We start from the raw sequence: 113,776 nt of genomic DNA on the forward strand, positions 1-113,776 counted from the left end.
CCGCGTCCCGTTTGAGACCGGGTTCCGTCTGAGGCCGGGTTCCGCCTGGTCCGGGTTCCGTCTGGGCCGGGCCCCGTCTGAGGCCGGGTTCCGCCTGGTCCGGGTTCCGCCTGGGCCGCGTCCCGTTTGAGACCGGGTTCCGTCTGAGGCCGGGTTCCGCCTGGTCCGGGTTCCGTCTGGGCCGGGCCCCGTCTGAGGCCGGGTTCCGCCTGGGCCGCGTCCCGTTTGAGACCGGGTTCCGTCTGAGGCCGGGTTCCGCCTGGTCCGGGTTCCGTCTGAGACCGGGTGCCGCCTGGGCCGGGCCTCGTCTGGGCCGGGCCCTGCCTGAGAGCGGACCCTGCCTGGGCCGGGCCCCGCCGGGGACAGACCCCGCCGGGGACGGACTCCGCCGGGGACGGACTCCGCCGGGGACGGACCTCGCCCGAGGCGGACCACGCCGGGGACGGACTCCGCCGGGGACGGACTCCGCCGGGGACGGACTCCGCCCGGGACGGACCCTGCCCGGGACGGACCTCGCCCGAGGCGGATCCCGCCGGGGACGGACTCCACCCGGGACGGACCCTGCCCGGGACGGATCCCGCCGGGGGCGGACTCCACCCGGGACGGACCCCGCTCGGGACGGGCCCCGCCCGGGCTGGACCCCGCCCGGGCTGGACCCCGCCCGGGCTGGACCCCGCCCGGGCTGGGTCCTCTATTGGGCGCAGGCGTCGGCCGGTTCGGGGCGGTGGGGGGGAAAACGCTTGGACCGGGGGAGGGTGGCCGCGGGACACTGCCCGTCCTGTCCGCCCGTACCGCAGGTGGCCGTCGCCGGCCGCGTGCGGATGCGGGCCGTCCTACGACACCACAGGGTTGGGATGGAAACGCCTGAATCGCGTGGGAATCCTCAGCGCAGGGGCTCGGTGCTCCTCGCACTTCGTTACTACGGACGGGAGTTGGCCCGACTGCGACGGCTCACCGCGCCCGCGATGCTGCTGCCGGCGCTGGGCAACATCGGCATCGCCTACATCGCGCCGCTGATCGTCGCCAAGCTCGTCGCCGACCTCGCGGACGACCCCGAAACCGCCGTCGGCTCGGTGCTGCCGTACGTCCTCGGCTTCGCCGGCGTACTGCTGCTCGCGGAGGCGCTGTGGCGGATCGGACTGCACTGCCTCAACCGCGTCGACGCCCTCGGCATCGAGCACCTGTACGTCATCGGCATGGACGAACTGTTCGCCAAGGACGCCGCGTTCTTCCACGACAACTTCGCCGGATCGCTGACCAAACGGGTGCTGAGCTTCGCCTCCCGCTTCGAGGAGTTCGTCGACACGCTCACCTTCAACGTCGTCGGCAGCTTCGTACCGCTGGCGTTCGGCTCGGTCGTCCTGTGGCGCTACGAACCGCTGCTCGTCGTCGGCCTGTTGACGATGATCGCGCTCACCGCGGTGTGCGTGGTGCCCCTGATCCGCCGCCGCCAGGCCCTCGTCGACGAACGCGAGGAGGCCATCGCCCGGGTGTCCGGGCATGTCGCCGACAGCCTGATGAACATGGACACGGTCCGGGCGTTCGCCGCCGAGGAACGCGAGGCCGCCGAGCACCGCTCCCGCGTCGCCGCCTCCCGCCAGCTCACCCTGCGGTCGTGGGACTACGGCAATCTGCGCATCGACACCCTCGTCGCACCGATGTCCGTGCTCACCAACGCGCTCGGCCTGCTGCTCGCGGTCGCGCTCGGCGGCGCCGAGCACGGCGTGGAGGCCGTCGTCGTCGCCTTCACGTACTACACCAACGCCACCCGGATCATGTTCGAGTTCAACCAGATCTACCGGCGCCTGGAGAGTTCCATGACGGAGGCGGCGCAGTTCACCGAGCTGCTGCGGACGTCGCCGACCGTGCTCGACCCCCCGTCGCCGCAGCCGCTGCCGACCCGGCCCGCCGACGTCCGGTTCGAGCGGGTGAGCTTCGCCCACGCGGGTGCCGAGCCGCTGTTCCAGGGCCTCGACCTGACCGTGCCCAGCGGAACGAAGGTCGGGCTCGTCGGCCGGTCCGGCGGCGGCAAGACCACGCTCACCCGGCTGCTGCTGCGGATGACGGACATCGACTCCGGCCGCATCCTGATCGGCGGCCGGGAGATCAACCGACTGCGCCAGGCGGACCTGCGCAGCCTGATCGCCTATGTGCCGCAGGACCCGGCGATGTTCCACCGCTCGCTGCGCGACAACATCGCGTTCGCCCGGCCCGACGCCACCGAGGCGGAGATCCGCCGCGCCGCCGAGGCGGCGCACGTCACGGAGTTCGCCGACGCGCTGCCCGACGGCTTCGGGACCATGGTGGGCGAGCGCGGCGTCAAGCTGTCCGGCGGTCAGCGCCAGCGGGTCGCCCTCGCCCGGGCGATCCTGCGCGACGCGCCGGTCCTGCTGCTGGACGAGGCGACCAGCGCCCTCGACTCGGAGAGCGAGATCCTGGTCCAGGAGGCGCTGTGGCGGCTCATGGAAGGGCGGACGGCGCTGGTGGTGGCGCACCGGCTGAGCACGGTCGCCTCCATGGACCGGCTGGTCGTGCTCGACCGCGGGCGGATCGTCGAGCAGGGCACCCACCAGGAACTGCTCACCGCGGACGGCGCGTACGCCAAGCTGTGGCAGCACCAGTCGGGCGGCTTCCTCGACGCCGTCCCGCCCCAGAGCGGCCCGCGCTGAGGCCCGCCTGGACGACTGGACGAACCGGGGACCGCGGCAGGTCAGAACACCTGGCCGACGTGGGCGAGTGCCTGCTTCAGCAGCGCCCCGTGCCCGCCGGGCATCTCGCTCAGCACCGCCTCGGACGCGGCCTCCCGCGGCGTGAACCACACCAGGTCCAGAGCGTCCTGCCGGGGGCGGCAGTCCCCGGTCACCGGGACGACGTAGGCGAGGGACACCGCGTGCTGCCGCGGGTCGTGGTACGCGGTGATCCCCGCCGTCGGGAAGTACTCGGCGACCGTGAACGGCTGCAGCGAGGCCGGCACCCGCGGCAGCGCCACCGGCCCGAGGTCCTTCTCGAGATGGCGCAGCAGGGCGTCGCGCACCCGCTCGTGGTGCAGCACCCGGCCGGAGACCAGGGTCCTGCTGACCGTGCCGTCCGGCCCGATGCGCAGCAGCAGACCGACACTGGTGACTTCGCCGCTGTCGTCCACGCGCACGGGCACGGCCTCGACGTACAGGATCGGCATGCGGGCGCGCGCCATCTCCAGCTCGTCGCTGGTCAGCCAGCCCGGCGTGGTTTCGGTCATGTCAGACATTGCTTGATCATACTTTCCGGTGCGGTGGGCGCTCAGTCGTTCGTGGGGTCGGATGCGGACAGTCCGTACAGGCGGCGGGCGTTGTCCTGGCCCGTCCAGGCGGCGATCAGCAGGGCGTCGGGCAGGCTCAGCTCGTCCGCGTCCACCCGGTCCTTCAGCAGCGCGGCGAGCCCCTGGCGGAAGCACAGCGCGCCGAGGTGGTGGAACTCGGCCAGAGCGTACGCGTCGGAGCTGTACAGCAGTTTGCGGAACGGGGTGATCTCCAGCGCCTCCTCCAGGATCGCCCGGGCCCTGGCCGGTCCCGCGTGGTGCAGGGCCAGCCCGACGTCCAGGTACACGTGCTCGAACACCGCCGCCAGATAGGCGGCGTTGCGCTGGTAGGGCCAGCAGTGCAGCAGCAGCACGGGCACCGTGCCCCGGGTCAGCCGCAGCCAGTCCGTCAGCAGGGCGGGGTCGGCCCGGTGCAGCCGCAGGTCGGCGTCGCCGAACCCGGTGTGCAGCTGAAGCGGCAGCCCCAGGTCGACGGCGGTCCACAGCAACTGCCGTACCAGCACCGGGTCGGTCAGCGGGCCGCCCGCCGCGAGCCAGCGCCGGGCCGCCGCGGTCACCTCCGCGTCCGCGGGCCGGGCCGGATCCAGGGCGAAGCCGGTGCGGTAGGCGGCCACCGACTTCACCGCGACCACGCCGGGCCGGCGCACCGCCCGCTCGGCCGCGGCGCGGAACACGCCCGCGTACTCGCCCGGTTCGACACCCTCACGGGCCACCGTCTCGGCGACGGTCTCCAGCCGTACCACCTCGTACGCCGTCGCGCCCGCGGCCCGGGCCAGCTCGGCGGGCGAGGTGAGGGGACGCGGGGCGTACCCGGTGTCGACGCAGAACGCCCCGGCCGCCGCCGCGGACAGGAAGCGCCGGTTGACCTCAGCCCAGCCCAGGGCGGTGCGCCGGGCCAGATAGTCGGCGGCGGGCGCGTGCCGGGGCAGGTCGAGCAGGGGCGCGCAGTGCCGGCGCACGGCCACACCGACCGGCGTGTCGAACGGGGAGATCCCGCTGCCGGGCCGGGGCTCGCCCTCGGTGAGCAGCGACGCGAACTCGGCCGGGGCGAGCTGGGCGGTGACCGCGCCGTGGCAGTGGTGGTCCACCAACGGCAGTGCGGCGAGGGCTTCCTGGACCGCGCTCATGGTCAGTACCGCCAGCGGTAGGCCGCCGCCACCTGCGCGTCGTCGAGGCCGTCGACGGCCCGGGCCTCGCCGAGGCGGACCGCGGTCACCGCGTCGGCCAGGACCGGCCCCAGCGCGGCGCGCAGCACCGGATCGGCACGGAACGCCTCGACCGCCGCCGTGAGCGTGGTCGGCAGCCGGCGCACGCCCCGGGCCGCCGCCTCGTCGGCGTCGAACCGGGCCGGGTCCCCGGTGATCTCCCCGGGCAGCGGGGCCGCGCCGGCGAGACCGTCGAGCCCGGCGGCGATGACACAGCCGAGCGCGAGATACGGGTTGGCGGCCAGGTCGACCGGTTTCACCTCCAGATTGGCCTCCCGCTCCCGGCGGCCCGCCATGCCGGTGACGACCCGCAGCGCAGCCTCCCGGGTCTCCCGGCCCCAGCAGGTGAACACGCCCGCCCACTGGGAGGGCCGCAGCCGCAGATAGCTGGCCGGGCTCGGCGCGGTCACCGCGGCCAGCGCGGGCAGCCGGGCGAGCACCCCGGCCGTGAACGACTCGGCGGCGGCCGTCATGCCGTACCGGCCCGTGCCACCCGCGTGCAGGTTCACCCCGCCGCGCCAGCAGGACAGATGCAGATGCCCGCCGTTGCCGACGCCGGTGGCGAGCACGGCCGGGGCGAACGACACCCGCAGTCCGTGCCGCCGCGCCACCGCCCGGACGGTCTGCCGCACGAGCACGCTGCGGTCGGCCGCCCCGACCGGGTCGAGCGCGCCCACCGACACCTCGAACTGCCCGGCCGCGTACTCCGGATGGACCTGGTCGACGGCCACGCCCTGCGCGGCGAGCGCGGCGAGCAGATCGGCGGTGCAGTCGCTCAGCTCGACCTGCCGGGTGGCGCTGTAGGCCGGGCCGGACACCGCCGGGACGAACGCGTCCTCGGGCGCCGTGTCCAGGCCGACGGTCCACTCGATCTCCACGGCCGCCCGGACGGTGACGCCGAGCCGGGCCTCGGCGTCCGCGACGACCCGGCGCAGGAAGGTGCGGCCGCACCCGGGGTGCGGCTCGCCCTCCTGGGTGATCCGGTCCACCGGCGCCCAGGCCCAGCCGGGCTGACCGGCCAGCTCCACCAACTGGTCCAGGTCCGGGTACAGCCGCAGATCGCCGTCGGGGGAGCCGAGGACGTCCGTGGTGACGTTCGAGTCGTCGGCCAGGAACGTGTCGAAGACCGGTGACATGCCGACGCCCCAGGCCGCCGCGTCGGCGAGCCGGGCCGTCGGGACCGTCTTGACCCGGCCCACGCCCGCCGTGTCGACGTAGGCCAGCACGATCCCGTGGACGCCCCGGCCGGTCAGCTCGGCGGCGCGGGCCACGGCCCGCTCCACGTCACCGGGGCGCCCTCCGGGCACGGGGTCGGCCAGCGTGGTCATACGTCCTCCATGACGGGCTCGGCACTCCGGTCCGTGGGTCAGGGTTTCACGGCCACCGCGCCGAACTGGGGCACCACCGCGGGGGAGTCGGGTCCGGCGCGCCACTGCGAGCACGGCACCAGGCCCGGTTCGAGCAGGTCGAGTCCGTCGAGGAAGGCGGCGACCTCGTCCTTCGCGCGGGCGATGATGGGCGGCGTGGCGTTCTCGTTCCAGAACTCCATGGCGGCCACATTGCCCGCGCCGCCGAACTCGGCGTCGAAGGTGGGGTGGGTCAGCACCAGGAAGCTGCCGGAGGGCACCGCCGCCATGACCCGGCGCACGATGTCCCGCGCCTTGTCGACGTCGAGCACGAAGTTCAGGATGCCCAGCATCATCACCGCGACCGGCCGCGACAGGTCCAGGGTCTCGGCGGCCCGCCGCAGGATCGCCTCCGGGTCGTGCACATCGGCGTCGATGTAGTCGGTGACGCCTTCGGCGCTGCTGGTGAGCAGGGTGCGGGCGTGCGCCAGCACGATCGGGTCGTTGTCGACGTACACGATCCGTGACGCGGGCGCGATCCGCTGCGCTATCTCATGGGTGTTGTTCACGGTCGGCAGCCCGGTGCCGATGTCGAGGAACTGCCGCACCCCGCGCTCCTCGGCCAGGAACCGGACCGCCCGCCCCAGGAACTCCCGGTCCGCGCGCGCGACCGCCCGGATCACCGGGAACAGCCCGGCGACATGCTCGCCGACCTGCTGGTCGACCTCGTAGTTGTCCTTGCCGCCGATCCAGTAGTTCCAGACCCGCGCGTTGTGGGCCACGGAGGTGTTCAGCCTCACGGGCCCGTCCGCAGGGGGGTGCCCCTCGCTCACGTCACTGCCCTTCTCGTCCGGGGTGTTCCGCCCCTCTCGTCCGGGGCGGTCCGCCGACATTCTGCCGCCCCATGATCGGGACTGTCCCGGGAACAGGACAGCGGGCGGCGCCCCCCTGGGGGAACACCGGGGCCGGTACGTGTGGCCGCGGGCACTCGCCGAGTCCGCCTTGCGGCGCGGGCGTTCGGGCCCCGGGCGGTTCCCGGTGCGGCTCGGGCCGGCAGCACGGGCTACGGCTCAGGCCGGCAGCACGGTGTCCAGGAAGCGGAGCAGGTCCGTGAAGACCTCGGCCCGGTTCGTCTCGTTGAAGACCTCGTGCCGGGCCCCGGCGTAGATCCGCTCGGTCGCCGTGCCGCCGCTCAGCCGCGCCACGCCGGGCCGGCTGCCGGCCGGCGGCACCAGCCGGTCCTCGGCGCCGTGCAGCCACAGCACGGGAAGCCGGTCGACGGCACCGCCCGCGGCCACGGTTTCCAGGGTGCGCGCGAACGCGCGCAGCGTCGGCCGCTTCATCGGGCCGTGCCACACCAGCGGATCGGCGGCGTACGCGGCGCCCACGGCCGGATCGCGGGACAGCGCCGCCGGGCTGACCGGGGTGTCCGGGATCTCGTCGAGGGCCAGCAGCCGCCCGGGCAGCTCCCAGTCGCCGATCACCGGTCCGGACAGCACGAGCGCGGCGGCCTCGCCGGGGTGGCGCTGCGCGTGGCGGGCGGCGATCAGACAGCCCATGGAGTGGCCGAGCACGACCAGCGGCAGCCCGGGGTGCGCGGCGCGGGCGAGGTCCGCCACGGCGTGCAGATCGGTGACCACATCCTCGAAGTCCTCGATCAGCACGCGCTCGCCCGCCGATCTGCCGTGGCCCAGATGGTCGGGCCCGTAGACGGCCGCGCCGTGCCCGGACAGGACGCCGGCGAGACGTTCGTAGCGGCCGGTGTGCTCGCCGTAACCGTGCACCAGCAGGACGAGGCTGCGCGGCGCCGGGTGCGGCCACTCGCGTGCGCTGAGCGCGCCCCGGACGCCGGTCAGGACATGCTCGCGGGCGTGGGCCATGGGACCTCCGGGTGCCTCGGCGCGGGTACGGGGAGATCTTCCCAGCATCCGGGCGGCGGGCTAGAGTCTGAAACTAGCAGTGCTAGTCCGCTGGTCACCAGCGCCGACGGTCAGGAGCCCAGCCGTGCGCCCCGTCCACTTCGCGGCCGCCCGCCGCACCCCCATCGGCAGGCTGCGCGGAGCCCTGTCCTCGGTGCGGCCCGACGACCTCGCGGCGGCCGTCATCCGCCGCCTGGTCGCCGACGTGCCCGCGCTCGACCCGGCCCGTATCGACGACGTCTACTGGGGCGCCGCCAACCAGGCGGGCGAGGACAACCGCAACGTCGCCCGGATGGCCGCCCTGCTCGCGGGCCTGCCCGAGACCGTGCCCGGCGCCACCGTCAACCGGCTGTGCGCCTCCGGCCTGGAGGCCGTCACCGCCGCCGCCCGCACCGTCGCGGCCGGCGAGGCCGACATCGTGCTGGCGGGCGGCTCCGAGTCGATGAGCCGCGCCCCCTTCGTGCTGCCCCGCCCCGACGAGGCGCTGCCGCACCGGATCGAGACCGCCGACACCCGGCTCGGCTGGCGCCTGGTCAACCCGGCGATGCGTGAGCTGCACGGGCTGCTGTCCATGGGCGAGACCGCCGAGCAGGTCGCCGAACGGTACGGCATCCCGCGGGAGCGCCAGGACGAGTTCGCGCTGCGCAGCCACCAACGGGCCGCTACCGCCCGCAAGATGGGCCACTTCGACGACGAACTGCTGCCCGTCGAGCGCCCGGACGGCGTCGTCGTCGAGGACGACGAGGGCATCCGCGAGGACACGTCACCGGAGAAACTGGCCCGGCTCAAGCCGGTCTTCCGCGAGGACGGCACGGTCACCGCGGGCAACGCCTCGCCGATGAACGACGGCGCCGCCGGACTGCTGCTGGTCAGCGAGGAGGCACTGAACGAGCTGGGCCTCGTGTCCCTCGGCCGGTACACGGCCGGCACCTCGGCAGGCGTCCACCCCGATGTGATGGGCATCGGCCCCGTGCCCGCCACCCGCAAGGCGCTGGCCCGTGCCGGCTGGCGGATCGGCGACATCCAGGAGGCCGAGTTCAACGAGGCGTTCGCCGCCCAGGCGCTCGCCTGCGTCGACCTGCTCGGCATCGACCTCGACCTGGTCAACCCGTACGGCGGGGCCATCGCCCTCGGCCATCCCCTCGGCTGCTCGGGCGCCCGTATCCTCACCACCCTGCTGCACCGCATGCGCCGCACGGGCGCCCGGCGGGGGCTCGCGACCATGTGTGTGGGGGTGGGGCAGGGCAGCGCGGTGCTCGTCGAGCGGCCCTGAGGGCTCCGCCGGGCCACGCCTGGCCACGCCGTGCCGCGGGCCACGCGGTGCGGCTGGCCACGCCGTGCCGTCCTTACGCGGCCCGAATGCGTGGGCATAGCATCGGTGACCGCATGAACACGATGACGCTCTGGCACATATCAGGCTGGGAGTTCGCCGCGCTGGCCTTCGCGGCGCTCCTGGTCGGCTTCTCCAAGACCGCGGTGAGCGGGGCCAACACGGTCAGCCTCGCCGTCTTCGCGGCGGTGCTGCCCGCCCGCGCCTCCACCGGCGTACTGCTCCCGGTGCTGATCGCGGGCGATCTGCTCGCCGTCGCCACCTACCGGCGGCACGCCCACTGGCCCACGCTGTGGCGGCTGTTCCCCGCCGTCGCGGCCGGTGTGGTCGTCGGCACGCTGTTCCTGATGTGGGCCGACGACGGGACCGTACGGACCTCGATCGGCGCGATCCTGCTGCTGATGGCCGCGGTCACGCTCTGGCGGCGGCGCCGGTCCGGCACCGATCAGGCGCCCGAACCGGACACCGGCCGGGCGGGCCGCGTCAAGGCCCGCTCGTACGGCGTCCTCGGCGGCTTCACCACCATGGTCGCCAACGCGGGCGGCCCGGTGATGTCGATGTACCTGCTGTCGGCGGGCTTCCGAAAGCTGGGCTTCCTGGGCACGTCGGCGTTCTTCTTCCTGATCGTGAACGTGTCCAAGGTGCCCTTCAGCGTCGGCCTCGGACTGATCGACGGCCACTCGCTGCTCCTGGACGCCGCGCTCGTCGTGTTCGTCGTGCCCGGCGCGTTCCTCGGTACCTGGGCCGTGGGCCGGATCAACCAGCGGCTGTTCGAGCGCCTGGTGATCGCGGCGACGGCCGTGGGCGGCGTGCAACTGCTGCTGCGCTGACGCCGACCGCTATCCGCGCGGTCCGAGGAGCGCGGGCAGATCGGCGAACGAGTCCAGCACATGGTCCGGGGTGCCGCTCGCCGCGGCGAGCGCTTCGGGCTGGTACTTGCCCGTGCGGACCAGCACCCCGCTGATCCCCGCCCGCTGCGCCGCCAGCACATCCGACTCGACGTCGTCGCCCACCATCAGCGCCCGGTCCGCGCCCACCCCCAGCCGGGCCAGCGCCGCCGCGAAGAACTCCGGCGACGGCTTGCCGGTCACCACCGCCTCGGTGCGCGCCGCCCGCTCCAGGCCCAGCAGGAAGGCGCCGGTGTCCAACTGCAGACCGCGGTCCGTGCGCCAGAACAGATTGCGGTGCATCGCCACCAGCCGCGCACCCCGCTGGAGATGCCCGAAGACCCGGTTGAGCGCCGCGTAGCCGAACTCCGGGCCTGCGCCGCCCACGACCACCACGTCCGGGGTCGTGTTGTCGTCGTTCTCGTCGTTCTCGTCGTTCTCGTCGTTCTCGTCGACGAGCCGCACGCCCTCCAGGTCCTCACGGACGTCCCCGCTGTTCAGCAGGGCGCAGCGGGCGCCCGGGAAGTGTTCGGCGAGATGCCTCGCGGTGACGGCGGGCGCGGTGAGCACGTCCTCGGCGCCCACCGCGAAACCGGCCTCGGCCAGGGCCTCGGCGATCGATGCCCGCGTCCGGGACGTCGTGTTGGTGACGAGCGCGACGCCGAGCCCGGCCGCGCGGATCTCCCGCAGAGCCGCCACCGCGCCGGGCAGGGCCCGCCACGAGACGGTGAGCACCCCGTCGATGTCGATCAGCACGGCACGCACGGACGTCGAACCGGTCTCCATACCGGCCAGGTACCCCGATCACCGCGCCCCGACCACACCCCCGGCCGGAATGCCCGGACCGCACGCCGGGACGGCGGCACCGTACGCCGGGATGGCCGGACCGCACGCCCGGATGCCCGTCCCCACGGCCTGGATGCCCGGACCGCACGCGGACGGCGGCGCCGCACGTCCGGATGCCGGCGCCGTACGCCCCGTCGTCCGTACGTCCCGTCGTCCGTGCGCCATCCCGGACGGCGGTGGTCCGGGACCCCGTACGCTCACCGCATGTCCCCGCACGTCCTGATCCTCGGCGGCACCGCCGAAGCGCGCCTGCTCGCCGCCGAACTCGCGTCCGTCCCCGGTGTCCGGGTCACCGTGTCACTGGCCGGGCGGGTGACCCGGCCGGCGCCGGCGGCCGGGGACGTCCGCACCGGAGGGTTCGGCGGAGCCGAAGGGCTGGCCGCGTGGCTCGCCGAGCGGCGGGTGACCGCCGTCGTCGACGCCACGCACCCCTTCGCCGCCCGGATCACCGCCCATGCGGCGCGGGCCACGGCGACGACCGGGGTGCCGCTGGTGGTGCTGCGCCGCCCGGGCTGGCGGCCCGGCGACGGCGACCGCTGGCACCCGGTGGCCTCCCTGGCCGCCGCCGCGGACGCGCTGCCCGGCCTCGGCCGCCGCGCCTTCGTGACCACCGGCCGGCTCGGTCTCACCGCGTTCGCCCACCTCGCCGGCGTACACCTCGTCGTACGGTCCGTGGAGCCGCCCGAGCCGCCGCTGCCGCCGCACGCCGACGTCCTCCTCGCCCGGGGCCCGTTCACGGTGGCCGACGAGACGGCGCTGCTGCGCCGGCACCGGATCGACGTCCTGGTCACCAAGGACAGCGGGGGAGCGGCCACGGCCGCCAAGCTGACGGCCGCCCGCACCCTCGGCCTGCCCGTGGTCGTCGTCCGCCGGCCGCCGCTGCCGGCCGGAGTGACCGCGGTGCCCGACATCGCGGCCGTACTGGAACGACTGGGCCACACCCCGCCACGCCCGACCCCCTGAGCCGGCCGCCGCACCGGACCCCGCGGTACGGGGCCATCGTCACCGCTCGTGCGGACGGCGGCGCAGCAGATACGTGTCCATGATCCAGCCCTTGCGGTCACGGGCCTCGGCACGCAGCCGCTCGATGCGCGGACCGGCCTCCGCGATCGGACCGGAGTCCAGGATCTCGTCCGGGGTGCCAAGGTAGGCGCCCCAGTAGATGTCGATGTCCTCGCCGGCGTACCGCAGGAACGCCTGCTGGGCGTCGAGCATCACCACCACGTCGTCCACGCCCTCGGGGAAGCCCTCGGCCAGCCGCCGCCCGGTGGTGATCTGCACGGGCCGGGCCACCCGGTTCAGGCCGGTGCGGTGCCGGGCGACGAGCGCCGAGACACTGCTGATGCCCGGCACGACCTCGTGGGCGAAGGCCACGGCGCCCCGGGCCAGCACCTCATCCAGGATGCCCAGCGTGCTGTCGTACAGCGCGGGATCCCCCCACACCAGGAACGCCCCGGTCTCGTCCTCGCCCAACTCCTCGGCGATCAGCCGCTCGTAGACGTCGGCACGTGCGCTGCGCCACGCGTCGACGGCCGGCGAGTACGCCGCGCCGCCCGCGCCCCGGTCCCGCTCCGGGTCGCGCGCCTCCACCAGCCGGTACGTCCCCGGCGGCAGGTGCGCGTCCAGCATCTCCCGGCGCACCCGGGTCAGATCGCTCTTCACCTCACCCTTGTCGAGGAGGAAGAACACGTCCGTGCCGCGCAGCGCCCGGACCGCCTGGAGGGTCAGCTGCTCCGGGTCGCCCGCGCCGATACCGATGACAAGAATCCTTCGCACGCCCCGAGTCTGCCCCATGCCCCCGACCGTGCCCGCACCCCGTCCCACCGGGGGCTACGTCACCTGTCGCCCGCGCAGCAGGGGCGCCCGCGCGGCGGCGTCGACCGGCTCCCCGTCCCGCTCCACCGCGCCCGCCAGGTCCCGCGCCCAGCGCACCAGCCCGGCGACGTCAAGACCGTACGGCCGCTGCCGCCCGCTGTGCGCCGCCCACTCCTCGACCGCGCCCGCGCCCCGCCGCAGCAGCCGCGGCCCGCCGGTGACATTGCCCCGGGCCGCATGGGTGAGCCCCACCGCCAGCTGGGCCAGGCCCCGCCACAGCGTGCGCTCGTCCTCGGGCCCGGACTTCCAGGCGTCCTCGAAGACCTCGTGCGCATGGAAGGGCCTGCCCGCGTCCAGCAGTTCCTGCGCCTCGGCGAGTGTCTGCGACGGCGTGCGCAGGACCCCTTCGGGCTGGCGTGCCACGCCGTCCGCGCCGTACGGCAGGGGCCGCCCAAGACCGTCCCGGGGCCGTGCGCTGCGGGCCCGGCCCGCGCCGTCCCGGTCCCGGATGCCGGCCGGCCCCTGCGATGATGCGCCCGTGCTTCCCATACGACGATTGTCCCCCACCGGCCCGGCCACACCCGGCGCCGCTTTCGGCACGGCCCGGTGCTTGGGGTAGAGTGCTCCTCGCGCGCTCGCACGGGCCATCACCCGCGAGCGCACCGGGACGTGGCGCAGCTTGGTAGCGCACTTGACTGGGGGTCAAGGGGTCGCAGGTTCAAATCCTGTCGTCCCGACTGGAGACAGTCGCAGGTCAGGGCCGGTTTCGGAGACATCCGATACCGGCCCTTGATCATTCTTGGGGACCAGTTGGGGACCGGCGCCCTTGACCGGGGTCAGCGGGTCACGACGATCGGGCTCGGCAGCGAGCGCGGAGCACGTTGAGGTGCGCGGAGAGCGCCGCCCCGGCGGCCGTGATCTTGTGTACGTCCGGGTGCAGGTAGCGCTGGGTGGTGGTCAGGGACCCGTGGCCGGCGATCCTGCGGAGGACGTGTACCTGGACTCCGGCGTCGGCGAACCAGGTCAGCCCGGTGTGCCGGAGGTCGTGGCGGCGCAGGTGCCCGCCGGGCTCGGGTGTGGTCTGGCGCCGCACGGTCCAGATCCACTGGGTGGTGTCGATGTCCCCGACACGGCAGCTTGAGACCTCGCCGATCCGAGCGGCGGTGCACGCGGCGAAGATGACCATGTCCCCCCAGCCGCGGTAGTGGTCGTGGAGTTTCTGCCAGCCGGTCACCCGGGCGGGGTTGACCTTGATGATGCCGTCACGGACGGCCTGCTCCATGACGCGGACCAGGACGGCGATGGTGTTCTCCACGATCGAGCGGCTGTGTTCGTCGCCGATCCAGTTCTGCACGGTGCGGTCGACGACGCCATGGTGATCATCCGCACCGGAAGGTGGCCCAGGGCGGGGACAACACGCATCCGCCACCCCGACAGGTAGGGGTCCAGCGTTTTCAGCTCCAGGCCGCGCAGGGCGAGGTCCATGTTCGCTTCGCCGTATTCGGCGAGCTTCATGGTGGCCGGCGACGGGCTCAGGCCGGCCTCTGCGGCCTCGATGATGGCCTGGAGTCATTCCTGCGTTTCTTCTTCGCTATCGGTCGAGAGCCGGACGCCGACAGGAACGTTGGTCGTCTTATCGCCCATCGAGCCCCTTGGTAGGGACAGTACGTCGGCGGCGCAGGGTTGAGGCGTCCACTCTCAGGCAGGCGGCGAGGTCACTGGTTGAATACCAGGCGCTGGTCAGGAGAGGCGCTTGGCTATCAGGTGAGACAGGCAGCGGCGACGCGCCTTCCCCAGCGCTTCGATCTGTGGTTGTGCTCGGGTGCGGACGTCGGTGCGTTGATCGTCTCCGGAAACGCCGGTTTGGGTAACCGGCGTTTCCGGGCTGTATTGCCGCCGCGTCGGACGCACTTGGAGGTGCTTGCTCGGCAGGTCAACGTGCTCTCGTCGTCCGGTCGTAGCCACAACCTGTCACGGACTCAGATGCGGCGATGAAGGCTTGTACGAGGGGACGGTTGTCTCCTCGGCGGGTGGCCATGAAGATCCGGCTCACTGCGGGAGACCCCTCGAGCTCGAGACGCCTGGCGCCCGGGGGGAGCAGCGTCGTGACGCTGTAGGGGGCGATGGTGACGCCAAGGCCAGCGGCGACGAACATGATGATGGTGTGCCAGTTCGAGCACTCCTGCGCGACCTGGACGTCGACGCCGACGTCCCGCAGCGGCTGCGTGTTCACGTCGAAGGCTTGAGCTCCTGCTGTACGTGGGAACAGGATCAGCGGGTCAGCGGCCAGTGCCGTTGCTTCCACATGGTCACCCCTTGCGGCGGGGTGCTCGGTGGGGATGACGGCGACAAACCGTTCCGTCGTCAGCAGGGAAAGGTCGATATCGTCTCGCTCCTCGGCATCCCGCACGATCCCGACGTCGGCTGTGCCCCGCTCCAGGGCCGCCAGGACGTCGACCGTGAAGCCGTCGTGCAGCTTGATCTGCACGTCTGGGCGGCGGCGGGAGAATTCACGGAGCCGTTCGCTGACGATCGCGGTGGCGGACGTGATGAAGGCGACATCCAGGCGGCCGGCCGCACCGCGCCCGACACGGCCGGCCTCGTCGAGGTCGGCCGCCAGACGGCCCAGAAGGTCTCTCGCCCGCGGCTGGAACGTCGCTCCCGCGTCTGTGAGGCGGACGCTTCGGGAGGTCCGCCGGAACAGCTCAACACCGACAATCTTCTCAAGCTGCCTGATCTGTTGGGACAGAGCCGGCTGGGCAATGTTCAGCCGCTGGGCGGCACGGCCGAAGTGGAGTTCCTCAGCCACAGCCAGAAAGTACCGCAGATGGCGGAGTTCGATACGCTGATCCATAGTTCAAGCTTATCGATATACGCTATCGCCTGTATTGGACATATGGGTTAGGAGGAGCGGAGGCTACTGACGGGAAGCTGCACCGGAAAGGAAACCCGCCTCATGCCGCACACCTCTGCCCCGACCGTGGTCTCCTCGATCGCCTCACAGAGTGATGCCGACGCGTTCCGCGCGTTGAACGAGGAGTGGATCTCACGCCTGTTCACCCTGCAGGAAGAGGACCGGGCGGTTCTCGGAGATCCGTTCGGCCGCGTCGTGGGCCCAGGCGGCGACGTGCTCCTGGCGCGCGAGCCGGGCAGCGGCACCGCCGTCGGGTGCGTCGCACTTCTGGCCTACCCGGACGCCGTGTTCGAGCTGGCGAAGATGGCCGTGGCCCCCGCCGCGCAGGGACGCGGCATCGGCCGCCAACTCATAGCCGCAGCGATCGACCGCGCCCGGGCACTCGGTGGGACCCGGCTGTTCCTCGGCACGAACAGCAAACTGGCTCCCGCCATCCACCTCTACGAGGAAGCCGGGTTTGTCAGGATCACCCGCGACCATCTCCCGGTGGCCGACTATTACGCCCGCGCCGACATCCTCATGGAACTGAAATGACGCCCCGGCCCGGCGCCCGGATACTGCCTCGCCACGGCAGTCCTCACCAGCACGTCGGTTCTCCCGCCGCCTGCAGCACGCCGTACCTGTGCCACATCGTGGCGGGACCATTCGGGTGGCTACTCGACGACACCCCCACACGGGCCGACTGCACTGGACACGAGCCCGGGAGGGGTCTGAGCGACCACGGTAGAGGACGACTCCCCATCAGGTGCACGACCCACCCCATGGCCCCCGACGCGGTGGCCGTGGCCCTGGCCGGAGGGACTCTTCCGTACGTCGTGCCCGTTCTGATCGAGCGGACGGCCCCGGTTGGCACCGCTTAGGTGGCCCGGCGCCACCGACACACCCCTCCAGCCGACCACTGATCCACCCACAAGCCACAGCTTGAAGATCTGGTGATCATGGAGTGGCGGCGCTCTGTGATCACTGGGAGACCTGTGCCCGCGCTGCCCTCATGGCTGACCGAACCACTCTGGGACCAATTCCAGGCGCTGCTGGCCGAGCGGCCCGAGTTCCACCCGGACCATCCGCTCGGCTGCCACCGCCGAGGCATCGGCGACCGGATCATCTTCGACAAGATGCTGCAGTTACTGCGCTTCGGCTGTTCTTATGAGGCGATCGCCGACACGACCTGCTCGGTCACCACGATCCGCGTCCGTCGCGACGCATGGATACGACTCGGCGTCTTCGCCCGGCTCAAGCAGATGCAAGCGGGGGCTGAAGCGCTCGGGCATGACGGCCGGATACGGCATTCCCCTCGGCCGTGTCCTGGCCGGCGCCAACCGACATGACTCTCCACTGCTCGCCCCAACCCTGGGAGCACGCCCACCTTCTGGTCGGCGCGCTTTCGCACTCACGCCGCTGGCGAGCGGTGCCGGCCGAGCGGGAGGACTTTCCGCACCTGGTTGATCAGATCGCTCCGGAGAGTCCAGTTGCGTCGGCGATGACCCTGAGGTCACTTGTTCAACGCGAGCCGACCCTCGGGTGCCGTGAAGCGCGGTATCGGCGGCGGGGCGTCAGAGGTGATCGCCTAGCAGCACGCGGCGTACGTGGTGGAGGTGGTCGCGCATGGCGTCGCGGGCGGCCTCTGAGTCTCGTTCGCGGACGGCGGCAACGATCTGCTCGTGTTCGCTGCAGTAGCAGCGGTGGCGTTCGGGGTTGAAGCTGCGGCGCTTGAGTCCGCCCCATATGGGCTGGCGGCGGGCGTTGACGAGCAGGGAGCTGACGCTGATCAGGACCGCGTTGTGGGTGGCCACCGCGAAGCTGTGGTGCAGGGCGGTGTCCCAGCGTTCGAACTCTTCCGAGCTGGATGCCTGCTCGCCGCCGCGCAGACAGCGTTCCATCTCCGCGAGGTCCGCCCCCGTGGCGGAGGCGACGGCGAGCGGCATCAGCTCCGGTTCCAGGACCAGGCGTGAGGCCATGATCTCCGCAGGGCTGGGCTGGTGGGCGGAGCCGTCGGGCAGGGCGGTCTCGTCCGGAGCGATGAACGTGCCGCGGCCGACGTGACGCAGCACCACTCCGCGGGATTCGAGGTCCTGCAGGGCGGCGCGGACCGCGGCGCGACCGACCCCGGTGGCTGCCGCCAGGTCCCGTTCGGTGGGCAGGCGGTCGCCAGGTTTGAGGCCGCCGGTGTTGATGATCTCTTCCACGTGCTTGAGCACGGCGACGGCTGGGCCCACAGCGTCCATCGCTCACCCCTCCCTGAACCAATGCGAACCAATGTTAGCACCGCAATCGATCAACGTGGGGAAATCGAGTATTGACCTCCCGGAAACGCGAACCTAGTCTCACCGATACGAACCGATTCCTCGTATTGGTTCCTATTGGTCTAGGAGATGCGGTGCGCTTCGCAAGGATTCACACCAAGGACGGCGTGCGGATGTGCGCGGTCGACGAACACGGAACGGGCCGCGAGGCGCGCTTCGCCGACACCGGCGTACCCGTCAGCGACCTGCAGCAGATCATCGACGCGGGCCCGGAAGCAGCAGGGCGCCTGGAGATCGGCGGGTCGGCCGTCGACGGCCGGTTGCTGGCCCCCCACGTCCCGGCACGCAACATCTTCTGCGTGGGACGCAACTACTCCGAGCACGCGGCGGAGTTCGCCAAGAGCGGCTTCGACGCGACCGGCTCCCCGGACGGCCGGCACATGCCGGAGTACCCGGTCGTCTTCACCAAGCCGGCCGCTTCCGTGATCGCCTCCGGTGACGTGGTCGACCCGCACTCCGACATCACCTCCGCGCTCGACTACGAGGGCGAGATCGGCGTCATCATCGGGCGGCGCGCCTCGAAGGTGAGCCGGGACGAGGCGATGGACCACGTGTGGGGCTACACCCTCATCAACGACGTCACGGCCCGCGACCTGCAGCGTGATCACAAGCAGTGGTTCATCGGCAAGTCCCTGGACACCTTCTGCCCGATGGGGCCGTGGGCCGTGACCGCCGACGAGATCGACATCCGTGATCTGCAGTTGCAGACCCGTGTCAACGGCGAGCTGCGCCAGGACACCAACACCTCCCAGCTGATCTTCGACGTGGCGGCCATCATCGAGACCCTCTCGGCCGGCATCACGCTGGAACCCGGAGACGTCATCGCCACCGGCACCCCCGTCGGCGTCGGCATCGGCTTCGACCCGCCCAAGTACCTGACCACCGGGGACCAGGTCGTCGTCTCCGCCCCAGGACTGGGCGAGCTGACCAACACCATCGGTCCCGCGGCCGGCCGCGACCACCTGCGGCCCGCCGCCGGTGCCGAGTTGTTCGTCGAGAAGACCGGGCAGGGCTCGCCCGTCGTTCTCATCCACGGCCTCGGCGGTGCCACCACCGTCTACGACCCGCAGGTCGCCGCCCTGGCCGAGCACCACACCGTGCTGCGCTACGACCTGTCCGGCCACGGCCGCTCACCCGGCAACGGCACACCCAGCATCACCGGCTGGGTCGAGGAACTCACCGCCCTGCTGGACGCCGAGGGCATCGGGGAGACCGCTGTCGTCGCCCACTCCATGGGCACCCTGGTCGCCTCCGCCTTCGCCGCCGCCCATCCCGGCCGGGTCACCAAGCTCGCGCTGCTCGGGCCGGTCCGCGCCCAGGCCCCACAGGCCAAGGACGCCACACGGGCCCGCGCCCGCACCGTACGCGAAGGCGGTATGTCCGCAGTGGCCGACACCATCGTCTCGGTCGCCATCTCTGAGCAGACCCGCACCGAGCGTCCCCTGGCCGCGGCCCTGGTCCGGGAACTGCTGCTCGGCCAGGACCCCGACGGCTACGCCGCCGCCTGCGAGGCCCTCGCCTCGGCCGAGGAGCCGGACTTCGCCGGCATCAAGGCCCCGGTGCTGCTGCTCACCGGCAGCGACGACAAGACCAGCCCGCCGGCTGTCAACGACGACATCTTCGCCCTGCTGCCCAAGGCCCGCCTGCACATCATCGAGGGCATCGGCCACTGGCACACCCTGGAAGCACCAGAAGAAGTCACCCGCCACCTGCAGGAGTTCCTCGCCCAGCCCTGACCCGCTCCGCCCTGAAAGGATGGTGACGACGATGTCACCGAGCACCTCCACTCTGTTCACCAACGTCCGCGTCTTCGACTCCAGCGGCAGCGAGCCGTTCCACGGCGAGGTCCTGGTCACCGGAGAGCGCATCGCCGAGGTCCGCCGCGGCAGCGGTGACCTGCCCCGCGACGGCGTCCGCGTCGTCGACGGCCGTGGACAGTTCCTCATGTCCGGCCTGTGCGACGCGCACACCCACTTCAGCTGGATCAACTCCGCGGACCTGCCCGGCCTGGGGACCCTGGGCGTGGAGGAGCACACCCTGCTGTCCGCTCGCTCCGCGCTGACCTACCTCAACTCCGGGTACACCATGTGCGTCGGCGCGGCCTCCGCAAAGGCCCGCCTGGACGTCGTGATCCGCAACGCCATCAACGACGGACTCCTCGTCGGCCCGCGCTACCTGGCCAACTGCCAGGAGATCGCCGTCACCGGCGGCGCCCTCGTGGACGGCATCACCGCGTTCGCCGACGGCGCCGAGGAGATGCGCAAGCAGGTCCGCCGCAACGTCGCCTACGGCGCCGACCTGGTCAAGCTGAGCATGTCCGGCGAGGAGATCACCGGAAACCAGCACGCCGAGGACAACTACTTCTCCGACGAGGAGGTCCTCGCCGTCACCACCGAGGCCCACCGCCGCGGCCTGCGCGTGTGTACGCACGCCCGCTCCGCGGAGAGCGTGAAAATGTCGTTGCGGAACAACGTCGACATCATCTACCACGCCAGCTTCATCGACGAAGAGGGCCTCGACATGCTGGAAGCCAAGAAGGACGAGGTCTTCGTCGCCCCCGGCCTGAACTGGCTGGTGGCCACCCTCAACGACGCCGCCGGCTTCGGCTACCCGCCCGAGGCCGCCGAGGCGGCCGGCTACAAGCGCGAGCTCGAGTGCGCCATCGCGGGCCTGCAGGAGATGCGGCGGCGCGGCATCCGTGTCCTGCCCGGCGGCGACTACGGCTTCGCCTGGACCCCGCACGGCACCTACGCCCGTGACCTGCAGCACTTCGTGGAGCTCATCGGCTACACCCCGATGCAGACGCTGCTGGCCGCGACCAAGCTCGGCGGGGAGATCATGCGGATGCCCGACGAGCTCGGACAGATCAAGCCCGGCTTCTACGCCGACCTCATCCTCGTCGACGGCGACCCGCTCCAGGACATAACCGTCCTGCAGAACCGCGACAGGATCGTCGGCATCATGAAGAACGGCGCCTTCCACAAGGACCCCGGCCACGGCGCACCCGGTATCACCTCCGCCCCGGCAGATCAGCCTGTCGTCGTCACGGCCTGATCCCCAAACCTGGTGCCTCCGGTTCCTGTCCCACCCGGGGGCACCAGGGCGCCGGGAAGCCTCTGAGGGGCGCTGAACGGCAGGGGTGGTTGCTGAACCTGCTGTGCCCGGTTGCTGTACGGTCCTGGCGCCTTGACAAACTGCGGCGCGGTTGTGGCGGACTGTCAGTGTCTGAAGGTGGGTGTGGCGCAGGACCTCCTCGCATTGGGTGAGGGTGGCCTCGAACAGGGGGGGATAGCCCGTTCGAGGTCGCCTGTCGCTCGGTAGGCGTCGGCGAGGTTTTGCGGGTGGTCAGGGTGTGGGGGTGGGTGTCGCCGAGGGCTGACTCGCGCTGGGCGAGCGTGGCCTCCAGCAGCGGGATGGCCATAGTGGCGCTGCCGGTGGAGCCGGTCGGCGGCGGTGTCATAAGTGTCAGTGAGTGGGGCGTTGCGGTGCCCGGGCGGAGCGCTGGCCGCAAGGACGAGGCGCCCGGCGTGTCGTCGCTGGTCAGGTGCCTAGGAAAGATCCTTCCCATTGTGGACCAGTCGCACCGGGGGCACTCTCGAAACGTGGCGGTCCGGGCAGCAGACGGACCAGCCGCCCCCGCGGGCAGACAAACGCCCACACCGGCAACCCGTCGGACTTACCGGCTACGGCCTTGACGGCGAGGGGAACGCAACGACCGAGGAGTACAGCGTGAAGCGCAAGATCACCTTCGACCGTGACGGTCTGACCCTGGTGGGCAACCTGTTCACCCCGGACGACCTCGACGAGAACGGCCGCTACCCGGCGGTGATCGTGCAGGGCTCGTTCACCTCGGTCAAGGAGCAGATGGCCGGAACCTACGCGAAGAAGTTCGCCGAGCAGGGCTTCGTCGCTCTCAGCTTCGACTACGCCCACTACGGCGAGAGCGAGGGGCAGCCGCGTCAGTACGAGTCGCCCGCCGAGAAGCTCAGTGACCTCCAGGCGGCAGTCACCTACCTGACCGGGCTCCCCTACGTGGACGCGGTCGGCATGGTCGGCGTGTGCACCTCGGCCAGCAACGCGGTCTACCTCGCCGCCCAGGATCCGCGTCTGAAGGGTCTGGCGACGGTCGCCGGGTTCCTCGTCAACGACGCCGTCTTTATCGCCACCTACGGCGAGGACGGCATGGCCGCGCGGCGCGAGCAGGCGGCCACGGCCAGGAAGAAGTACGAGGAGACCGGCGAGGCCACGACTATCACGGCTTACAGCGAGACCGACAAGGACGCGGTCAACTACATCCCCTACGAGGGCGCCTTCGACTACTACACCAACGAATCGCGGGGCAACGTTGCGTAGTACAAGAACGAGTACGACGTCTCCTCGTGGACGAACTGGCTCGCCTTCGACGCACTGAGCCAGGCGGCGTCCGTCACGACTGCGACGATCGTCGTGCACTCCGACGAGAGCGCGCTGCCCGAGAACGCCAAGGCGCTTCACGAGGCCGTCCAGGGCGAGAAGGAGCTCGTGTGGTCCGACGGGAACCACTACGACTACTACGACTCGCCCAAGCAAATCGACAACGCAGTCGCGAACGTGTCCCGCTTCTTCCGCACCCACCTCACCCAGGGACAGGCCAGGGTGCATCGCCTACGAGCCATGACGCCAACCGGAAGGCCGGTCGAGGCCAGATCGCACGCATCCTCTCCCTGGACATCGACGGCACCGGCTTCCCTGCCGTCGGCGAGCGCGACAAGGTCGTCGCGAGCCTGCAGGCCGACTACCCCGGGCTGCGCCCCGTCTGCTTCAACTCTCCCTACGAGGCAGCCGCCTGGGCTCTGATCGGCAACCGACTCCGCATGACCCAGGCCGCCGCCATCAAGGCCCGCCTCGCCCGCGATCACGGCCGGCCGGTCGAGGTCGCGGGGCAGACCCTCCATGCCTTCCCCGAACCCGCCGTCCTTCGTGAGCTGCGCGACATCCCCGGCCTGACCGACGTCAAGCTCCATCGCCTGCACGCCCTGGCCGACGCGACTCTTGACGGACATCTCGACGCCACCACCCTGCGCGGCCAGGACAGCGAGCAAGCACTGAAGGCACTCCAGGAACTCCCTGGCATCGGCCCGTTCGCCGCTGAACTCATTCTGATCCGCGGCGCCGGCCACCCCGATGTCTTCCCCGTCGCCGAACGACGTGTTCACCAGGCCATGGCCACCGAGTACGCGCTGGACGCCGCCACCGCCGACAACCCCGCCCGGCTCGCAGCCATCGCCGAGAGCTGGCGCCCCTACCGCAGTTGGGTCGCCCTCCTCCTGCGCGCCCGCATGCAGGATCGCGCCACCCCCCGATTGCATTGACCACGAGGACGCGGCTCAGTTCGGGCTCGCGACGCTCACCTCTGTGCAGGTCAGCCACAGAGGCGCTTAGAGGTCCTGACAAAGGCGTCGGACGTGTCTGTAGGTGATGAGGCATGTGGCGAGCCCGAGGAAGGCTTCATGGATGTCGTCCCGTCGCTCCCACCGGATGCGCAGGCGACGGAAGCCGTGCAGCCAGGCGATCGTTCGTTCGACGACATACCGGAAGATGCCCAGGCCGGAGCCGTGGGGCCGGCCTCGCCTCGCGATCTTGGGACGGATTCCGCGCTGCCACAGCAGGCGCCGGTACTTGTCGTGGTCGTAGCCGCGGTCGGCGAACAGCGTGTCGGGCCGGCGCCGCGGCCGGCCGACAACCCCGGCGACAGGCGGGATCTTGTCGATCAGGGGCAGGAGTTGGGTGACGTCGTTGCGGTTGCCGCCGGTCAGCGACACCGCGAGCGGGATGCCCTGGGCGTCGGTGACGACGTGGTGCTTGATGCCCGGCCGTGCGCGGTCGACCGGACCGGGACCGCTTCTGGGCCCCTGCGGGCCGCCCGCACATGGGAGGAGTCGATCACCGCCCGGGACCAGTCCAGCTTCCCCGCCGCCCGCAGCTTCTTCAGCAGCAGCACCTGCAGTTGGTCCCACACCCCGGCCTTCCTGGGGCAGGTACTCCCATTGGATGCCGGTGTGCAGCTTCTGTCAGGACCTCTAAGCGCCGGGACGTGCTGGCCAGGACTGCCGCAAGCGGGATCCGATGACCTGCTTTGTGCGGCATCCCGTGAGTTGCTCTGAGCCTCGCTGAGTCCCCAGCCTCGTGGCCAGGGGTTCGTCCTCTCTGTGACAGCGGTACTCGGCGTCCAACTGCCCCTGGAGCGCGCTGATGTGGAGGTGACCCGGCGCGCTCCGGGTGGGGCAGAGGAGGCCCTATCGACCTCCTTCAGGGCCTCTATAACCTGCGTGTTGGCGACGTGCGGGCACCGCCGCAGGAGCGAGCGAAGCAGCCGCTACGGCTCGAACACCGGTTGCCCCAAGCCATCGAGGGCGGTGCGGCGGGCTCGGGTGCGGGCGTGGTGGTCGTGGTTTGGGTGTCGTTCAGGACGAGGTTGCCCGGGAGGGCGGGTTCCCTGCCCGGTCCCCGTCATGGTGCTCCGCCGCGGATTGGGGGACCTCGGGCCCGCTCCGTGTGCGTGCGGTGCGGAGTTGGGTGGCGATGAGGATGGCAGCGCCGGTCATCAGGACGGCGCTGACCATCGAGGCGATCCTGGCTTCCCGGGCGAAGGCGTCGAAGGCTGCGTTCAGCAGGGAGTCGGCGGTGCCCTTCGGGAGGGCGGCGGCTGTCTCGACCGCGCCACCGAGGGTGCTTTGTGCTGCCTCCAGTTCTTTGGGCGTGAGGTTGTCGGGAGCTTTGGCGGCCAGTTCCGAACGGTAGACGGTGGTGCCGATGCTGCCCAGGAGTGCGATGCCCAGTGCGCCGCCGAATTCGGCCGAGGTCTCGGCCATGGCGGAGGCCGCCCCGGCCCGTTCCGGTGGTGCGGCGGACAGGATCACCTCGGTGACGACGGCGGCGACGGCGCCGATGCCGATCGAGACGACGGCCATGCCGCTGACGAGGTGGCCGATTCCCGAATCGGACTGGAGCAGGGTCAGTACGACGTAGCCGCCGGTCGCCACGAGCAGCCCGGCGGCGATCACGTTGTGCTTGCCGATGCGGGGGGCGATCGTGGTGGCCAGGGCGATGCCGAGGGGCATCACGAGGAAGGTGGGCAAGGACCACAAGGCCGACTCCAACGGGCCCATGTTCAGGACGAGTTGCATGAACTGCCAGTTGAACAGACTGAAGCCGACGAGCCCGAACGTCGCCAGCGCGTCGATGAGCAGAGGAATGTTGAACCGGCGTGTGCGGAAGAGATTCATGTCGATCATCGGGTTGGCAGCCCTGTGCTGGCGGCGGAGGAATGCCGCCCCCACGGTGAGTCCGGCGGCGCAGCATGCCAGAGGAATCCACCCGAAGCCGTGTTCCGCCATGGCCTTGATGCCGTAGATGATGCTGAGCACGGCCACCAGAGACATGGCGGCGCCGAGCAGGTCGAAGCGGCGCGGCTCGGGGTCGCGGTATTCGGTGAGCAGCAGCGGGCCGAGGATCAGCAGCAGGACCATCACCGGCACGTTGATCAGGAAGACCGATCCCCACCAGAAGTGCTCCAGGAGCAGACCACCGATGATCGGGCCGAGCACAGCGCCGCCCGCGAATCCGGCTGTCCAGATGCCGACTGCGGTGGCCCGCTGCGCGGCGTCGTGGAACATGCTTCGGATCAGGGAAAGGGTGGAGGGCGCCAGCGTGGCTCCGGCGATGCCGAGGAGTACGCGGGCCGCGATGAGTGTCCCGGGGCTGCTTGAACAGGCCGCCAGGACTGAAGCGACGCCGAAGGCCGCGGCGCCTGTGAGGAGCACCCGTCGCCGCCCGAAGCGGTCACCGAGCGTGCCCATGGTGATGAGCAGGCCGGCGAGGAGGAACCCGTAGGAGTCCATGATCCACAGTTGCTCGGAACTGCTCGGGCCGAGGTCGGCCGCCAGGGACGGGAGTGTGATGAACATGACGGACATGTCCATGGATGCCAGCAGGCAGGGCAGTACCAGGACGGCGAGACCGACCCACTCCCTGGTTCCGGCTCTTCTTTCCTGTTCAGTCATGTCCTCTCCTGGTTCGTGCAAGACCCGTATGCCGCTTGACCACTCCGGATGCGTACGTCGTACGCAGCGACAGCGTGCAGAGTACGCACCCATGCACAAGTGGGACAACGGCTTTTTGAGCTGCTTATTCGAATCGCATCAGAGGTGGGAGTGCTGACGGGCTAGAATTTCGACACAAACCTTGAGTGTGACGAAAAGGGAGGATGCTGATGTCGGTGCAGCCGACATGCGCGTCGTGTGGAAGGGCGCTGGAGCCCGCGGACCGAGGGCGGCCGAGGGTCTACTGTTCCCGTGCGTGCCAGGCGAGGGCCTACCGGACACGCAGGGCGGAAGTACCGGCCCACGTCCCGGAGAACGAAGACGGCGCGCGGCACCTCACCGTCGAGCGCATCGTGCGGGCCGGGATCGCCGTCGCGGACGCGGAGGGGCTCGACGCGCTGTCGATGCGCCGGGTCGCCACGGAACTCGGCACGGGCACGATGTCCCTGTACCGGCATGTGGCATCCAAGGACGACCTGGTGACCCTGATGGTGGAAGCCGCGATGGCCGACGTGCCACTGCCCGACTCACCACCGCGGAACTGGCGTCACGGCCTCGAACGCGCTGCGCACCGCGACTGGGACTTGTATCACCGCCACCCGTGGATCCTGTCGAGAGTCATGGTGACGACCCGCGCGTATTTCAGCCCGGCTCTCGCAGCGGACAGCGAAAGCGCCTTCTCCTCGTTCGACGAGCTTGACCTCGAACCGGCCGATGCCTTCCGGTACATGTTCATGTTCGCCTCCTACGTGCAAGGCGTGGCGCTGATCCTCGTGAGCGACGCGGAGGCGGAGCGGCAGTCGAAGATCGCCACGAAACAGGGGGCGAAAGCCCCGGACCGGGCACAGAGCCCGCTGTACGAACCCGGGGCCTATCCTCGGCTTGCCCGCGCTATGCGCGCGGGCGCCGACCCTTGGGATCTCGATGCCTTGTTCGCCTCAGGTCTTGCCGGTGTTCTGGACGGCATCGCAGCCGATCTCGCGCGCCGGTACACCGACGCCTGAGGCTCCTGTGCCTGCCCCGCGACGGGGGCACCACCGAGGGCCCGAAACAGTCAACACCACAATCCAGGCGGGCCCGGCCGGCTCGTCCGACATCTGGGCGAGCCGGTAACGAACCTTCTTCATGCGGCAGACCCACCTGTGCGCCGATCTGCCGCAGCCCCAGCCCCCCGCCTTCGTCGCGTCCGTCACCTCGCTCAGCGCCTGGCGCAAATGGATGTTCAGCCGCAGCCGGATCGCCGAAGCCAGAACCCTCACCGCCGACATGCTCGACAGCTGCCGCTGCGGACCCCGATGAGCGTCGACGACCAAGCGAGGCGGGCCGCCCGGTATGCGCAACGCCTGTCGGTACCGAGGACGCACAGCACGCTCCGGGGAAAGCCGAGCTGAACATTTTCGGACGCGGGGGTGGTGAAATCCGTCACCCGTGGCGGGATCTAGTCGGGCGCCTCGGATCAGTGCCGTTGTCCGCGCCGTGGCCCCCTGAGCCGCCTGAGCGCCTCCGTCCTGCCTCCATCCACGCCGTATTCCTTCATTGACGGGCCGAAAACTGCTGGATAACGTCCGGCGCCATGGCCCACCGAGCTCTGACGGACACCATTGACGAGCTGGACCGCCGTGTGATCGCGGCGCTCCAGCTCAACGGTCGTGCCCGGTGGAACGCGGTGGCTCACTGGGTGGGCGTGAACGAGTCGACCGTCCGGCGACGGTACAAGGCGTTGCGCGAGCGCGGACTGCTGCGCGTCGTCGGCACCCTGGAGCTGGACCGCACCCGGGCGGGTTCTGCCACGTTCCTGAGGGTGCAGGCGAAGCCCGGTCGCGGGCTGGACCTCGCGGAGCGGTTCGTCGCCAGCCCCGACGTGCGTTTCGTGGCCGTCGTGACCGGCGCCACCGATCTCGTCGTCGACTTCGTCGCCCGCGACAACGACGAGATGATGCGCATGCTCTTTCCCGATCTGCCCGGTGCCGACCTGATCGCCGGCACCGAGGCCGTCCCGGTCATCCTCGCCTTCACCTCGGCGGCGATGTGGGACACCGGGTTGCTTCCCGAGGCGGCCGCCGCCGACCTGCGGCCCGCCTCACTGACCTCGCCGTGCGACCGCGCCGACTGGGACGCAGAACCCAGGACGCTGAGTCCTCTGGAACGGGAGATCGCCGCCGCCCTGAGGGAGGACGGCCGCACCCAGGTCAGCACCCTGGCCCGGGAGCTGGGACACACCGAGTCGGGCATCACGCGGGCCATGGAGCGGCTGATCGCCCGTGGCATCCTCCAGTTCCGCACCCTGGTCGATCCCGCCCTGCTCGGCTACGACGCCGAGTTCATGCTGTGGCTGTCGATCGAGCCCGACCGGCTCGACGCAGCGGGACGCCAACTCGCACGGCACCCGGGAACCAAGTTCCTCGGCGCGGCGACCGGGCGCTTCAACCTCGTCGGGCACATGGTCCTGCCCCGCCGCGTCGACCTGTTCCGCTACACCAGCGACGTCATCGGAGCGCTGCCCGGGCTGATCGCCTCGGACATCACGCTCCACCTCGCCACCTTGAAGTACTCCTGGCACCGGATGGCCCGTACACGCTGAGCCGCGGGCCGCCGACACATCCATAACGCACCTGTGGCGCACCGCCGGGCCGGCCGGCCGCCTTGGTGTGCGCTGCTTCCGTCCCCGCCTCTCCTGGAGAAACCATGCCCACAGCCGACTTCGGCCTCCCCGCGGAAAGCTGGCGCTGGCCCGAACACGTCTGGCGCGGTCACGTCGGTGCCGTCCGCGCCGGACGGCACCTGGTGCCCGATCGCTGGCCCCAGGGTGCCCGCGTGGCGGTCGCCCTGTCCTTCGACTCCGACCACGAGACGATCCCGCTGCGCGACGGCGAGACAAGCCCCGGGCGGCTCGCGCAAGGCGAGTACGGCGCGCGGGCCGGCGCCCCGCGGATCCTGGACCTCCTTGCCCGCCACGGTGTCCCCGCCACCTTCTTCATGCCGGCCGTCTCCGCCCTCCTTCATCCCGAGGAGGCCCGCGCCTACACCCGTGACGGGCACGAACTGGCCGTCCACGGCTGGATCCACGAGCGCAACATGCTGCTGGGCCACGACGAGGAGCGGGAACTCACCGAGCGTGCGCTCGACACGCTCACCACCCTGACAGGGCAGCGGCCGGTCGGGATCCGTACCCCGTCGTGGGACTTCTCCGACTCCACCCTCGGCATCATGCTCGAACTCGGGTTCGCCTACGACTCCTCCCTGATGGCCGACGACGAGCCGTACGAAATCGTCGCCGACGGCCGGGCCACCGGCCTGGTGGAGATTCCCGTCGACTGGATCAGGGACGACGCGCCGTACTTCACGATGGACCGCTACGGGTCCGTCCGCCCGCACAGCCGTCCCCGCGACGTGCGGGAGATCTGGACCGACGAGTTCGACGCCGCCTACCGCGACGGCGGGGTCTTCCAGCTCACCCTGCACCCGCACGTCATCGGCCACCGCTCGCGCCTGGTGGCGCTGCGTGAACTCCTCGACCACATCGCCGCTCACCGGGGCGTCTGGTTCGCCACGCACGCCCAACTCGCGGACGTCGCCCGCGACGTACTGCACGGCCAGGCCCCCGCCCGTTCCGTCCCCGAAGCCCCGGAGCACACATCATGAGCATCGAGTCGGTCACACCCGCACGCGGCAGACTGAGAGCGTCCCAGCGCAAGGCCATCGTCGCCGGCACCATAGGCAACACCGTCGAATGGGTCGACTGGGCCCTCTACTCCATCTTCGCCAAGATCATCGCGGATGAGTTCTTCCCCTCCGCAGACGGCGCGGTCGCCCTGCTGTCCACGCTCGCGGTGTTCGCCGTCGGCTTCGTGATGCGCCCCGTCGGCGCCGCCGTCCTGGGCGCCTATGCCGACCGGCACGGACGCAAGAAGGGCATGACCCTCACCGTCGCTCTCATGGCGGGCGCCGGTTTCGTCATCGCCGTCACCCCCTCCTACGACCGGATCGGCGTGTTCTCGCCGCTCGTCCTGCTCCTCGCCCGACTCGTCCAGGGCTTCTCCGCCGGCGGCGAGTTCGGCTCCTCCTCCGCCTTCCTCGTCGAATCCGCCGCCCACGGACGGCGTGCGTTCGCCGGCTCCTGGCAGCAGGTGTCGGTCGCCGGGGGCGTGCTCATCGCCTCCCTCCTGGGGACCCTCACCACCTCGGCCCTGAGCGACGACGCCCTGCACTCCTGGGGCTGGCGTGCCGCGTTCGTCGTCGGCGCACTCCTCGGCCTTGTCGGGCTGTGGCTGCGGGTCTCGGTCGAGGACACCGTGTCCTTCACCCAGGTCCAGGACTCCGGCCGCACCCGCACCAACCCGGTCAAGGCCATGTTCGTCGAGCATCCCAAGGCCACTCTGCGCGTCGCGGGCATCACGGTGGCGGGCACCCTGACCTACTACATCTGGGTCAACTACCTCCCGACCTACGCCAACCTGACCACCGGTATCCCGCTGAGGTCCGCGCTGCTGTCACAGACGCTGTGTCTGATCGTCTTCGTGGTCGCGCTGCCCTTCGTCGGGCGTCTGTCCGACCGCGTGGGGCGCAAGCCGACCATGGCGGGTTTCGCCGGCGGCTTCGTGCTCCTGTCCTGGCCCCTGCTCCACCTCTTGAGCGGCAGCTTCCTCAGCCTGTACCTCGTCCAGCTCGTGGGCATGACGCTGATCCTCGGCTACTCCGCCAACTGCGCCGTGATCATGGCCGAGCAGTTCCCGCCGGAGGTCCGGGCCACCGGCATCGCCCTGCCCTACGCCCTCGCGGTCGCCCTCTTCGGCGGGACCGCCCCCTACCTGACGACCTGGTTGCACGAGAGCGGGCACAGCGACCTGCTGTGGATCTACGTCTCCGCGGCGGCCCTCGTCTCCCTCGTCGTCTACCTGACGATGCCGGAGACCAAGGACAAGGAGTTCCACTGATGGTCCACGTCCTCATCACCGGAGCCGCGGGGGGCATCGGCTCTGCCATCGCCGAGGAGTTCGCCGCCCACGGTGCCCGCCTCACCGTCGCGGACCGTGATGCTGACGCGCTCAAGGCCATCGGCACCCGTTCGAACGCCCGCCGCACGACCCGTGTCGTGGACCTGGCCCACCCCGACACGCCCGCCGGCCTCGTCGAGGAGGCATGGCGGGAGCATGGTCCGGTCGACGTCCTGGTCAACGCCGCGGGCATCTACCCCTCGCTCGACATGGCCGACGTCGACACCGCGTCCTGGGACCGGATGTTCGCGATCAACCTGCGCGCCCCGGTCCTGGCCACCGGCGCCTTCGCCCGGCTTGCCATCGCCCAGGGCAGGCCCGGCGCCGTCGTGAACATCTCCTCCGGATCAGCGCTGCGTTCCCGGCTCGGGGGCGGCCCCTACGCCAGCTCCAAGGCGGCGTTGGAGATGGCCACCCGCGCCACCGCACTGGAACTCGGCGCGCACGGCATCCGCGTCAACGCGGTCAGCCCCGGCTTCATCCCCGTGGACAGCGACTGCAACCCGGTGTCCGCCGAATACGCGGCCGCGATCGGCGCGAACCCGCTGGGCCGCCCCGGCACACCGCAGGACATCGCCCGCGCCGTGCGCTGGCTCGCCGGACCCGATGCCTCCTGGATCACGGGAGAAGTCCTCCGCGTGGACGGCGGGTCCAGCACCGGTGCCCTGCACCTGCCCCGCATCTGGCAGCCGCACGAGACCTCCACCCCCGCACGAGCAGCGGTCCAGGAAGGACTGACCCGATGACCCACGCCCCCACCGACCTTCCCGCCTACACGGTCGTCGGGGCAGGCGCCATCGGCGGCACCCTCGCCTTCAGCCTCGCCCGCGCCGGACACCCGGTCACCCTCGTCGACACCGACCTCGCCCACGTGGCCGCCATCGCGGCCCATGGCCTCACCGTCGTCGGCGAGGGCACTCGGGCGAGCGTCCCGGTCACCGCGACCACCCCCGAGGAGTTCACCGGCGCCCTCGGCCGTGTCCTGCTCGCGGTGAAGGCGCAGGCCACCGGAGCCGCACTCGACTGGATCGCGCCGCGTCTGGCCCCGGACGGCTACGTCGTCTCCCTGCAGAACGGCTTCAACGAGGAACTCATCGCGCGGCGAGTGGGAACCGGCCGGACCGTCGCCGCCTTCGTGAACCTCTTCGCCGACGTCATCGAACCGGGCGTCATCCAGGACGGCGGTGCCGGCGCCCTCGTGGTCGGGGAACACGACAACCGACCCGTCAGCCCGCGCGTGGAAGAGCTGGTGGAACACTTCCAGAGCTGGGGCCCGGCCGTGGCCAGCGACAACGTCGAAGGCTACCTGTGGGCCAAGGCCGGATTCGGTGCCATGCTCGCCGCCACCGCTCTCGCGGACGCACCCATGGCCGACCTCATCGACCGGCACCGTCCCACCATGACGGCCCTGACCGGTGAGATCTTCGCCGTCGCGGACCGACTCGGCGTCACCTTGGAGGGGTTCGACGCCTTTGATCCCCACGCATTCCGGAACGACAGCGACCCGTCCCGCCGAGACACCGCCTTCGACCGGCTCACCGCGTGGCTGCGCACCCAGAGCAAGGACCGCAGTGGCATCTGGCGTGACCTCGCCGTGCGCCGGCGGCCCGTGGAAGCGCCCACGCACTACGCCGACGTCTTCGACCGTGCCGCTCACGAGGGCCTGCCCACGCCGGTACTGCGAGCCGTCGTAGACGATCTGCGCCATCTGGAAAGGACACCCGAGGACATGTCCGAGGCCCGGCTCGACGCCCTGGACCGGCTGGCCGAGCACCCCGCGCCGCCGGCCTCCGCCCAGGCGGAGGCCGTACGCGACTGGCTCGAAGCACACCGCGAAGACATGGTCGCCGACCTCGCCGCCTACACCGCCCAGGGCAGCGCCAGCGACGACCTTGAGGCCCTTGACACCTGCCTCGACTGGCTGTGCGCCTGGCTCGATGAACGACTCGGTGCGCCCGACGACGAACAGCGGCTCACCCGGCGGGAGGCAGGCGATGTTCTGATCCGCCGCTACCCGGGCCACGGGACGACCGCTCCCGACTCCCGTCCGGTCCTCCTGCTCGGCCACTACGACACGGTGTGGCCGACCGGAACGCTCGACACCTGGCCGTTCCGACGCGAGGGCGACCGGGTCACCGGACCCGGCGTCTTCGACATGAAGGCCGGACTCGTGCAGGCAGTGTGGGCCCTTCGCGCCCTGCACGCCCTCGGCCTGCCCAGGCCCGCGCACACCCTGATGCTGAACGGGGACGAGGAGACCGGCAGCCTCGCCTCCCGCGAGGCGATCGTCTCCGAAGCCTGTGACAGCCGCCTCGCCATGGTCTTCGAGCCCGCGGCCGACGGCGCGGTCAAAACCGCACGCAAGGGAGTGGGGCTCTTCACCCTCACGGTCACCGGCACCGAAGCCCATGCCGGGCTCGACCCCGACGCCGGAGCCAGTGCCGTCGACGAACTCGCCCACCAGATCCTGCTGCTGGCCGAGCTACGCGAGCCCGCGAAGGGCACCACGCTCAACGTGGGAGTGGTGGCCGGCGGCACGCGCAGCAACGTCACGGCCGGTCGAGCGAGCGCACACCTGGACATCCGCGTGGCCTCCGTTTCCGAGCAGCAACGCATCACGAAGGCGCTCGCAGAGGTACGCCCCATCGACCCGCGCACCGACGTGGTGATCACCGGAGACTGGAACCGTCCTGTCTTCGAACGGACACCTCAGGCGGCGGCGCTCGCCGCCCAGGCCCGCCGGTGCGCGGCCCTGCTCGGATTCGGCCTGCCGGAGGCGTCGGTCGGCGGAGGCAGCGACGGCAACTTCGTCGTGGCGGGCGGAACACCCGTTCTCGACGGCATCGGCGCGGTCGGGTCGGGTGCGCACGCCCGCTCCGAAAACGTCTCGGTCGCGGGGATGGTCTCTCGCGCGGCCCTCGCCGCCACGGTCCTGACCGCTCTGGCCGTGGAGTAGCCGAGACCGGCCCGCGCCGCCCCTGGCTGACGGTCGTCCCGGTCCCGGACGACGCCGGGCGGCGTCAGGGCCACCCTGGTCATCAGGTTTCGGTTTGTTTTACGTCGATGCCGAGGGCGGCCCACAGCTCCCGTTCCATCTGGGTCGGCGGTGTCGTGCACCGGCGCTCCGGGTGCCAGGCCGGGGGCGTGTGCGGGGCTGCCGGCGGCTCGGCGTCTCGCTCCGGGTGGTCTCGCTCCGGGCGGTCGGGGTCCGGGCCGGGGTCGGCGTAGTGGACGCCGGGCAGCGGTCCGACGGAGAAGGCGCCGAGCTGGATGAGCAGCTTCATCGCACCGGCGCCGGCCCTGCCGAGCCAGAACCTCAGCCTCATAGCGCCCCTCTCCTTTCGAGCCGGTCCCGTGGCCGCCCTGGGGCGCCACCCGTCGGCGCCAGGGTCGCCGCTCGTCCTGAAGCATTGCTTAAAGCGGGCCGCGCAATGCCGTGACCATGAAAAATTCATACCCCGGGGCAGCCAGATTCCCGGCCGAAATCATGATCGGCTAAGTGTCGTTGAAGCCGACAACGTGTCAGTGTTCCGGCAGGCGGAAGGAGCAGTGGCATGGAGATCGGGGTTCTCGGGCCGCTCGTGGTGAGCATCGACGGCACCTCCGTGGTGCCGAGCGCGGCCAAGCCGCGGCAGCTGCTCGCGCTGCTGGCGGTCAACGCGGGCTGGGACGTCAATGTGACGACCCTGACGGAGGAGCTGTGGGAGTCCAGACCCCCCAGCGGGCCCGCGGGAGTGGTACAGACGTACGTCAAGCAGTTGCGCCGGGCCATCGGGCACGCCCTGGGACCGGAGCACGAATGCGCGCCGAAAGAGGTGCTGAGCCGCGGCTACGCCGGATACGCGCTGAACATGCCGGCGCCCGTCCTGGAGGCCGACCTGTTCCAGCAGCTCAGCGGACGCGGCCTGCGGGCCCTGGAAGCGGGCGACGACGAGACGGCCGCGAAGTTGCTGGGCCAGGCGCTCGCCATGTGGCGGGGCCCGGTGCTCGCCGACGTACGCATCGGACCGGCGCTCCGCGTCGAGCTGCTGCGGCTCGAGGAGGCACGGCGCTCCGCGCTGGAGGGCCGCATCACCGCCGATCTGCGGCTCGGCAGACACGCCGAGGTGATCGGTGAACTCCTCGCGCTCACCGAGCGTTTCCCGCTCCAGGAGAGTCTGCACGCGCTGCTGATGCTGGCGCTCTACCGGTGCGGACGCTCGTGGCAGGCGCTTGAGATTTTTCGAAAGCTACGCGCGTCGACCAGTCAGGAACTGGGCATAGAGCCCTCCCTGCGCCTGCAGAAACTGCACCGGGCGATCCTGGCCGCCGACCCCCGGCTCGACCTCACCGTGCCGAGTTTGGCGGCCTTTTAGCGGGCCGGGGCACCGTGGGGGCGCGTCGGCCGGGTCCGGCCCACCCGTCGTCGCACCGCGGACCCGGCCGGCCCGCCCACCGCAGGACGGAACCGAGACGGAGCACCATGACGCGATACCTGTCCCGGAAGCGCCCGGACGACGAACCCGGCCCCGCGACACGGCTGTTCTGCTTCCCGTACGCGGGCGGCGGAGCCTCGGCATACCGGCGATGGCAGCGCGGCCTCGACGCCCACGACGCCGGGGTACGGGTGCTGCCCGTGCAACTGCCCGGCCGCGAGGAACGGTTCGCCGAACCCAGGTTCACCGATCTGGACGCGCTCATCGACGACATGGACGCGCAGCTCGACGAGGAGCTGTCCGCACCCCACATCCTCTACGGACACAGCATGGGGGCGCTCATCGCGTACGCGCTCACCCGGCGACGGCAGCGGCGCGGCGCGGCGCTGCCCCGGGCACTCGTGCTGAGCGCCTACCGCGCCCCGCACCTGCCGGCCCCGCCGATCGCCGACCCCGACGCCGGGGACGCCGAACTCGTCGCCGGCCTTGCGGCACTCGGCGGCATCCCGCCCACGCTGCTCGACCACCCCGAAATCCTCTCCGCGCTGCTCCCGGTGGCCCGCGACGACCTGCGGCTGTGTCTGCGCAGCCGCGCCGCGCCCGCCGAGCCGCTGAGGGTGCCGCTGCACCTGTTCGCGGGACTCGGGGACCGGCTGGTCGGCGTGTCCGAGGTGGCCGCCTGGGGGCGGCACGCGGGACGCGGCTGCGAGCTGCGCACCATGCCCGGCGGGCACTTCTTCGTCAGATCCGACGAGGGAGCCTTCCTGGCCGAACTCGCCTCCCTGACACGCCGGTACGCCACGGAGCGGGTGGCGGCGTGACGGACGGTCACCGCGACCGCGGCGGCCGGGTCGTGAGAATCTCACGCACCGGTCATTTACCCGTCATACCGGGGCCATGGCGGCGTCCCTGCCGCCCGCTTGCGTTCCGTCGGCCCCGAAGACCGGGGAGGGGCGGGCACACCGGCCCGCCCGCGACCACCGCCGCGCGGCCGCCGTGCCGTCCCGAGCCCGTACGGAACCATCGAACCCCCCGCGAAAGGACACACCTCCCGTGCCACACGACGCCGCCGAAGGCGCCCCGAGGAGCCCCGCCCCGCCGCAGTTCCGCGTCGCCTGGGGGGTGCTGGCCGCCCTCCTGCTGATCTGGCTGGTGTTCGAGACGGCGAAGTACGGCGGCTGGGTGATCGTCGCCGCGGTCGCCGGTGTCGTCGCACCCGACCTCTCCTTCCTCGCCGGGCTCAGCGGCCCGCACGAGCACGGCCGGATGCCGCGCAGGGCCGTTCCCCTCTACAACCTGCTGCACCGGCCCGTCGTCGCCGTCGTCGTCATGCTCGCCTGTCTGATCCCGGACTCCTCGGCCGTCGCCGTCCCGCTGTTCAACTTCGGTCTGGCCTGGCTGGTGCACATCGCCGCCGACCGGGCCCTCGGGTTCGGCCTGCGCGGCGCGGACGGCCGGCCCCGCTGACCCACGCACGCGGGGCGCTTTGGTGCCGCGCAAGCCCCCGCTGCGAGGCTCGTCCGGGTTCCCGGCCGCGCCTCGCGCCGGCCCCTTGCAGCACCGCACCCAAGTAACCGCTGAGCACCTGTTGCCGGAGGAAACGCATGGACACGACGGACACGACGCACGGCGGGCCGCAGACCGGGCGGCCCCTCATGGACTACCCGTTCCACCGCCCTTCGGCCGTCGAAGTACCCCCCGTCTACGAGGAGTTGCGGGCCAAGTGCCCCGTCGCCCATGTCCGGCTGCCCAGCGGCGACGAGGGCTATGTGGTGACCCGCTACGACGATGTGCGCACCGTGCTCGCCGACGCCAGGTTCAGCCGGGCCGCCACCATCGCACCGGGCGCGCCCCAGCTGACCACCACGCCTCCGGTGCCGGGCAGCCTGTTCACCACGGACCCGCCCGAGCACACCCGGCTGCGCAGGCTCGTCTCCCGGGAGTTCACCGCCCGCCGGGTGCAGAACATGCGGCCGCGGATCCAGGAACTCACCGACGCGCTCCTCGACGACATGGAGAAGCAGGGCGGGCCGGTCGACCTCAACACGGCGCTGGCCTTCCCGTTGCCGGTGATGGTGATCTGCGAACTGCTCGGTGTGCCCTTCGAGGACCGCGACCGCTTCCGCGAGTGGTCCGACGCCTTCGTCTCGCTGACCGCGCACACCCCGGAGGAGACCGCCGCCCAGCGCCAGCAGATGATCGAGTACCTGGCGGCACTCGTCAAACGCAAGCGGGAGGAGCCGTCGGACGACCTGATGGGGGCGCTCGTCGCCGCCCACGACGAAGAGGGCAGCCTCAACGAGTTCGAGCTGATCGTCATGGCGGCGACCATCCTCGTCGCCGGCCACGAGACCACCGTCAGCATGATCGGCAAGATCGTGCTGACCCTGCTGCGCCACCCGGAGCACCTGGCCACCCTGCGCGAGCGCCCCGAGATGATCGACCACGCCATCGAGGAACTGCTGCGGGTCAACCCGATCGGCGACGGCGGGCCGCTGCGGATCACCCTGGAGGACGTGGAGATCGGCGGCACCGTCATCCCCAAGGGCAGCGCGGTGCTGGCGGCGGTGTGCTCCGCCAACCAGGACCCCGCGCGCTTCCCGGGCGCCGGGGCCGACGAGTTCGACCCCACCCGGCCGGAGGCGGTCCACCACGTCGCGTTCGGCCACGGCCCGCACTTCTGCGTGGGCGCTGCGCTGGCCAGGGCGGAGCTGCAGATCGTCATCACCTCGCTGCTGAACCGGTTCCCCGGGCTGCGGCTCGCGGAGGACGTCGAGGCGCTGGAGCTGACGACCGGAATGATGGTCCACGGCCTGACCCGCCTGCCCGTCACCTGGTGACACCCCCACCACCGGCTGACACCGGCCCACCCCGCTGCTCCGGTGCGCCGGTGACCGGGCGACGCCGGTCGGGGTGTTTGCGGTGGCCGGGTCCGCCGGGCTGGGTGGCGGTGGCCCGGTCCGCTAGTCAGCGTGCGGCGGCGTCTCGGGTGCCGATTCGGCTCGCGGGTCCCGGTGTGGCGGCGTCCGGGCGGGGTGTTGGCGGTGGCCGGGTCCGCCGGGCTGGGTGGCGGTGGCCCGGGTGGCGGCCCGGTCCTCTGGTTCGTGCAGCGGTGGTCGGGTGGTGATTCGGCTCGCGGTTCCGTTCGCTGGGCCGGGTGTGGCAGCGTCCGGCCGACGTCTCGGCCCGTCGGGCGGGGTGTCGGCGGTGGCCGGGCGGCGTGCCCGGCCCGCCGGGCTGGGTGTGGTGGCCTTCGGCTCCGCTGGTCCGGGTGCCGGGTGCCGGGTGCCGGGTGCCGGGTGCCGGGGTGGTGGTTCGGTTGCTGGGCCGACGCGTTGACCGTCCGGTCCCAGCACATGCCCGGTTGCGGTGGGCGGGCAGGTGGAAGGGCCCGGTCCGTACGGTTGCGTACGGGCCGGGGCCCTGGCGTGTGCGGGACGGGGTCGGGCAGCCGGCCCGCGGCCGTGGAAGCCTGGTGCTCACCGACCCCGCCGCCACCGGGCAGGTGCCGAGCCGTCGGTCACACCCGGGCGGTCGGGGACTGAGCCTCCACGGCGTGCGGTCCCGGTCGCTGCAACTGGAAGTACGCGCCTCCCAGCACCCGCTCCTTCAGCTTCTGGCTGCGGTCGACCACCCGGTACAGCGAGCGGCGCGCCACACCGCCGGCACCGTGCAGCGCGAACAGCCGTTCCTGGCGCAGTTGCAGACCGCGCGACGTGGCGACCGACTCCTCCCGCGCCCGCTGGAACCGCGCGCCCGCCTCAAGCAGCGCCCCCTCGTCCCCGCCCGCGTCGAACGCCTCGCGCAGCAGCGGGGCCAGCGTCACCCCGTCGATGATCGCGTGATTGACACCCTGCCCGAGGATCGGCGTCAGCGTGTGCGCCGCGTCGCCGATCAGCACCAGGCCCGGCATGGACCAGCGCGGCACCACCGTGGTGAAGATGTCCAGCATCGAGGTGTCGGACCAGGACCGGATCCTTGAGCGCACCGACCCGGCCAGCTCCGGAGCGAGCCGGTCCAGCCGCTCGTACAGCGCGGGCAGCCCCTCGGCGCGCAGCTCCTTCAGCCCGCCCTTCGGGATGTTGAAGCCGACGCGCACACTGTCCGGGTGGGTCGGGATGAACAGCCCGTGCTGGTCGCCGCGGATCCGGATCCGATACGTACGGTCGTCCCACTCGGTGGGGAACGGCAGCTTCAGCCACACCACGTCACGGTCCAGCGGCAGCTTCGTGTACGACAGCCCCGACATCTCGCGGACCTTGCTGAACCGGCCGTCCGCCGCCACCGTGAGCGCCGCGCGCACCGTCAGCTCGCCCTCCGGGGTGCGCGCCGTCACCCCCGTGACCGGGCCGCGTTCGCCGTCGGCGCGCAGCAGCCGGGTGGCCGTCGCCCGGCGCACCAGGGTGAAGTGCTCCGGGTGCTCCTCCTGCCCGAGCGCCGCCAGAGCCGAGAGCAGCGCGGGCTGGGGCAGCTCCACCGGATAGGGGTGCGGGTACCGGAAGCGGCGGAAGTCGGCGCGCAGCACCGTGCTGCCGGAGTCGACGATCTCCATTCTGTGCATCTGCTGGTAGGCGCCGCCCAGCCGGCCGAGGACGCCCAGCCCGTCAAGGAGCCACACCGAGTCGGGGGAGACCGACTCGCCCCGGAACGACCGGTCGAAGTGACCGCTCTGCTCCAGAACCACGACGGAGACCGAACGCCTGGCGAGTTCCACGGCCAGGGTGAGCCCCGCCGGACCTCCTCCGACCACACACACGTCCGCGGTCAGCTCAGTTGTCGTCATCGGTGCTGCCTTTCCGAAGGAGTCATCCTCCACCGATGGTCCGCAGCCCGCCTAAAGCAGCTCTTGCGGGCGGCTGCGCACGCCCCTGCCCGCGCCCTGCTCGCGCGCCCGGGCGCAAGCCCGTCTTTAGGGCCGGGGCACAAGCTCCCAAGCGCCCGCCCGCCCCGCAGAGAGGCGAACCGACCGTGAGCACAGCAGTGACGACGTCCGACCCGGAGCGCACCGGCCCCACGAGCCCCCTCGACCGGCTGCGCGCGCTGTACGGCGAGCGACGGCTCGCCGCCGAGTACCCGGCGGTGCCCGCACTGCTCGCCGAACTCGCGCAGCAGGACGACGGGTTCGCCCAGCTGTCCCGCGCGGGCCGGCTGCTCGCCAGGGTCGCCCCCGAGGACATCGTGGCGGCGCACCCGGGTGTGGTGCCCGCCACCGTCGCCGTCACCGGACACGGCACCCTGGACCCGCTGACCGCACCGCTCACCGCGGAACTCGCCCGGCACGGCGTCCCGTTGCGGCTGAGCGCCGCCGACCACGACGCCTGGCTGCGCGACTTGCAGGACACCGGCAGCCACCTGTACGCGCCCGGCACCGAACTCGCCCTGTGCCTGCTCGACGCCCAGGTCGTCTTCGACGAACTGCCGCTGCCCTGGCGGGCGGACGATGTCGCCGAGGCCGCCGCCGGCACACTCGAACTCCTCGACCGGCTCGCCGCCCGCTACGACGAACACGGCACCGGCACGCTCGTACTCAACACCCTGCCGCTGCTGTCCCAGCACACCCGGCAACTGGTCGACCACCGCTCCCGCACCGAACTGTCCATCGTCTGGCGGGAGTTCAATGCCGGCCTGCTGCGGCTCGCCGTCGCGCACCCGCGGCTGCACGTCGTCGACCTGGAGCCGCTGATCGCCGACGGCGGACCGGTGCGCGATGCGCGGCTCGCCGCCTACGCGCAGGTGCACCTGGGCGAGGGGGTGCTCGCCGGCTACGCGCGGGAGGCGGGCCATCTGCTGCGCACCCTGCGCGGCCGGGCCAAGAAGGTGCTCGTCCTGGACCTCGACAACACCCTGTGGGACGGCGTCCTCGGCGACGACGGACCCGACGGCATCGCCGCCGCCACCACCTACCGCGGCGCGGCCTTCGGCCGGTTCCAGCGGGTGGTCAAGCAGATCGGCAGCCAGGGCGTCCTGCTCGCGGTGTGCAGCAAGAACGACCGCGAGCCGGTGCTCGACGTGCTCCGCGACCATCCCGACATGACCCTGCGCGAGGCCGACTTCGTGCGGATCAGTGCCGACTGGGAACCCAAGGACGGCAACATCCGCGCCATCGCCGCCCGCCTCAATCTCGGCACCGACAGCTTCGTCTTCGCCGACGACTCGCCCTTCGAACGCGGACTCGTCGCCGCCACGCTCCCCGAGGTCGCCGTGATCGCGCTGGACGGGGAACCGGCGCTGCACATCGACCGGCTGCTCGCCGACGGCTGGTTCGACGTGCGGGAACTGACCGCCGAGGACCGGGGACGTACCGTGCAGTACCGCCAGGAGGCGGAACGCCAGGACCTGCGGCAGGCCGCCGGCTCGATGGAGGAGTACCTGCGCGCCCTCGACGTGCGGGTCGAGGTGGCCCCGGTACGCGACCACGAGGTGGTCAGGGTCGCCCAGATCACCCTGCGCACCAACCAGTTCAACCTCACCACCCGCCGGCTCCAGGCACCCGACGTCCGCGAACGGCTCGGCTCGCCGGACCATCTGGTGCTGGCCGTGCGCTCCCGCGACCGCTTCGGCGACAACGGGGTCGTCGGCGCCCTGTTCGCGTACCGGGAGGACGAGGCCCTGCGCATCGACAACATGCTGCTCAGCTGCCGGGTGTTCGCCCGCGGTATCGAGCAGGCCGCCGTCGCCGCGCTGCTGGCGCACGCGGCGGACTCGGGCACCGCCGAGGTACGCGCCCGCTACCGGCCCACCGCCAAGAACCACAAGGTGCGGGACTTCTACCCGTCGCTCGGCTTCGAGCGGGCCGCCGAATCACCGGACGGCACCGTCGAGTTCAGGCATCCGCTGACCGAACTGCCGGACGTGCCCGGGCATGTGGCTCTCGACGCGGACTTCCGGGCCGGTACCGGATGACCTGACCGGGCCGGACCCCCGGCCCAGTCAGCCCAGGACGGACCGCCGTCCGACGGCCACCGGGTGCCCGGAGGCACAAGCGTCTCCTTAGTGCCCCGGACGACGATCGTGATGTCAGAGCAACCCGTGCCGGCGCCACGCCAGCGGAACTCGCAGAGGTCGGAGAAAGACGTTGACGAACTTCCGGACCTTCACGGAACTGGTTCTGGAACGCACCGAAGCCCGCAGCGCCGCGGATGCCTTCATCTTCCTGCCCGACGACGCCCGCGGCTCGGTGCCGCAGCACCTCAGCTTCGCGGGGCTCGACCAGGAGGCGCGCCGGGTCGCCTCCTGGCTCCAGGAGCGCGGGGCCGCGAACCGCCAGGTGCTGCTGCTCTACCCGGCGGGCCTGGACTTCATCAAGGCGTTCACGGCCTGCCTGTACGCCGGTGCCGTCGCCGTGCCAGGACCCCTGCCCACCGAGCAGGGCCGGCAGTTCTCCCGGGTATCGGGCATTCTGCGCGACGCCGAGGCGTGCGCCGTGCTCACCGACTCGGCGCACGCCCCCGAGATCTCCGCCTGGCTCGCCGCGGAGGGCTTCACCGACGTGCCGTGCCTGGCCACCGACGATCCGGCCCAGGGCGCCGCGGACGCCTGGCACGCCCCCGCCCTCACCCCGGACAGCCTCGCCTTCCTGCAGTACACCTCCGGCTCGACCAGCGACCCCAAGGGCGTCGTGGTCTCGCACCGCAACCTGCTCGCCAACGAGGCGGCGATCCAGCGGTCCATCGGCACCGGCCCGCAGACCGTGTGCGGCGGCTGGCTGCCCTTCTACCACGACATGGGCCTGATCGGGCACATCCTGCACCCGCTCTACCTCGGCATCCCCGCCGTCCTGATGGCGCCCTTCACCTTCCTCAAGCGTCCCGTGCGCTGGCTGAAGATGGTCGGCGACTACAAGATCACCACCGGCGGCGGCCCCAACTTCGCGTACGACCTGTGCGTGCGCAGGGTCACCGACGCACAGCTTCGGACGCTCGACCTGTCCTCCTGGACGACCGCCTGCAACGGCGCCGAACCGGTCAGGGCCGAGACCGTCCGTGCCTTCACCGAGCGGTTCGCGCCCGCGGGCTTCCGGCCCGAGGCGTTCTTCCCCTGCTACGGCATGGCCGAGACGACCCTGCTGGTCTCCGGCATCCCGCGCGGCGCCGCACCCCGCGTGCTCGACGTCGACGCCGAGGCCCTGGAGCGCGGTCAACTCGCCGACCCGCGTGCGGACCAGCCCACCCGTTCCCTCGTCAGCAGCGGGGTCGTGCGGGACTTCGAGGTCCGCGTCGTCGACCCGGAGACCCGCGTCGAGCGGCCCTCGGGAGGCGTCGGCGAGATCTGGCTCAAGGGTGACAGCGTCGCCTGTGGCTACTGGAAACGGCCGCGGACCAACGAGGAGATCTTCGACGCGGCGATCCGCGACGCCACCGGCGAGGGCGAGGACGGCGGCGGCTGGCTGCGCACCGGGGACATGGGCGTCCTGCGGGACGGACAGCTCTATGTCACCGGCCGGCTCAAGGAGATGGTCATCCTCGCGGGCCGCAACCTCTACCCGCAGGACGTCGAACGCGCCGTCCAGTCCGTGCACCCGGCCTTCGGCACCGGCGCGGGCGCCGTGTTCGCCGTCGAGACCGACCGCGAACACCTGGTGGCGGTCCAGGAGGTCCGCCCCGGCGCGGTCGCCGGCGACCTGCGCACCCTCGCCTCCGGCGTGCAGAGCTTCCTCAGCAAGGAGTTCAGCGTCCCGGCCGGCAACATCCTGCTGGTACGCCCCGGAACCGTACGCAAGACCACCAGCGGCAAGATCCAGCGGACCCTGATGCGCAGGCTGTTCCTGGAGGGCCGGATCACCGCGCTGTACGAGGCGCTGGAGCCGGCCGTGCGCGAACTGATCGCCCCCGCCGAGGCCGGCCCGGACGCCGCCGCCACCGCCCCGTCCCTGGAATCGGTGGTCTGACGTGGAACACCCGCCCTACCGGCTCGCGGAGGAGTTCGACCGCTTCCTCGGCGACCCCGACGACCCCGACGAGGTCTTCTCCTACGCGCGCTGCGCGGAACTCGACGACAAGGAGGAGTTCCCCGCCGACATCTGCCGCCGCTTCGAGGAGTGGGGCCTGCCCGACCAGTACGTACCCGTCGAGCACGGCGGCCGGCTGCGCGACTACGAGCAGGTGCTCCAGCTCGTCCGCGCCGTCGCCCGCCGCGACCTGACCTGCGCCATCGGCCACGGCAAGACCTACCTCGGCGGGGTCTGCGTCTGGGTGGCGGGCTCCGTGGAACAGGGCGCCCGGCTCGGCGCCGACATCATGGCCGGGGTCCCGGTCTCCCTCGGGCTCACCGAACGCGCCCACGGCAGCGACCTGCTCGCCGGCGAGGTCCGCACCGACGGCACGGCGCCTGAAGCGGCCCCCGACGGTACGGCGCCCGAGGCGGCCCCCGCGGCGTCCGGCGTGGCGCCCGAGGCGGCCCCTGACGCGGCGCCTGAAGCGGCGCCCGACGGTACGGCGCACGAGGCGGTCCCCGACGTGGCGTCCGGCGTGGCGCCCGAGGGGGCACCTGACTCGGCCCCTCACGCGGCGCCTGACGGTGCGGGCCACTGGCTGGTCAGCGGTGAGAAGTGGCTGATCAACAACGCCACCCGGGGGTCGGTGCTGTCGCTGCTGACCCGCACCCGCCCGGAAGGGGGCCCGCGCGGCTTCAGCGTCCTGCTCGTCGACAAGCGCGAACTCGACGCGGGCAGCTACCGCCACCTCCCGAAGATCCGCACCCACGGCATCCGCGGCGCCGACATCTCCGGCATCGCCTTCGACGGTGCCCGGGTGCCGCGCGGCGCGCTCGTCGGCGCCGAGGGCGCAGGACTGGAGATCGTGCTGAAGGCCCTCCAGCTCACCCGCACCATGTGCGCGGCCCTCTCGCTCGGCGCCGGCGACCACGCGCTGCGGCTCGGCCTGGACTTCGCCGAGGAACGCGAGCTGTACGGCCGGCGGCTGATCGACCTCCCGCAGGCCCGGCACCGGCTCACCGGCGCCGCGGCCGACGTCCTGCTGCACGAGGCGGTCGCCCTGGTCGCCGCCCGCGCCGTGCAGAGCCAGACGGCGGAACTCGGCGTCACCTCGGCCGTCACCAAGTACCTGCTGCCCACCGGCACCGACCAGGTCATCGCCGACCTGACCGGGCTGCTCGGCGCCCGCGCCTTCCTCAAGGGCGTGCACGCCGACGGCCGGTTCGCCAAGCTCCAGCGTGACCACCGCATCGTCGGACTCTTCGACGGCAACACCCTGGTCAACCTCAACTCCCTGGTGAACCAGTTCCGTTCACTGGTGCGCGGCTTCCGGCGCGGCACCGGCGACACGGCGGGCGGCGCCACCGCCTGCGACCTCGGCGCACCGCTGCCGCCGCTGGACCCGGCGAAGCTGTCGCTGCTCGCCCGGCACGGCAGCGGACTGATGGCGGGGCTTTTCGCATCCGTCGAGGAGGTCGCCCGGCGCGCAGGACCGAACCCGGCGCTCGGCCCGGTCGCCGAGGCCGCGCGGCGGCTGCTCGCCGTCACCACCGCGGTGCACGCCGAGATGGAGGAGTACCAGGGGGTGCTCACCGAGGTGCCGCCCGCCGCCTTCGAGACCGCGCGCCGCTACACCCTGTGCTGGGCCGGGGCGGCCTGCCTCGGCCTGTGGACGCACAGCGCCGACCGTTTCACCGGCGACCCCGGTGAGGCCGGTGCCCCCGGCGACGCCGCCACCGGTGCGCTGTGGCGCGACGGCCTGTGGCTGCACACCGCCCTCGACCGGCTCCTGGTCCGCCTCGGCGAACCGGCGGCGGCCGGCCCCGAGACCTACGAAGAACTGCTCGGCGCCCTGCGGGCGGCCCGCTCCTCGGGCCGGTTGTTCTCGCTGCTGCCGCAGCGGGGCCCCGAGCGGCGGCCCGCGGCGCCCGGCGCGGGCGCCGGCGAGAGGGAGAGGACGTCATGCTGATCGCCACCGAGGCCCAGGAGCCGCGCCCGGCGACCGCCGCCGGGGACGCTCAGGGGCCAGCGGAACAGGAAGCGCGGGCCGCGGCACGCGTCGCCGAACTGGACCGCCGCCTCGGCGATCCCACCGACGAGTCGGGCGAACTGTGCTACGCCCGGCTGATCGAGGCCGACGAGGCGGGTGAACTGCCCGCGGCAGGCGAGCGCGCCCTGGACGAACTGCGCCTCGGCGCCGACTTCGTGCCGAGCGCCGAGGGCGGCCGCCTGGAGCGGCTGGACACCCTGGTGCGCGTCATGCGCCAGGTGTTCCGCCGCGACGTCGCCCTCGGCCTCGGCTACGGCGTGACCTCCTTCATGGCCGGTGTGAATGTCTGGACCTCCGGCGACGCCGAGCAACGTGCCCGCCTCGCCCGGATCCTCACCGGCGGCGGCAAGGTGTCGGTCGCCTACCACGAACTCGCGCACGGCAACGACTTCGTACGCAACGAGTTCGCGGCCCGCCCCGCGCCGGACGGCGGATACCTGCTGAACGGCGCCAAGCAGGTCATCAACAACGCCGACCGGGCGGACGCCTGGGTGCTGTTCGGCCGCACCAGCCCCGCACCGGGCAGCCGCAGCCACTCCGTGCTGTTCGTCGAGCGCGCCGGACTCGACGCGGACACCTGGCGGGTGCTGCCCCGCTACGACGCCGTCGGCGTGCGCGGCTGCCACCTGTCAGGACTGCGCTTCGACGACACACCCGTGCCCTCCTCGGCCCTGGTCGGCGCGAGCGGCACCGGCGTCGAAACCGCCCTGCGCGCCTTCCAGATCACCAGGGCCGCGCTCCCCGGCATGGCCGTCGGCACCACCGACACGGCCCTGCGCACCGTCGTGCGCTTCGCCCTGGGCCGCCGCCTCTACCGCAGGTCCGTCCTGGACATCCCGCACGCGAGGGCCACCCTGTCCGGCGCCTTCACCGACCTGCTGACCTGCGACAGCCTCTCGCTGGCCGCGACCCGGGCGGTGCATCTGCTGCCCGAGCAGACCAGCGTCCTCGCCGCCGCCGCCAAGTACCTTCTGCCGAAGCTGCTCACCGACGCCCTGCACGAGCTGTCCATCGTGCTCGGCGCCCGCTTCTACCTCCGCGACGGTGAGCACGGCATCTTCCAGAAGCACCTGCGTGACCTGCCCGTGCTCAGCCTCGGCCACGCCGGCTCCGCGGCCTGCCAGGCCACGATCATCCCCCAGCTGTCCCGGCTCGCCCGGCACTCCTGGTTCCGCGACGAACCGGCACCCGCGGAACTCTTCCGGCCGCGCGCCGGGTTGCCGGAGCTGCCCTTCGACCGGCTCACCCTGGCCGGCGGACGCGACGGGCTCGGCGCCACCCTGGTCGCCGCCGCCGACACACCGCCCGGCGCGAGCCCCGAGGAGCGGGCCGTGCACGGGCTCGTGCGGCACCTGGTGGACGAGCTGCGGCAGGTCCAGGAGGCCGGCCGGACGCTCGCACCCGAGGACCGTACGGCGCTCGCCCGTCCCGCCGCGTTCGCCCTCGCCGACCGGTACGCCGTCCTGCTCGCGGCCGGCGCGGCGATCGGCGTCCGACAGCAGGCGGTGCGCGACGGCGGCGACGCGTACCTCGCCGACCCCGCCTGGCTCGCCGCCGCACTGCACCGGCTCGCCCGCCGGCTGGGCCGGCGGCCCGCGGCGCTCCCGGCGTCCGTGGACGCCCGGGTGCACGACGAAGTGCTGCGCAGATTCCACGCGCGCACCAGCTACGACCTGTACGACACCCCGCTCACCGGCTGACCGACGCCGGCCGGCCCGCCATGGACCCCGGCCGTCCACGACGGCCGCCGGACGGCACCGCGACAGCACGCCACCACCGCTCACCCCGCCGAGGAGTGCACCATGCCCGTTCCGACCACCGGACACACCACCGAGTCTTTGACCACGTGGTTGGCCGAGCGCATCGCCCTCTACCTCAAGCGGCAGCCCGCCGACATCGACCCGGACGTGCCGCTCGCGGAGTACGGCCTCGACTCCGTCGCCGCGCTCAGCCTGTGCGGCGACATCGAGGACGACTTCGACGTCGTGATGGAGCCGACCGTCGCCTGGGACTACCCGACCGTGCACGCGCTCGCCGGCCACCTGCTGGCGGAGCTGGCCGCGGACACCGGGCAGGGCGGCGCTTGATGGAACCCGTGGCCATCGTCGGCATCGACTGCAGATTCCCGGGGGCGCCCGACACCGGCGCCTACTGGGACCTGCTGATGCGCGGCGCAGACGGGGTGGGGCAGGTGCCCCGGCAGCGGTGGGACGCCGAGGCGTTCCACTCGCCGGCCGGGCAGGAGGGACGCACCAACACCACCGAGGGCGGCTTCATCGCCGACCCGGACGCCTTCGACAACGAGTTCTTCACCATCTCCCCGCGCGAGGCCGCCGCCATGGACCCCCAGCAGCGGCTGCTGCTGCAGTCCGCGTGGCGGGCGGTCGAGGACGCGGGGATCGCGCCGCGGAACCTCGCCGGCACCCGCACCGGGGTGTTCGTCGGCATCATGGGCAACGAGTGGGCGCATCTGCACCTGACCGACTACGCCAACGTCACCGCCCAGGTCGGCTCCGGCAACGGCTACTGCATGACCGCCAACCGGATCTCGTACCACCTCGACCTGAAGGGCCCGAGCCTCGCCGTCGACACCGCCTGCTCGTCCTCGCTGGTCGCCGCGCACCTCGCGGTCAACGCCCTGCTGGCCGAGGAGTGCGACCACGCGCTCGTCGCCGGCGTCAACGTGGCCCTCACCCCGGCCCTGTCGATCTTCTACACCCAGGCCGGGCTCTCCGCCCCCGACGGCCGCTGCAAGCCGTTCAGCAGCGAAGCGAACGGCATCGGCCGCGGCGAGGGCGTCGGCACGGTCGTGCTGCGCAGGCTGCGGGACGCGATCGCCGACGGCCAGCGCGTGTACGCCGTCATCCGGGGCAGCGCCGTCAACCAGGACGGCCGCAGCAACGGGCTGACCGCGCCCAACCGGTGGGCCCAGCAGGAGGTGCTGGGCGCCGCCTACCGCAGGGCCGGGATCGAGCCCGGCGACGTGGTCTTCACCGAGGCCCACGGCACCGGCACCGCCCTCGGCGACATGATGGAGGTCAAGGCGCTCGGCCACCACCACGCCGGCCGATCCGGCAAGCCCATGGCGCTCGGCTCGGTCAAGGGCAATCTCGGCCACACCGAGGGCGCCGCCGGCATCGCCGGCCTGATCAAGGTCGCCCTGTCCCTGCACCACCGGGTGGTCCCGGCCAGCCGGTACGCGGCCAAGGAGAGCAGACAGCTCAAGCTGCGCGACCACGGGCTGCGGCTGCTGAAGGCACCGCTGCGGCTGCCCGCGGGATGCACCGTCGCCGGGCTCAGCAGCTTCGGCATGGGCGGCACCAACGCCCACGCCGTCCTGGAGTCCGCTCCCGCGCCCGCCGCCCGCCCCGCACCCGCGGCCGGCGCCGCGCCCGGCGGCATCGGCGCCGCCGTCTTCACCCTCACCGCGCCGAACGCCGAAGCGCTGCGCCGCAACCTGCTGGCCCAGGCGGACGCCGCCGCGGCCCGCCGGGTGCCGCTCGGCCCGCTGGCCAGGTCGAGCAACCGGGTCAAGACCGGCCACCGGCACCGCTTCGCGACCGCCGCCGACGACACCGGTGAACTCGTCGCCCGCCTGCGGGAGTCGGCGGCCGACGCCGATCTGCTCGCCCGGCTGTGCGGCGGTCCGGCCGGCCGGCCCCGCATCGCCTTCCTGTTCACCGGTCAGGGCTCCCAGTACCCGCGGATGACCGCCGCACTGTACGCGCGCTCGCCGCTGTACCGGCACTTCTTCGACGAGGCCGACGCCGCGCTGGCGCCGCACACCGGGCGGTCCGTGCGCGATCTGGTCCTCGCCGGCGACGAGGCGGTCCACCACACCCGGTGGACTCAGCCCGCGCTGTTCGCGGTCGGCTACGCCCTCGGCCGGACCCTGACCGAACTCGGCGTGCACCCCGGCATGCTCCTCGGACACAGCGTCGGCGAGTTCGCCGCCGCCGTCCTCGCCCGGGCGCTCCCGCTGGACGGCGCCGCCCGGCTGGTCGCCGCCCGCGGCGCCCTGATGCAGGAACTGCCCGCGGGCGGCGGCATGCTGGCCGTCCGGGCGGCCCGTGCCGACCTGGCCGAGTGGATCGAGCCGGAACCCCTCGTCGGCGTCGCCGCGGTCAACGGCCCCACCGCCACGGTGCTCTCCGGTGACCTGGCGGCGCTGGAACGCATCGGCGCCGAGATCGCCGCGAAGGGGTTCGGCACCCGCAGGCTCCAGGTCTCGCACGCCTTCCACTCACCGCTGATGCGGCCCGTACTGGACCGCTTCGCCCGGATCGCCGGCGAGGTCGGCGGCACGGTGCCCGAGATCCCGGTGTACTCGACCGTACGCGGCCGGGTGCTCGACGGCGAGGCGATGGACGCCCCGTACTGGGTCGAACACATCGGCGCCACCGTGCTGTTCGGCGACGCGGCCGGCGCGCTGCTCGCCGCGGACCCGACCCACCTGGTGGAGATCGGCCCCCAGCCGGTGCTCTCCGGGATGGTGCGCCGCCTCGATGGGCCCGCCACGGGCGCCGACCCGGCCCATGTGCTGCCGGTGCGCGGCCCCGAGTCCGCCGGCCGTGACCTCGCCGAGGCGCTTGCCGAGCTGTACCGCGGTGGCGTCGAACCCCACTGGGACGCCGCGTACCCGGCGGAGGAACGGGTCGCGCACCCGCTGCCGCCGTACGCGTTCTCCACCCGGACGCGCTACTGGGCGAGGCATTCCGTGCGGAGCGCGGCAACGGCGGCCGGGCCCGCGGCCCCGGACCCCGTACCGCACCGGGACGCGCAGATGGCCTCCGCCCCCACCGCCGTCCGAGCCCCGGACCGGCCCGCCGGCCCCGCGGACCCGGTCACGGACGCCGTCCTCGACGCCGTACGGCTGGTCGGCGGCTACGCCGAAACGGAGATCCGACCGCACGACCGGCTCTACGAGGACCTGGGCTTCGACTCCGTCATGATCATGGAACTGAAGAACCGGCTGGAGGCCCGGCTCGCCGGCATCGGCACCCTGACCGTCCAGGACCTGCTGCCCCGGCTCTCCTCCGTCGGCGACCTCGTCGCCTTCCTGCGCGAACGCGGCGCGAGTCCGGCCCCACCCGGGCACCGCGGCGGCGCGGAGAACCAGACGCCCAGGGAACAGGAGAGGACGGCATGACCACCCCGACGACTGCGACGAGCCATCTCGCCGCCATCGGCACCGCGCTGCCCGGAGACCCGGTGGACAACGCCACCCTGGCCAAGGCGCTCGGCATCAACGAGGAGTGGATCGAGGTCTTCATCGGCACCAGGACCCGGTACTTCGCGCGGGACCTCGGCACCGGGGTGGTGCGCTGGTCGCTCGCCGACCTGTGCGCGCAGGCCGCCGAACGGGCGCTCGCCGCCCCCGGCACCGACCCGTCCGAGATCGAGTTCATCGTGCTCGGCACGGCCACCCCCGACACCCTGATGCCCGCCACCGTCAACCACGTCGCCGACCAGCTCGGCCTGGACCAGGTGCCCACCTTCCAGCTCCAGTCCGGCTGCGCCGGCGCCGTACAGGCACTCGGCGTCGCCCAGGCGATGATCGCCTCCGGCCAGTACCGCACCGGACTCGTCATCGGCGGCGACGTGTGCAGCAAACACCTCGACCTGGGGCGCGACGTGTCCGGCGCCGCCCCCGGCGACCTCGTCAACCACGTGCTGTTCGGCGACGGCGCGGGCGCGGCCGTCCTCACCGACGAGCCGCGCGGACAGGGCGTCGCGCTGCGCCACGTCCTCAACCGGTTCACCGGTCTGGGCCGTGCGCCCGGGCAGATCATCGAGTGGTTCGGGCTCGCCGACCGGTACGACGACCGGCAGGCCCTCACCGAGGACTACAAGGCCATCGAGGAGTCGGTGCCCGTCATGGCCGCCGAGATCCTCTGGGAGATGCTGGGCGAACTCGACTGGGAGGCCGACCAGCTCGACTATCTGCTGCCGCCCCAGCTGTCCGGCCGGATGACCCGCCGCATCACCGAGGAACTGGACGTGCCGACCGCGAAGGACGTCTCCTGCGTCGCGGACACCGGCAACAACGGAAACGCCCTGCCCTTCCTGCAGATCGAGAAGTTGCTGGAACGGATGTCCGGCGGCGAGCGGGCCCTCGCGGTCGCCGTCGAGTCCAGCAAGTGGATCAAGGCCGGCTTCGCACTGGAGAAGATATGAGCACCGACGGCACCGCCCCCGCGCCCGCCACCGGCGGCTTCACCCTCGACGACTACGTCCGGCTCGTCAACGACGAGATCGGCATGCCGCTCACCGCCGAACAGGTGGCCGCCGACTTCGACGAACTGCCCGACTGGGACTCGCTGTACCTCCTGAAACTCGTCACCGCCCTGGAAGCCGCCACCGGCCGCAAGGTCCCGGTCGGCAGCATCCTGGAGGCCCGCAGCCTCAAGGAGATCCACGACCTGGCGGTGGGCGGGTGAGCACCACCGCCGCCGCCGTACGGCGCCGCCGCCACACCCTCTACTTCCTGGAGTGGGCGGCGGCCCAGCGGCCCGTGCACCTGGACACCGACGTCGACATGACCCGCGTCCAGGCGCACCGCGCCGCCGCCCGGGAAGGTGGCCGGCGCTACTCGGTCGTCAGCTATCTGCTGTACGCGGCCGGACGGGTCCTCGACCGGCACCCCGACGCCAACGCCGTCATGGCCCCCGGCTGGCCCGCACTGCTGCGCCGCCCGAGGATCGTCCGCTTCGACGGCGTCACCGCCAAGGTCGCCCTGGACCGGCCCGTCGAGGGCGAGCGCACCGTCCTGTCGGCGCTCGTTCCCGGCCTCGAGGCGGCGAACCTGCGCGAGATCCAGGAGCGCATCGACCGCTACCGGGGCGAACAGGCCGCCGAACTCCCCGAGTTCAAGGGCGTACGGATGCTGGGCCGGCTGCCGGTCCCGTTCGGCAGGGCCGCCTTCGCCGCGGCGCTGCGCGACCCGCACCGGCGGGCCGGCGTGTTCGGCACCGTCTCGGTCAGCTCGCTCGGCCACCGGACCGTCGACGGCTTCCACTCGTCCGGCGGCACCGCCGTGACCCTGTGCGCCGGCCGCATCGTGGACCGTGCGGTGGTCCGCGACGGCGTCGTGGTGCCCGCGCCGATGATGCGGCTCGGACTCACCTTCGACCACCGGGTGATCGACGGCGCGACCGCGGCCGACGTGCTGTCCGACCTCCACCACACGATGGAGACCTTCGATGACGGCACCTGGGCGGCGGATTCCGGGCCGGACCCTCGCGGAGCCGATCGCGATCCGCGGCCCCTCGGCGGGCTGGAGCAGAGTACGCGCTGACCTGGACCGGCACGGCGCCGTGGTGCTCGGCGCCCACCAGGACGACTGGCGACCGGAGGGGGCGGGCGAGCGGCGGCTGCGCGCGCTCCTCGGCCACGACTGGGAGCGCTACCGGGAACTGACGCATCCGAAGATCCGTACCCGGTTCGCCGCCTCCCGCGTCCTGCTGAAGTTCGCCGCCGCGGCGGCGCTCGACGTGCGGCCCCAGTGCGTCGAACTCGGCTACGGCCTCACCGGACGCCCCTGCCTGCGCGGCTACGACGGCCTGCACATCAGCCTCAGCCACACCGATGACCTGCTGCTGGTCGGCCTCGCCACCGACGGCGCCATCGGCGTCGACGCCGAACGCGGCGACCGCGTCCTGTACGGCTCCGGCATCGGCCGGCACATGTGCACCCCGTACGAGACGGAACGGATCGAGGCCCTGCCCCTCGCGGAGCGCAACCCCGCCCTGCTGCGCCTGTGGACCCTGAAGGAGGCGTACAGCAAGGCCATCGGCCTCGGCATGCTGTTCCGCTTCACCGACTTCGGTTTCAGCCCCGACCGGGCGCCCACGGATGTGCTGCGCCCCGACGGCACCCCCGGCACGGTCGGCGCCTGGGCCTTCCACACCCTGGCGTTCGCCGGCCGCTACACCCTGGGCATCGCGGTCGGCGACGCCGGCTTCGGCCGCACCGCGGACACGGCGGCGGCCACGGCACTCGACCCGGGCATCGTCGACATGCTGGTGGCCGCGCAGGGCGCACAGGAGCCGTAGCCGCCCGCCCGGCACCGGGGACGGTCCCGCGGCACCGGGCGGGCGGCCCTCACGCGGCCCGCCGACCCGGCCGTACCGGATGGAACAGCCACACCCCGGGCCGGACTTCGAGCGGGATCGAGGCCGCCGCGGCCGACTGGCCGGACCCCAGTGCCAGGCGCAGGGCCAGGGCCGTGCGCCGCGCGTACTCCGTCCAGCGGTGGTCGCCGGCCCGGCGCGCGGCGTCCTCGCACTCCTCCAGGCGGGCCAGCGCCTCCTCGTGGCGGCCCTCGCGCTGCGCCACCAGGGCCAGTCCGCGCAGCGACTCGGCCGCGCCCCGCACGTCGTCGGCCAGCCGGCTCACCGACAGGGCGCGTGCGTAGCCCCGTCCGGCCCGGGCGAGCTGCCCCATCGCGAGGAGCGCGTCCGCCTCCGCGGACAGACAGCGGCCCGCCGCCGCCCGGTCACCGTGGCGGGTGAACAGGTCCCCGGCGAGCCGGTACCGTTCGACGGCCTGCCCGGTCCGGTGGCGCTGCCAGGCCAGGTCGCCCAGCGAGCGCAGGATCACGGCCTCCGCGTGCGCGTCGCCGGCCGTGCGGGCCGCGTCCAGCGCGAGGTCGTGCGTCGCCTCCCACTCGTCCCACAGGGCGCCCGCCTCGTAGTAGCCGGACGCGGCCGAGGCCAGCGCGCAGCACAGCCTCCACAGCCCGGCCGCATGGGCCTGCCGCACGGCCTCCGACAGGCCCGCGGACTCCTCCTGGAACCACCGCAGCGGCGCGCGGCCGACCATCTCCTCGGGCCGGATCCCGGCCACCGGTTCGCCGTCGTGGGCGAGCCGGTCCCGGCCGGGCGCCAGCTGTGCGTCCGCACACCGGGCCGCCGCCAGATAGGCACGGCACAGCCGTGCCACGGCCGCGTGGCCCTCCCGCGGGGACTCCTCGGCCAGGACGTCGAGGGCCAGCGAGCGCAGCAGCGCGTGGAAGCCGTAGCGGACGGGGGCCAGCCGCCCCGGCCGCCGCCGCGCCTGAAGCAGATGGGCCTGCACCAGCCGCTCGGTGAGGCGTTCGGCCCGCGCCGGGTCGGTGCCGAGCAGCGCGGTCGCGGTCCAGGGCGCGAAGTCGGGCAGCGGGGCCAGCGCGAGCATCCGGAAGGCGTGCCGGGCCTCCTCGTCCACGTCGTGGTAGGCGGTCAGCAGGGTGCTGCGCACATCGAGGTCGCCGAGGGCGAGCGCGGCCAGCCGGGTCCGTTCGTCACGCAGCCGCCGGGCGAGCCCGGCGGCGGTCCAGTGCGGGCGGGCGGCGAGCCCTGCGGCGGCCACCCGAAGGGCCAGCGGCAGACGTCCGCACAGCCGGGCGATCTCCGCCGCCGCCTCGGCGTCGTCCCGCATCCGCTGCCCGCCGCACACGGCGAGCAGCGCCTCGGCCTCGGCCGCGGAGAGCACGTCCAGGGTCAGCTGCCGCACGCTCTCCAGCGCGCCGAGCACCTGACGGCTCGTCACGATCACCGTGCTGTCGGGCAGCGCCGACAGCACCGGCCGCACCTGCGCCTCCGATACGGCGTCGTCCAGGACGATCAGCGTCCTGCGGCCCCCGGCGGCCCGGTGCAGCAGCTCCGCGAGTTCCGCCTCCGACGACGGCAGCGGCGTGCTGTCCTCGTCCCCTCCCGCGCCCGGCGCCTTTCGGCCGCGCAGCCGTCGCAGCAGGGTGGCCATGGCGGTCCTCGGCTCCATGGCCGGCCCGCCGGCGTCCCGCAAGCTCACCAGGATCCGCCCGTCGGGGAACCGGTCGGCGGCGCCGTGCGCCAGTCGCACGGCCAGCGCCGTCTTTCCGGCGCCCGCCCGGCCCGACACCACGAGCACCCTGCTGCGGCCGGCGGTGTCGTCCGCCAGCAGCCGCTCACCGGCGGCCAGTTGGTCCTCACGTCCGGTGAAGTCCGCCACGGTGGGCGGCAGCCACACCGTGGGGCCCGCGGCCCGGCCGCCGCCCGCGGACTCCCGGTCCGGTCCGCCGGGCGCCGCGCCGGCCGGGCGGTCGCCGGGGCCGTCGGCCGTGGCGAGCCGGCGCTCCGGCCCGCCGTGCCGGGCCAGCGAGGGATCGGAGGCGAGGATGCGCTCCTGGAGCCTGCTCAGCACCGGCCCGGGCTCCACCCCCAGCTCCTCGACGAGCGAGCGCCGCGCCTGCTGATAGACCTGAAGGGCGTCGGACTGCCGGCCGGACCGGTACAGCGCCACCATCAGATGACAGTGCAGCGTCTCGCGCAGCGGGTGTTCATGGGCCAGGGCCATCAGCTCACCGACCAGTTCCTGGTGCAGCCCGAGCCGCAGGTCCGCGGAGATCCGCTGTTCCAGCACCTCGGCGCGCAGCTCGTTCAGCCGGATCGCGGAGGTCTCCAGCGAGGGGCCGTGCGGTATGCCCGACAGCGCGGGTCCCGTCCACAGTCCGAGCGCCCGGCCGAGCGCCCGCGAGGCGGCCTCGTACTCGCCGCGGCCGTAGGCGGCCCGGCCCTCGGCCCGCAGCGACTCGAAGACGGCCAGGTCCAGTTCCTCCGGGGCGACCCGCATCAGATAGCCGGGCGGCCGGGTCAGCAGGGGCTGCGCCGCGCCCGGCCGGGCCCCGGCGCCGTCGGTGCCCTCCAGCAGGGCCTTGCGCAACTGGGACACATACACCTGGAGGGTGGTGGTGGCCGTGCGCGGTGGTTGTGCCCCCCACAGTTCGTCGATCAGCGTATGCGTGGAGACCACCGTGTTGCGCTGCACCAGCAGGGTGGCGAGGACCGCACGCGGCTTGGCCGCGGACGGCGTACGAGGCGTCATGTGCACGGGGCCGAGCACTCGGTATCTCATCGCGCGGCTCAGCAGTCCTGCAGCACGGACGCGGAGACCCGGGCCACGACCCGGCTGCCCTGGAGGAAGGAGAGCCGCAGCTCGACCACCGGCCGGCCCTCCGCGTCCCGGCCCACCCGCCCGTCCGTGGGGCGCGCGCCCTCGCGCACCGTGCAGCGCAGCGGCAGCCCCGGCTCCGCGAAGCCCCGGAACGTGGCCTGCCACCGGGACAGCACGGCGTACGAGGGCACGAAGCCGCGCAGTTCGGCGGTGGCGAGCAGGCCCACCTGGCGGGACACCTCCAGGAACAGCAGCGGCGGCACCTCGCCCGGCGCGTCGGCCTCAAGGCGCAGCCCGGCCGCCGCCCTCGCGTCGACGGGGAAGTCCAGTTCCTCGTGGCCGGCCGTCCCGGTGTGCCCGGGCAGCCCGACCAGGACGTTGCGGGCATCCCGGTGCCCCACCTGCTCGGGCAGCGGCACCGCCGCGGGCCGGCGGTCCTCGTCCCGGTCCGCTCCGGACCCCTCGCTCTGCCGCCGTCCGAGGTCGCGGTGGCCGCGGTAGACGCCCTGGGTGAGGAAGACCAGCCGGGCCGAGGCGGTGCCGCAGCGCTCGCCGTCGATGAAGACGCCGGCCTCGCAGTCCAGGCCGCGCGGCACGCCGGCCACGACGTCGAGCGGGGTCATCCCGAGTTCCAGGGCGATCCCGGCCGGCGGGCCGCCGCGCCGCCAGGCGTCCAGCCGGGTGATCGCGGCGCTGCCCGAGGCCACCACGGGGTGCCAGCCGGGCGGCACTCTGAAGTACCGGCGCGCCGCGAACAGCATGGTCTGGCGCAGCGACTCCACGGGGAACAGCAGATCGTGGTACCGCGTGGCACTGTCGCCGAACAGCGGGTGTTCTTCGGGTAGTTGTGCAGAGAATGCGAAGTTCTGCCGTACCGGCGCGGTCGCCTTCAGCAGAAAGGCCTCGGGGCTGGCCGGCCTGTGGACCAGATGGTGCGCTCCGAGGAGGGAGGGGGACGGTGCGGTGTGGGTGTCCATGGGGGATTCCTCTGCGGCGGTGTCCGGCGGCTCTGCGGAACGCTTGCTGGGCACGTGCGCTTGACGGGGTGCACGTTGCCCGACTCCGCTGAAGGACGGGGGAAGCCGCACTGAAGCCCGGGGGCCCACACCCCCGCGACCTGGCAGGTTCAGCCCGCCCTGGCCGGTTCCGCCGCCACGACCGGATGGTCCCGGGGCAACGGCCGCGCCCCGCTGGGCAGGTCCGGCGAAGTCCCATGTGGTTCGGCAGCGCCCCGAAGGGGCGCGGGGAACTGCGCGACCGGCCACGGTGGTGCCGCAGACGACCGACGGCACGGCGCGGCATTTCCAGCGGAGCGCTCGGCGCCGCCGGACGCGCCGGTTGCGGTCGTCGTGAAGACCTCCCGTTCGGCGGTGAGATAGCCGGACCACTCGTCGGGCAGGGCGTCCTCGTAGAAGATCGCCTCGACCGGGCAGACGGGCTCGCAGGCGCCGCAGTCGACGCATTCCTCCGGGTTGACGTACATCTTGCGGGGGCCTTCGTAGATGCAGTCGACGGGACACTCCTCGACGCAGGCCTTGTCCTTGAGGTCCACGCAGGGCTGGGCGATGACGTACGTCACGGGCTCTCCACGGTCCAGGTGTCGGTGCCGGCGAGGAGGGCGGCGAGATCGCCCTTGCCCTGCCGCTCGACGGCGGTTTCGAGTTGTTCGGACATCAGGGCGTCGTAGACCGGCCGGGCCACGGACCGGAAGACGCCGATGGGCGTGCGGTGCAGGGTGTCGGGGTCGGCCAGCCGGGACAGGGCGAACGCCGTGGCCGGCGAGGCCGCGTGGGCGTCGTGCACGAGGACCTGTGCCTCGTTGTCCGGGGTGAGGGTGACCACCCGCAGATCACCGGTCCGTGCGTCGCGTACGACACCCTGGGCGCGGTCGGCGCCGCAGCGGATCGCCCGGCCGTGCTCCAGGCGGATCACCGCCTCCTCGGCCCGCCGGCGGTCCCTGACGGCGTCGAAGGCGCCGTCGTTGAAGATGTTGCAGTTCTGGTAGATCTCGACCAGGGCGGTGCCGGGGTGGGCGGCGGCCCGCCGCAGCACCTCGGTGAGGTGGGCGCGGTCGGAGTCCACGGTGCGGGCCACGAAGGACGCCTCGGCGCCGATGGCCAGGGACACCGGGTTGAAGGGCGCGTCGAGCGAGCCCATCGGGGTCGATTTGGTGATCTTGCCGACCTCGGAGGTGGGGGAGTACTGGCCCTTGGTGAGGCCGTAGATGCGGTTGTTGAACAGGAGGATCTTCAGGTTGACGTTGCGGCGCAGCGCGTGGATGAGGTGGTTGCCGCCGATGGACAGGGCGTCGCCGTCACCGGTGACGACCCACACGGACAGGTCACGGCGCGAGGTGGCGAGCCCGGTGGCGATCGCGGGCGCCCTGCCGTGGACGGAGTGCATCCCGTAGGTGTTCATGTAGTACGGGAAACGGGAGGAGCAGCCGATGCCGGAGACGAAGACGATGTTCTCCCGGGCCAGGCCGAGTTCGGGCATGAAGCCCTGCACGGCCGCCAGGATCGCGTAGTCGCCGCAGCCGGGGCACCAGCGCACCTCCTGGTCGGACTTGAAGTCGCGTGCCGACAGCGGAACGTCCGCCTTCGGCACCAGGGACAGCGCCTCAACGGGCATGGACGGCCTCCTTGAGAACGGTGACGAGCCGCTCGACCCTGAACGGCGTTCCGTCGACCTGGCTGTACGAGTCCGCGTCGACCAGATACCTGGCCCGCAGCAGGGCGGCGAGCTGGCCGAGGTTCATCTCGGGCACGACGACCTTGTCGTAACGGGCCAGCACCGCCCCGAGGTTGGCGGGGAAGGGGTTGAGGTGGCGCAGATGGGCCTGGGCGATCGGCTCGCCCGCCGCGCGCAGTCCGCGGACTGCGGCGGTGATCGGCCCGTAGGTGGATCCCCAGCCCAGCACGAGCGTGCGGGCGCGGTGCGGGTCGTCGACCGTGAGATCGGGTACGGCGATGTTGTCGACCTTGGCCTGGCGGGTGCGGACCATGAAGTCGTGGTTGGCCGGGTCGTAGGAGATGTTCCCCGTGCCGTCCTGCTTCTCGATGCCGCCGATGCGGTGCTCGAGACCCGGTGTGCCGGGCACCGCCCAGGGGCGGGCCAGCGTCTCGGGGTCGCGCTTGTACGGCCGGAACACCTCGGTGCCGTCGTCCAGGGTGTGGTTCGGTCCGGTGGCGAACCGCACGCGCAGATCGGGCAGTTCGTCGAGGCGGGGGATGCGCCAGGGCTCGGAGCCGCCCGCGAGGTAGCCGTCGGAGAGCAGCAGGACCGGGGTGCGGTAGGTCAGCGCGATCCGGGCCGCGTCGAGCGCGGCGTCGAAGCAGTCGGCGGGGGTCCGCGGGGCGAGTACGGGCACGGGGGCCTCGCCGTTGCGGCCGTACATGGCCTGGAGCAGGTCGGCCTGCTCGGTCTTGGTGGGCAGGCCCGTGGAAGGTCCGCCGCGCTGGATGTCCACGACCAGCAGCGGCAGTTCCAGGGACACCGCGAGCCCGATGGTCTCCGACTTCAGCGCCACGCCGGGCCCGGAGGTGGTGGTCACGGCGAGGGCCCCGCCGAACGCGGCACCGAGCGCGGCGCCGACGGCGGCGATCTCGTCCTCGGCCTGGAAGGTCCGCACACCGAAGTTCTTGTGCCGGGACAGCTCGTGCAGGATGTCCGAGGCCGGGGTGATCGGATACGACCCCAGGTACAGCGGCAGGTCCGCCTGCCGGGACGCGGCGATCAGCCCGTAGGACAGCGCCAGGTTCCCGGAGATGTTGCGGTACGTGCCGGTGGGGAACGCCTCGGCCGCGGGCGCCACCTCGTAGGAGACGGCGAACTCCTCGGTGGTCTCGCCGAAGTTCCAGCCGGCCCGGAACGCGGCGACGTTCGCCTCGGCGATCCGCGGCTTCTTGCCGAACTTTTGCCGCAGGAACGCCTCGGTGCCCTCGGCCGGGCGGTGGTACATCCACGACAGCAGGCCCAGCGCGAACATGTTCTTGCCGCGCTCGGCCTCCTTGCGGGTCAGGCCGAAGTCCTTCAGCGCCTGCACGGTCAGCGTGGTCAGCGGCACCGGGTGCAGCGCGTAGGCGTCCAGGGAGCCGTCCTCCAGCGGGGAGGCGGCCCAGCCGGCTCTCGTCAGCGCGCGGCCGGTGAACTCGTCGGAGTCGACGATGATCTCGGCGCCGCGCGGCAGATCGCCGAGGTTCGCCCGCAGGGCGGCCGGGTTCATCGCCACCAGCACGTCCGGTGCGTCGCCGGGGGTGAGGACGTCGTGGTCGGCGAACTGCAACTGGAAGGAGGACACGCCCGCCAGGGTGCCGGCGGGCGCCCGGATCTCGGCGGGGAAGCTCGGCAGCGTCGCCAGGTCGTTGCCGAAGGACGCGGTCTGCGCGGTGAAGCGGTCACCGGTGAGCTGCATCCCGTCGCCGGAGTCCCCCGCGAACCGGATGACCACCCGGTCCAGCCGGCGGACCTCATGGTCCGTCCCGCCCCCGACCTCGGGGGCGCCCGTGTCACTCATGTCAGTCGTCTCAACGGCCACCGGCCGCTCCTTCCCGTCGACGCAGCTGCCTGCCCGCCGCCGCACGCTAGTGAGCCCCCCTTGCGACCGACCAAAGCCCCCCGGCGAGGCCCCGGGCCCCGACAACACCCCACATGTCGGCCTGCTTTCGGTCGTGGGCGCCGGGTCGGCGGGCGGTGCGAGCGCGGTGCCCGCGGGCGATCCCCGGCGGCCCGCCGCCCGCCTCGCGCACGGCCCGCCCCGCGAGGACCGCGAACGCGGCCTGGGCCATGGCCCTGCGGGCGGTCCGCCGTCACGGCCGGTGGGGCCGCCCGGGGATGGTGCGGGGCAACCGGTGACCGTTGCGGACGTCGGCTGCGGTGGGGCGGGTGGGCGTTGGCTTGGTCACGGGCGTGGGGTGCCCGGTCGACGGCCGGCACGGCGGACGTGGCACCCGCAGGCGACCGCCGGTGGCCTGCCGCCCGCCTCGCGAGAACGGTGGGCCGCGGCCTGGGCCATGGGGCCGCGGGCGGTCCGCCGTCACGTGTGCTGGGGCGTCCGGGGCCGGTGCGGGGCGGCTCGTGACCGTTGCAGGCACGCGCTGCGGTGGGGCGGGGGGCGTCGGGTCGGCGGGCGGTGCGGTGGGCGTGGTGCCCGCGGGCGATCCCCGGTGGCCCGCCGCCCGCCTCGCGCACGGCCCGCTCTGCGAGGACCGCGGACGCGGTCTGGGCCACGGTCCCCCGGTCGGTCGCCGTCACGTGCGGTGGGGCCGTCCGTGAGTGCGGGGCAATCGGCGGCCGTCGCGGACGCCGGCTGCGGTGGGCGTTGGCTGGGTCGCGGGTGTGGGGCGCCCCGTCGGCGGGCGTGGTGGCCGCGGGCGGACCGTCACCGGCGTGCCGCTCGGGCCGCGAGGAGCGCGTGGGTGCGGTGTCATGGCAGCCAGTCCGCGTCTCGGGCGATGCGGATCGCGTCGACGCGGTTACGCGCGTTGAGTTTGCTGACGATGGTGGTCAGGTAGTTGCGCACCGTGCCCGCCGACAACCGCAGCATGGAGGCGATCTCCCGGGCCTCCGCGCCCTCCGCCGCGAGCCGCAGCACCTGGGTCTCCCGGTCGGTGAGGGGGCTCTCGAACTCACCCCAGGCGGCCAGCGCCAGCTCCGGGTCCACGGCCCGGTGACCGGCCGCCACCCGCCGTACCGCCAGGGCGAGTTCGCCGGACGGCGCGTCCTTGAGGAGATAGCCGGAGACCCGTGCCTCCAGGGCCCGGCGCAGCGTGCCGGGGCGGCCGAGGCTGGTCAGGATGAGGGTGCGGCACTGGGGGAGCCGTTCCCGCAGCAGGGTGGCGGCCGACAGTCCGTCGACCCCGGGCAGGTCGATGTCGATGATGGCCACATCGGGCCGGTGCTTGAGCGCCATGTCGACGATCTGGTCCCCGCGTTCGACCTCGCAGACCACTTCGAGATCGTCCTGGAGGTTCAGCAGTGCGACCAGGGCGCCGCGGACCATGTTCATGTCCTCGGCGAGCAGTATCCGTATCACTGAGCTCCCGTCTGCGGTCCGTGAGGGGCCGGATCGTGGCGAGGTGTCGTGGTCCGTACTGTTGCCGCAAAGGCATGTGATCATGCGGCCGATCCGTTGCGCGGGACCATGATGTCCCGTGGTTCCGCGGAGGTTTCCGGTGGTTTTCTGACGGGCGCTTCCGCGACGAGGCGGAATGTGCCGTCGTTTCCGACACCCGATTCGAGGCGCCCTCCTATTGCGGTCATACGGGTGCGCAGGTTGCCGAGCCCGTTGCCGCTGTGCGGCGCCGGGTTGTGGTAGGCGGGATCGACACCGTCGTTTTCCACCAGGAGCCTTACGACACCGTCGTGCCGGGCGACGCTGATGCGGCAGTGCGCGGCGTTGCTGTGCCGCAGCAGATTGGTGACGGCTTCGCGCAGGGTGGTGGCGAGCGCGGTGTCCAGGTGCGGGGCGAGCGCGCCGAGTTCGCCTTCCGTGCGTACCTGGAGGCCGGCGGCGTGCAGTATGGACTGCGCCGCCTTGATCTCCTGCTGGAGCGACAGGGCGCGGTAACCGCTGGCGGCCTTGCGGACGTCGGTGAGGGACTGGCCGGCGATGGCCAGGACCTCGTCGATCTCCTTGATGGCGCGGGCCGGCTGGGTCGCGATGAGCTGGTGCACGAGTTCGCTCTTGAGTGTGATGGCGGAGAGGCTGAAACCGAGGAGGTCGTGCAGGTCGCGGGCGAAGCGGAGGCGTTCCCCGGTGACCGCCTGCCGGGCCAGCTCGCCCCGGGTGGTGTGCAGGTGCGTGATGAGCCCGCTGAGCCGGGCGAGCCCGTACAGCACGAGCCCGGTGAGCAGGGTGGTGTCGGTCAGGTGGACGCTCTGGAGCAGGGGCAGACCCTGGAGGAGGGCAGGGACGAGGACGCTGAGCCCCACGGCCGCGTACAGGGGCCAGGCCGCGCGGCGGGGCAGCAGGAGCAGGAGTGAGGCGGCGAGGCAGCCGGCCATGGTCTCCCAGAGGACGTGGAAGATCACGAGCGGCAGATAGGTCAGGAGTGCCTGCAGGGCCAGGGTCAGGCATCTGCGCCTCAGGGGCACCCGGTTGCCGGACGGCGCGCTGTGCAGGAGTTGCAGCGCGAGCAGCGCGGGAAGCAGGACCAGACCCGTCGCCTCGGCCGCGGGGGAGGCACCGGCGGTCAGGATGCCGGTCGTGGTCAGGAGCGCCTGGCCCAGCAGCGCGGTGACGAGGACGGTGCGGGCGATCCGGGGTGCGGGGAGGTGATGGACGGGTCCGGGCGGGGCGACCGCCCCGGGTCTGCCGCCCCTCGACTCGTCCGCACTGCCGGAACGGTCGTGACTGTCCATCATCCGCACGGCCTCTCGCAACTATGTGCGCCATCCTGCCTGCGGGGGATGATAAGTCACCGTCGTAAAGACTGTGCAGCAATCAGGGTGTTACGAGCTCAATTTTGCGGAACCGGCGGCCTTACGCCGAAGAGTTGAAACGGATTCACCTTTTCCGCGCGGGCGAACCCGTCGTTTCTCGCTAAGAGTACGGGTAGTCGAAAAAGCGGCCCGAACGCAAGCACATCCGGAACTCCCGCATCCGGCAGGAACCATTTCGGTCACCGGATGCCGGGCCGCTTCCGCTCCCGCCGGGGCACACCGCGCAGGCCCGGGCCCGGCGGCCACTCGCCGCGCGCCGTGCACAAGCGGCTCTTTAGAGCCCCCGCGCAGGATTCGAGCGAACAGCATGCGTCGGCGTCGGGCCGGCAGTCTCGGAGAGGTCAGCGATGCGCGTTCTATTCACCATCTTTCCGACATCGGCACACCTGTATCCGGCCATCCCGCTGGCCTGGGCGTTGCAGAGTGCCGGCCACGAGGTCGTCCTGGCGAGCCCCGAGGGCGTGGTCGACCCGAAGGTGATCCCGAACATCACCGCGGCCGGCCTCACCGCCGTGTCGCTGGGCGGCAAGGAGGAACTCACCGCCTCGCTGGCGCCGCTCATCGCCGCCGCGGGACCCGACCGGCCCACCCTGGCCCTCGATCCCGACGACGAGAACGCCTGGCGCACCACCAGGGCCGTCCTCGCGGGCATGTTCCAGGCGTACTACCCGCCCGAGCGGGCCGAGGGCGGCCGGCGGCCGGTCCTCGACGACCTGGTCGACTTCGCCCGCAACTGGCGCCCGGACCTGGTGCTGTGGGACCCGCTGGCGCCGACCGGGGCGGTGGCCGCACGCGCCTGCGGCGCCGCCCACGCGCGGCTGCTGTTCGGCATGGACAACATCGGCCTGATCCGCGCCAGGACGCGGCAGGAGCTGGCCGATCCGTCCTCGGAGCTGACCGAGGACCCGTGGCTGCGGTGGCTGGGCCCGGCGCTGGAGCGCTACGGCCTCGACTTCACCGAGGAGACACTGGTCGGCCAGTGGACCCTGGACCTCACCCAGTCCCGGATGCGCACCCCGCTGGACCTGACGTACGTCCCGGTCCGCCGGGTCCCCTACAACGGGGCCGCCACGCTGCCCCCGTGGCTGCACTCCCGGCCCGAGCGGCCCCGCGCGGTGCTCACCCTCGGGGTGAGCCGCCGACTGCTCGCGGGTCAGCACAGCGGCTTCCCGATGCGGGAGTTCTTCGACTCCGTGTCCGGCCTCGACCTGGAACTCGTCGCGACACTCAACGGCGAGCAGCTGAGCGCCGTGGGCACCCTCCCGGACAACGTCCGCGCCATCGAGTACGTACCGCTGAACCAGCTGCTGCCCACCAGCTCGGCGATCATCCACCACGGCGGCGGCGGAACGTTCGCCGCGGCCGTTGCCTTCCAGGTGCCCCAGCTCGTCGTGCCGCTGCCGATGTGGGACGAGATGGTCACCGCGCGCTACGTCGTGCGCCGGGGCGCGGGACTGGCCGCAGAACCCGCCGCGATCGACGTCGCCGACCTGCACAAGGACCTCGTCCGGCTCCTTGAGGAGCCGTCCTTCCGGCTCGGCGCCCGCGGTCTGTACGACGACATGCTGGCCGCACCGGCGCCCAAGGACGTGGTCCCCGTCCTGGAGCGGCTGACCGCGGAACACCGCGGCTGAGGCCCGCACCGCACGTGTCGAATCCAGGACGGGAAGGCGAGCGAGCCGTGCGCATCGAGGAAACCACCATCCCCGGCACGTTCCTGATCGAGCCGGAGCACATAGCCGACGACCGGGGCGTGTTCTACGAGTCGATGCGGTCCGACGCACTGGAGCGGTCCGCGGGAATCGACTTCCGGCCCCGGCAGATCAACTACTCGGTGTCCAGGCGGCACACCCTGCGCGGCATCCACAGCGTGACCATCCCCCCAGGCCAGGCCAAGTTCGTCACCTGCGTCCGGGGCGCGCTGCGGGACATCGTCGTCGACCTCAGGGTCGGCTCGCCCGCCTTCGGCCGGCACCAGGTGAACGAACTCGACTCCGCCTCCGGCCGGTCCGTGTACGTCCCCGAGGGCGTCGGCCACGGCTTCCTCGCGCTCACCGACGACGCCTGCATCTGCTACGTCGTCTCCAGCACCTACGTCCCCGGCACCCAGATCGACATCAACCCGCTCGACCCCGACCTGGACCTGCCCTGGGACTGCGCCGGGACACCGCTGCTCTCCGACAAGGACGCGAAGGCGCCCACGCTGGCCGAGGCCCTGGCGGCGGGCACGCTGTCCGGCTACCCCGCCGCCTGACGCGGCGTCACCCTGTCCTGCCGGCCGCCGCCGCACCGGGACCACCTGCGCACGGCCGGGCGGCCGCGCGAGGCGCACCAGACCGAAGAGGCACCACCACATGAACCGAGAGGACCTGCCATGAAGGCTCTGGTGCTGTCCGGCGGATCGGGCACCCGCCTACGGCCCTTCAGCTACTCGATGCCCAAACAGCTCATCCCCATCGCCAACACACCCGTCCTGGAATACGTCCTGAGGAACATCCTCGACCTGGGCGTCACCGAGATCGGGGTCATCGTCGGCGACCGCGGCCCCGAGATCCGCCAGGCGCTCGGGGACGGAACGCGGTTCGGGGCCCGGCTGACCTACATCCGGCAGGACGCACCGCTCGGCCTCGCCCACACCGTCGCCATCGCCCGCGACTTCCTCGGCGACGACGACTTCGTGATGTACCTCGGCGACAACATGCTGCCCGAGGGCATCGCGGGCATCGCCGAGGAGTTCGCCGCGCACCGCCCGGCCGCCCATGTCGTGGTGTACAAGGTCCCCGACCCGCGCGCCTTCGGCGTGGCCGAACTCGGCGCGGGCGGTGAGGTGCTGCGCCTGGTGGAGAAGCCGCAGCAGCCGCGCAGCGACCTGGCCCTGATGGGCGTGTACTTCTTCACCGCCGCCATCCACGAGGCGGTGCGGGCCATCGAGCCCAGCGCCCGCGGTGAGCTGGAGATCACCGACGCCGTCCAGTGGCTGGTGTCGGCCGGCGCGGACGTACGGGCCGGCCAGTACGAGGGCTACTGGAAGGACACCGGGAACGTCGAGGACGTCCTGGACTGCAACCGGCACATCCTGGAGAGCCTGCGGCCCCACATGGCGGGCGCGGTCGACGACGCCAGCGTGCTGGCGGGGCCGGTCGTCGTGGAGGAGGGCGCGCGCATCGTGCGCTCCCGCGTCGAGGGACCGGCGATCATCGGCGCCGGCACCGTCCTGGAGGACAGCCACATCGGCCCGCACACCTCCATCGGGCGCGGCTGCACCGTCAGCGGAAGCCGGCTGGAGTACTCCATCGCCCTGGACGGGGCTTCGGTCACCGGCGTCCAGGGCCTGCGCAGTTCCGTCATCGGCCGCTCCGCCTGCGTCGGCACCAGCGAGCAGAGCGCGGACGGTTACCGCCTCGTCGTCGGAGACCACACCCGAGTGGAAGTCGCGGCATGAGGATCCTCATCACCGGCGCGGCCGGTTTCATCGGCTCCAACTTCGTCCGCAACCTCCTCGCGGACACCTACGCGGGCTGGGAAGGCGCCCAGGTCACCGCCCTGGACAAGCTCACCTACGCCGGCAACCGCGGCAATCTGCCGGCCGCGCACCCGCGCCTCGAGTTCGTCCGGGGCGACATCTGCGACGCGGGTCTGCTGCGCGAACTGCTGCCCGGACACGACGCCGTGGTGCACTTCGCCGCGGAATCCCATGTGGACCGCTCGCTGGAGGGCGCGGGGGAGTTCTTCCGCACCAATGTGCTCGGCACCCAGACGCTCCTCGACGCCGTGCTGGCCGGCGGGGTCGAACGAGTCGTGCACGTCTCCACCGACGAGGTGTACGGCTCGATCGCCGAGGGCTCCTGGAGCGAGGACTGGCCGCTGCTGCCCAACACCCCCTACGCGGCCTCCAAGGCATGCTCCGACCTGGTCGCCCGCACCTACTGGCGCACCCACGGCGTGAACCTCTCCATCACCCGCTGCTCCAACAACTACGGGCCCCACCAGCACCCGGAAAAGCTCATCCCGCTCTTCGTCACCAACCTCCTGGAAGGGCGGCAGGTGCCGCTGTACGGCGACGGACGCAACATCCGCGAATGGCTGCACGTGGACGACCACTGCCGCGGCATCCACCTGGTGCTCCAGGGCGGCCGGGCCGGTGAGGTCTACAACATCGGCGGCGGCAACGAGCGGACCAACCGGGCCATCACCGAGCAACTGCTCGAACTGACCGGCTCGGGCCCGGAGATGATCCGTCACGTCGCCGACCGCAAGGCACACGACCTGCGGTACTCCATCGACGAGTCCAAGATCCGCAAGGAGTTGGGCTACGCGCCGCTGACCGGGTTCGACGAGGGCCTGGCCGCCACGGTGGCCTGGTACCGGGACAACCCCGACTGGTGGAAGACCGTCAAGTACGGGGCCGAACGTGCGGCCGGCTGACGGCGGCGCGGCGGCCGGGCTCCGTGTCGTGGTGCTCGGCGGCACCGGCTACCTTGGCCGCCGCATCGGCGAGGCGTTCCGCGCCGACGGCGCCCTGGTGCACCTGGTGTCCCGCGGCCCCGCCCGGCCCGGCCCCGTGGACGCCCGGCACGTCCGCCTGGACCTGCTGGCCGCGGGCACACGCCGACTCACCGGGTTCTTCGGCTCGGTCCGCCCCGACGTGGTGGTCAACGCAGCCGGCCTGGTCTGGCGGGGCGACGAGGCCGAGATGACCGCGGGCAACGCCGACCTGGTCGCCCGGGTCACCGACGCGCTCACCTGTCTGCCCCGCCCGCCGCGGCTGATCCAGCTCGGCACCGTCCACGAGTACGGCGCCGGCACACCGGGCACCGGCACCAGCGAGGACCAGGAACCCGCTCCCGTCACACCGTACGGGCGCACCAAACTGCTCGGCACCCGGACCGTCCTGCGGGCCGCCGCCGAGGACGGCCTGGACGGCGTGGTGCTCCGCCTCGCCAACGTGATCGGCGCCGGCGTGCCGGCCGGCAGCCTCTTCGGCCGCGTCGCCGCGCACCTCGGCGAGGCCGCCCGCGCCCGGCACCTGGGCGAGGAACCGGAGGAGCTGAGGCTCCCACCGCTGCGCGCCCACCGCGACGTCCTCGACGTGCACGACGCCGTCGACGCCGTACGGGCCGCCGCCACCGCGCCCGGCACCGGCCTGAGCGGCCGGGTGGTCAACATCGGCCGTGGCGCCGCGGTCCCGATGGACGCGCTGGTCCACCGCATGGTCGAACTCAGCGGCGTGCGCCTCCCGGTCGTCGAGACCGTCGCCGACCAGCCCGCGCGCAGCGACACGCAGTGGCAGCAACTGGACGTCTCACGGGCGCTGCGGGTCCTGGGCTGGCAGCCGCGGCGCACCCTCGACGCCTCGCTGCGCGACCTGCTCTCGGCCACGGTGCCGACGCCCGTCAACGGAAGGACATGACGATGAGCGGCAACAGCCACCACAGCGGCATCGACAGCAAGGAACGGGTGCTGGACGCGGTCCGCGGCTACCACCGGCAGACCGCGCCCGACCGGGAGTTCGTGCCCGGCGTCACCGAGATCTGGCCCTCCGGCGCGGTCCTGGACGAAGCGGACCGGGTCGCCCTCGTCGAGGCCGCGCTGACCATGCGCATCGCCGCCGGACCCAGCTCCAAGAAGTTCGAGTCCGCGTTCGCCAAGCGCCTCGGGCGCCGCAAGGCCCATCTGACCAACTCCGGTTCGTCGGCGAACCTCCTCGCCGTCACGGCCCTCACCTCGCACCAGCTCGGCGACCGGCGGCTGCGGCCCGGCGACGAGGTGATCACCGTCGCGGCCGGCTTCCCCACCACCGTCAACCCGATCCTGCAGAACGGGCTCCTGCCGGTCTTCGTGGACGTCGACCTGGCCACGTACAACACGACCGCCGACCGGGTGGCGCGGGCCATCGGACCGAAGACCCGGGCGATCATCATCGCGCATGCGCTCGGCAACCCCTTCGAGGTCGCCGAGGTGGCCCGACTCGCCAAGGAACACGGCCTGTTCCTCATCGAGGACAACTGCGACGCGGTCGGCTCCACCTACGACGGACAGCTCACCGGCAGCTTCGGAGACCTGACCACGGTCAGCTTCTACCCGGCGCACCACCTCACCATGGGCGAGGGCGGCTGCGTCCTCACCTCCAACCTGGTCCTCGCCCGCATCGTGGAATCGCTGCGCGACTGGGGCCGGGACTGCTGGTGCGAACCCGGAAAGAACAACACCTGCTTCAAGCGGTTCGAGTACCAGATGGGCGACCTGCCCGCCGGCTACGACCACAAGTACATCTTCTCCCACGTCGGTTACAACCTGAAGGGAACCGACATCCAGGCCGCCCTCGGTCTCGCGCAACTCGACAAGCTGGACGGCTTCATCGAGGCACGGCGGCGCAACTGGCGCCGGCTGCGCGAGGGACTGGACGGCGTGCCCGGCCTGCTGCTGCCCGAGCCGACCCCGCGGTCCGAACCGAGCTGGTTCGGTTTCGTCATCACCGTCGACCCCGAGGCCCGCTTCACCCGCGCCGAACTGGTCGGCCACCTGGAGGAGCGGAAGATCGGCACCCGCCGGCTGTTCGCCGGCAACCTCACCCGCCAGCCGGCCTACATCGGCCGCCCCCACCGCGTCGTCGGCGACCTCACCCACAGCGACGTCATCACCGAGCACACCTTCTGGATCGGCGTCTACCCGAAACTCACCGACGAAATGCTCGACTACATGACCGCCACGATCAAGGAGTTCGTCGCCCAGCGCGGCTGAGCCCGACCAACCGCCTCCCACCCACAGATCAGGACGAGGACGATGGAGATAGTGGGAACCGGATTCCTGGCGCGCAGCCTGCGTCCGCTGGCCGGCCGGCATCCGGGCACCGTGGCCCTCGCGGCGGGGGAGTCCAGGACGAGCGGCGCCTCGGACGCGGACTTCGCGCGGGAGGCCGCACTGCTGCGCGACGTCGCCAAGCAGTGCGCGGCCACCGGACAGCGGCTGGTGTTCTTCTCGACGGCCGCGACGGGCATGTACGGGTTCGCCGAGGGACCCGGCAGGGAGGACACCCCGGTGACCCCCTACACCCCCTACGGCGCACACAAACTCGCCCTCGAGGAGCAACTGCGCGACTCCGGGGCCGACCACCTGATCCTCCGGCTGGCGCACCTGGTGGGACCGCACGGCCGGTACCACCAGCTCATACCCACGCTGTTCCGGCAGGTCCGCGCAGGGGCGGTGGCCATGCACCGGGGCGCCTCCCGGGACCTGATCCGGGTACGCGACGCGATCACGATCATCGACCGGCTGCTCGCCGCCGGTCTGCGGGCCGACACGGTCAACGTGGCCTCCGGACACGCCGTCCCGGTGGAGGACATCGTCGACCACCTCGCCGGCGCGCTGGGACTCACACCGCGCAAGGAGTACGTGGACACCGGCGTCCAGTACGCCATCTCCACCGAGAAGCTGCGCGCCCTGGTCCCTCAGGTGGCGGACATGGGCTTCGGCCCCGCCTACTACCGCCTCGTCCTCAACGACTTCCTCGCGGCCGAACATGCCTGACCGGACCGCGTACGCATCACGAGAAAGGCGGGGAGTCCCTCCGATGCCGTCCCACATCCTCCAGACGCGTGAGAACACGAGCCTGCCCGCCCGCATCGCGCTGTCGGCCGCCGCCACCGAGGGCGCACACCTGCGCACCGAGCACTTCGGCGACTGGCTGGCCGAACGGGGCAGAGCCCATACCTTCCGGGTGGAGCGGATACCGTTCGCGGAGCTGGAGGGCTGGTCCTTCCAGGAGTCCACCGGCAACCTCGTGCACCGCAGCGGCCGGTTCTTCACCGTCGAGGGCCTGCACGTCACGGAGGAGGGGGAACCCTACGGCGACGGCCCGTACGCCGACTGGTACCAGCCCATCATCAAACAGCCCGAGGTGGGCGTCCTCGGCATCCTCGTCAGGGAGTTCGACGGGGTGCTGCACTTCCTGATGCAGGCGAAGATGGAGCCCGGCAACCCGAACCTGCTCCAGCTCTCGCCCACCGTCCAGGCGACCCGCAGCAACTACACCAAGGCCCACCAGGGCGCCGACGTCAGATACATCGAGTACTTCGTCGGGCCGGACCGCGGCCGGATCGTCGCGGACGTGCTGCAGTCCGAGCACGGCTCGTGGTTCTACCGCAAGGCCAACCGCAACATGGTGGTGGAGGCCGTCGGCGACGTGCCGCTGCACGACGACTTCTGCTGGCTCACCCTCGGCCAGATCCACGCACTGCTGCACCGGGACAACGTGGTCAACATGGACTCCCGTACCGTGCTGTCCTGTCTGCCCGTCGCGGACGCCGCGCCCGGCGCCCTGCTCACCGACACCGAACTGCACTCGTGGATCACGGGCGAGCGCACCCGGCACAGCGTGCGGGCCGAGCGCGTCCCGCTGGACTCCATTCCCGGCTGGAAGCGCGGCGAGAGCGCCATCGAGCACGGCGAAGGCCGCTACTTCAAGGTCGTGGCCGTGTCCGTACAGGCGGAGAACCGCGAGGTGACGGGCTGGACCCAGCCCCTGTTCGAGCCGGTCGGCCTCGGCGTCACCGCCTTCCTCACCCGCGAGTTCGGCGGCGTCGCGCACGTACTGGTGCACGCCCGGGTCGAGGGCGGCTTCCTCGACACCGTCGAACTGGGACCCACCGTGCAGTGCACCCCGGACAACTACGCCCATCTGCCCGACGGACAACGCCCCAGGTTTCTGGACACGGTGCTGGGCGCGGGTCCTGACCGCATCCGTTACGAGGTCGTGCACTCCGAGGAGGGCGGCCGCTTCCTGAACGCCGAGAGCCGCTTCCTCGTCGTCCGGGCTGGCGAGACCGACGCCCCGCGCACCCCGCCGCCCGGCTACGCCTGGGTCACCCCCGGACAGCTCACCTCCCTGGTCCGGCACGGCCACTACCTCAACGTCCAGGCCCGCACCATGCTCGCCTGCCTCAACGCGATCGCGGAGCAGGACCGGTGACAAATCCCTTGCGGATGGGGGTGATCGGATGCGCGGGCATCGCGGTGCGCCGCATGCTCCCCGCCTTCGCCGCCAGCCCTGACGTCGAGATCGTGGCCGTCGCCAGCCGGGACGCGGCCAAGGCACGGCAGGTCGCGGAACGCTACGGCTGCCGTGCCGTGCACGGCTACGCGGAACTCCTCGCACAGGACGACGTCGATGCCGTCTATGTGCCGCTGCCCGCCGCCCTGCACGCCCGGTGGACGGAGGCGGCGCTCAGCACGGGCCGGCCCGTCCTCGCCGAGAAGCCCCTGACCACAAACCCCCGGCGCACCGCGGAACTCCTCGAACTCGCCGGCAGGAGCGGCCTGGTGCTCATGGAGAACGTCATGTTCGTCCACCACCACCGGCACGAGGCGGTGCGGCGCCTGGTCGCCGACGGCGCGATCGGCGAACTGCGCGCCTTCCACGCGGCGTTCACCATCCCGCCGCTGGCGGACACGGACATCCGCTACGACCCGGAACTCGGCGGCGGGGCGCTGGCCGACGTCGGCGTCTACCCGCTGCGGGCCGCACTGCACTTCCTCGGCAGCCGGCTCGGCGTCGTCGGCGCCCGCCTCACCCGGGGCGCGGGGCGGCGGGTCGAGACCGCGGGCGCCGCGCTGCTGGGCACCCCCGGCACCGTCACGGCCCAGATCACCTTCGGCATGGAGCACGCCTACCGCTCGTCGTACGAACTGTGGGGCAGCGAGGGCAGCATCACCGTCGACCGGGCGTTCACCCCGCCCGCCGACCACATCCCCGTGATCGGCCTGCGCCGCGGCCGGACGGCCGAGGAGATCCGGCTCGCACCGCACGACCAGGTGGCGGCCACCGTCGCGGCCTTCGCCGCTGCGGTGCGCACCGGAATCCCGCCGGACGACGGCGCCACCCTGCGGCAGGCCGAACTCCTCGACGAGATACACCGGTTCGCCGCGCGCGAAGAACCCCACGCAACTGGATGAGCGGCCGCTGCCCGGGTGCCTCGGCGACGACCGGCCGAAGGACACCGGCAGCGCATGGAAGGAGACACACTCGTGCAACGCCACATCGCTTTCTTCAACTTTCCGGCCGTAGGCCATGTCAATCCCACGATCGGCGTGGTCGAGGAGCTGGTCAGGCGCGGCCATCGCGTCACCTGCACCGTGACGGACCACTTCGCGCCCATCGTGAAGGCGGCGGGCGCCGAACCGGTCCGCTACGACTCGGTGTTCGGCGACTTCTACCGGGCCCCGCTGACCGCCGAGGAGAACGCGGGCGAGGGACTGCGGTGCCTCGACGAAAGCACCGCACTCGTGGAACAGGTCACGCCGTTCTACGAGGAGAACCGCCCGGACGTGATCGTCCACGACTTCATGGCGTGGGGAGCGCGTTTCCTCGCCGCGAAGAACGACATCCCGCTGATCCGCACCTATCCGGTGTTCGGCGCCAACGAACACTTCTCGCTCCGGGAGAAGTTCCCGGTCGCCGAGCTGACCGACCCGCAGATCATGGAGGCGGTGCAGCAGCTCGCCGGCGTGCTGCCCCGGTTCGGCCTGCCCGCCGACCCGATGGGTTTCCTCTCGTCGATCGAGAAGCGCGCCATCGTCTTCCTCCCGCGTGAATTCCAGTACGCGGGCGAGACCTTCGACGAACGGTTCGTCTTCACCGGTCCCTGCATCGCCGAACGCCCCTACCAGGGCAGCTGGCGGCCGGCCTCGGCGGACCGGCCCGTGCTGCTGATCTCGCTCGGCACCTCGGCCAGGGGCTGGCCGGAGTTCTTCACGATGGCCGTCGAAGCCTTCGGCGGCTCCGAGTGGGACGTCCTCATCACCGTCGGCGAGCACACCGACCCGGCCGGTCTCGGGCCGCTGCCCGCGAACGTCGACGTACGGCGGTACGCGCCGCAGCTCGACGTGTTGCGGCACGCCCGGCTGTTCATCACCCATGGCGGGATGAACAGCACCATGGAGGCGCTGGACAACGGCGTGCCCATGGTGGTCGTGCCGCAGACCAGCGAGCAGCGGGCGAACGCCCAGCGCGTCGCGGAGCTGGGCCTCGGCCGCCGGCTGGCCAAGTAGGACGTCACGGTGCGGAGCCTGCGCGAGGCCGCCGCCCAGGTGACGGGCGACGCCGCCGTGACCGACCGGGTGCGGGCCATGCGCGAGCGCATGCGGTCCGTGAACGGTCCCGCCGTCGCGGCCGACGCCGTCGAGCAGCACCTCGCCCAGCTGGGCTGACCACCGACGCCGCGGCACGCCCCCGTGCCGCGGGCGGCCGCACCGGTGTCGTACGGCCCCGCTCACAGGCCGTACGACACCGGCAGGCCCGACGCCGCCGCACTATCGCAGTCGACCGGGCCCCGCGGCCGCGGTCCGCGCCGCAGCGACGGCGCCCTGCACCTACCGGGGACGGTGACCGACCTGATGGACCATCTCGAAGAACTCAAGGAATTCGCCCGCCTGCACGCCCGCGGCCAGGGCATGACGCCCGAGCACGCCACACGTGTGCTCGCCCGGATCACCAACGACACCACCGGGGACGTGGGCTCCTGGGCCGCGGTGTGGACCGCCGAGGGCCGGGCCGCAGCCGAACGCGGCGACCTGCTCGACGCGTGCCGGCACTACGCGCTCGCCCGCTTCCCGTACCACGGCGACCCCGACCGCCGAAGAGCCCAGCGGCTCTGCGTCGACACCTTCGACCAGTGGCGCCGCGGCCAGGACGGCATCGAACGCCTGGAGTTCGACCACGGCGGCGAAACCGTCGCCTGCTGGGCCGCCGGACTCGGCAGATCCCGCCCGCTGCTGCTCGTCATGGGCGGCATCGTCAGCGTCAAGGAACAGTGGGCGCCGCTGCTGCCCCTGCTGCGCAGGCTCGGCTGGGCCGCCGTCGTCACCGAACTGCCGGGCGTCGGCGAGAACACCCTCACCTACGGCCCCGACTCCTGGCGCACCCTCGGCCTGCTGCTCGACCATCTCGCCGACCGCGCCCGGGTCGACGACACCTCGATGCTCGCCCTCAGCTTCAGCGGCCACCTCGCCCTGCGCGCCGCCGTCGAGGACCCGCGCATCCGCCGCGTCCTCACCGTGGGCGCGCCCGTCGCCGCCTTCTTCGCCGACCGGACATGGTGGCCGCGTGTGCCCGGCATCACCGCCGACACCCTGCGCCGGCTCACCGGCAGCGACGACCTCACCCAACTCCACGCCCTGTTGCCGGAGTTCGCCCTCACGCCGAAGCAGCTCGGGCAGCTGCGCATCCCCGTGAGATACGTCGCCAGCAGCCGCGACGAGATCATCCCGGACACCGAGCGCACGCTGCTGCGCGACACGCTCCACGACGTCCGGTTCAGGACGTTCGACGACGTGCACGGCTCGCCCGCCCATCTCGGCGCGATGCGACGCTGGCTCATCACCCAGCTGCTGTGGCTGCGCGTCGCCCGCCGCGGCGCCCGGCCGGGCTCCCGCGCCCCGCTCGGCGGGAGAGTCGCGTGAGCGTGAGCGGGGGCGGGAGCCGGGACGCCGCGACCCGCGGCGTCCCGGGCGGCACTGTGCGGCCCTGGCAGTCGCCGGCCTCGCTCGGCCTCACCGAGGACGATCCGACGCCCGTCAGGCACGGGCCGCCGCACGGCGGTCAGCCCGAGCCCGCCAGGCGCTCCGCCGCCGTCAGCGCCTCCAGCGCGCTCGCCTGGGTGCGCCAGTCCGCCGGGTTGGGGGAGGTACCCGACCAGCGCTGGCCGAGACGGTTGAGCGGGTCACGGTCGGTGGCCCAGAGCGAGTCGGCCTGCCGCGTGAGGTAGGCCCGGTAGGCGGCGGACCCGGTGGCGTCCGCCAGGTCGGCGAGGTGGCGCACGAAGATGCCCTTGAACTGCTTCTGGTTGTCGTCGCAGGAGTTCGCGCCGAGGTCGCAGGACTCGGTCAGCACGCCGTCGCGGGTCAGCGCCGGCGAGGAGATCGCCGCGTCGGCCAGCCGCTTCGCGGTCTGCAGGTACCGGCCGTCGCCGGTGGACCGCCACAGCTGGGTGAACGCGCCGATGGCCAGGCCCTGGTTGTAACTCCACACGGTCTGGCCGTTGTTGCCGCACGACGCGGTCAGCCCGTCGTTGACAAGACCGGAGGAGTTGATCATCCCGCTGCCCAGGTACCAGTCGGCCGCCGTGGCCGCGCGGGCGCCCCACACCGTGTCGCCGCCGATCCGCTGGTGCAGTGAGGTGGCCAGCCACAGATACAGGCCGTTGGTCACGGCGTTCTTGTAGGTGCGCTCCCGGTCCCACCACACCCCGCCGCCGCAGCTGCCGGTGTCCCAGTACTGGTGGACGTAGTCGGTGATCGTGACCGCCTCGTCCAGATAGCGTCGCTCGCCCGTGTGGTCGTAGGCGGTCAGCCAGGCCACCGCCCACCAGGCCGCGTCGTCGACGGCCCGGCTGATGAAGTGGCCCTCGACCGGGTCCGAGCTGCGCGCGCCCGCCGGGAAGACACCGCGGTTCTGCTCGAAGGTACGGGCGATCGCCCAGTCGTAGTCGTGCCGTCCGGTGCGCTCGGCGAAGTCGACCAGCGCGGTCAGCGCCGCCGCCGAGTTCCACCAACTGCTGTGCCACCAGCCCTCCATCGTGTGGTACGACGCCATCAGCGCGTCCGCAGCGGCGCGCGCCCGGGTCGGCGCGGGCCTGGCCCAGGCCGTGCAACTGCCCTCCTGGTGAGCGGCCTCACGGCCGCAGGCGCGGACGGCCCCGCCGTACAGCAGACCGCGCGGGTCCCGCGTGGCGAACATGGCCGTACGGGCCGAGGCGGCACCGGACGGCACGCTCGTACGGCCGAGGGAGGACCCCTCGGGCCAGCTCGCGCCGCCGTCCCAGGAGCGGTCCAGCCAGATCTCGTCGCCCGCCGCGCCGCCCGAGACGACGCCCCAGGCCATGCCGCCCCGCTGGTCGACGTGCAGGCTGATGGTGCGTCCGAAGAGGCTGGTGGACGGCACGGGTGTGTCGTCGCCCGCGGCCGTGGCGGGGTCGGCCCCGTCGCACCGCGAGCCGTCGCACACCGTCGGGTACACCCAGTCGGTGCAGGTGACGGCGTTCGCGTCACCGCAGGCGCGGATCCAGCCGCGCCGGTGCCCGACCGGATCGGTGATGTTGTACATCAGCGTGCGGGTGCCGGTCCAGGTGCCGGGGATGCTCGCCTTGCCGAGCAGGGGCTCCCAGGTGGCGCCCCGGTCCCAGGACCGGTCGAGCCACACCGAGTCGCCGCTGACGCCGTTGTCGATGCTCGCCCAGGCCATGTCGTCCGGGTCGGAGACGTGCAGCCGCAGGATCCGGCCGTTGATGTTCCGGTCCGGCACCGGGAAGCCGTCCTGGCGGGCCCGCGAGGGGTCCAGGGTGTCGCACGCCAGGGCACAGACCTGTGTCGCGGCACGGGCGGGCGCGGGCAGGGCCAGCAGCCCGGCCAGGGCCAGCAACAGGGCCAGGAATCCGCCGAGGAGGGGATGGGTCCGCGCTGTCATGGGATACCGTCCGTCCCTGTTCGTGGCGTTCACGGTGTTCACAGCGTTCACGGTGTTCACAGTGTTCACGGTGTTCACAGTGTTCACGGCGTCGCGTCGAGCAGGTCGAGGGCGCTGTGCTGGCGCGCCGCGTCCACCTTGTCGACGGGCCCCGACCAGCGCAGCCCGTACTGGTCGAGGGCGTTGCGGTCGCCCGCCTGGGCGCGGTCCGCCTGGCGGCGCAGATAGGCCGTGTAGGGATGGTCCGGCAGCGCCGCGTTGAGCCGGCCGAGGCCCCGCACATGCGCGCCCTTGAAGGACGGCCCGTCGCCGCCGCAGTCGCCGTCCTCGCACGGGTCGCGCAGGATGCCCTCCGCGGTGTGCAGCGAGGGGGCCGTGGTCGCCGCGTCGGCGATCTGCCGGGCGCGGGTGAGCAGGGCGCCGTCGCCGGTGGCCCGGTGCAACTCGGTGAGCGCGCCGAGCAGCACGCCCTGGTTGTACGACCAGACGGCCTGGCCGTTGTTGCGGCAGGTGGACAGGTCGATGCCGTCGTTGACCAGCTGGGAGCCGTTGATCATGCCGGTGCCCTGGAACCAGGACCAGCCGGCGCGGGCCCGGTCGAGATACGTCGTGTCGCCCGGGATCCGGTTGTGCAGGGCCGCGCTCAGCTGGATGTACAGGGAGTTGGCGATGGCGTTCTTGTAGGTCCGCGCCGTGCTCCACCACACACCGCCGCCGCAGGTGCCGTCCCAGTACGCGGCCATGTGGTCGGCGTCGGCGCGGGCGGTGTTCAGATAGCGGCTGTCGCCGGTCAGGTCGTAGGCGGCGATCCAGGCCAGTCCCCACCAGCCGGTGTCGTCGATGTACTCGTTGCGGAACTGCCCGTCACGCGAGTTCACGTTCAGGTCGTAGGTGCGGGAGACCGCGTAGGCGTAACTGCCCATGCCGGTCACCCGGATGTTGTCGATGACGGCGGTCAGGGCGTTGGCCGAGTTCCACCAGCCGGTGGTGTCGAACAGGCCGGTTCCGTAGTTGTAGAAGGTCATCAGAGCGGTGGCCGCCGCCGTGCGCCGCTCGCCGGCGTTCCAGGTGGTGCGGGCCCACGGGGTGCACGCGATCTCGGCGCGGTCCCCGGCCCTGCCGCAGGCGCGCAGCGCGCCGACGCCGTGGTTGTTCCAGTCGTCCACGTTGTACATGAGCGTGCGCCAGTCGCGCCGGCCGTCCGGGACGGCGGTGGCGCCGAGCCTGCTGCCCGCACTCCAGGTGCGGCCGCCGTCGAAGGAGCGGTCGAGCCAGACCTCGTCACCCGGGCTGCCGTTGCCGATGGACGCCCAGCCCATCGCGTCGGCGTCGTCGAAGTGGAGGACGACCGACCGCCCGTACAGGGTCGCGGTGACCGGGGTCCGGTCGCCCGGGGAGAGGGCGGGGTCACGGGCGTCGCAGTACCGGTTGCAGACGGTCGCCGCCACGGTGGCGCTGGCGGCGGACGCCGGGCGCGGGGCGAGGGCGGCGAGCAGCGCCAGAGCGAGCGCCGCGGCCGGGCGGCGCAGGCCGCGCGGTGGTCGCAGGCCGAGGCGTGGTGCGGGAGTCATGGGGCCTCCCCGTCGGGACGTGCTGCGGTGTGCGGGATATGAGAGCGCTCTCGGACGGTAGTGAGCGGCGGGCCGGGCGTCAACGGGACGCACACGTACGGGAGTTGAAGAAGAACCCGGTGAGCGTGGCGGGGCGCGTGCGTGCCCCGGCGCCCGGGATGCCAGGCGCGCCGCTGGATGGGCCGTGCTATGCCATCGGTCGCCTGCGGCACCATCGTGGCTGGTCGCGCAGTTCCCCGCGCCCCTTCAGGGCGCCGGCGAACCGCGGCGGACTTCACCGGACCTGCTTGGAGAGGGAGCAACCATGAACGACTCGTACGCCGTCGCCGAACCGGCGGCCGGCCGATGACCGCCGGCATCGACACCCCCGACCGCCGGGGCCGCACCGGCCTCGACCGGACCGGCCTCGACCTCACCGGCAACCCCCGTGTCAGGGTGCGCGAGGTGGAACTCCTCTCCAGCCACTGGTACGTCGAACGCGCCACCACCTTCGACTTCCGCCGCGCCGACGGCACCTGGAGCACCCAGCAGCGCGAGACGCACGACCGCGGCAACGGAGCCACCCTGCTGCTGTACGACGCCGAACGGGCGACCGTGCTGCTCACCCGGCAGTTCCGCTTCCCGGTCTACGTCAACGGCCACCCCGACGGCATGCTCATCGAGACCCCGGGCGGACTGCTCGACGACGAGGACGAGCACCCCGAGGTCGCCGTGCGGCGCGAGGCGGTGGAGGAGACCGGGCACACCGTGGGCGAGGTCCGGCACGTCTTCGACGTCTATATGAGCCCCGGCTCGGTCACCGAACGCGTCTCCTTCTACGCCGCCGCCTACGGTCCCTCGACCCGCACCCACGAGGGCGGCGGTCTTCACGAGGAGGGCGAGGACATCGAGATCCTCGAACTGCCCTTCCGCCGGGCCCTGGAGATGATCCGCACCGGCGAGATCGCCGACGCCAAGACGATCATGCTGCTCCAATGGGCGGCGCTGGAAGGGCCGTTCGCCGCCGCTTGACTTGAAGAGCGCTCCAGGCATGAGACTCCGTTGCACGCACCCGACATGCCGGGTGCGTGGAACGGAGGGACACCCATGAAGTACCGCACCATCGGCTCCGATCCGGCCACCCGCCGCCGGGTGAGCGTGCTCGCGCTCGGCGCCATGCTGTTCGGCTCGCGGACCGACGAGAAGACCTCCTTCGCCGTGCTCGACCGCTATGTCGAGGCCGGCGGGAACTTCATCGACACCTCGGACAACTACGCGTTCTGGGAGGACGGCGGCCAGGGCGGGCAGAGCGAGGAGCTGCTCGGCCGCTGGCGGCGCAGCCGGGGCGTCGGCGACGAGATCGTCATCGCGACCAAGCTCGGCGCCCGGCCGCTCGCCCCCGGCACCAGTTATGTCGACAACCCCGAGGGCCTGTCGGCGAAGGTGATCCGCGAGTCCGCCGAGCGCAGCCGCGAACGCCTGGGCGTGGCGAAACTCGACCTGCTCTACGCGCACATAACGGAGCCGACCGTGGAGCTGCGGGAGACCGTCGAGGGGTTCGCCGCGCTCGTCGCCGAGGGCACCGTCGGCCTGCTCGGCGTGAGCAACCACGCCGTGTGGCGTGTGGAGCGGGCCCGCGCGCTGGCCGCCGGGGCGGGCCTGCCCGGCTACGAGGTCCTTCAGTACCAGCACAGCTACCTCAGGCCGCGCACCGACGTGCCCAGCGACCTGTTCCCGGACGGCTCTCTGGGCGGCACGGACGCACAGCTGATCGACTATCTGCGGGCCGAGCCGGAGCTGACCCTGGTCGCCTACTCGCCGCTGCTGACCGGCGCGTACACCCGGGCGGACAAGCCGCTGCGGCCCGACTACGACCACCCGGGCACCCCGGCCCGGCTCGCGGCCCTGCGCGATGTCGCCCGGCAGACCGGCGCGACCCCCAACCAGGTGGTGCTGGCCTGGCAGTTGGGCGGGCCGCTGCCCGTCGTCCCGCTCGCCGGTGCCTCCTCGGTGGCCCAGCTGGAGGAGAACCTGGCCGCCGTGGACCTGGAGCTGACGGCGGAGCAGCGGGCCCGGCTGGACGAGGCCCACTGAGAGGCGTGCTACCGGTGCCGGATCAGCCCTTGTCGGAGCCCAGGGTGAGCCCGTTGACGATGTTCAGCGCGGAGGTGATCGGCATGTTCTCCCCGGTCGAGATGACAGCGGCAGCGTGATCTGCCAGTACAGCCGCCACACCGAGGCCCCGTCGACGGGCGCGGCCTCGGTCAGCTCCTGCGGCAGCGAGCATCACAGCCGCATGTCCGGCCGGCGTCAATAGGCCAGGTCTCTCCTGCCCGAGACGTGACCGACCCGCACGGGACCGCCCGGAAGGCTCCTGAACTGCCGCAGGCCGACCAGCAGTTGGCGGTCGAAGGGGGCGCCGGGTCGGCCGGTCGCGGACGCGGGCCGTGGCGAGCGCCGCGTGCTCATCGTGATCAGATCGTAGGGCGTGACCGACTCGGTCGTGCCTGATGCTCCCTAGGCTGTCCTCAGGGTCGGGGTCCGACGCCTTCCAGGTGGAGGACCCGGCGGGTCACGCTGTCCACGGTTTGTAATTACATTCGGACCTGATTGTGAAATGATGTCTTAACAAAGTATTGACAGCAGGCGCGTCAGGCACTTGGATCCCGTCCCAGCACACACCGCACAACGACCCGGACCGCCCCGGTTCAGGGACCCGGATCCTCGCGGATCCCTCCCTTTCCCCGGTAGCACAGTGAGGTGCAGGAAAGATGGACCGCTCTTCTCGCTCCCGCTCCCGCAGACTGGCCCCCGTCGTGGCCGTCGCCGCCGCGGCTGCGCTGGCTCTCGCAGGCTGTTCCAGCAGCTCCGGCGGAAAGAAGGCCGACGAGGGAGGGTCGGGCGCCTCCGCGGGCAAGGCCACCACTCCCCGGATGACGGTCGCCCTGGTCACCCACCAGGCCCCGGGCGACACCTTCTGGGACATCGTGCGCAAGGGAGCCGAGGCGGCGGCGGCCAAGGACAACATCAAGCTCGTCTACGCGCACGACCCGAACGCCGGCGCCCAGGCCAACCTGGTGCAGAACGCCGTCGACCAGCACGTCGACGGCATCGCCGTGACCCTCGCCAAGCCGGACGCCATGAAGGACGTCATCGCCAAGGCGAAGGCCGCGAACATCCCCGTGGTCGGCCTCAACTCCGGTGTGAGCGACTGGAAGAAGCTCGGGCTGCTGGAGTTCTTCGGCCAGGACGAGAGCGTCGCCGGCGAAGCGCTCGGCAAGCGGCTGAACGAGGAGGGCGCCAAGAAGGCCGTGTGCGTGATCCAGGAGCAGGGCAACGTCGGCCTCACCCAGCGCTGCGACGGCGTGAAGAAGACGTTCTCCGGCACCACGGAGACGCTGTACGTGAACGGCACCGACATGCCGTCCGTGCAGTCGACGATCACCGCCAAGCTGAAGCAGGACAGAGGCATCGACTACGTCGTCGCCCTCGGCGCCCCCTACGCCCTGGCCGCGGTCCAGTCGGCCGGGGACGCGGGCAGCAAGGCGAAGATCGCCACGTTCGACCTGAACAAGGACCTGACCGGCGCCATCTCCAAGGGCACGATCCAGTTCGCGGTGGACCAGCAGCCGTATCTGCAGGGCTATCTGGCGGTCGACTCCCTGTGGCTGTACAAGAACAACGGCAACTACAGCGGCGGCGGTGAGCAGCCGGTGCTGACCGGGCCCGCCTTCGTCGACAAGTCGAACGTCGACAGGGTCGCCCAGTTCGCCGCGAAGGGCACCCGGTGATGAGTATGACCCAACAGGCTGAGCCGGCGGTCGGCACACCGCCGGGCCCCGGCCGCAAGGAGAGCGACGGCCGCACCGCCGAGCGCCCCCTGGTACTGCGCATGCTGGCCCGCCCGGAGGTGGGCGTCTTCCTCGGCGCGCTGGCCGTCCTCGTCTTCTTCCTCGTCGCCGCGCCCGCGGTCCGCCAGGGCAGCTCGATGGCCACCGTCCTCTACCAGTCCTCGACCATCGGCATCATGGCCCTGCCCGTGGCCCTGCTGATGATCGGCGGCGAGTTCGACCTCTCCTCCGGCGTCGCCGTGGTCTCCTCGGCGTTGACCGCGAGCATGCTCAGCTACCAGCTGACGCTGAACGTCTGGATGGGCGTGATCGTCGCCCTGATCGTCTCCCTCGCCATCGGCGCGTTCAACGGCTGGATGGTGGTCAGGACCGGACTGCCCAGCTTCCTGGTCACCCTCGGCACCTTCCTGATCCTCCAGGGCCTCAACCTCGCCGTGACCAAGCTGGTCACCGGCAACGTCGCCACCGACGACATCAGCGACATGGACGGCTTCGACCAGGCGAAGAAGATCTTCGCGTCCTCCTTCGACATCGGCGGCGTCCAGGTGAAGATCACCGTGGTGTGGTGGCTGGTCTTCGCCGCCCTGGCCACCTGGGTGCTGCTGCGCACCAAGTACGGCAACTGGATCTTCGCCGTGGGCGGCAACAAGGACAGCGCCCGCGCGGTCGGCGTCCCCGTCGACTTCACCAAGATCACGCTGTTCATGGCGGTCGGCTTCGGCGCCTGGTTCGTCGGCATGCACCAGCTCTTCGCCTTCAACACCGTGCAGTCCGGCGAGGGCGTCGGCCAGGAGCTGATCTACATCGCCGCGGCGGTGATCGGCGGCTGCCTGCTCACCGGCGGTTACGGCTCCGCGATCGGCCCGGTCTTCGGCGCCTTCATGTTCGGCATGGTGAACCAGGGCATCGTCTACGCCGGCTGGAACCCCGACTGGTTCAAGGCGTTCCTCGGCGTCATGCTGCTCGGCGCCGTCCTCATCAATCTGTGGGTCCAGCGCACGGCGACCCGGAGGTGACCCGATGACCAGCGACACGACCGGAACCCACGGCGCCGTCCTCCAGGACGCGCCCGACGAGAACGCACCGCTCGTCGAACTGCGCGGCGCGGGCAAGTCCTACGGGAACATCCGCGCCCTGCACGGCGTCGACCTCACGGTGCACCCGAGCCGGGTGACCTGCGTCCTGGGCGACAACGGCGCCGGCAAGTCCACCCTCATCAAGATCATCTCGGGGCTGCACCAGCACACCGAGGGCGACTTCCTCGTCGACGGGCGGCCGGTGCGCTTCGGCACCCCGCGCGAAGCCCTCGACGTGGGCATCGCCACCGTCTACCAGGACCTGGCAACCGTCCCCCTGATGCCGGTGTGGCGCAACTTCTTCCTCGGCTCCGAGATGACCAAGGGCCCCTGGCCGGTCCGCCGCCTGGACATCGCCCGCATGAAGCAGACCGCCGACCGGGAACTGCGCAACATGGGCATCGTCCTGGACGACCTGGAGCAGCCCATCGGCACGCTCTCCGGCGGCCAGCGCCAGTGCGTCGCCATCGCCCGCGCCGTCTACTTCGGCGCCCGCGTCCTGATCCTGGACGAGCCGACCGCCGCACTCGGCGTGAAGCAGTCCGGTGTCGTCCTGAAGTACATCGCCGCCGCCCGCGACCGCGGCCTCGGCGTCATCTTCATCACCCACAACCCGCACCACGCCTACATGGTCGGCGACCACTTCAACGTGCTGCGCCTCGGCACCCTCGAACTCAGCGCCGAGCGCTCGAAGATCACCCTGGAGGAACTGACCAACCACATGGCGGGCGGCGCCGAACTCGCGGCCCTCAAGCACGAACTGGCGCAGGTGCGCGGTGTCGACGTGGAGGAGCTTCCCGAGGCGGGCGATCTTGCCGCGCCGTCCGCGGACTCCCCCGAACAGACGCCCTGACCATGGCGAACGCCCCCGACCGCATCCGAGTCGGGGGCCCCGACTTCTGGGGCGAACCGCCCGCCGCCGCACCGGAGTCGGAGCCGGTGCCGGCCGGCGCTCAGCGACTCGGGCGGAGCTGTCCGCGATCCTCGGATGAGGACGTGTACCCGTGCGAGCCGGACGGGCCGCAGCCCAGCGCACGCGCCGGCTCCCGCGCACGCGCCGGCTCCCGCGCCCGTGCGGGCGAGAGCCCGCGGGCGCGCCGGCGCGTCCGGCCTCGGCGCCGTCCTTCCGGACCGGCTCTTCGGCCCCGGGCGGGAACCCGCGGCCCGCCGCACGCGTTCACCCGGTGCAAGGGTGTGCACACCAGGAACCGGCACGACGGGGAGGACCGGGATGACACACACGAGAGCGCAGCAGCAGATGCCGGACGCGACGGCCGAGGCCGCCCTGCGCCGCTCCCGCTTCGGCACGCTGCCGCGGCGTATCCACCCGCGGGACACGGTGGAGACGAACCAGGCCACGCCCCGCGACCCCGCCCGGGACGCCTACCACCCCGACGACTGGCTGGTCCGCTACTGCCTGTGAGCCCCCTCGGGCACGGCCGGTGGCGGGCGGCGCATCGTCGCCGGGGCGGTGCGGCCCCCCTCAGGCCGTGCGGACCTCCTCGACCGTCACCGGACGGTGCTCGCGCAGGGACAGCGTGCAGGCCTCCGCGATCCAGCCGGCCTCCAGGGCGTCCGCGATCGTGCACGGAGAGGGCCGGCGGCCGGCCACGACCTCGGTGAACGCCGTCAGTTCGGCGCGGTAGGCGTCGGTGAAGCGGTCCATGAAGAAATCGTGCGGGGGGCCGGCAGGGAAGGTCACCCCGGGCTCGACGGAGCGCAACGGGAGCTTGTCCTCCAGGCCGACGGCGATGGAGTCCCGGAAGCCGTGCAACTCCATGCGGACGTCATAGCCCCGCGCGTTGTGGCGGCTGTTGGAGACCACCGCGATGGTGCCGTCGTCCAGCGTCAGGATCGCACCGGTGGTGTCCGCGTCGCCCGCCTCCTTGATGTAGTCGGCGCCCCGGTTGCCGCCCACCGCGTACACCTCGGTCACCTCGCGGCCGGTCACCCAGCGGATGATGTCGAAGTCGTGCACGCTGCAGTCGCGGAAGATGCCGCCGGAGGCCGCGATGTACGCGGCCGGCGGCGGGGCCGGGTCCAGCGTGGTCGAGCGGATCGTGTGCAACGTGCCGAGTTCACCGCCCTGCACCGCGGCCCGCGCGGCGACGAAGCCCGCGTCGAAGCGCCGGTTGTAGCCGATCTGGACGGGCACGTCGCTGTCCGCCACGGACCTGAGCACCGCCACACCCTCCGCCATCGTGCGGGCGACGGGCTTCTCGCAGAAGACGGGGACCCCCGCCTCGACACCGGCCAGGATCAGGGCCGGATGGGCGTCGGTCGCCGCCGCCACGACGAGGCCGTCCACACCGGCGGCCAGCACCGCCTCGGGTGAGTCCGCGACCTGCGCCCCGAACCGCTCGGCGGCGGCCTTGGCCGCGTCCGCGAACGGATCGGCGACGACCAGGGACTCGACCGCGTCCAGTGCGGCCAGTGTCTCGGCATGAAAGGCCCCGATACGCCCGAGCCCAAGAATTCCCATACGCATAAACGTGCAACTCCTAGATACAGAGCGCCCCGAAGGGGCGCGGGGAACTGCGCGACCGGCCACAACGCCGCCGCACCCGACCGACGACAGGTGGCGCCCCAAAGGGGCGCGGGGAACTGCGCGACCAGCCACAATGCCTGCCGCACCCGACCGACGACAGACGACAGACGGCGCCCAACGGCCGAACCAGCGGAGCGCCTAGTCCAGGCCGCCCAGGACGTTCTGGTCCCAGTCGATCACGGAACCGGTCACCACGCCGGACCGCTCGGACAGCAGGAACACCACGAAGTCGGCGATCTCGTCCGGCTGGCCGAGCTTGCCCATCGGCAGCCGGGCCGCGGCCTGCTCGCGCCAGTCGTCCCCGGCGCCGTGGAAGGTCCGCTGCGTCGCGTCCTCTCCCTCGGTGGCCGTCCAGCCGATGTTCAGGCCGTTGATCCGGATCCGGTCCCAGCGGTGGGCGTGCGCCGCGTTGCGGGTCAGACCGATCAGGCCCGCCTTGGCGGCGACGTACGGGGCGAGGAACGGCTGACCGCCGTGCGCCGAGGACGTGATGATGTTGACGATCGTGCCGGGCGCCTCGCGCGCCACCATGTCGGCGACCGCCGCCTGCATGGCGAAGAACGGCCCCTTCAGGTTGATCGCGATGTGCGCGTCGAACAGGTCGGGCGTGGTGTCCAGCAGGGTGCCGCGCGAGGTGAGCCCGGCCGAGTTGACCAGGCAGTCGACCCGGCCGTACGCGGCGACCACCTCCGCCACGGCCGCCTTGGCCTGCTCGGCGTCGGCGAGGTCGGCCCGCACGTACCGTGCCTTGCCGCCCGTCGCCGACAGCTCGGCGACCAGCGCCTCGCCCGGCTCGGGGCGCCGCCCGGTCACGGCGACGGTGGCCCCCTCGCGGACGGCGGCCCGCGCGATGGCGGCGCCCACGCCCTGGCTACCGCCGTTGACGAGGACCACCTTGTCGTCGAGAAGTCCCATGATGTGCCTGCCCCTTCAGCTCTCGTACGCTCTTCGTCCGCCCTCGGCGGCTTTCATCGGCCGTCGCCGGTGTGAGCCGGCGTTCATCGGCTCGCGCGCCGCTCGGCGCCGGCCCGCAGCCCGTCCCGCAGGGCCTGCGGGGTCCACTCCTCGCGCACCGCCCGCCGTACCAGGTCCGCCTGGCTGGGCGGGGCCAGGCCGTCGAGCGGCGGGTCGCGGTCGAGGTTGGTGGGGAACGGGTAGCCCTCGGCGCTCGCCGCGATCACCCGGTCCAGCCACGGCTCGCCCACGCCCTCGGCGCGCCGCTTCAGCAGCACCGGGAAGACCGCGTTCACCACGGCCTGCCGGTCCACCGTCTCCATCGCCCGGCCGAACGCCGAGGACACCTGGAGCAGGTTGGCCATGCGCCGCACGTCCGCGGAGCGGTTCGCGCCGGCGGCGTGGAACAGCGCGGGGTTGAAGAAGGCCGCGTCGCCCTTGGCCAGCGGGAGCTGGACGTGGTGCTCCTCGAAGTACGCCCGGAACCGCGGAAGCCGCCAGGCCAGATAGCCGGGCTCGTACCGCTGCGAGTACGGCAGATACAGCGTCGGCCCCGACTCGACGGGCATGTCGCAGTGGGCGACCGCGCCTTGGAGGGTCAGCACGGGCGAGAGGCGGTGCACATGCGCCGGGTAGGCGGCGGCGACCTCACCGGTGAGGAAGCCCAGGTGGTAGTCGCGGTGCGGGAACTGGGCGGCGCCGCCCGGGTTGACGACGTTGATCTGCGAGGTGACCTGGTAGCCGGGCCCGAGCCAGGCCGTCGAGACGAGGGCCAGGATGTCGTTGGCGTAGTAGTCGGCGAACGCCTCCGGGTCGGCCGGCGCCGCCTTCTCCAGGGCGTTCCACACCCGGTCGTTGGTGCCCGGCGCGGCGAAGTGGTCGCCGGCCGGCGCACCCGCGGCCCGCTGCTCGGCGATCAGCGCGTCGAACACGGCGGTGGCCCGGTCCACGACCGAGGTGTCGGGGAAGGCGCCCTGGAACACCACGACGCCGGGCCCGTCGGTCAGCGCGCGGACCAGTTCCGCCGCGACCTTCCGCGCGTCGTCGGCGGCGCGCAGCCGGGCGCTGTCGTAGACGAGGACGTTCTGCTGCACCGCCGAGGCGTGCGGATAGTCGGCGAGGCGGGTGGTCCGCCCGACGAGCGCACGGAACGCGTCGAGATCGCAGTCCCGTTCGGACAGCCAGGCACGGCCTTGCGCGGCGGTGACGGACATCGGCGTCCCTCTTTTCGGTCACGGGGCTGACGTGGTGGTGCCATTCTTGTCAGTACAAACCCCTCGAACAACCAGCAGGCAGCCATCAAAAACCCCTCACCGAGCCGAGGAGCCTCCTGCCATGGGCCACCCCTTCCCGATCCGTGAGATCGCACGTCAGGCAGGTCTGAGCGAGGCCACCGTGGACCGTGTGCTGAACGGCAGGGGAGGGGTGCGGGAGAGCACCGCGCAGGAGGTGCACCGGGCCATCGCCGACCTGGACCGGCAGCGCACCCAGGTACGGCTCGTCGGGCGCACCTTCATGGTCGACATCGTGATGCAGGCACCCGAGCGGTTCACCACCGCCGTGCGCGCCGCCCTGGAGGCCGAACTGCCCGGCCTGCACCCGGCGGTGCTGCGCTCCCGCTTCCACTTCCGGGAGACCGGGCCGGCCGCCGAGCAGGTCGACACCCTGGACCGGATAGCCAGGCGCGGTTCGCAGGGCGTGATCCTCAAGGCGCCGGACGTCCCCGAGGTGACCGCGGCCGTCGGCCGTCTCACCGCAGCGGGCGTCCCCGTGGTCACCCTGGTGACCGATCTGCCCGCCAGCGGCCGGCTCGCCTACGTCGGCATCGACAACCGGGCGGCGGGCGCCACGGCCGCCTACCTCATGGGCCAGTGGCTCGGCGACCGTCCCGGCCATGTGCTCACCAGCCTGAGCAGCGGCTTCTTCCGCAACGAAGAGGAGCGCGAGATGGGCTTCCGCAGCGCCATGCGGGCCCTGCACCCGGAGCGCAGGCTCATCGAGATCGCCGAGGGACAGGGCCTGGACGTCACCCAGTACGACCTCGTCCGGGCCGCCCTGGAACACGACCCGGAGATCCGCGCGGTCTACTCCATCGGCGGCGGCAACATCGCCACCCTGCGGGCCTTCGCCGACCTCGGCCGCGAGTGCGCCGTGTTCGTCGCCCACGACCTGGACCACGACAACACCGCGCTGCTGCGCGAACACCGGCTGTCCGCGGTGCTCCACCACGATCTGCGCCACGATCTGCGCGAGGCCTGTCATCTGGTGATGCGCGCCCACGGCGCGCTGCCACCCGCCGGGCCCACCCTGCCGTCCGCGATCCAGGTGGTCACGCCCTACAACATGCCTACGACACCGGCAGGTTGACCCAGGACCCGGTCTTAGCGGACCGGGCCATCGCGTCCAGTACGACGGCGCTGTGCACGGCGTCCGCGAGGGTGGTGCCGTGCGGGGTGCCCTCGGCGATCGAGCGCAGGAACCGGTACGCCTCGATGACCTTGAGGTCGTCGTAACCCATGGCGTTGGCCGCCCCGGGCTGGAAGGCGCCGAACTCGCCCTGGCCGGGGCCCACGTACACCGTGCTGACCGGCTGGTCCTGGTACGTGGTGCCGCGGCTGACCGCGAGTTCGTTCATCCGGCGGAAGTCCCAGGACACCGCGCCCCTGGTGCCGTGCACCTCGAAGCCGTAGTTGTTCTGTTCGCCGACCGAGACCCGGCAGGCTTCGAGGACGCCCCGGGCGCCGGAGGCGAAGCGCAGCAGACAGCTGACGTAGTCCTCGTTCTCCACCGGGCCCAACACGCCTCCGGAGGCCAGCGCATGGCCCGCGGTCGCGCCCGTGGGGCGGGCCCGCTCGGGGACGAAGATCGCGGTGTCGGCGGTCAGCGACGCGATGTCGCCGAGCAGGAAGCGGGCCAGGTCGGCGCCGTGCGAGGCGAGGTCGCCGAGGACCCCGCTGCCGCCGCGCTCACGCTCGTAGCGCCAGGTCAGGGCGCCATCCGGATGGGCCGCGTAATCGCTGAACAGGCGGATGCGGACATGGGTGACGGTGCCGATCTCGCCGCCGGCGATCAGCTCGCGGGCACTCTCCACGGCAGGCGCGTTGCGGTAGTTGAAGCCGACCGCGCCCTGCACCCCGGCCGCGGCCACGGCGTCCGCCACCGCCCGCGCGTCGTCGGCGGTCAGCCCCACCGGCTTCTCGATCCAGATGTGCTTGCCCGCCTCGGCCATCGCGACACCGATCTGGCGGTGCAGGAAGTTGGGCGCGGTGATGCTGACCGCCCGCACCCGGGGATCGGCCGCCACCTCGCGCCAGTCGCGGGTGGTCGAGGCGAACCCGAACTGCCGGGCCGCCTCCTCGGCCCGGCCCGGCACCTCCTCGGCGACGGTGACCAGCCGGGGTCGCAGACCCAGCTGCGGATAGTGGTGCGGGACCCGGGCGTACGCCTGGGTGTGCACCCGGCCCATCCAGCCGAACCCGACGACGGCGACACCGAGCGCATCCACCATGGCAGCCCCTCTTTGGAACGGTCCACACCCTGTCCAGGCCACCCTCGGAGGCGGAAACCCCCTGTGTCAAGCCCTTTGACAAGCGCGGGGACCCCGTGGAACGGTCCATGGCATGAGACCTCCGACGATCCGCGATGTGGCCGAGCGGGCCGGCGTCTCCAAGTCGCTGGTCTCCCTGGTGCTGCGCGGCTCGGGCCAGGTGCGCCCGGAGAAGCGGGAGGCCGTCCTCCGTGCCGTACGGGAACTCGGCTACCGCCCGAACGCCGCCGCGCGCAGCCTCAGCGAGCAACGCTCGCGCACCGTGGGCGTGCTCCTCAACGACCTGCGCAACCCCTGGTTCGTCGACCTGCTCGACGGACTGAACTCCCTGCTGCACGCGGGCGGTCTGCACATGCTGCTGGCCGACGCCCGACTGAGCCGCCGCACCGGCGGCCGGCTCACCGGCCCCTTCCTCGACCTCGGCGTGGACGGCCTTGTGGTGGTCGGCACGCTGCCCGATCCGAGCGTCCTCGACACGGTCGCGCAGCGGCTCCCGGTGGTCGTCGCGGGTGCCCGGGAACCGACGCCCGCGGGCGTGGACCTCGTGGCGGGCGACGACGAGGCCGGCGCGCGCCTCGCCACCGAACACCTCATCGGACTCGGTCACCGGCGCATCGCCCACCTCGCGGGCCACGGAGCCGTCGGCGAGCTGCGGCGGCGCGGCTTCGAGGCGACGATGCGCGCGCACGGCCTCGCGGACCAGGCGCTCGTCGAGCCGGGCGACATGACGGAGGAGGGCGGATACCGCGGCGCCGTGCGGCTGCTCGGCCGCCCGGACCGGCCCACCGCCGTCTTCGCGGTCAACGACATCGCCTCCGTGGGTGTGCTCTCGGCGGCCGGCGAACTGGGCCTGCGGATCCCCGGGGACCTCTCCGTGGCCGGGTACGACAACACGAGCATCGCCCGGCTGCGCCACCTGTGGCTCACCACCGTCGACACGGCCCCGCACGAGGTCGGCCACCGGGCCGCCCGCTTCCTCCTCGACCGCTTCGAGCGGCCCGGCGGCCCCGGGCGGCTGCACCTGGCCACCCCGACGCTGCGGATCCGGGGCACCACGGCGGCGCCGCCGGACCTCACAGGTTGATCGCGTACACCTTGCGCAGCGTCTCGTGCACCGTCCACGTCGTACGGTCGCCCGCGCGCAGCACGACCAGGTCACCGGGCCCGATCCGCAGGGTCGGCCCGCCCTCGACCTCGATCGTGGCACGGCCGCTGACCACCGTGAACAGTTCGTCGGACTCGGTGTCGGTGACGACACCCGGGGTGATCTGCCAGATCCCGCGCAGCTGCCGGCCGTCCGGCGACTCCCAGAGCACCTTCCCGGTCACCTCCGGCGTGCCGGAGACGATCTGCGCCGCGTCCAGCGGCTCGGGTTCGAGGTCGGCGTCCGGGACGTGGAGAGCGAAGCTGTGCGTCATGGGGCGACCCTAGCGAGCCCGTGCGGCCGCCCGCCGTGGACAGGGTGTGCGGCATCGGGCCCGGTAAGCGGACACTGCGTCGGGTGGCGCGCGGTGGCGCCCCGGCCCGGCGCGGGTGATCGTCGTGTCGCGGATGGATTGCCGTGTGTGGCGGGCTGAGGTCGTCGTGTCGGCGGTGACGCGGGGGTGGGTCGTCGCCGTGGTCTCAGCGGGTCGTGCGGACGCCGTCCAGGGCGATGGCCAGGACGCGGTCGCGTTGCGCGTCGTCCTCGAAGGCCGTCGCGGTGATCCCGGCGACCATCCGCAGCAGATCGCCGAACTCCATGTCCGCGCGCGCCACCCCGGCCCGCTGCGCCCGCTCCAGCAGCGGGCCGCCGGCGGCGTACATCGAGCCGCGGCAGGCCTGGAAGATCTCCGACTCGTCGTCCAGTGCCTCGCGCACCGCGCGCTTGGTGACCATGTAGCCCGCGAACCGGTCGAGCCAGGCGACCAGCGCCTCCCACGGCTCCAGCACGGCGACCTCGGCGGCGGCCCGGCACAGGGCGTTGACCTCGTCCGCGTAGACGCTCTCGAACAGATCACGGCGGGTGGGGAAGTTCCGGTACAGCGTGCCGATGCCGACGCCCGCGCGGCGGGCGATGTCCTCCAGGGACGCCTCGGCGCCGTTCTCGGCGAACGCGTCGCGCGCGGCGGCGAGCAGGGCGTCGTAGTTGCGGGCGGCGTCCTTACGGTGCGGACGCCGGGACGCGACGATCTCGCTGACGGGGAACTGCGGGGCGGTCACTGCTGCCTCCCGGGGCCGACCGGATTGAAGCGGAGGAATCCCTCCGGTACAGTGGAGGTGTGCCTCCACTTTAGCAGTGCGGAGTGGATCCGCCGTGGGCAGACGTGCCCGCGCCGCGACGGCACCTCCCCGACTCGTTCCTCCCGCGCCGCTTTTCTCCCGCGCTCCCCTTCAAAGAGGCCCTTTCATGCCCCGGAAGTCCACCCGCCTCACGTTCGCGGTCCTCGCGACCGGTGCGGGCGTGTTCTCCATGCTGCAGTCACTGATCGCGCCGGCCCTGCCGACCGTCCAGCACGCACTGCACACCTCACAGTCCACCGCGACCTGGGTGATGACCGCCTACCTGCTGTCCGCCTCGGTCTTCACCCCCATCCTCGGCCGCGTCGGCGACCTCGTCGGCAGGAAACGCACCCTCGTCGCGGTCCTGCTCGCCGTGCTGGCCGGCTGTCTGCTCGCGGCGCTCGCGCCCACCGTCGGTGTGCTGATCGTCGCAAGGGTCGTCCAGGGCGCGGGCGGTGCCCTGTTCCCGCTGTCCTTCGGCATCATCCGCGACGAGTTCGCCCCGTCGCAGGTGAGCCGCAGCATCAGCAACCTGTCCGCGGTGATCGCGGCGGGCGGCGGCGTCGGCATCGTGGCCGCGGGCCCCATCGTCTCCGCCCTGGACTACCGCTGGCTGTTCTGGATACCGGTCGCCGTCGTCGCCGTGACCACGCTGATCGCCCTGCGCTATGTCCCCGAATCACCCCACAGGGCCAAGGGCAGTGTCAGTTGGCTGAGCGCCGTACTGCTCTCCGGCTGGCTCGTGGCGCTGCTGCTGCCGCTGAGCCAGGCGGTGCGCTGGGGCTGGGGCTCGGCCAGGGTGCTCGGGCTGTTCGCCGCCGCCGTGCTCCTGTTCGCGCTGTGGCTGCGCGTCGAGGCCCGCTCCCGCAACCCGCTCATCGACCTGCGCGTCATGCGGCTGCCCGCCGTGTGGCCCACCAACACCGCCGCCCTGCTGTTCGGCGCCGGCATGTACGCGATCTGGTCCTTCCTGCCCGCCTTCGTCCAGACACCCCGCACGGCCGGATACGGCTTCGGCGCCGGCGTCACCGCGTCCGGACTGCTCATGCTGCCGATGCTGCTCGCCATGTTCCTCTCCGGCCTGCTCGGGGGCCGGCTCACCCCCGTCCTCAGCGCCCGGGTGCAGCTCACCACCGGCGCCGCGCTCGGCGCGTTCGCCTGCGGCTTCCTCGCGCTGTGGCACGACCGGCAGTGGCAGATCGGCCTGGTCTCGGGCGTGTTCGGGCTCGGCATCGGGTTGGCCTTCGCCTCGATGGCCAACCTCATCGTGGGCAGCGTGCCGCCCGCCGAGACCGGCGCCGCCACCGGCATGAACGCCAACATCCGCACCATCGGCGGCTCCATCGGGGCCGCGGTGACCAGCGTGCTGGTCACCGGCCGGCTCCAGCCCTCCGGTCTGCCCGAGGCCGCCGGCTACACACACGCCTTCGCGCTGCTGGCGCTGCTGTGCCTGGGCGCCGCCGGCGCCGCGCTCCTCGTACCGTCCCGCCCGGCCGGCCGCCCCACCGAGCCGCCCGCCGAACGCCCGGCACCGGCACCCGTCCGCGTGCGGTAGGGTTGACCTGCGCGATCACGCGGAACGCACCGCGTGACACCGCACCGGGACGTGGCGCAGCTTGGTAGCGCACTTGACTGGGGGTCAAGGGGTCGCAGGTTCAAATCCTGTCGTCCCGACGGTGTCGACCAGCGGGTTTGCCGACGATGGCAGACCCGCTGGATGCGTTTGTGTGACATGTGACAGCGGCGTGATGGCAATCTGTGACCGCCCGGCGGCCGGACTCAGGCCGGTTTGCTGCTGCCGGGTGGCTGTGATCGTGGTGCTTGCGGTCGGCGGGCTTTCCGGGGCAGGCCGATCTCCGTCAATGGCGACGCTGCCGCACGCCAGGGCGTGCTCCAGTGCCGGGGCGGCGTTGAGGGTGGGAAAGCCGCTGCGGCAGTGGGCCTGCGGCTGCCGTCGGCGGACGGCAGGTCGACGGCGAAGGCCCACAGTCGTGCCGTTCGGGGTGTTGAGCTTCGGGCAGCCGGCGCCGAACTGCCGGTCGTCGGTTCGGCGGCAGCCACAGCGCCGGTAGGGACGACCGCAGAGGGTGGCGCAGTGCGCCCGGCTGAGGCGGGCCCGGATGACACGAGGCCGGCAGGGCTGTCGGCGGAATCCGCCTCGGACGATCACCTGGAGCCGTACTGACATGTCCGAGGTTCTGGACGCCGACGCTATCGTTGAGACACGACGCGGCGGAGAGGAAGAGGCTATGACCTCGGCGTACGACTACAGAGAGCTGCACGAGCTCATCGATCGTCTGGAGCCCGAGCAGGCGGAGGAACTGCGTCGTCACGCTCTGCGTCTGGTGAAGCCCGCGCCGAGTCGGTTCCGGATACTGCGGAGCTTCGATGGCCCGGCGACCGATCTCGGCGCTCGGGCGAAGGACATCGTGCGGGCGGAGATCGGCGAGGACGATGCTGATCGTTGACACTGGTCCGCTGGTCGCCTTTCTCAACCGCAACGACCCTGATCACGAGCGGTGCGTCGAGCTACTGGAATCGTACGACGGCGATCTCCTCGTCACTCCGTATGTGCTGACCGAATGCTGTTATCTGGTCGGGAAGTATCTGGGTGCCGAGGCTGAAGTCAACCTGGTGGAGTCAGTGGTCGGCGGTGATCTGGTGCAGGTGTTTCCCGATGCGCGGGACATGGCCCGGATCGCTGAGCTGATGCACCGCTACCGTGGCTTTCCGCTGGGCGTTGCGGATGCTTCGGTGGTCGCTGTGGCGGAGCGGCTGAAGCTAACGGATGTCGCGACGCTCGACCACCGGCACTTCCGGGCAGTCGTGCCCGAGCACGTTCCTGCGTTCACGCTGCTTCCCTGACGACCTCTGCCCGGGCTTCCTCGGCCCCGTGGCGCGAGAGCCGGCTTCCTGGGCGCGGGACTGCCCTGGGCCACGGCCGTGGGCAGGTCGGCGTCGACGCGCAGGAAGCCGACGAGTGCGCGCAGCCCCAACTGGTGGCGTACAGGGGGGCCGCCGGAGCAGCGCTCGACCATGCGGCGCGGGTTCCCGCCCGGGTCGCCGCTAGTGACTGGTGCTCGCCCATCGCTGCCACGGTTGCTGTTGGGCGGTGCTCAACTCGCCGGTGGAGCGGGCGCCGGGCAGGGGCGAGGTGGTGGTGGGCGGTCTTGTGTCAGCGGCCAGAACACCCTGTCCACTTCGGCCTGCCGCATCGGGCGGACGCGCAACTCGTCAGGACCGAGGCAATCGGACCAGCCCGCCACACTGCTTGTGATCCAGACCGCGGCTGCTTGAGAGCCACCCGGTTAGTTGCCGAACCGGGAAGGCCCCGGACCGCGGTGCTCTTGAGCAACGACGCTGTCTCAGCGCTAGCGTTCGATGTGGTAGCGGCTTTGGGAAACAACGGCTTGGCGGAGTTTGGTGGTGAAGTCGGGGGTGCGGGCGATGCGGTCGACGCCGCCGGCTTTGCTCTGGCGCAGTGCGCTCTTGAAGTTCTGCTCCAGGGTGCCCGTCATGCGGGACATCAGATCGTCGCTGAGATGGTCGAGGTCGATGTTGAGCAGGTCCCGGGGGCTGGGCTGCCGCAGTCGGGTGAGGGTGTAGGCGGACATGGCAGCCAGGGGATAGAGCCAGTTCTCAAGGGTTTCGCCCAGGAGCGGTTGGTCCTCGGCGTATTGGGTGAGGAAGCTGCGCAGTCGAGTGTGGACGTCGAGGCAGAGGCGGTAGATGTCCAGGTCGTGGCGCGTGGAGAAGATCTGGGCGTAGTGCTGGTCCTCCAGAAGCAGCGCGTCGGAGTGGCGCAGGGCGGTGTGTGGCTCGCGCAGGACGAAGGCGGTGAACTCCCTTGCCATGCGGGCCATACTGACGACGCGGTCGAGGGGGAATCCGAGGTTGCGGTAGTAGCCGGCGCGGCGTTCGTAATAGTAACCACCGGCGTGGGTAAGGCTCTCCTCGATGTCTTTCTGGATGGATTCGGTGGCCCGTAGGGCGCCGGCCGGCAGTTGGGTCTGGCTGTTGGTGGCTCGGATGATGCGGTCACGGGCGGTGCCGGACTCTGGCGCGACAACGACCTTGACCAAAAGTGAGCGGTCGCGGTGCTGGCCGCCGTTTTGGATGTAGCTGTAGATTTCGTGACTGGTCTGCAGTCCGTTGACGATCTGCGGTTCCCTGACGACGATCTTCTTGCCCGCAATCTGGGCGGCATCGGCAACAACGGTGACGCCGTTGTTGAACCACCAGAAGTCCTCGCCGGTACCGGACTTGAGCGTGTGGCCGATGGCATTGTTGACCGCGGTCGATCCTGCGTAGTCGCGTACGTTGGACTCGAACAGCTCAAGCCGCAACGCCTCGTTGTCGGAGGTGATGAAGCGGTAGTACTCGTCCAGCCGGGCCAGGCACACGTAACCCTCACCTAGTGAGGTGCTCATCGGGGTTTCGGTGAATACCAGTTGCGCGACTGCCTTGGCACCCCTGGCGGTCCGTTCGCGTAGATCGGCGGCGTTGAGGTATTCGAGGTCGGCCGTGGTGTCGGAAGTGATCTTCGCGAGTTCCCTTCGTAGCCGGTCGCCTTTGGCCTTGACGTTTGGGTGTGGGGTCTCGGCCGACTTGTTGGCATAGATCACCTCGATCCGTACCTGAGGGAACGAGGAGGCCAGTTCCTCAAGGACGTGCAGGAAGCGCCGTGTGCGGTCCAGGAGTTTGGCGTTGGTGTGCGAGATGAGGTCTTCCTCGTCCCGGTTCATGTCCAGCAGCGTCGGCAGGTGGAAGTGCAGCTTCTCGATGACTGTTTCCTGGTAGCCCGAGGTGTTCTTGGCTTGCAGGATCACCAACTCGATCTTGTCGGCCCGTTGCGACAGGAACTGATGGGCGTCGGCGGTGATGTAGCGCCTGTCCACGAAGGTCCAGATGCCGTCGATTCCGCAGTCGTGGGCCCCGTCCACGATGCCATCCATGATCTCGTCGTTGTCGAGGTCCCAGTCTTGCAGGGCCTTGTCGGCGGCGAAGAACGTGAAGAAATCGTCCCTGGTCTTTTCAGGCGCCAGCTTCCGGTGCTGGTCCTCCAGGATCCGGTCCAGCAGCCGCTGATCGTTGTTCTGTACTGACGTCATGCAACACCCCCACCACACCATCAGAACCCGAATAAAAGGATGTTGACAGGTTCGCGTGACCGTGAACACCCCACGTGCTGAGGTGTGTTGATGGAAAGTTCCGGCAAGGGGTCGCAGGTTCAAATCCTGTCGTCCCGACGTGCGAGCCGCAGCACCTGATCATTTCGGACCCCACTCCGTCGAAGGCGACCTACGTCTGTTCACACCGGGCCCGTTGTTTGTGGGTGGCCGTGGTGGTGGGACCACTCCGGGGACAGGATCGACATCACCGTCGCGTTCACTCGCTTGCCCTCCCACAGCAGCGCGTCGCGCAGCACGCCTTCGGTGACGAACCCCACCTTCTCGTAGGCGCGACGGGCCCTCGGGTTGAAGGCGTAGACCTCCAGTGAGATGCGGTGCATGCCCAGCGTCTCGAAGCCGTGGCCGACGATCAGCCGGGTCGCCTCCGTCCCCAGGCCGCGCCCGTGAGTCCCCGGTACGAGACAGATGCGGAAGTCGCAGCTTTCGTTGGCCGGGTCCCACTCATGGAGAACCGCCTCGCCGATGACGTTCCCCGTCGTCTGCTCGACCACGGCGAGGTCCAGCCGGTCATCCTGGTCCCGACGGGTGTCGTACCAGGTGCGGATCTGTGCCTCGTCAGGCTCGCCGTCGCCATGACTGCCGGTCAGCCGTGACACCTCCGCGTCCCGGAACATCGGCATCAGCGCGGGCACGTCCGCCACCGTGACCGGCCGGAGCAGCACCCGCTGACCCCGCAGTGTGGGCTTGCTGAGGAAGTCGGGGCGCGAAGCACTTCGAACGTGATCAACCATGGGCGCATTGTGCCCAGCGGTCCCGCCCGGCGTCCTGCCGGTATCCGGCACACGGCGTTCCCGGCAGTACGGTCGTGCGGATGCCGCGTTGTGGTTAGGGTGGCGAGCAGGGGCCGAATCCGGGGGAGGCGCTTCGCATCTGCCGGAGGTCTGCGAGGGGGGTGGCGGCAGTCGGTGACCAGAGCCCGGCACACGTTGCGCGCGGCGCGGGTCCGGACCATCAAGGGGGCGGCCGGTCGGCCCTTGGCGCGGAACGCCGGATCGGCGGGCGCTCGGGAGCCCAGGCAATGACGAGACACACAGGCCGTGGCATGCCCGGCCTCACGGTCACCGGAGTCGTCCGTAAGCAACGTCCCGCCGCAGTCGTCCGTAAGCAACCTCCCGCCGTCGTCCGTAAGCAACCTCCCGCCGTCGTCCGTGAGCAATGCCCCGCCGGCGTCGCAGGCCGGCCGGGCGCGGTGGGCGTGTGACCGGCCGGGCGGCGTCCGCGGTGCTGCCTCCGTCGCTGCGCGGGTGGCTCGGGTCGGTCGCGGCCCTCGCCGCGCTGGTCGTCGTCGTGCTCGGCGTCCTGTACGCCGGCGACGGCGAGCCCGGCACTGTGGACGCGCGGATCGGGGCGGCGGTGGACGGCGTGCGGCCGCCGTGGCGGCATGTCGCCCTGGCCGTGGACTTCCTGGGGGAGCCCGGGGGAGCGGCGACGCTGGTCGTGGCCGCCGTGACGGGCTGTCTGCTGCTCCGGCGTCCTCGCGCGGCGGTGCTCGTCGTCGCCGGCGCCGGCCTGACCGTGGGGACGGCGACGGTGCTCAAGTCCCTGGTGGGGCGCACCATCCACGACGGGAGCCTGTCCTATCCGAGCGGGCACACCGCCTTCGCCACCGCGCTCGCCCTGGTGGTGGCGCTGCCCGTGACCGGCCGGCTCGGCCTCGGCAGGACGGCCGGCACATCACTCGTGCTCGCGGCGGCGCTGGTCGCCGGCGCCGCCATGGGCTGGGCGCAGGTCGCCCTGGGCGCGCACTACCCGACCGACGCCCTCGGCGGCTGGTGCACCGCGCTGGCGGTGATACCGGCGACCGCCTGGCTGGTCGACCGGATCGCCGACCGGCTGGTCGGCCCGACGGCCGACGCCGGTCGGCGGAAGGGTAGCTGACGGCACGTCAGGCCAGGCGGCGGAACACGGGCTTCACCGGTCGCCCGGCCAGCCAGGGGGTGGGGTCGCCGGCGTCCAGTGCCTTCCGGTACACCGCACATGCCTGGGCGACCACCTCGACGGTGTGATCGATGTCGGCGTCGTCGAGCGCGCTGCTCACCACGAACGACGGGGCCAGCACCCCGCCGGCGAGGAGTCGGCGCAGAAACAGGGTGCGGTACCGCTGTGACGGCTGCCGGTTCTCGTCGAGGGTGGCGAAGACCAGGTTGCTGGCCCGGCCCCGGACGACGAGGTGATCGCCGACGCCCATGCCGGCCGCGGCGTCGCGTACCCCGGCGGCCAGCCGCTCGCCGAGGGCGTGCAGCCGTGCGGTGACGCCCTCTTCGACGTAGGTGGTGAGCACGGCCATCGCGGCTGCCAGGGAGTGGGTTTCCGCACCGTGCGTGGTCGACAGCAGGAACACCCGGTCGCCGGAGTGACGCAGCCCGCCGCGTTCCATCAGGTCGCGGCGCCCGGCCAGCGCGGCGACGGCGAATCCGTTGCCCAGCGCCTTGCCGAACGTGGACAGGTCGGGGACGACGCCGTACAGGCCCTGGGCGCCCGCCTCGGACCAGCGGAAGCCGGTGATCATCTCGTCGAAGATCAGTACGCAGCCGTGCCGGTCGGCCATCTCGCGCAGGCCGGCGAGGTACCCGGGCGGCGGCTCGGTGTGCGTGGCGGGTTCGAGGATCAGGCAGGCGACCTCGTCGCGGTAGCGGGTGAGCAGTTCCTCCGTGGCGGCCAGGTCCCCGTAAGGGAACGCCACGGTGAGTTCGTTGGTCGCCGCCGGAATGCCGGCGGACATCGGCGTGGTGCCGATGAACCAGTCGTCGACGGAGAAGAACGGATGGTCGGCGCAGACGGCCACCCGCGGGCGTCCGGTGGCGGCGCGGGCGAGGCGCACCGCGGCGGTGGTGGCGTCGGAGCCGTTCTTCGCGAACTTCACCATCTCGGCGGTCGGCACCGTGCCCAGGAAGCGTTCCGCGGCCTCGACCTCCACGATGGACGGCCGGACGAAGTTGCTGCCGCGGTCGAGTTCCCGCCGCACCGCCTCGATCACACGGGGGTGGGCGTGGCCGAGGCTGACCGACCGCAGGCCGGAGCCGTACTCGATGTAGCGGTTGCCGTCGACGTCCCACACATGGGCGCCGCGGCCGTGGCTGATGACCGGGGCCAGGTTCTCGGGGTACTGGTCGTCGCCCTTGGCGTAGGTGTGCGCGCCCCCGGGGATCAGGGCGTGCAGCCGCTCGTTCGCCCGCCGCGACCGGGGCAGGGAAAGCTCTTCGGTGTCCACGCCGACCTCAACTCTCTTTCTGCCGCAGGATTTCGGCGAGGCTCGGCGCCTCCCGGTCCCGCTGGGACATCGATGTGACCGGCAGCGGCCAGGCAATGGCCAGCTCCGGGTCGTCGAAGGCGATCGTCACGTCCTCGGCCGGATCGTGCGGGCGGTCGATCCGGTACGAGACGTCGGCGGTCCCGGTCAGCGCCTGGAAGCCGTGCGCGCACCCCGCCGGGACGTACAGGGTCGTCTGCGTCGCGTCGGACAGCTCGAAGAAGGCCCGGCCCAGGTACGTCGGCGAGTCCGCCCGCAGATCCACGACGGCGTCGAAGACCCTCCCGTACGAGCACCGCACCAGCTTGGCCTCGCCGGCCCCGGAGCGCAGGTGCAGGCCGCGCAGCACGCCCCGGACCGAGCGGGACAGGCTGTCCTGGACGAAGGCGTCCGGGTCGAGGCCCACCGAGCGGACGACGTCGGCGTCGAAGGTGCGGCAGAAGAAGCCGCGTTCGTCGACGTAAGGCGTCGGCTCGAACAGGTACGCGCCGGCGATCTCCGGGACTTCGGTCGCTTTCAAGGAGCCTCCTGCCGTACGGGGGTGGGGGCCTTGCCGGTCGTCGGGAACAGGGCCGTGGTCAAGGCGGTGAACTGGTCGTCGAGGCGCCGGACGGCGACCTGGTTCCGCTCGGTGAGGGTCCGCCGCAGCTGAGCCGAACTCCGCTCCAGCGCCCGGAACTGTCCGAGCAGCCGGTCGGCGTCGACCTCGCGAGCCGGGTGGCAGTACGCGGCAAGACCCATCTGGTCCATGAGCGCGTCGCTCTTCGCCGCATAGCTGAGGGCGAGCGTGGGCGTGCCGGCCTTCAACGCGCAGATCAGGTTGTGATACCGGGTCGCCACCACGGTGTCGGCGGCCGCCGTCTCCTTCATCAGGTCGCCGGGCGAGGCCGTCTCGGCGGCGGTGACCAGCGGCGAGTCCACCGCGTCGAGGATCGCGGCGACCACCGGCGCGTCGACCCGGTCGCCGGTGAGCAGCCGGACGGGTCTGCCGTCCTCGGCCAGCGCGCGGACGAACCGGGTCGTCCCGTCGAGGTAGCGCCGGTGGATCTCCTCGGCCCGGGCGCGGTCGTCGTCGCCGCCGTGGAAGGCCATGACGCCGACGCAGACCAGGCCCGGCCGGCCCGAGGGCGCGCTCGCCGGCGGCGTCGGCAGGGCGAACGCGAGGTCCGGGTAGACCTCGTCGCGCGCGGTGTCCACGCCCATCTCCCGCATCGCGTCGCGGGACGGGGCGTCCCGGTACGACCGGTACGCGGCCAGCCGCGCCGACCAGCGCACCAGGGCCCGGGTCGCCCGGTTGCCGATCGGGGCGGCGCCGACGCCGACCAGCGCGACCGGGGTGCCGAACAGCCGGCCGGACGCGCAGAGCAGGAACAGCGCGTACGGGAAGCCCCAGGGCCGCAGCGGCAGCGTGGCCTCCAGGACGCCCATGCCCGGCACGATCACCACGTCGTGCCGGCGCACCCAGGCGGCGGTGCGCACGGCGTCGACGAGTTTGCCGAGCCCCTTGGCCGCGATCGCGCCCGCACGTGCCGCCGTCCGGTACTCCCCGCGGTACCAGTGCAGCCGTGTCGCGGGGATCCGGTACCGGGCCGAGACGACCTCGGGTCCGCCGCACAGCGCGTCCACCACCGCCTCCGGGTGCTCGGCGCGCAGGTATCCGAGCACGGCCTCCAGCGACCCGTCGTTGCCGAGGTTGCCGGAGCCGAGCAGCCCGAACACCCCGACGCGCACCGCGGTTTCGTCCGCCGGCGTCACACACGCCTCCCCTCACGGCCGGCGACGAGGTCGTCGACGCGGACGGTGAGCCGGGCCGGGTCGACGGGGGCGCGGTCCTCGACCCGCTCGCCGGCGCCCGGCCGGGCCCGGCTGGCCAGCCACGCGGCCAGGTGCCGGTAGCAGGCGCGCCGGTCGGCCGGGGACAACGGCGCCCGCCGGATCGCCGCGACGAAGCCCCAGACGTACTCGGCGAGCAGCCGCGGCGTCGGGTGCAGCAGACCTGCCCGGCGTGGGTCGAGGTTGACGCACCGGGAACGCTTGCTCGGGTTCGCCCGCTCGGCGCGGGTGGGGTGGTCGCGGCGGAAGTACAGCAGCTCCGGCACCTGGTGGAAGGGCCCGTGCAGGCCGATCTCGGCGACGAACGTGCGGTCCGCGTGGTGGTAGCTGTCGTGCGGCTTCACCCGGCGCAGCACGTCGGCCCGCATCACCCCGTAGAAGTCGTCGCCGCCGGGCTCGAACAGCATGCTGCGGAACCGCTCGGGCGCGCTCGGCGAGTCGGTGGCGAGCCCGTACTCGTAGGGGACCTTCACTTGACCGTCGCCGTCGATGACCGCCTGCTCGGCGTGGGCGAGGATCACGTCCGGCCGCTCGTCCAGCGCCTGAACGCAGCGCCGCAGCAGGTCGCGGGCGTACAGGTCGTCGTGCGAGGCCCATTTGAACAGCTCGCCGTGGCACTCGGTGAACACATAGTTGTGGTTCGGCGCGGCGCCGATGTTCCGGGGCAGCCGGATGTAGCGGATGCGGGAGTCCTGGGCGGCGTACTTGCGGCAGATCTCCTCAGTCCCGTCGGTCGAGGCGTTGTCGGAGATGACCAGCTCGAAGTCCTCGTAGGTCTGGCCGAGCAGGGCGTCGAGCGATTCGGCGAGGTATTCCTCGCCGTTGTACACGGGCAGGCCGATGCTCAGCCGGGGGTGGGCGGTCATGACGTCCTCACTTCGGGGATGGGGTTGTGGTGGTGCCCGCGCAGGGCGGGGCGCAGCTGAAGCCACCACACGGCCGAGCCGCAGCCGGTCGCGGCGGCGACGCCCCAGGCCGAGCCGACCGTGCCGGCCACGGCCGCGCCGCCGAGCCCGCCGGTGACATAGCAGGCGGAGGCGATCAGCTGGCTGCGCAGGCTGCGCCGGGCCGCGCCGAGCGCGCGCAGCCCGGCCGCCGCGCCGGTGCCGAGGCCGGCGCCCGCGACGCCGAGCGTGACCGGCACGATGAGCTGTGCGGCAGAGTTCCAGACGTCGCCGAGCACCAGCTCGCCGGCCCGGTCCGGCACCAGCAGCAGCGCCCCGCCCCACAGCAGCGCGGCGACGGCCTGCCCGCCGCCGAGCAGGAGGCAGAAGGTGCCGAGGCGGTGCGGGGCCCGCCGCAGCACCCGGGCGGCCTCCGCGACGGTGACCAGCGAAAGACCCATCAGCACGGCCATGAACGGACCGAGCAGCAGTTCGGCACCCCGGATCACGCCCACCGCGCCGACCCCGACGATCGCGCCGAGCCCGTACGCCCGCAGCTGGCTCGCGCCGCTGTTGCTGATGTTCTCGACCAGGTACCGGTAGCCGAGGTCGCGGTGCTCGCGAAGCCACTCGCGCGCCCCGGTCGACCGGGGCCGGATGCCGGACTGGAAGCAGCCGTACACCGCGGCCACCGCGGCGGATGCGCCCCAGGCGAGCACGAAAGCGGCCACGCTGCCCACGCGGGCCGCCACCACCATGGCCGGGACGAGCACGACGCCCCACACCAGGTCGTTGACGAACGCCTTACGCCCGGTGCCGGCGGCGAAGAACGCGAACCGCCACGCGTCCTGCACCAGCAGCCCCGGCAGTACGACGCCGAGGCAGGCGAACGCGGGCCCCACACGGCCGCCGAGCGCAAGCCCGATCACCAGACACGCCGCGCCGAGGGCGGCACCGACACCGAGCGCGGTACCCGACGACCGGGCCACCGCCCTGCGCCAGGACGCGTCGGACACGCCGCTGAAGCGCACCACGAGCGGGTCGGTGGCCAGCCCGCGGGAGACGTTGAGCACCACGCCGTAGGTCACCCAGGCGAGGCTGAACACGCCGAACGCGGTCACCCCCAGCGAGCGGGCCACATAGATGCCCACCACGAAGTTGGACATGCTGGAGGCCGCCTGGTCGGCCAGCCCCCACGACAGCCGGCCGACGAGGGCCCGCTTGGCGGATCCGGTCGGTGGCCCCGTGGTCTGCGGAATCTCCCCCTCGCCGGTCATCGGCGTCATGCCTTGATCAGCCCGGCGTCGTGCAGGGCGTCGGCCGCCACGGCGACGGTGTCGAACGACAGCCCGGACCGCTCGGCGACGTCCAGCAGACTGTGCTCGCCGTCGGAGAGGTTGAGCACCCAGAGCATGGCCATCTGGGCCTGCTTCGCGTCGCTCCTGCCGCCGAGCGAGTCGTACAACCCGCGCCGGCCCAGCTGCGGTTCGCCGTAGGGGCTGAGGTTGACGTACCGCCGGTTGCGGTCGAGCACGGCGAAGGCCTCGCGGCAGACGGCGAGGGTGTCCGCCATCGCCTGCGGGGAGACGAAGTCCAGGTTGTCCGCCGAGGTGTGGTACTCGGGGTAGCCGGCGTACGGGGTGCGGGTGAGCGAGCCCACGCCGAGATCGAACCCGGGGGAGCAGAACTGCCGCTCGTCGTAGCCGTACGGCGTGAACTCGGTGATGCGGTGCGGGCGTCCGGAGGCGGCCAGCACATGGTGCAGCACCCGGTCGATCTCCGCGTCGCCGCGCCTGCTCTGCTTGTACGTCAGCCGGCCCGGGTCGCCGGCGCAGGCCAGCACCAGGCCGTGCTTGACCCTTCCCCCAGCTCTCGGCTCCGCTCGAGCAGGGGATGCCCCACTCACCCGTTCCTTGTTGCGGGCCAGCCAGGTGATCGCCCCGATGGTGCCGGGCGCGAACAGGAACCGGTAGGTGTACCAAGGCGTCCGCTCCGAAAGCGCCCGGGCCAGGAACGTCGCCACCGCGATGCCGGCCAGGTTGTCGTTGGCCAGCGACGGGTGGCAGACGTGGCAGGAGACGATCACCTCGTCGGGGACCCGCCCGGGGACGACGTGCTCGGCGTAGGTGAGGTGGCCGTCCGCAAGTGTGGAGTCGATGTGCACCTGGTACTCGCCGTCCGGCAGCGCGTCCAAAGTCTTCTGGGCCAGGCAGAACCCCCAGTCCGGCTGGTAGTAACTGGTGCGGTACGGCACCCAGTTCGGGTGCTCCGGCAGGGTGTGCAGGTGTCCGCGCAGCTCGGCCAGTGGCATGGTCGCCGACACCGGCACGCTGTAGCCGAGCACGTGCAGGCTGGACGCGGCGAAGTCGACGACCCGGTGACCGGCGGAGTCCGCGATATACGCGTCCCGGATGTTCCACTCCTTGGGCACCGTCCAGTCGAGCACCTGCGTCCCGGTCGGCACCTCGTGCACCTGCAACGGAACGTACTCGTCGACGATCTTCAAGGTGGCGCGCACACCGTCGCCCGTGATGCTCCGGCACAGCGGATACAGCCGCTCCACCAGCGCGTACATCTGCTCGCCGGCCGCGCTCACGGGCGCCGCCGCAGGGTGGCGTCGACGGTGCCGGCGTCGGACGCGGCGCGCAGCACGGCAAGCCGGGTGAAGCGGCGCTCGAAGTCGTCCTGGGTCAGCCCGTACTTGCGGTAGGCGTCGGCGAGTTCGAGCGCGCCCTGCTTCACCGTCCATGCGCAGTCGAAGCCGGGCACGGCGGCGCGGAACCGGGAGAAGTCCACCCGGTACGACCGCGGATCGGCGCCGGTCTCCCCGGTGATCACCACCTTGGAGCCGGACACCGCCGCGGCGACCTGCTCGGCGATCTCGGCGACCGTGACGTTGTTGGCCTCGGTGCCGATGTTGAACGCCCGGTCGTGCACCGCTTCCCGCGGCGCGGTCAGCGCGGCCGCGAAGGCCCGTGCGATGTCGGCGGCGTGCACCAGCGGGCGCCAGGGGGTGCCGTCGGAGAGCACCAGGACCTCGCCGGACAACAGGGCGTGTCCCACCAGGTTGTTCAGCACGATATCGGCGCGCAGCCGGGGCGAGTGGCCGAAGGCGGTGGCGTTGCGCAGGAACACCGGGCTGAAGTCGCCGTCGGCCAGCGCGTGCAGGTCGTCCTCCACCCGCACCTTGGACTCCGCGTACGGCGTCACCGGGCGCAGCGGGGCGTCCTCGGTCACCAGGTCGCCTCCGCCGGCGGCGCCGTAGACCGAGCAGGTCGACGCGTACAGGAAGCGCCGCACTCCGGCGTCGCGGGCCAGCCGGGCCAGCCGCACGGACGCGTGGTGGTTGATGTCGTAGGTCAGGTCGGGCGCCAGCGCTCCGAGCGGGTCGTTGGACAGCGCGGCCAGGTGGATCACGGCGTCCACCCCGGCCACGTGGTCGGCCGTGACATCACGCAGATCCACCCGATACCCCGGCGGGTCCGCGGGCGGCGGCCCGAGCACACAGTCGGCGAACAGACCGGCGTCGAGACCGACGACGTCGTGCCCGGCGGCCGTGAGCACCGGAGCCATCACGGTGCCCAGATAGCCCTGGTGCCCGGTCAGCAGTACGCGCAAGGTTCAACCCCCCAGGTTGAGAGTGAGTTTGGTGACGGAGAACGCCTCGGCGTAGCGCGCGTGGCATTCGATGCCGCGGATCCGGGCAAGGCCGAGGAAGGCCTCCCGGTCGTACCAGGGCCGGTGCCGCTGCGAGGGGTAGTGCTCCTGCAGCAGCCGCACCTTGCGTTCGGCCACGTCCGGCGACAGCGGCTGGTACGCCGCCGGACGGCCCAGATCGCCGTCCCACTTGACGATCTCGTAGCCGAGCACGAGGTGGTCGCGGAACGCGGTGGACACCAGCTTCGCCAGGCCGCGGTGATCCTGGTGCGCGTCATCGGTGCGCGGGGCCAGCACCAGGTCCGGCTCAGTCCGCGCCCGCAGCTCCTCGACCGTGGCCTTGGCCTCGTCCCAGTGCGCGGGCAGCCGGCCGTCCGGCAGCTTGAGCACGGTCAGCCGCAGGTCGGCGCCCGGGCAGAAGGCGGCGAGCGCGGCCTGCTCCTCCTGCTCCCGCTCGCCGCCACCGCCGGAGAGCACCAGCACGTCGACGCGGACACCCGGCCGCGCCAGGCACAGCGTCAGCAGGGTGCCGCCGGCGCCGATGGCGATGTCGTCGCAGTGCGCGCCCAACGCGACGAGCCGGTCCAGGCGCCCGGCCCCGAGCCGGATCACGCGGTCCTCACCGCGGCGTCGCGTTCCCACACGGCCCACGGGCGGTCGCCCCGGGTGTAGGCGTCGTCGAGCGCGGCCCGCTCCTTGACGGTGTCGGTCGGCTTCCAGAAGCCGCGGTGCTGGTGCGCCACCAGCCGTCCCCGCTTGGCCAGTTCGGCGCAACCGTCGGCGACCAGGTCCCCGTTCTCCGGTATGTGCTCGAAGATCTCCTGGCGGAGCACGAAGTAGCCGCCGTTCTCCCACAGCGGCAGCTCGCTCACCGGGGTGATGCCCCCCACCAGGCCGTCGTCGCCCAGGTCCACGCAGTGGAACGAGGACTGCGGCGGCACCACCATCATCGACGCACCGGCGTCGCGCCGGGCGAACCGGTCGATCATCTCCGGCAGCGGGGCGTCGGTGAGCACGTCGGCGTAGTTGGCGAGGAACATCTCGTCGCCGTCCAGGTGGTGCCGCACCCGGCGCAGCCGCTCCCCGATCGGTGACTCGACGCCGGTCTGCGCGAACGTGATCGTCCAGTCGGCGATGTCGGTGGACAGCAGCTCGGTCCGCCCGCCCCGCAGCACGAAGTCGTTGGACGTCGTCTCCTCGTAGTTGAGGAAGAACTCCTTGATGTGGTGCGCCCCGTACCCGAGGCACAGGATGAACTCCGTGTGCCCGAAGTGTGCGTAGTAGCGCATGACATGCCAGATCAGCGGCCTGGGGCCGACCATCGCCATCGGCTTGGGCATGTCGTCGAAGGCTCCGCTGCGCATCCGCATCCCGTAGCCGCCGCAGAACAGTACGACCTTCATGACTCGACCTCGACAATGCTCAGTTCCGGGATGGGAAAGACCAGCCGGCCGCCCCACTCGTGGATGAAGGAGAGTTGCCCGACCAGCTCGGCCCGCAGGTTCCACGGGAGGACGAGGACGTAGTCCGGCCGGTCGGCGCCGATCCGCTCGGGCGGCAGGATCGGGATGCGGGTGCCCGGGGTGAACCTGCCGTGTTTGTACGGGTTGCGGTCGACCGTGTACGGGAGCAGGTCGGGCCGGATGCCGCAGTGGTTGAGCAGGGTGTTGCCCTTGCCCGGGGCACCGTAGCCGACCACCGTCTCGCCGCGCTCGGCCGCCTCGATGAGGAACTTCAGAAGGTCCCGGCGCACCTTGGCCACCCGGGTGGAGAACTCGGAGTACCCGGACAGCTCCCGCAGCCCGGCGGCCTTCTCCCGGTCCAGCACCTCGGCCACCCGGCGGGTCGGCTCGCCCGCCACCTCGGCCGGCCGGGCCCACAGCCGCACGGAGCCGCCGTGCGTGGGCAGCAACTCGACGTCCACGAGCGCGAGTCCGCCGCTCGCCAGCGCCCGGATCGCGGACGCGACCGTGTAGTACTGGAAGTGCTCGTGGTAGATCGTGTCGTACTGGTTCTCCTCGATCAGGGTGAGCAGGTGCTGCACCTCGATGGAGACCCAGCCGTCGTCGGCGACCAGGGCGCGCAGGCCCCGGGTGAAGCCGACCACGTCGGGGATGTGCGCGTACACGTTGTTGGCCACGACCAGGTCGGCCGGGCCGTGCTCGCCGCGGACGCCGGAGCCGGTGGCCGGGTCGAGGAACGCCGTGAGCGTGGGCACACCCGCCTCCCGCGCCGCGGCGCCGACGTTCACCGACGGCTCGATGCCGAGGCAGCGGATCCCCCTGTCCACCATGTGCCTCAGCAGATACCCGTCGTTGCTCGCGACCTCGACCACGAAGGCGTCGGGCCCGAGCGCGAGGCGCTGTACGGCGTCGGCGACGAACGTGCGCGCGTGTTCCACCCAGGACGTCGAGTAGGAGGAGAAGTACGCGTACTGCGTGAACGTCTCCTCCGGCGTGATGAGCGGAGGTATCTGCGCCAGCCAGCAGTCCGTGCAGACCCGCAGATGCAGCGGGTACGCCGGCTCCGGATGGTCCAGTTGGTCCGCGGCGAGAAAGCTCTCACACGGGGGCGTCGCCCCGAGGTCGACGACGCTCACCAGCGCCGCCGAGCCGCACAGTCGGCATCGTGTCATCTACTGCCCCCCATTGATTGCGTCCCCCATCGGTTCCGACCGGCCCGCGATCGCGGTGCGGTACTCATCCACCAGGCGCTCCAGCCCGACGGCCGGGCTGAAGCGCTGTTCGTAACGGTGCCGGGCCGCCCGGCCCATCTCCCGGCCCAGGGCCGGCCCGGCCGTGATGCGGCGCAGGCACGACGCGAGCGAGGCGGGCTCGCCCGGCCGGTGCAGCAGCCCGGTCACCCCGTCCTCGACGAGTTCGGCGAAGGCGCCGTGACCGGCGGCGACGGCCGGGACCCCGGCCGCCATCGCCTCCGCGACCACCAGACCGAACGTCTCCAGGGCCAACGAGGGAGCCACCACGGCGACCGACCGTCCGACGGCCTGTCGGCACTGATCCGGATCGAGCAGGCCGACGTAGCGCACGTCGTCCCGGCCCGCGGCCCAGGCGGTCACCTCCCGCTCCAGCGGCCCGGCGCCCGCGAGCACGAGCGGCACGCCCACACCGCCGTGCGCGGCGATCTCGTCCCACGCGGCCATGAGCGGCCGCACCCCCTTGGCCTCCGCGAGCCGGCCGAGAAAGAGCAGGTGCTCGCCGTCGCCCACCCGGCAGGCGCCCGGGTCGGGTACGAAGTTGTACTTCACCGTCAGCCGCTCGGGTGGCATGCCGGACCGCACCAGGACGTCGCGCTGCGCCGCCGAGATGCAGAAGAACCGTTGCACGCCGGACCACCAGCGCCGCCGGTTGACCGTCAGGCTGACCGCGAGCGGCACCGTCGCAAGGCGGGAGTTCCGGTAGCAGCCGTGCCGGACGGCGGGCAGCGACGCCGTCGACCCGACGCACTCGGTGCACGTGCGGCCGTCCCGGTGCAGCGTGCCGGGCGGGCAGACCTGGGTGTAGTTGTGCAGCGTGGCGACGGCGGGCACACCGGCGTCCGCGCAGGCGGCGATGACGGCGGGCGACAGGAGCGGGAAGACGTTGTGGACGTGGACGACGTCCGGCCGCTCGGTGCGCAGCCGCGCGGTGAGTTCCGTGCGGACCGCCGGGTTCCACGGCACGAGGAGTGGCACCGCGGCCTTGCCGAGGAGGGACCGGTCGGCGATGTCGTCGCTGCGCCGTTCGAACATCTCGACCCGGTGGCCGGCCGCGCGCAGCAGCCCCACTTCCTGGTCGACGACCCTGTTCTCCCCGCTCGGCTGCGCCGAGGAGTAGCGGTTGTGCACCACGAGGACGTGCATGGTCAGGTCACCTCCCGGTTCCGGGCCCAGCGCGGGATACGTTGTCGAGGGACTGCGGGCGTCGTCAGGGGCGTGGCCTTCGTCAGGGGCGTGGCCGCGGCGGGTGCCGCCAGCAGCGAGGCGGCCAGGGCCAGATGCAGCAGATACGGCGAGGCGTCGCCGA

96 protein-coding genes, 2 tRNA genes and 5 pseudogenes (1 of these 103 only partly in view) are annotated in these 113,776 nt (G+C 72.1%); 57 read left to right on the plus strand and 46 right to left on the minus strand.

Annotated elements, in window-relative coordinates:
- Positions 1–854 precede the first annotated feature (854 nt).
- Positions 855–2,669 (plus strand): ABC transporter ATP-binding protein, encoded by a 1,815-nt coding sequence (locus ACIRFL_RS18930; RefSeq protein WP_404029688.1) that lies wholly within the window; start codon positions 855–857, stop codon positions 2,667–2,669.
- 41 nt (positions 2,670–2,710) lie between these two features.
- Here ACIRFL_RS18930 and ACIRFL_RS18935 read toward each other — a convergent pair whose 3' ends face one another.
- From ACIRFL_RS18935 to ACIRFL_RS18955, 5 genes are all read right to left on the minus strand, one after another.
- Positions 2,711–3,238: an NUDIX hydrolase family protein gene (locus ACIRFL_RS18935; RefSeq protein ID WP_404029879.1), complete on the minus strand. Its 528-nt coding sequence runs from the start codon at positions 3,236–3,238 to the stop codon at positions 2,711–2,713.
- Positions 3,239–3,279: 41 nt separating this feature from the next.
- Complete coding sequence (locus ACIRFL_RS18940; RefSeq protein WP_404029690.1) at positions 3,280–4,425, minus strand: amidohydrolase family protein; 1,146 nt, start codon at positions 4,423–4,425, stop codon at positions 3,280–3,282.
- Between the two features lie 2 nt (positions 4,426–4,427).
- Positions 4,428–5,831, minus strand: coding sequence for a glutamine synthetase (locus ACIRFL_RS18945; RefSeq protein ID WP_404029692.1), 1,404 nt, complete (start codon positions 5,829–5,831; stop codon positions 4,428–4,430).
- Positions 5,832–5,869: 38 nt separating this feature from the next.
- The gene (locus ACIRFL_RS18950; protein ID WP_404029694.1) at positions 5,870–6,682 is read right to left on the minus strand and encodes an SAM-dependent methyltransferase; all 813 of its coding nucleotides are present in this window, start codon (positions 6,680–6,682) and stop codon (positions 5,870–5,872) included.
- A 237-nt stretch (positions 6,683–6,919) separates the two neighbouring features.
- A complete protein-coding gene (locus ACIRFL_RS18955; protein ID WP_404029695.1) occupies positions 6,920–7,729 on the minus strand; it encodes a lysophospholipase in 810 nt (269 codons plus the stop codon).
- 124 nt (positions 7,730–7,853) lie between these two features.
- Between ACIRFL_RS18955 and ACIRFL_RS18960 the strand changes: the two genes are divergently transcribed.
- Both ACIRFL_RS18960 and ACIRFL_RS18965 read left to right on the plus strand, forming a co-directional pair.
- Positions 7,854–9,041, plus strand: coding sequence for a thiolase family protein (locus ACIRFL_RS18960; protein ID WP_404029697.1), 1,188 nt, complete (start codon positions 7,854–7,856; stop codon positions 9,039–9,041).
- Positions 9,042–9,154: 113 nt separating this feature from the next.
- Positions 9,155–9,928, plus strand: a complete 774-nt coding sequence (locus ACIRFL_RS18965; RefSeq protein ID WP_404029699.1) for a sulfite exporter TauE/SafE family protein — start codon at positions 9,155–9,157, stop codon at positions 9,926–9,928.
- 9 nt (positions 9,929–9,937) lie between these two features.
- Here the strand turns inward: ACIRFL_RS18965 and ACIRFL_RS18970 are convergent, their stop codons facing one another.
- Positions 9,938–10,771, minus strand: coding sequence for an HAD-IIA family hydrolase (locus ACIRFL_RS18970; RefSeq protein ID WP_404029701.1), 834 nt, complete (start codon positions 10,769–10,771; stop codon positions 9,938–9,940).
- A 264-nt stretch (positions 10,772–11,035) separates the two neighbouring features.
- On the opposite strand from ACIRFL_RS18970, the gene ACIRFL_RS18975 reads away from it, so the two are divergent.
- Complete coding sequence (locus ACIRFL_RS18975; RefSeq protein WP_404029703.1) at positions 11,036–11,794, plus strand: cobalt-precorrin-6A reductase; 759 nt, start codon at positions 11,036–11,038, stop codon at positions 11,792–11,794.
- Between the two features lie 39 nt (positions 11,795–11,833).
- Here the strand turns inward: ACIRFL_RS18975 and cobF are convergent, their stop codons facing one another.
- The gene (gene cobF / locus ACIRFL_RS18980) at positions 11,834–12,607 is read right to left on the minus strand and encodes a precorrin-6A synthase (deacetylating) (RefSeq protein ID WP_404029705.1); all 774 of its coding nucleotides are present in this window, start codon (positions 12,605–12,607) and stop codon (positions 11,834–11,836) included.
- Positions 12,608–12,661: 54 nt separating this feature from the next.
- A complete protein-coding gene (locus ACIRFL_RS18985; RefSeq protein WP_404029706.1) occupies positions 12,662–13,195 on the minus strand; it encodes a DUF309 domain-containing protein in 534 nt (177 codons plus the stop codon).
- A 114-nt stretch (positions 13,196–13,309) separates the two neighbouring features.
- On the opposite strand from ACIRFL_RS18985, the gene ACIRFL_RS18990 reads away from it, so the two are divergent.
- Positions 13,310–13,383 (plus strand) — tRNA-Pro (locus ACIRFL_RS18990).
- Positions 13,384–13,490: 107 nt separating this feature from the next.
- On the opposite strand, the gene ACIRFL_RS18995 is transcribed toward ACIRFL_RS18990, so the two are convergent.
- Positions 13,491–14,000 carry a tyrosine-type recombinase/integrase gene (locus ACIRFL_RS18995; protein WP_404029708.1) on the minus strand — a complete coding sequence of 170 codons (510 nt, stop codon included), beginning with the start codon at positions 13,998–14,000 and terminating at the stop codon, positions 13,491–13,493.
- Between the two features lie 579 nt (positions 14,001–14,579).
- Positions 14,580–15,500 (minus strand): LysR family transcriptional regulator, encoded by a 921-nt coding sequence (locus ACIRFL_RS19000; RefSeq protein WP_404029710.1) that lies wholly within the window; start codon positions 15,498–15,500, stop codon positions 14,580–14,582.
- Between the two features lie 102 nt (positions 15,501–15,602).
- On the opposite strand from ACIRFL_RS19000, the gene ACIRFL_RS19005 reads away from it, so the two are divergent.
- Both ACIRFL_RS19005 and ACIRFL_RS19010 read left to right on the plus strand, forming a co-directional pair.
- Positions 15,603–16,094: a GNAT family N-acetyltransferase gene (locus ACIRFL_RS19005; RefSeq protein WP_404029712.1), complete on the plus strand. Its 492-nt coding sequence runs from the start codon at positions 15,603–15,605 to the stop codon at positions 16,092–16,094.
- 440 nt (positions 16,095–16,534) lie between these two features.
- Positions 16,535–16,913 (plus strand): annotated as a pseudogene (locus ACIRFL_RS19010) (transposase); the annotation flags it as partial.
- Positions 16,914–17,113: 200 nt separating this feature from the next.
- Here the strand turns inward: ACIRFL_RS19010 and ACIRFL_RS19015 are convergent.
- The gene (locus ACIRFL_RS19015) at positions 17,114–17,785 is read right to left on the minus strand and encodes a FadR/GntR family transcriptional regulator (protein ID WP_404029713.1); all 672 of its coding nucleotides are present in this window, start codon (positions 17,783–17,785) and stop codon (positions 17,114–17,116) included.
- A gap of 152 nt (positions 17,786–17,937) precedes the next feature.
- Between ACIRFL_RS19015 and ACIRFL_RS19020 the strand changes: the two genes are divergently transcribed.
- The 4 genes and pseudogenes from ACIRFL_RS19020 to ACIRFL_RS19035 all read left to right on the plus strand — a co-directional run.
- Positions 17,938–19,599 carry an alpha/beta fold hydrolase gene (locus ACIRFL_RS19020; RefSeq protein WP_404029715.1) on the plus strand — a complete coding sequence of 554 codons (1,662 nt, stop codon included), beginning with the start codon at positions 17,938–17,940 and terminating at the stop codon, positions 19,597–19,599.
- Between the two features lie 31 nt (positions 19,600–19,630).
- Positions 19,631–20,917, plus strand: coding sequence for an amidohydrolase family protein (locus tag ACIRFL_RS19025; RefSeq protein ID WP_404029717.1), 1,287 nt, complete (start codon positions 19,631–19,633; stop codon positions 20,915–20,917).
- Between the two features lie 675 nt (positions 20,918–21,592).
- Positions 21,593–22,216 carry an alpha/beta hydrolase gene (locus ACIRFL_RS19030; protein ID WP_404029718.1) on the plus strand — a complete coding sequence of 208 codons (624 nt, stop codon included), beginning with the start codon at positions 21,593–21,595 and terminating at the stop codon, positions 22,214–22,216.
- 317 nt (positions 22,217–22,533) lie between these two features.
- Positions 22,534–23,214 (plus strand): annotated as a pseudogene (locus ACIRFL_RS19035) (DNA-3-methyladenine glycosylase family protein); the annotation flags it as partial.
- A gap of 66 nt (positions 23,215–23,280) precedes the next feature.
- Here ACIRFL_RS19035 and ACIRFL_RS19040 read toward each other — a convergent pair.
- Positions 23,281–23,891: pseudogene (locus tag ACIRFL_RS19040) on the minus strand (IS5 family transposase); the annotation flags it as partial.
- 415 nt (positions 23,892–24,306) lie between these two features.
- The gene (locus ACIRFL_RS19045) at positions 24,307–25,905 is read right to left on the minus strand and encodes an MFS transporter (RefSeq protein WP_404029720.1); all 1,599 of its coding nucleotides are present in this window, start codon (positions 25,903–25,905) and stop codon (positions 24,307–24,309) included.
- Between the two features lie 392 nt (positions 25,906–26,297).
- On the opposite strand from ACIRFL_RS19045, the gene ACIRFL_RS19050 reads away from it, so the two are divergent.
- The 7 genes from ACIRFL_RS19050 to ACIRFL_RS19080 all read left to right on the plus strand — a co-directional run bounded on the left by ACIRFL_RS19050 (position 26,298) and on the right by ACIRFL_RS19080 (position 33,894).
- Positions 26,298–26,948: a TetR/AcrR family transcriptional regulator gene (locus ACIRFL_RS19050; protein ID WP_404029721.1), complete on the plus strand. Its 651-nt coding sequence runs from the start codon at positions 26,298–26,300 to the stop codon at positions 26,946–26,948.
- Positions 26,949–27,069: 121 nt separating this feature from the next.
- Positions 27,070–27,243, plus strand: coding sequence for a hypothetical protein (locus tag ACIRFL_RS19055; protein ID WP_404029722.1), 174 nt, complete (start codon positions 27,070–27,072; stop codon positions 27,241–27,243).
- Between the two features lie 274 nt (positions 27,244–27,517).
- Positions 27,518–28,525: an Lrp/AsnC family transcriptional regulator gene (locus ACIRFL_RS19060; protein WP_404029724.1), complete on the plus strand. Its 1,008-nt coding sequence runs from the start codon at positions 27,518–27,520 to the stop codon at positions 28,523–28,525.
- Positions 28,526–28,629: 104 nt separating this feature from the next.
- Positions 28,630–29,586 (plus strand): polysaccharide deacetylase, encoded by a 957-nt coding sequence (locus ACIRFL_RS19065; protein ID WP_404029726.1) that lies wholly within the window; start codon positions 28,630–28,632, stop codon positions 29,584–29,586.
- Complete coding sequence (locus ACIRFL_RS19070; protein ID WP_404029728.1) at positions 29,583–30,878, plus strand: MFS transporter; 1,296 nt, start codon at positions 29,583–29,585, stop codon at positions 30,876–30,878. The genes ACIRFL_RS19065 and ACIRFL_RS19070 overlap by 4 nt, the downstream gene beginning before the upstream one ends.
- Complete coding sequence (locus tag ACIRFL_RS19075) at positions 30,878–31,684, plus strand: SDR family NAD(P)-dependent oxidoreductase (RefSeq protein WP_404029729.1); 807 nt, start codon at positions 30,878–30,880, stop codon at positions 31,682–31,684. Before ACIRFL_RS19070 ends, ACIRFL_RS19075 begins: the two co-directional genes overlap by 1 nt.
- Entirely contained in the window at positions 31,681–33,894 is a 2,214-nt protein-coding gene (locus tag ACIRFL_RS19080) for a 2-dehydropantoate 2-reductase (RefSeq protein ID WP_404029730.1), read from the plus strand. Before ACIRFL_RS19075 ends, ACIRFL_RS19080 begins: the two co-directional genes overlap by 4 nt.
- A gap of 82 nt (positions 33,895–33,976) precedes the next feature.
- On the opposite strand, the gene ACIRFL_RS19085 is transcribed toward ACIRFL_RS19080, so the two are convergent.
- Positions 33,977–34,264, minus strand: a complete 288-nt coding sequence (locus ACIRFL_RS19085) for a hypothetical protein (RefSeq protein WP_404029732.1) — start codon at positions 34,262–34,264, stop codon at positions 33,977–33,979.
- Between the two features lie 228 nt (positions 34,265–34,492).
- Between ACIRFL_RS19085 and ACIRFL_RS19090 the strand changes: the two genes are divergently transcribed.
- The 4 genes from ACIRFL_RS19090 to ACIRFL_RS19105 all read left to right on the plus strand — a co-directional run bounded on the left by ACIRFL_RS19090 (position 34,493) and on the right by ACIRFL_RS19105 (position 38,193).
- Positions 34,493–35,293, plus strand: coding sequence for a BTAD domain-containing putative transcriptional regulator (locus tag ACIRFL_RS19090; protein ID WP_404029733.1), 801 nt, complete (start codon positions 34,493–34,495; stop codon positions 35,291–35,293).
- A 107-nt stretch (positions 35,294–35,400) separates the two neighbouring features.
- Entirely contained in the window at positions 35,401–36,174 is a 774-nt protein-coding gene (locus tag ACIRFL_RS19095; RefSeq protein WP_404029734.1) for a thioesterase II family protein, read from the plus strand.
- A 232-nt stretch (positions 36,175–36,406) separates the two neighbouring features.
- Entirely contained in the window at positions 36,407–36,820 is a 414-nt protein-coding gene (locus ACIRFL_RS19100) for a DUF4260 family protein (RefSeq protein WP_404029735.1), read from the plus strand.
- Positions 36,821–36,957: 137 nt separating this feature from the next.
- Positions 36,958–38,193 carry a cytochrome P450 gene (locus ACIRFL_RS19105; protein ID WP_404029737.1) on the plus strand — a complete coding sequence of 412 codons (1,236 nt, stop codon included), beginning with the start codon at positions 36,958–36,960 and terminating at the stop codon, positions 38,191–38,193.
- A 680-nt stretch (positions 38,194–38,873) separates the two neighbouring features.
- On the opposite strand, the gene ACIRFL_RS19110 is transcribed toward ACIRFL_RS19105, so the two are convergent.
- Positions 38,874–40,136, minus strand: a complete 1,263-nt coding sequence (locus ACIRFL_RS19110) for an FAD-dependent oxidoreductase (RefSeq protein ID WP_404029739.1) — start codon at positions 40,134–40,136, stop codon at positions 38,874–38,876.
- Positions 40,137–40,321: 185 nt separating this feature from the next.
- Between ACIRFL_RS19110 and ACIRFL_RS19115 the strand changes: the two genes are divergently transcribed.
- The 10 genes from ACIRFL_RS19115 to ACIRFL_RS19160 all read left to right on the plus strand — a co-directional run bounded on the left by ACIRFL_RS19115 (position 40,322) and on the right by ACIRFL_RS19160 (position 54,389).
- Positions 40,322–42,256, plus strand: a complete 1,935-nt coding sequence (locus ACIRFL_RS19115; RefSeq protein WP_404029741.1) for an HAD-IIIC family phosphatase — start codon at positions 40,322–40,324, stop codon at positions 42,254–42,256.
- A 172-nt stretch (positions 42,257–42,428) separates the two neighbouring features.
- Positions 42,429–44,240 carry a fatty acyl-AMP ligase gene (locus ACIRFL_RS19120; protein ID WP_404029743.1) on the plus strand — a complete coding sequence of 604 codons (1,812 nt, stop codon included), beginning with the start codon at positions 42,429–42,431 and terminating at the stop codon, positions 44,238–44,240.
- Position 44,241: 1 nt separating this feature from the next.
- Positions 44,242–46,254, plus strand: a complete 2,013-nt coding sequence (locus ACIRFL_RS19125) for an acyl-CoA dehydrogenase family protein (protein ID WP_404029745.1) — start codon at positions 44,242–44,244, stop codon at positions 46,252–46,254.
- On the plus strand, positions 46,248–48,035 hold the full coding sequence (locus ACIRFL_RS19130; RefSeq protein WP_404029747.1) for an acyl-CoA dehydrogenase family protein: 1,788 nt from the start codon (positions 46,248–46,250) through the stop codon (positions 48,033–48,035). Before ACIRFL_RS19125 ends, ACIRFL_RS19130 begins: the two co-directional genes overlap by 7 nt.
- 102 nt (positions 48,036–48,137) lie before the next feature.
- Complete coding sequence (locus ACIRFL_RS19135) at positions 48,138–48,422, plus strand: acyl carrier protein (RefSeq protein WP_404029749.1); 285 nt, start codon at positions 48,138–48,140, stop codon at positions 48,420–48,422.
- On the plus strand, positions 48,422–51,484 hold the full coding sequence (locus ACIRFL_RS19140; protein ID WP_404029751.1) for a type I polyketide synthase: 3,063 nt from the start codon (positions 48,422–48,424) through the stop codon (positions 51,482–51,484). Before ACIRFL_RS19135 ends, ACIRFL_RS19140 begins: the two co-directional genes overlap by 1 nt.
- Complete coding sequence (locus tag ACIRFL_RS19145; RefSeq protein ID WP_404029752.1) at positions 51,481–52,512, plus strand: 3-oxoacyl-ACP synthase III family protein; 1,032 nt, start codon at positions 51,481–51,483, stop codon at positions 52,510–52,512. Before ACIRFL_RS19140 ends, ACIRFL_RS19145 begins: the two co-directional genes overlap by 4 nt.
- Positions 52,509–52,775 (plus strand): acyl carrier protein, encoded by a 267-nt coding sequence (locus ACIRFL_RS19150; protein WP_404029754.1) that lies wholly within the window; start codon positions 52,509–52,511, stop codon positions 52,773–52,775. The genes ACIRFL_RS19145 and ACIRFL_RS19150 overlap by 4 nt, the downstream gene beginning before the upstream one ends.
- Entirely contained in the window at positions 52,772–53,632 is an 861-nt protein-coding gene (locus ACIRFL_RS19155; protein WP_404029756.1) for a 2-oxo acid dehydrogenase subunit E2, read from the plus strand. Before ACIRFL_RS19150 ends, ACIRFL_RS19155 begins: the two co-directional genes overlap by 4 nt.
- A complete protein-coding gene (locus ACIRFL_RS19160; protein WP_404029758.1) occupies positions 53,538–54,389 on the plus strand; it encodes a 4'-phosphopantetheinyl transferase family protein in 852 nt (283 codons plus the stop codon). The genes ACIRFL_RS19155 and ACIRFL_RS19160 overlap by 95 nt, the downstream gene beginning before the upstream one ends.
- 49 nt (positions 54,390–54,438) lie before the next feature.
- On the opposite strand, the gene ACIRFL_RS19165 is transcribed toward ACIRFL_RS19160, so the two are convergent.
- From ACIRFL_RS19165 to ACIRFL_RS19195, 7 genes and pseudogenes are all read right to left on the minus strand, one after another.
- A complete protein-coding gene (locus ACIRFL_RS19165; protein ID WP_404029759.1) occupies positions 54,439–57,210 on the minus strand; it encodes an AfsR/SARP family transcriptional regulator in 2,772 nt (923 codons plus the stop codon).
- 8 nt (positions 57,211–57,218) lie between these two features.
- Positions 57,219–58,226: an AfsA-related hotdog domain-containing protein gene (locus tag ACIRFL_RS19170; RefSeq protein WP_404029761.1), complete on the minus strand. Its 1,008-nt coding sequence runs from the start codon at positions 58,224–58,226 to the stop codon at positions 57,219–57,221.
- Positions 58,227–58,561: 335 nt separating this feature from the next.
- Positions 58,562–58,828, minus strand: a pseudogene (gene fdxA, locus ACIRFL_RS19175) (ferredoxin); the annotation flags it as partial.
- Entirely contained in the window at positions 58,825–59,880 is a 1,056-nt protein-coding gene (locus ACIRFL_RS19180) for a 2-oxoacid:ferredoxin oxidoreductase subunit beta (protein WP_404029762.1), read from the minus strand. The pseudogene fdxA and the gene ACIRFL_RS19180, both read right to left, overlap by 4 nt.
- Positions 59,870–61,765, minus strand: a complete 1,896-nt coding sequence (locus ACIRFL_RS19185) for a 2-oxoacid:acceptor oxidoreductase subunit alpha (protein WP_404029764.1) — start codon at positions 61,763–61,765, stop codon at positions 59,870–59,872. The genes ACIRFL_RS19180 and ACIRFL_RS19185 overlap by 11 nt, the downstream gene beginning before the upstream one ends.
- Before the next feature lie 909 nt (positions 61,766–62,674).
- Positions 62,675–63,283, minus strand: coding sequence for a DNA-binding response regulator (locus ACIRFL_RS19190; RefSeq protein ID WP_404029766.1), 609 nt, complete (start codon positions 63,281–63,283; stop codon positions 62,675–62,677).
- Positions 63,284–63,363: 80 nt separating this feature from the next.
- Positions 63,364–64,614, minus strand: coding sequence for a sensor histidine kinase (locus tag ACIRFL_RS19195; protein WP_404029768.1), 1,251 nt, complete (start codon positions 64,612–64,614; stop codon positions 63,364–63,366).
- A 425-nt stretch (positions 64,615–65,039) separates the two neighbouring features.
- On the opposite strand from ACIRFL_RS19195, the gene ACIRFL_RS19200 reads away from it, so the two are divergent.
- From ACIRFL_RS19200 to ACIRFL_RS19255, 12 genes are all read left to right on the plus strand, one after another.
- Entirely contained in the window at positions 65,040–66,326 is a 1,287-nt protein-coding gene (locus tag ACIRFL_RS19200; protein ID WP_404029770.1) for an activator-dependent family glycosyltransferase, read from the plus strand.
- A 47-nt stretch (positions 66,327–66,373) separates the two neighbouring features.
- Complete coding sequence (locus ACIRFL_RS19205; protein WP_404029772.1) at positions 66,374–66,946, plus strand: dTDP-4-dehydrorhamnose 3,5-epimerase family protein; 573 nt, start codon at positions 66,374–66,376, stop codon at positions 66,944–66,946.
- A gap of 120 nt (positions 66,947–67,066) precedes the next feature.
- Entirely contained in the window at positions 67,067–68,134 is a 1,068-nt protein-coding gene (locus tag ACIRFL_RS19210) for a glucose-1-phosphate thymidylyltransferase (protein WP_404029774.1), read from the plus strand.
- A complete protein-coding gene (gene rfbB / locus ACIRFL_RS19215; RefSeq protein ID WP_404029776.1) occupies positions 68,131–69,117 on the plus strand; it encodes a dTDP-glucose 4,6-dehydratase in 987 nt (328 codons plus the stop codon). The genes ACIRFL_RS19210 and rfbB overlap by 4 nt, the downstream gene beginning before the upstream one ends.
- Positions 69,104–70,102, plus strand: coding sequence for an NAD-dependent epimerase/dehydratase family protein (locus ACIRFL_RS19220; RefSeq protein WP_404029777.1), 999 nt, complete (start codon positions 69,104–69,106; stop codon positions 70,100–70,102). Before rfbB ends, ACIRFL_RS19220 begins: the two co-directional genes overlap by 14 nt.
- 2 nt (positions 70,103–70,104) lie before the next feature.
- A complete protein-coding gene (gene rfbH / locus ACIRFL_RS19225; RefSeq protein ID WP_404029779.1) occupies positions 70,105–71,433 on the plus strand; it encodes a lipopolysaccharide biosynthesis protein RfbH in 1,329 nt (442 codons plus the stop codon).
- Positions 71,434–71,475: 42 nt separating this feature from the next.
- A complete protein-coding gene (locus ACIRFL_RS19230; protein WP_404029781.1) occupies positions 71,476–72,219 on the plus strand; it encodes an NAD-dependent epimerase/dehydratase family protein in 744 nt (247 codons plus the stop codon).
- Positions 72,220–72,262: 43 nt separating this feature from the next.
- Complete coding sequence (locus tag ACIRFL_RS19235) at positions 72,263–73,660, plus strand: NDP-hexose 2,3-dehydratase family protein (RefSeq protein WP_404029783.1); 1,398 nt, start codon at positions 72,263–72,265, stop codon at positions 73,658–73,660.
- A gap of 14 nt (positions 73,661–73,674) precedes the next feature.
- Positions 73,675–74,643, plus strand: coding sequence for a Gfo/Idh/MocA family protein (locus ACIRFL_RS19240; RefSeq protein WP_404029881.1), 969 nt, complete (start codon positions 73,675–73,677; stop codon positions 74,641–74,643).
- A gap of 54 nt (positions 74,644–74,697) precedes the next feature.
- Positions 74,698–75,738 carry a macrolide family glycosyltransferase gene (locus tag ACIRFL_RS19245; protein WP_404029785.1) on the plus strand — a complete coding sequence of 347 codons (1,041 nt, stop codon included), beginning with the start codon at positions 74,698–74,700 and terminating at the stop codon, positions 75,736–75,738.
- Between the two features lie 9 nt (positions 75,739–75,747).
- A complete protein-coding gene (locus tag ACIRFL_RS19250) occupies positions 75,748–75,897 on the plus strand; it encodes a hypothetical protein (RefSeq protein ID WP_404029787.1) in 150 nt (49 codons plus the stop codon).
- A 186-nt stretch (positions 75,898–76,083) separates the two neighbouring features.
- Complete coding sequence (locus ACIRFL_RS19255; protein ID WP_404029789.1) at positions 76,084–77,148, plus strand: alpha/beta hydrolase; 1,065 nt, start codon at positions 76,084–76,086, stop codon at positions 77,146–77,148.
- Between the two features lie 139 nt (positions 77,149–77,287).
- On the opposite strand, the gene ACIRFL_RS19260 is transcribed toward ACIRFL_RS19255, so the two are convergent.
- Both ACIRFL_RS19260 and ACIRFL_RS19265 read right to left on the minus strand, forming a co-directional pair.
- Positions 77,288–79,150 (minus strand): glycoside hydrolase family 76 protein, encoded by a 1,863-nt coding sequence (locus ACIRFL_RS19260; protein WP_404029790.1) that lies wholly within the window; start codon positions 79,148–79,150, stop codon positions 77,288–77,290.
- An 83-nt stretch (positions 79,151–79,233) separates the two neighbouring features.
- Entirely contained in the window at positions 79,234–80,721 is a 1,488-nt protein-coding gene (locus ACIRFL_RS19265; protein WP_404029792.1) for a glycoside hydrolase family 76 protein, read from the minus strand.
- A 345-nt stretch (positions 80,722–81,066) separates the two neighbouring features.
- Here ACIRFL_RS19265 and ACIRFL_RS19270 point away from each other — a divergent pair, with 345 nt between their 5' ends.
- Both ACIRFL_RS19270 and ACIRFL_RS19275 read left to right on the plus strand, forming a co-directional pair.
- A complete protein-coding gene (locus ACIRFL_RS19270) occupies positions 81,067–81,732 on the plus strand; it encodes an NUDIX domain-containing protein (RefSeq protein WP_404029794.1) in 666 nt (221 codons plus the stop codon).
- A 75-nt stretch (positions 81,733–81,807) separates the two neighbouring features.
- Positions 81,808–82,794, plus strand: coding sequence for an aldo/keto reductase (locus ACIRFL_RS19275; RefSeq protein ID WP_404029796.1), 987 nt, complete (start codon positions 81,808–81,810; stop codon positions 82,792–82,794).
- A gap of 49 nt (positions 82,795–82,843) precedes the next feature.
- Here ACIRFL_RS19275 and ACIRFL_RS19280 read toward each other — a convergent pair.
- Positions 82,844–82,983, minus strand: a pseudogene (locus ACIRFL_RS19280) (carbohydrate ABC transporter permease); the annotation flags it as partial.
- A gap of 27 nt (positions 82,984–83,010) precedes the next feature.
- Positions 83,011–83,169, minus strand: coding sequence for a hypothetical protein (locus ACIRFL_RS19285; RefSeq protein WP_404029798.1), 159 nt, complete (start codon positions 83,167–83,169; stop codon positions 83,011–83,013).
- Positions 83,170–83,471: 302 nt separating this feature from the next.
- Here ACIRFL_RS19285 and ACIRFL_RS19290 point away from each other — a divergent pair, with 302 nt between their 5' ends.
- The 4 genes from ACIRFL_RS19290 to ACIRFL_RS19305 all read left to right on the plus strand — a co-directional run bounded on the left by ACIRFL_RS19290 (position 83,472) and on the right by ACIRFL_RS19305 (position 87,050).
- Complete coding sequence (locus ACIRFL_RS19290) at positions 83,472–84,491, plus strand: sugar ABC transporter substrate-binding protein (protein ID WP_404029799.1); 1,020 nt, start codon at positions 83,472–83,474, stop codon at positions 84,489–84,491.
- The gene (locus tag ACIRFL_RS19295; RefSeq protein ID WP_404029801.1) at positions 84,491–85,567 is read left to right on the plus strand and encodes an ABC transporter permease; all 1,077 of its coding nucleotides are present in this window, start codon (positions 84,491–84,493) and stop codon (positions 85,565–85,567) included. The genes ACIRFL_RS19290 and ACIRFL_RS19295 overlap by 1 nt, the downstream gene beginning before the upstream one ends.
- Positions 85,568–85,571: 4 nt before the next feature.
- Positions 85,572–86,480, plus strand: coding sequence for an ATP-binding cassette domain-containing protein (locus tag ACIRFL_RS19300; protein ID WP_404029803.1), 909 nt, complete (start codon positions 85,572–85,574; stop codon positions 86,478–86,480).
- Positions 86,481–86,858: 378 nt separating this feature from the next.
- Positions 86,859–87,050 (plus strand): hypothetical protein, encoded by a 192-nt coding sequence (locus ACIRFL_RS19305; protein ID WP_404029805.1) that lies wholly within the window; start codon positions 86,859–86,861, stop codon positions 87,048–87,050.
- Positions 87,051–87,110: 60 nt separating this feature from the next.
- Here ACIRFL_RS19305 and ACIRFL_RS19310 read toward each other — a convergent pair whose 3' ends face one another.
- The 3 genes from ACIRFL_RS19310 to ACIRFL_RS19320 all read right to left on the minus strand — a co-directional run bounded on the left by ACIRFL_RS19310 (position 87,111) and on the right by ACIRFL_RS19320 (position 90,343).
- The gene (locus ACIRFL_RS19310) at positions 87,111–88,115 is read right to left on the minus strand and encodes a Gfo/Idh/MocA family oxidoreductase (RefSeq protein WP_404029807.1); all 1,005 of its coding nucleotides are present in this window, start codon (positions 88,113–88,115) and stop codon (positions 87,111–87,113) included.
- 198 nt (positions 88,116–88,313) lie between these two features.
- Positions 88,314–89,090 carry an SDR family oxidoreductase gene (locus ACIRFL_RS19315; RefSeq protein WP_404029808.1) on the minus strand — a complete coding sequence of 259 codons (777 nt, stop codon included), beginning with the start codon at positions 89,088–89,090 and terminating at the stop codon, positions 88,314–88,316.
- 83 nt (positions 89,091–89,173) lie between these two features.
- Positions 89,174–90,343, minus strand: coding sequence for a phytanoyl-CoA dioxygenase family protein (locus ACIRFL_RS19320; RefSeq protein ID WP_404029810.1), 1,170 nt, complete (start codon positions 90,341–90,343; stop codon positions 89,174–89,176).
- 121 nt (positions 90,344–90,464) lie between these two features.
- On the opposite strand from ACIRFL_RS19320, the gene ACIRFL_RS19325 reads away from it, so the two are divergent.
- Positions 90,465–91,496 (plus strand): LacI family DNA-binding transcriptional regulator, encoded by a 1,032-nt coding sequence (locus tag ACIRFL_RS19325; protein ID WP_404029812.1) that lies wholly within the window; start codon positions 90,465–90,467, stop codon positions 91,494–91,496.
- Here ACIRFL_RS19325 and ACIRFL_RS19330 read toward each other — a convergent pair.
- Entirely contained in the window at positions 91,477–92,637 is a 1,161-nt protein-coding gene (locus ACIRFL_RS19330; RefSeq protein ID WP_404029813.1) for a Gfo/Idh/MocA family protein, read from the minus strand. The genes ACIRFL_RS19325 and ACIRFL_RS19330 overlap by 20 nt on opposite strands.
- A gap of 112 nt (positions 92,638–92,749) precedes the next feature.
- Here ACIRFL_RS19330 and ACIRFL_RS19335 point away from each other — a divergent pair, with 112 nt between their 5' ends.
- Positions 92,750–93,760, plus strand: coding sequence for a LacI family DNA-binding transcriptional regulator (locus ACIRFL_RS19335; RefSeq protein ID WP_404029815.1), 1,011 nt, complete (start codon positions 92,750–92,752; stop codon positions 93,758–93,760).
- Here ACIRFL_RS19335 and ACIRFL_RS19340 read toward each other — a convergent pair.
- A complete protein-coding gene (locus tag ACIRFL_RS19340; protein WP_404029817.1) occupies positions 93,750–94,094 on the minus strand; it encodes a cupin domain-containing protein in 345 nt (114 codons plus the stop codon). The genes ACIRFL_RS19335 and ACIRFL_RS19340 overlap by 11 nt on opposite strands.
- Before the next feature lie 205 nt (positions 94,095–94,299).
- Positions 94,300–94,878 carry a TetR/AcrR family transcriptional regulator gene (locus ACIRFL_RS19345; protein WP_404029818.1) on the minus strand — a complete coding sequence of 193 codons (579 nt, stop codon included), beginning with the start codon at positions 94,876–94,878 and terminating at the stop codon, positions 94,300–94,302.
- A gap of 187 nt (positions 94,879–95,065) precedes the next feature.
- Between ACIRFL_RS19345 and ACIRFL_RS19350 the strand changes: the two genes are divergently transcribed.
- The 4 genes from ACIRFL_RS19350 to ACIRFL_RS19365 all read left to right on the plus strand — a co-directional run bounded on the left by ACIRFL_RS19350 (position 95,066) and on the right by ACIRFL_RS19365 (position 97,803).
- Positions 95,066–96,493 carry an MFS transporter gene (locus ACIRFL_RS19350; RefSeq protein WP_404029820.1) on the plus strand — a complete coding sequence of 476 codons (1,428 nt, stop codon included), beginning with the start codon at positions 95,066–95,068 and terminating at the stop codon, positions 96,491–96,493.
- A gap of 45 nt (positions 96,494–96,538) precedes the next feature.
- Positions 96,539–96,612: transfer RNA gene (locus ACIRFL_RS19355), tRNA-Pro, on the plus strand.
- A 512-nt stretch (positions 96,613–97,124) separates the two neighbouring features.
- Positions 97,125–97,406 (plus strand): hypothetical protein, encoded by a 282-nt coding sequence (locus tag ACIRFL_RS19360; RefSeq protein ID WP_404029822.1) that lies wholly within the window; start codon positions 97,125–97,127, stop codon positions 97,404–97,406.
- Entirely contained in the window at positions 97,393–97,803 is a 411-nt protein-coding gene (locus ACIRFL_RS19365) for a type II toxin-antitoxin system VapC family toxin (RefSeq protein ID WP_404029824.1), read from the plus strand. Before ACIRFL_RS19360 ends, ACIRFL_RS19365 begins: the two co-directional genes overlap by 14 nt.
- Positions 97,804–98,309: 506 nt before the next feature.
- Here the strand turns inward: ACIRFL_RS19365 and ACIRFL_RS19370 are convergent.
- Together ACIRFL_RS19370 and ACIRFL_RS19375 are read right to left on the minus strand one after the other, a co-directional pair.
- Positions 98,310–100,049 (minus strand): AIPR family protein, encoded by a 1,740-nt coding sequence (locus tag ACIRFL_RS19370; protein ID WP_404029826.1) that lies wholly within the window; start codon positions 100,047–100,049, stop codon positions 98,310–98,312.
- Positions 100,050–100,249: 200 nt separating this feature from the next.
- The gene (locus ACIRFL_RS19375; RefSeq protein ID WP_404029827.1) at positions 100,250–100,861 is read right to left on the minus strand and encodes a GNAT family N-acetyltransferase; all 612 of its coding nucleotides are present in this window, start codon (positions 100,859–100,861) and stop codon (positions 100,250–100,252) included.
- A gap of 466 nt (positions 100,862–101,327) precedes the next feature.
- Here ACIRFL_RS19375 and ACIRFL_RS19380 point away from each other — a divergent pair, with 466 nt between their 5' ends.
- Positions 101,328–102,008 (plus strand): phosphatase PAP2 family protein, encoded by a 681-nt coding sequence (locus ACIRFL_RS19380; protein ID WP_404029829.1) that lies wholly within the window; start codon positions 101,328–101,330, stop codon positions 102,006–102,008.
- A 7-nt stretch (positions 102,009–102,015) separates the two neighbouring features.
- On the opposite strand, the gene ACIRFL_RS19385 is transcribed toward ACIRFL_RS19380, so the two are convergent.
- The 12 genes in view from ACIRFL_RS19385 to ACIRFL_RS19440 are tightly spaced (at most 17 nt apart) and all read right to left on the minus strand, a layout consistent with a single transcriptional unit that may run on beyond the window.
- The gene (locus ACIRFL_RS19385; protein ID WP_404029831.1) at positions 102,016–103,341 is read right to left on the minus strand and encodes a glutamate-1-semialdehyde 2,1-aminomutase; all 1,326 of its coding nucleotides are present in this window, start codon (positions 103,339–103,341) and stop codon (positions 102,016–102,018) included.
- A 7-nt stretch (positions 103,342–103,348) separates the two neighbouring features.
- A complete protein-coding gene (locus ACIRFL_RS19390; protein WP_404029833.1) occupies positions 103,349–103,900 on the minus strand; it encodes a dTDP-4-dehydrorhamnose 3,5-epimerase family protein in 552 nt (183 codons plus the stop codon).
- On the minus strand, positions 103,897–105,135 hold the full coding sequence (locus ACIRFL_RS19395; RefSeq protein ID WP_404029835.1) for a polysaccharide pyruvyl transferase family protein: 1,239 nt from the start codon (positions 105,133–105,135) through the stop codon (positions 103,897–103,899). Before ACIRFL_RS19395 ends, ACIRFL_RS19390 begins: the two co-directional genes overlap by 4 nt.
- Positions 105,132–106,079: a glycosyltransferase family 2 protein gene (locus ACIRFL_RS19400; protein WP_404029837.1), complete on the minus strand. Its 948-nt coding sequence runs from the start codon at positions 106,077–106,079 to the stop codon at positions 105,132–105,134. Before ACIRFL_RS19400 ends, ACIRFL_RS19395 begins: the two co-directional genes overlap by 4 nt.
- Entirely contained in the window at positions 106,076–107,383 is a 1,308-nt protein-coding gene (locus ACIRFL_RS19405; protein WP_404029838.1) for a hypothetical protein, read from the minus strand. Before ACIRFL_RS19405 ends, ACIRFL_RS19400 begins: the two co-directional genes overlap by 4 nt.
- Complete coding sequence (locus tag ACIRFL_RS19410) at positions 107,380–108,672, minus strand: DUF4910 domain-containing protein (RefSeq protein ID WP_404029883.1); 1,293 nt, start codon at positions 108,670–108,672, stop codon at positions 107,380–107,382. Before ACIRFL_RS19410 ends, ACIRFL_RS19405 begins: the two co-directional genes overlap by 4 nt.
- A 17-nt stretch (positions 108,673–108,689) precedes the next feature.
- Complete coding sequence (locus ACIRFL_RS19415; protein WP_404029840.1) at positions 108,690–109,715, minus strand: NAD-dependent epimerase/dehydratase family protein; 1,026 nt, start codon at positions 109,713–109,715, stop codon at positions 108,690–108,692.
- Positions 109,716–109,718: 3 nt separating this feature from the next.
- On the minus strand, positions 109,719–110,366 hold the full coding sequence (locus ACIRFL_RS19420) for a PIG-L deacetylase family protein (RefSeq protein WP_404029841.1): 648 nt from the start codon (positions 110,364–110,366) through the stop codon (positions 109,719–109,721).
- A complete protein-coding gene (locus ACIRFL_RS19425; RefSeq protein WP_404029843.1) occupies positions 110,363–111,157 on the minus strand; it encodes a glucose-1-phosphate cytidylyltransferase in 795 nt (264 codons plus the stop codon). Before ACIRFL_RS19425 ends, ACIRFL_RS19420 begins: the two co-directional genes overlap by 4 nt.
- The gene (locus ACIRFL_RS19430; RefSeq protein WP_404029844.1) at positions 111,154–112,389 is read right to left on the minus strand and encodes a class I SAM-dependent methyltransferase; all 1,236 of its coding nucleotides are present in this window, start codon (positions 112,387–112,389) and stop codon (positions 111,154–111,156) included. The genes ACIRFL_RS19425 and ACIRFL_RS19430 overlap by 4 nt, the downstream gene beginning before the upstream one ends.
- Entirely contained in the window at positions 112,390–113,613 is a 1,224-nt protein-coding gene (locus ACIRFL_RS19435; RefSeq protein WP_404029846.1) for a glycosyltransferase family 4 protein, read from the minus strand. It lies immediately after the preceding gene.
- 2 nt (positions 113,614–113,615) lie between these two features.
- On the minus strand, positions 113,616–113,776 hold the final stretch of the coding sequence (locus ACIRFL_RS19440) for an O-antigen ligase domain-containing protein (protein ID WP_404029848.1). It continues 1,162 nt past the right edge of the window; 161 of the gene's 1,323 nt are visible here — the last part of the coding sequence; the start codon falls outside the window, past its right edge; it ends in the stop codon at positions 113,616–113,618.

The sequence above is a fragment of the Streptomyces sp. NPDC102462 genome (assembly GCF_044765425.1).
Classification (GTDB): Bacteria; Actinomycetota; Actinomycetes; order Streptomycetales; family Streptomycetaceae; genus Streptomyces.

Coding starts and splice junctions, on each gene's coding strand:
- ACIRFL_RS19405 (WP_404029838.1), bottom strand. CDS start 107,383: ATGACGCCGATGACCGGCGAGGGGGAGATTCCGCAGACCACGGGGCCA.
- ACIRFL_RS19310 (WP_404029807.1), bottom strand. CDS start 88,115: ATGCGTATGGGAATTCTTGGGCTCGGGCGTATCGGGGCCTTTCATGCC.
- ACIRFL_RS19350 (WP_404029820.1), top strand. CDS start 95,066: ATGCCCCGGAAGTCCACCCGCCTCACGTTCGCGGTCCTCGCGACCGGT.
- ACIRFL_RS19400 (WP_404029837.1), bottom strand. CDS start 106,079: ATGACCGCCCACCCCCGGCTGAGCATCGGCCTGCCCGTGTACAACGGC.
- ACIRFL_RS19255 (WP_404029789.1), top strand. CDS start 76,084: ATGGACCATCTCGAAGAACTCAAGGAATTCGCCCGCCTGCACGCCCGC.
- ACIRFL_RS19085 (WP_404029732.1), bottom strand. CDS start 34,264: ATGAGGCTGAGGTTCTGGCTCGGCAGGGCCGGCGCCGGTGCGATGAAG.
- ACIRFL_RS19230 (WP_404029781.1), top strand. CDS start 71,476: ATGGAGATAGTGGGAACCGGATTCCTGGCGCGCAGCCTGCGTCCGCTG.
- ACIRFL_RS18965 (WP_404029699.1), top strand. CDS start 9,155: ATGAACACGATGACGCTCTGGCACATATCAGGCTGGGAGTTCGCCGCG.
- ACIRFL_RS18945 (WP_404029692.1), bottom strand. CDS start 5,831: ATGACCACGCTGGCCGACCCCGTGCCCGGAGGGCGCCCCGGTGACGTG.
- ACIRFL_RS18955 (WP_404029695.1), bottom strand. CDS start 7,729: ATGGCCCACGCCCGCGAGCATGTCCTGACCGGCGTCCGGGGCGCGCTC.
- ACIRFL_RS19195 (WP_404029768.1), bottom strand. CDS start 64,614: ATGATGGACAGTCACGACCGTTCCGGCAGTGCGGACGAGTCGAGGGGC.
- ACIRFL_RS19150 (WP_404029754.1), top strand. CDS start 52,509: ATGAGCACCGACGGCACCGCCCCCGCGCCCGCCACCGGCGGCTTCACC.
- ACIRFL_RS19060 (WP_404029724.1), top strand. CDS start 27,518: ATGGCCCACCGAGCTCTGACGGACACCATTGACGAGCTGGACCGCCGT.
- rfbB (WP_404029776.1), top strand. CDS start 68,131: ATGAGGATCCTCATCACCGGCGCGGCCGGTTTCATCGGCTCCAACTTC.
- ACIRFL_RS19200 (WP_404029770.1), top strand. CDS start 65,040: ATGCGCGTTCTATTCACCATCTTTCCGACATCGGCACACCTGTATCCG.
- ACIRFL_RS19290 (WP_404029799.1), top strand. CDS start 83,472: ATGGACCGCTCTTCTCGCTCCCGCTCCCGCAGACTGGCCCCCGTCGTG.
- ACIRFL_RS19315 (WP_404029808.1), bottom strand. CDS start 89,090: ATGGGACTTCTCGACGACAAGGTGGTCCTCGTCAACGGCGGTAGCCAG.
- ACIRFL_RS18930 (WP_404029688.1), top strand. CDS start 855: ATGGAAACGCCTGAATCGCGTGGGAATCCTCAGCGCAGGGGCTCGGTG.
- ACIRFL_RS19335 (WP_404029815.1), top strand. CDS start 92,750: ATGAGACCTCCGACGATCCGCGATGTGGCCGAGCGGGCCGGCGTCTCC.
- ACIRFL_RS19265 (WP_404029792.1), bottom strand. CDS start 80,721: ATGACTCCCGCACCACGCCTCGGCCTGCGACCACCGCGCGGCCTGCGC.
- ACIRFL_RS19090 (WP_404029733.1), top strand. CDS start 34,493: ATGGAGATCGGGGTTCTCGGGCCGCTCGTGGTGAGCATCGACGGCACC.
- ACIRFL_RS19330 (WP_404029813.1), bottom strand. CDS start 92,637: ATGGTGGATGCGCTCGGTGTCGCCGTCGTCGGGTTCGGCTGGATGGGC.
- ACIRFL_RS19140 (WP_404029751.1), top strand. CDS start 48,422: ATGGAACCCGTGGCCATCGTCGGCATCGACTGCAGATTCCCGGGGGCG.
- ACIRFL_RS19370 (WP_404029826.1), bottom strand. CDS start 100,049: ATGACGTCAGTACAGAACAACGATCAGCGGCTGCTGGACCGGATCCTG.
- ACIRFL_RS19295 (WP_404029801.1), top strand. CDS start 84,491: ATGAGTATGACCCAACAGGCTGAGCCGGCGGTCGGCACACCGCCGGGC.
- ACIRFL_RS19160 (WP_404029758.1), top strand. CDS start 53,538: ATGACGGCACCTGGGCGGCGGATTCCGGGCCGGACCCTCGCGGAGCCG.
- ACIRFL_RS19235 (WP_404029783.1), top strand. CDS start 72,263: ATGCCGTCCCACATCCTCCAGACGCGTGAGAACACGAGCCTGCCCGCC.
- ACIRFL_RS19305 (WP_404029805.1), top strand. CDS start 86,859: ATGACACACACGAGAGCGCAGCAGCAGATGCCGGACGCGACGGCCGAG.
- ACIRFL_RS19430 (WP_404029844.1), bottom strand. CDS start 112,389: ATGACACGATGCCGACTGTGCGGCTCGGCGGCGCTGGTGAGCGTCGTC.
- ACIRFL_RS19340 (WP_404029817.1), bottom strand. CDS start 94,094: ATGACGCACAGCTTCGCTCTCCACGTCCCGGACGCCGACCTCGAACCC.
- ACIRFL_RS19165 (WP_404029759.1), bottom strand. CDS start 57,210: ATGAGATACCGAGTGCTCGGCCCCGTGCACATGACGCCTCGTACGCCG.
- ACIRFL_RS19285 (WP_404029798.1), bottom strand. CDS start 83,169: ATGAGCACGCGGCGCTCGCCACGGCCCGCGTCCGCGACCGGCCGACCC.
- ACIRFL_RS19070 (WP_404029728.1), top strand. CDS start 29,583: ATGAGCATCGAGTCGGTCACACCCGCACGCGGCAGACTGAGAGCGTCC.
- ACIRFL_RS18935 (WP_404029879.1), bottom strand. CDS start 3,238: ATGACCGAAACCACGCCGGGCTGGCTGACCAGCGACGAGCTGGAGATG.
- ACIRFL_RS19005 (WP_404029712.1), top strand. CDS start 15,603: ATGCCGCACACCTCTGCCCCGACCGTGGTCTCCTCGATCGCCTCACAG.
- ACIRFL_RS19130 (WP_404029747.1), top strand. CDS start 46,248: ATGCTGATCGCCACCGAGGCCCAGGAGCCGCGCCCGGCGACCGCCGCC.
- ACIRFL_RS19110 (WP_404029739.1), bottom strand. CDS start 40,136: ATGACGACAACTGAGCTGACCGCGGACGTGTGTGTGGTCGGAGGAGGT.
- ACIRFL_RS19180 (WP_404029762.1), bottom strand. CDS start 59,880: ATGCCCGTTGAGGCGCTGTCCCTGGTGCCGAAGGCGGACGTTCCGCTG.
- ACIRFL_RS19410 (WP_404029883.1), bottom strand. CDS start 108,672: ATGTACGCGCTGGTGGAGCGGCTGTATCCGCTGTGCCGGAGCATCACG.
- ACIRFL_RS19240 (WP_404029881.1), top strand. CDS start 73,675: ATGGGGGTGATCGGATGCGCGGGCATCGCGGTGCGCCGCATGCTCCCC.
- ACIRFL_RS19135 (WP_404029749.1), top strand. CDS start 48,138: ATGCCCGTTCCGACCACCGGACACACCACCGAGTCTTTGACCACGTGG.
- ACIRFL_RS19325 (WP_404029812.1), top strand. CDS start 90,465: ATGGGCCACCCCTTCCCGATCCGTGAGATCGCACGTCAGGCAGGTCTG.
- rfbH (WP_404029779.1), top strand. CDS start 70,105: ATGAGCGGCAACAGCCACCACAGCGGCATCGACAGCAAGGAACGGGTG.
- ACIRFL_RS19245 (WP_404029785.1), top strand. CDS start 74,698: ATGGAAGGAGACACACTCGTGCAACGCCACATCGCTTTCTTCAACTTT.
- ACIRFL_RS19185 (WP_404029764.1), bottom strand. CDS start 61,765: ATGAGTGACACGGGCGCCCCCGAGGTCGGGGGCGGGACGGACCATGAG.
- ACIRFL_RS19145 (WP_404029752.1), top strand. CDS start 51,481: ATGACCACCCCGACGACTGCGACGAGCCATCTCGCCGCCATCGGCACC.
- ACIRFL_RS19360 (WP_404029822.1), top strand. CDS start 97,125: ATGTCCGAGGTTCTGGACGCCGACGCTATCGTTGAGACACGACGCGGC.
- ACIRFL_RS19300 (WP_404029803.1), top strand. CDS start 85,572: ATGACCAGCGACACGACCGGAACCCACGGCGCCGTCCTCCAGGACGCG.
- ACIRFL_RS19365 (WP_404029824.1), top strand. CDS start 97,393: ATGCTGATCGTTGACACTGGTCCGCTGGTCGCCTTTCTCAACCGCAAC.
- ACIRFL_RS18970 (WP_404029701.1), bottom strand. CDS start 10,771: ATGGAGACCGGTTCGACGTCCGTGCGTGCCGTGCTGATCGACATCGAC.
- ACIRFL_RS18940 (WP_404029690.1), bottom strand. CDS start 4,425: ATGAGCGCGGTCCAGGAAGCCCTCGCCGCACTGCCGTTGGTGGACCAC.
- ACIRFL_RS19170 (WP_404029761.1), bottom strand. CDS start 58,226: ATGGACACCCACACCGCACCGTCCCCCTCCCTCCTCGGAGCGCACCAT.
- ACIRFL_RS19045 (WP_404029720.1), bottom strand. CDS start 25,905: ATGACTGAACAGGAAAGAAGAGCCGGAACCAGGGAGTGGGTCGGTCTC.
- ACIRFL_RS19375 (WP_404029827.1), bottom strand. CDS start 100,861: ATGGTTGATCACGTTCGAAGTGCTTCGCGCCCCGACTTCCTCAGCAAG.
- ACIRFL_RS19425 (WP_404029843.1), bottom strand. CDS start 111,157: ATGAAGGTCGTACTGTTCTGCGGCGGCTACGGGATGCGGATGCGCAGC.
- ACIRFL_RS19210 (WP_404029774.1), top strand. CDS start 67,067: ATGAAGGCTCTGGTGCTGTCCGGCGGATCGGGCACCCGCCTACGGCCC.
- ACIRFL_RS19320 (WP_404029810.1), bottom strand. CDS start 90,343: ATGTCCGTCACCGCCGCGCAAGGCCGTGCCTGGCTGTCCGAACGGGAC.
- ACIRFL_RS19025 (WP_404029717.1), top strand. CDS start 19,631: ATGTCACCGAGCACCTCCACTCTGTTCACCAACGTCCGCGTCTTCGAC.
- ACIRFL_RS19055 (WP_404029722.1), top strand. CDS start 27,070: ATGCGGCAGACCCACCTGTGCGCCGATCTGCCGCAGCCCCAGCCCCCC.
- ACIRFL_RS19105 (WP_404029737.1), top strand. CDS start 36,958: ATGGACACGACGGACACGACGCACGGCGGGCCGCAGACCGGGCGGCCC.
- ACIRFL_RS19095 (WP_404029734.1), top strand. CDS start 35,401: ATGACGCGATACCTGTCCCGGAAGCGCCCGGACGACGAACCCGGCCCC.
- ACIRFL_RS19275 (WP_404029796.1), top strand. CDS start 81,808: ATGAAGTACCGCACCATCGGCTCCGATCCGGCCACCCGCCGCCGGGTG.
- ACIRFL_RS19270 (WP_404029794.1), top strand. CDS start 81,067: ATGACCGCCGGCATCGACACCCCCGACCGCCGGGGCCGCACCGGCCTC.
- ACIRFL_RS18975 (WP_404029703.1), top strand. CDS start 11,036: ATGTCCCCGCACGTCCTGATCCTCGGCGGCACCGCCGAAGCGCGCCTG.
- ACIRFL_RS19065 (WP_404029726.1), top strand. CDS start 28,630: ATGCCCACAGCCGACTTCGGCCTCCCCGCGGAAAGCTGGCGCTGGCCC.
- ACIRFL_RS19075 (WP_404029729.1), top strand. CDS start 30,878: ATGGTCCACGTCCTCATCACCGGAGCCGCGGGGGGCATCGGCTCTGCC.
- ACIRFL_RS19260 (WP_404029790.1), bottom strand. CDS start 79,150: ATGACAGCGCGGACCCATCCCCTCCTCGGCGGATTCCTGGCCCTGTTG.
- ACIRFL_RS18985 (WP_404029706.1), bottom strand. CDS start 13,195: ATGGGAAGCACGGGCGCATCATCGCAGGGGCCGGCCGGCATCCGGGAC.
- ACIRFL_RS19000 (WP_404029710.1), bottom strand. CDS start 15,500: ATGGATCAGCGTATCGAACTCCGCCATCTGCGGTACTTTCTGGCTGTG.
- ACIRFL_RS19435 (WP_404029846.1), bottom strand. CDS start 113,613: ATGCACGTCCTCGTGGTGCACAACCGCTACTCCTCGGCGCAGCCGAGC.
- ACIRFL_RS19015 (WP_404029713.1), bottom strand. CDS start 17,785: ATGGACGCTGTGGGCCCAGCCGTCGCCGTGCTCAAGCACGTGGAAGAG.
- ACIRFL_RS19080 (WP_404029730.1), top strand. CDS start 31,681: ATGACCCACGCCCCCACCGACCTTCCCGCCTACACGGTCGTCGGGGCA.